Genomic DNA, 97,045 nt, shown 5'->3' with positions numbered 1-97,045 from the left:
GGTTTCACGGTGTCACATTTTGTGAACAAGTTTTTGCTCGTGAGCGTGGACGTGGTTCGCGGGCTGACCCGGCCAGCACTGACGGTGTTTATGCTGTGGATGGTCTGGAATACACGCTGCCAAGTTGAGGACGTGATTGCCCGTGCAGGGCTGGAGCGCCTTGATATTTCGCTGGCGATGGACCTTGAAAAGCGCATCGTGTGCACGATTCTTTACCTCGCGGGCCTGAGCGTTGCGTGGTGGTTCGGGGATCGCGGGCGAAAGGTGGGCAAATGATGAATGATCTGAATTTCCTCGGCAAGGACCTTGATTTCTTCCTTTTCGGGCTGGACACGGTGCAGGCGGAAGTCGTGCTTCCTGATTGCAGTTCGTGGACGTTCCCGGCGTATTTTGACCAGCCAAACGAGGTTTTCGGACTCGTGGGCAAAATGCACGGCAATTCGAGCAGCTCGGATTTTGATCTCCAGATGGAGGACTGTCGGCTGACCTGCAAAAGTGTTGACGCCGTGGGCATTCCGCGCGGTGCGAGCATCGTGATTGGCGAGATGGCTTTTACCGTGGAGCGCGTTTTGCCAGACGGCACGGGCATTAGTTCCATTTTGCTCTCTGACGGCAGTGTGAGCGTGTACGAATGAAGCTTTTTCTCGACGGGCCAGAGCGCGAATGTGAGCGGCTGGCGCTGGAATTTGCGGCAACAGAAAAACAGATTCAGGCCGCAAGCCGCCGGGCCGTGTCCAAACTTGGGCGCTGGATGAAGTCGGCAATCCTGCGGGAGAGTTCCCGTGATACGGGCATGCCGCGAAAAGCCTTGAAGGGCCGACTCAAAATGTCAGTGGACAGGGTGGCCGCATCCACACGCGTCTGGGTTGGGCGGAATGCGATCCCGCTTTCGGCGCTGAACCCGCGCCAGACTCGAAGCGGCGTCACGGCCGGACCTGTGCAGCGTCGGCACGCGTTTATGCTGCCGGGGCGTCGTGGTCCTGTCTTTAAGCGAGAAGGCCGGTCACGTCTGCCGATTTCCGTGCAGTACGAGGATATTTCCAAGGACATTGAACGCGTGCTGCAAACAGAGATTTACGCCGAAGCAGAGCGGAAATTTCTGCATTTCTTTCGGCAGGAGTTGCGCTGGGAAAAAGTGAAGGAAGGGCGCTCATGATTGAAGATTTGCACGCCGCGCTTGTGGCGGAGCTGAAAGCGACACCTGGCATGCAGGACGTGTGCGATTACGGGCACGCGACAAAGCTCAAAACCCCCGCCGCAATTGTAAATCTGGCGGAAATGCGGGCCGATTATTCCGGGCTGGATGCCACGGGGCGGCTTCCCCTTGTCTGTCGCTGGGAGATTTTTCTGGTGCTTGGCAACACGGCCATAAATCAGGCTCTGAAGCTTCGCACTTTGGCCGCGCATGTAGCGCACATGATCGACGGGAAAAGCCTTGTGTGTGGCGCGCCAGAAGCGGCTTTTGTGTCTGCGGAACCGAATGAATTTGAGCCAAGCTTTGAGCACGCCAAGAGCTGGCGCGTGGAGTTTGAGCAGATGTTGTACCTTGGCGAATACATGTGGAGCGACGAGGGAGCACCGCCAGAAAAGGTTTTTGCATCGTACGCGCCGCTTATTGGGGCCGCGCACGAGGACAAATATTTCGAGGTGAAAGATGAGCTTCCAGATCTCGGAGCTTGAGCGCAGGCTTGCCGGTCTCATTCGTTTTGGGACGGTTGAGGCGGCGGATTACGCCCGCGCTCGCGTGAGGGTGCGCATGGGCGAAGCGGTGACGGACTGGCTCCCGTGGCTCACGCTCCGGGCTGGGAATGATCGCTCGTGGTGGGCCTTGGAGCCGGGCGAGCAGGTCCTTGTTTTGTCAGTGTCTGGGGATACTTCGCAGGGCGTTGTACTTGGAAGCATCTTCCAGCAGGCGCACCCCGCACCGGCATCCTCAAAAGACCTTGACCGGCGGGAATATTTCGACGGTGCCGTAATTGAATACGACCGCGCAGCGCATCGCCTGCGTGCAAATATTCCGGGAGACGCTGAGCTTGTCGCTTCTGGCGATATTTCGGCCAATGCCGGGAAGAACATCACGGGCATAGCAGGAATAAAGGTGGAACTCACAGCCCCAAGCATCACGCTGAACGGGGGGATTTTTTTGAACGGCCCGCTCACACAGGGCGGCGGTTCTGGTGGCGGCAACGCGGAATTTCGCGGCAGTCTGCGCACAACCGGGGAAATTCACTCCGAGGATGACGTGACTTCACGCGTTTCGCTGAACGGCCACACGCATCCTTGCCCGCATGGCGGCACCACCGGGGCACCTTCATGATGGGCGTGAACGCAGAAAACGGGAAAAGCCTTTCTGGGCGGGCGCATTTGCGCCAGTCCATCCGCGATATTCTGACCACGCCGCTCGGCTCGCGAGTCCTGCGCAGGGACTACGGCTCACGCCTTCCGCGCCTTGTGGACGCGCCGCTCAATCATGAAACGCAGATAGAATTTTATGCAGCAACGGCCGAGGCTCTCGCCAAATGGGAGCCTCGCTTTCGGCTGGAGAAAGTGCAGGTGGACCGCTCCGGTTCCGGGCGCATCGTGCTTGAACTTACAGGCGTGTACCTGCCAGACGGCAAGCCCATTCACATGGACGGAATACTCGTATGAGCGGATTTTCAGACATTGATCTCTCGCAGCTTCCAGCGCCTGCGGTTCTGGAGGAACTGAGCGCCGAGCAAATACAAAGCGAAATTTTGGCCGAGTACCAAGCGAAAAAACCAAAACATACGGCACTCGTGGAGTCTGACCCGCTTTTCAAGCTTATTGAGGTGTTCACATACCGTGAACTTTTGCTGCGCCAGCGCGTGAACGATGCGGCTCGGCAGGTGCTTCTGGCCTATGCGACTGGCTCTGATCTGGACCAGCTCGCGGCCTTGGTTCCTATGCAGCGAAAAATCGAAGACCCCGGCAACCCAGATGCATATCCGCCGATACCAGTGCTTTTAGAGGATGATGCGAATTTTCGTCGGCGCGTACAGCTTGCTCCGGAGGGCTTTAGCACGGCCGGACCTGATGGCGCGTATATCTTCCATGCGATCGCCGTGAGTGGCGTTCGGGACGCCTCTGTAAGCAGTCCAAAACCCGGCGAGGTGCTCGTGCATATTCTCGCCAGTGACGGGGACGGAACGCCAAGCTCGGAGCTGGTGAAAACCGTGAACTCCGCGCTCAATGCTCGCGAGACTCGACCCCTCACAGATCAGGTCATTGTGAAGCCTGCGGAGTTGATTTCCTATTCTGTGAACGCCGTCCTGCATGTTCGTCCCGGGCCGAGTGCCGAAGAGGTCGAAAGCGCAGCACGTGAAGCCCTGAAAAGCGCCGTGGCACGGGCGCATGTGCTGGGTGCAGGTATGCCGCTCTCGAAGATTTACGCAGCCTTGCAGGTGGAAGGCGTGGCGCGTGTGGAACTCACTAGCCCGGCGGCGGATGTTGCCTGCACTGCGAGTCAGGCTGCGCTGTGTACTGCTCAAAATGTGAGCGTGCAGCGTGGCTAGTTTGCATTTGCTTCCACCCAACGCAACGCCCGCAGAACGGGCCTTTTCTGAGGGAACAACCCGCATTGACCGAATCCCGGTGCCCATTGCCCGGCTCTATAATCCGGATGATTGTCCGGTGGAATTTTTGCCGTGGCTTGCATGGGCGCTTTCCGTGGATGCGTGGGAAAGCTCGTGGAGCGAGGCGCAAAAGCGGGCCGCCGTGAGAAATGCGATCTGGATTCACAAGCATAAGGGCACGCGCGGCGCGGTTGATCGCGCTGTCCGGGCGCTTGGCTATCGGGTGAGAATTCGCGAATGGTGGCAGGAACGGCCGAAAACAGAGCGCTTTACCTTCACCATTGATATTGAGGTGGATGATAGGGGCGTTTCGCCGGATTTGTACGCCATGCTTACGCGCGTGGTGCTCAAGGCGAAAAATACGCGCTCGCACCTCACGGGCTTTCAGGTGACGGAAAGCGTGCAGGGCGGGTGCTCTGTTGGCGGTGCCTTCCAGAGTGGCGAAGAACTCACCGTGCTTCCGTGGATGACCCACGAGGTTCTGCAAAGCACGAATCTCTCCGCAGCCTGCGCCATAACTGAATATTTAAGCATTACTGTCCAACCGCGATGAGGAATGAATGCCCCAGAATTACTTTGTTATTTTGACTGACATTGGCCGCGCCAAGCTTGCCAATGCTTTGAGCCTTGGGCGGCAAATCTCGCTTACCCATATGGTCGTGGGTGACGGGAACGGCTCAGCCGTAACGCCCGATGCTTCGCGAACATCCCTTGTTCATGAGGTCTATCGAGCGCAGCTTAACGCGCTTCGGCAGGATGAGGAGAATCCAGCCTACCTTGTGGCTGAGCTGGTAATCCCGCCGGATACTGGCGGCTGGACCCTGCGGGAAGCGGGTTTTCTGGATGCTGACGGTGATCTTTTTGGCATCGGCAACCTTCCTGAAACATACAAACCCCAGCTTGCCGAAGGCTCGGCCGCAGAGCTTCGGATTCGTCTGACGCTCGAAGTGGGAGAGCGCGCCCCTGTGCAGCTCAAAATTGACCCTACGGTGGTACTTGCGAGCCGAAAGTTCGTTGAACTGGAGGTCGGAACCCTTCGCGAGGTGATGACGAATCACATTCAGGACAAAAGCGATCCGCACGACACGCTGCCCGATGGCGGCAGCCGGGGCGATTTGCTCATTCAGGGGCGCGATGGCTTGGAATGGCAGGAGGCCGGGGCGCGGCACCTTTCGACAACGGTGAAGGCGACTCCGGGTGAATATCATTACGTGAAGCCCGCTCATTTGAAATTTATTGAGGTGGAAGTCTTGGGCGGAGGCGGCGCAGGCGGAGGAGCCAAAGGCGGCAGTTTTGCGTCCTGCGGTTCTGGCGGAGGCGCTGGGGGCTGGGCCAAAGCTGTGATTATGGCCTCGCGGCTTGGTGCTGATGAAACGTACACGGTGGGTGCTGGAGGCGTGGGGCAGGCAGCCGTTCGCGCCAGCAACCCCGGTGGCACAAGCTCTTTCGGCTCTTTCGTGAGCGCAACCGGAGGCCGTGGCGGATTTGGGATGGATACGAATTTTGAAGGAAGCGACATGCACCCGGACGGCGGGCGCGGTGGTCACGGCGTTGGCGGCGATGTGAATGCGACCGGCAGCGCAGGCGGCGGAACGGCCGTCATGGGCGCTCTGCACAACGCGTCCGGGATTGGTGCCCCCAGTTTTTACGCTGGCGGTGGGCTTTCTTTGTCGAATGGAAATAGCACAAAGGACGGCGAACCCGGCACCCTTGGCGGTGGCGGAGGTGGCGCAAACGTGGACAATTCAGTCATTGACGGCACCGGCGGAAACGGTGGCGATGGCCTTGTTATTATTCGGGAGTTTGTTTGATGCACGCCCTGATCTGGGAAAATGAAGTCATACAGATTGAAGAAAATGCTTTCCCTGTGGCGCTTCCGCTTCGCTGGGCGAGCTGTGACGGCTCGTGCCGCGTGGGTGATCGCGTAGGCGAGAGCGGCCAGATTGTCCCTCAGCGTTTTGAGCCGGGCGTTGATGACTTGGCCGGGGATGTTCGCCGCGAGCGTGACGCGCGGCTCCGGGCCTGCGATCCTCAGGCGCTTCCTGACTATCCACATGAAAGTGATGGTTTGGAACAGGCGTGGCTTGCGTATCGCCAAGCTCTGCGAGATTTGCCGTCGCTTCCTGGCTTCCCGTGGGGCGGCGTGTCTGACCCTGTGATACCGTGGCCCGAAAAACCAGAAACACCCGCAGCAAGCGAGGAATAAACGATATGCCCGAACAGTTTTTGCACGGCGTGGAGGTCGTGGAGCTGGACTCTGGACCCCGTCCAATTCAGACCGTGAAAAGCTCTGTTATTGGACTGGTTGGAACCGCTCCAGACGCTGATGTCAGCGCTTTTCCCGTGAATACGCCAGTGCTCATTGCAGGCAACAGAACCGAAGCCGCGAAGCTCGACACGACCGGCAACGGCGAAGGTACGCTTCCGGCGGCCATTGATGGAATTTTTGACCAGACCGGCGCGGCCGTGGTCGTGATTCGCGTTGATGAGGGCGATACTGACGCGGTCACGCAGACCAATATGGTTGGCGGAACAGACGCGACCACAGGCCAATATACGGGCGTTCACGCGTTGCTTGGCGCAAAGTCTGCCCTTGGCCTTAGCCCTCGCATTTTGATTGCTCCGGGGCACACGCACCAGCGCGCCTCGGACCCGGATAGCGGCGACGGCGGAAAGCTGAAAAACCCCGTTGTGGCGGAGCTGGAAGGCATTGCGGACAAGCTCCGGGCCGTGGTGATTGTGGACGGCCCGAATACCACCGACGCCGAGGCGCAGGCGGCTATTTCTGACTTTGGCACCGCCTGCATTTACATGGTCGACCCGTGGGTGAAAGTCTTTCGTGGCGGGGCTTACGCGGACGAAGCTCCGTCCTCGCGCGTTGCAGGACTTATTGCCCGCATCGACAACGACAAGGGCTTTTGGTGGTCTCCGTCGAATCAGCAGATTTACGGCATTGCCGGGACTTCTCGTGGAGTGGATTTTGCTCTTGGCAGCAGCAATTGTCGCGCGAATCTCCTGAATGAAAAGAATATCGCCACGATTATCAATGAAGAGGGCTATCGGCTGTGGGGCAATCGCACGGCTTGCTCTGATAAAAAATGGGCGTTCCTGTCTGTGCGCCGCACGGCGGACATGATCAACGAAAGCATTCTCCGGGCGCATCTTTGGGCCGTGGATCGGAACATTTCCAAGAACTATATGGAGGCCGTGGTCGAGAGCGTGAACGCCTACCTTCGGCACCTCACGGCGATCGGAGCTGTGCTAGGCGGTTCGTGCTGGGCTGATCCGGAGCTGAATACCAAGGACCAGATCGCCAAGGGCAACGTGTTTTTCGACTTTGATTTTACGCCACCGGCTCCGGCCGAGCACGTGACGTTCCGTTCACATTTGGTGAACGATTACCTTGAGGAGGTCCTGAAATAATGGCGGCCAGCAAGCTTTTAAAGAATTTTGCGCTCTTCGTTGACGGGCGCGGATACGCCGGAGAGTGCGAGGAACTCCAGCCCCCGGCGCTTTCGCTCACAACCGAGGATTTCCGCGCGGGCGGCATGGATACGTCAATCCCGATTGACATGGGCATGGAGAAGCTGGAGGCGTCTTTTGTGATGCCGATGCAGGACGCGGATTTGCTCGCGGCCTTTGGCGTCATTGAAAATAACGGGATTCAGATGACGGCTCGCGGTGAGCTGAAAAGTCTGGATGGCTCAAGCGAAGCCGTGACCCTGCAAATGCGCGGCACGGTGATCAAGATTGAGTCAAGCGCGTGGAAGTCCGGTGAACTGGCGAAAAACACGTACACGCTGGGGCTGAATTATTATAAGCGCGAGCAGGGCGGAAAGGTCCTGCATGAGGTCGATGTCCTGAATATGAAACGAATTGTAAACGGTGTGGACCAGCTTGAAAAAGCCCGTGCCGCAATGGGAATTTAAAAATGAGCGTTGAAATTACTCTGAGCGAGGCCGTCACGGTAAAGGGCGTTGTTTACGAGGCGTTAACCATGCGCGAGCCGCGTGTCCGGGACTCGCTCAATGCGGACAAATTCAAAGGCTCTGACGGTGAAAAAGAGGTGCGCATGTTCGCCTCGCTTTGCGAGGTGCCGCCGGAAGTTTTTTATGACATGACGCTCCCTGATTTTAAGAAGGTGCAGGACGCGTTTTCCGGTTTTTTTTCCTAGGCGCAGACGCTGCCCGTGAGCTGGTGATGCAACTTGCTTCGCTCACGGGCTGGACCCTTTCCGAATTCCTCGCGCTTGAGTGCTCCGAGCTTGTGGTGTGGGCAAAAGCAGTTCCTCGATGAAGAAAAATCTCTCCTCAGTCGTCAAGTTTAACGCTGTCGTGGGCAGCTCGTTTCGGGCTGCCTCGGCGACCGTTCGCGGCGATCTGTCGCACGTGAGCGAGGCCTACCGGACTATCAAAGGGCAGCAGGAAAAGCTGCACCGGTTCGCGGGTTTTGACATGAAGGGCCTTTCGCAGGCCCGCCGGGACATGAAAAACGCCGCAAAGGACCTTTCGCGGCTGGAGGCTGAACTTGCGGCCACGGCCAAGCCTTCCAAGAAACTGACGCGGGAATTTGAGCGCGCTCAGCGGAAGGCGAAGCGCACTTCAAAAGCCTACCATTCGCAGAAAAACGAGCTTTCCATGTTAAGCCGCCAGCTCAGGCGCGCGGGTGTGAACACGCGTGATCTTGAGGGCGAATTTGACCGCATGGGGCAGGAGGTCGCCAAGGCAGAGCGCAAGCTCAAAGCCATGAAAGGCGTGCTGGACGCGGATATTGGCGGAAGCTTTCGCAACGTAGCCGGTCAGGTTGGACGCCTTGGCGCTGCCGTTGGCGCGGGTGTCGGCGTCGTAGGCACCGCCGTGACCATGACGAACAAGCTTACCTCGGAACAAAGCGCGCTGGCGCAGGCTCTGGGCGTTTCAGCCAATGGCTTGGCCGCGTGGGGCGGCTTGGCGAAAGAAGCCGGGTTTGATGCGGATACGGTGGGCGATCTTTTTGAAGAGCTGAACAATAAGCTCGGCGAGTCGGCCGGGCTTGGTGAAATTACGCCTGTGACCGAGTCTTTGCAGATTCTTGGACTCAGCTTTGAAGAGCTTCAGGGACTCAAGCCAGAACAGCAATTTGAGCGCGTGGCAGAAGCCATTCAAAAGCTCGATGATCACGCGCAGGCCGTATCAGCCGCCGATATTCTGATGGGCGGTGAGGCGAACAAGTTCTTTGGCTACCTGCGAAGCCGAAAGCAGGGCGTGGGCGAACTGCTTGACCAGCAAAAGCAGCTGAATGTTCTGTCTGATGAAGGGCGCGAGGGTGCGAAGAAATATAACGTGGCTTTCGGGCGCTTCTCTACGGTTGTTTCGTCGACCACGCAGGAAGTTTTCGGGCTTATTGGCGGGGCGCTGGCTCCAATCGTGGAAAAATGGGGACCAAAACTCGCGGACTGGGTGCGGGAAAATCGCGGCGAATTCGTGAAGCTGGGGCAGAGCATCGAGCGCGCTGTGCCGGTGATTTTGTCCTTTGGCCGGTGCTTGTTCAAGGTCATAAGTTTTGTTGGGAGCGCCATGAACGGGCTGGCGTCGATCTTTGGTGGCTTTGAGAACTTAGCCATTGCTGTGGGCGTGGCGCTTACGGCAAAAACCGCCGTAGGCCTGTTCTCATTTGGGCAGTCGCTTTTTGCCGCTGGGCAGGCAATTGCGCCCTTGGCGTCGGCAGCGATTCCTGGACTCATTGCCGGAATTAAGGCCGTGGGCTTTGCTATGATGAGCACGCCTCTCGGCTGGATTATTGGCGGCGTAGCGGCGCTCTGTGCTGGCGTCTGGCGGCTTGTTTCCGTCTGGGACAGGCTGAAAAAAGCGTTCTCCACGGGCGGCGTCTGGGGCGCTGTGAAAACCTTTTTTGGCTTTGGCGATGATGAGGAGGAGCCGAAAAAGGCGGTTCCGGGCGCGGCCATGCAAAGCGCTCCAAAGCCGATGGGACAAGGTTTTTCAGTAGCTCCCGTGACGCGGGCAAGCTCGCCTTCTGCACAGGCTGCAACGGCAGCTTTGCCCATGCAGACCGCGTCGAAAAGCCAGAGCGTGCAGGTAGATGTGGGCGGGATTACGGTTCACGCTGCGCCGGGGCAGGACCCGGAAGCCATTGCCGACAAGGTGCTGGAGAAATTTCAAGCCCTGCAAAGGGATGCCCAGAATCGGGCGCTCTACGATTACGCATGATTATGATGAAAATAGGCGACTACGCCTTTTCGGTGAATAGTGCCGCGTACCAGAGCTTTGAGCGCAGTACAGCCTACGCGTGGGCCGCGCAGGAGCGAATGGGACGCGAGGCTGCATTACAATTTGTAGGTGTGGGCGAGGACGCTGTGACGCTCACGGGCGTGGTTTTCTCAGGAGGCCCGGCACAGGCCGAGAAAATGCGGCAGGAAGCCGCGCAGGGCAAACCATTACTTTTTGTAGATGGTACTGGGAAAATCCACGGGCTATGGGTGATTTTGTCCGTGGGCGAGACTGGCAGCGTGTTCTTTGCGGACGGCGTGGCGCGCAAAACGGAGTTCACCTTGAAGCTGAGGTATTACGGGGAGACGTGATGCAATATCGAACAAAGGCGGGCGATATGCTCGATGCGGTGTGTTTTGATTTTTATGGCCGCACTGCGGGAGTTGTGGAGAAGGTTCTTGAAGCCAACCCACGGCTTTCGGAGTGCGGCCCTGTTTTTGAGGCTGGCGTTTTGATTGAGCTGCCAGAGCTTCCGGACCCGGAACCAAGCGAAGGGGTGAGCCTGTGGGATTAGAAAAGTACGCGCCCGCGTTTCGCATTGTGGCGGACGGGGATGACATTACGGCCGTGATTCGAGAGCGGCTGATTTCGCTGAGCTTGACCGACGAGGCTGGGATGCAGGCGGACAGCTTGACCGTGGAGCTGGATGACTCCGCGCCGCAGATCCGGTTGCCGAGAACCGGGGCAGAGTTGCGCGTGTGGCTGGGCTATGGCGAGCAGGTGGAGTTTATGGGCCTCTATGTCGTGGACGGCGTGACGCTCTCCGGGCCGCCAGAAAAGATGGTGCTCAAGGCGTCAGGAGCGCCATTTGAACAGAGTCGGGCATACAGTCAGCTTCAAGACCAGAAAACGCGTTCATGGGTTCCGGGCGAGCTGCGGGAACTGGTGGAGACCGTGGCCGCAAAGCACGGGCTTGAGCCTGCAATCGGAAAGGACCTGAAAAGCCTTGCGCTGCCGCACTTGGATCAGATTGCGGAAAGCGACATGAACCTGCTTACGCGCGTGGCGGACAGCGTGGGAGCGGTGGCAAAGGCCAATGGCGGGAGCCTTGTGTTTGTAAAGCGAGGCGAGGGGAAAACAGCCTCAGGCCGGGCGCTGCCAGAGATTAAAGTCACGCCGCAGGACGTCACAAGCTGGCGCGTGAACATCACGGAACGGGTGAACTTCCGCAAAGTGAGCGCAGGCTGGCGGGATGTGGAGACGGCGCGGGACGTGCTAGAAAGCGTAGGAGAGGGCAGCCCGGAGTTTCGAATCCGGCATAGCTTCCCGAATAAAGAAGCCGCGCGAAAGGCTGCCGAGGCAAAACTCGACGCCTTCCAACGCGGCAAAAGGACTTTGTCTGTCACGCTGCCCGGTGATCCGAAGCTCCGTGCAGAGGCGAAGCTGAATCTCATGGGCTTCCGTCCCGGAGTGAGCGGAACGTGGAGTCTCTCTAAGGTCACGCATAGCCTCACAAGGCAGGGCTATGCGGTGACGGGAGAGGGGGGGACTTAATTCTTTTGATTTTGGTTAAGAATCCTTTTTTTGTTTTTCAGATTCAATATTAAGCTCAATATCCGTTTGTATATGGTTATTTGGCATCAGAGAACAGAAGTGGTCCAACGAAGTGAACCCACCTCTCTTTAGAAGGTGGTAAAGAGGCATTTCAAGAGAGAGAATTAAAATACAGTCTGACTTCAATCTAGTAAAAACCTAATGACTTAAAGCCATGAGGTTTTTTAAGAAATATTTTTAGATGATAATTAATCAACCACTTGGCGTCCAAAAAATAAGTCTCGTTTAAATCTAACTTTATTTTTGAACTCTTCTAAACCTGGATAAGGAATTAACACCCGCTCGTCATTTTTGTATTGGACTTTGTAATGTTTAAAGGTCATGTCTTCAAACATACCAGCCGTAACTATGAGCATCCCTTCTTCAAGCCGATAAGTTTTTGACACATGCTCTCTCACTCTATCAAAGAGAAAGTTTGCAGCACGAGTTAGTTCTAACGCTAAGTCTTCGACTAACCAGCAATGGTCTTCGTATGCATCAACAATTTTTCGACGCAACTGTTGATCCTCATGCCCCACTCTTCTGTAAAATTTTTCCGTAATGTAACTATCAGGCCCAAAAGGCTCAGAGTACTCATCAAAAGTATTCAGCAAGTCACCTAAAATTAACCGAAAGTTTTCAAAAGCTTTTTCAACGGCATCATAACGATTAGGCCAAATCCGATTTAACAGCCAGGTGCGTAATTCATCTAACTCGCTTCGTCTTGCTTTATACAATTGGGGTTGCCCGCTAGAAAAAAGCCAACTTGTCCACTCATTCCAATAAGAAATACCCGCAAGATTCTCAAATTTGTCTATATAACCAGAGTATAATTCATCATCAATCTGTTTTTGGGAGTCTCCAGGCTGTAACTTCTCACGCACATTTTTTTCATGTGCTTTTTTATATTCTTTCAGCTTTTCAACCGTATAGTAATTAGGCTGATCATCTATAATTTTATGATGCATGTTACACATCAACACTAAGTTATTATATTTATCTCTCTGGTCTGGTGTCAGGCTTGAGTCTCCACGTGGACCATCTTTTTGTCGAGCCACAATATGACACATTTCACCTATAAGTGACGCATCATCTGTTTCTGTTTCATCAATAACAAGCTCACACTCACATCCAGGGAAGGCGCACCTATTTGCAGCGCGTCCCCATAACATTTTTTGCGTCTTTAGACTAATTGTCACTTTATAAATCCTTCTATTTTTTTGATAAAGTAGTCAATGTAAGTTAAGACTCAAATTTACTAATATAAGCGAATGTGTCTAGATGTTTTTCAGAATGTTACCAGCACCCTGATTCTGTATTGTGTACAGTACCTAACGCCAAGCTGTCTTAGGCCATTTCTAAGGCTCCGTTGGCTCGTGAGGATTGGATCTGGAGCCTAACGTTTATATCCATCTAATTCGTTTTTTATAAAAAGTTTGGAGGAGTGCGCCCGATTCGTCGGGTGTGCTTTTTTTTGTATCTGTTGTCCTCAAGAAAAGGGCAGCGGGAGAACGCAGATTTAAGGTCTGTCAGTTCATTTTTGACGATTTATTCTTCTCACTCACCGATCCTCCGAATTTGGTTTTTTTTGAAAATCGAGTCACAAATCGAGTCACAAAATAAAATCGGGTCACAAAACGACAAAAAACGGGCCTTAAGAAATTCTTCTTAAGGCCCGTTTTAATTGACAAAATGGCGGAGAGGGTGGGATTCGAACCCACGTACGGGCTATTAACCCGTAACTCGATTTCGAGGCGAAGCTGAATCTCGCGGGCTTCCGTCCCGGCGTAAGCGGAACGTGGAGTCTCTCAAAGGTTACGCAAAGCCTTACGAAACAGGACATCGAAAGGGACAATATAGTATTAGAATTAATAAATAATGGCGAATTTGTTTTGTTTGGGATGATGATAAAAGATGTGCGACTGAAATTGAGATAGTTGATTATCATTAAATAAAATGATGTATAATATTTTATAGATAAAGAAGAATTAAAAAATGGAGTGTAATATGACGCGCATAACCACTCACCCGGGCGAAATTCTAAAAGAGGAATTCATGGTGCCTTATGAGCTTTCTGCGAGTAAGTTGTCTGGATATCTTGGAGTTCCGTTGTCTCGTATTACCGAGATTGTAAGGGAAAAGAGAGGCGTGAGCGCTGATACTGCAATTAGGCTTGCAAAGTTCTTTGGTACGACTCCTGAATTTTGGACTAACCTTCAGGCCCGTCACGATTTTTCAAAAATTCAGGCTGAAAAGAAAACCGAATTGCAGCGCATCCCTACTTGCCAAGAAGTTGGCGCTTGCATGGTGTCTTAGTAAACAAAGATATCTTACGCGCATGTTTGTAAGCCCCTAGGTGAGAGCCTAGGGGCTTTTGCGTTATGTCTACTAGGGCAGGGGGCATGCTGGTCGTGCTTCCAAATGACAAACGTGGGCAACGAAGTAAAAATGCCTCTCTTGAAATTTTTGTCCTTGCTTTGAGTTTTTAGAGAATGAGTTGGACTGTTTACTTGGAGGATTGATAGGTATATAGATAATCCGTTTGCTTGTTGTATAACCAGGCCTATAAAATATGACACATGCCAATTTGTAAGGAGGATGAGCATGAATTACCCCAAAGGATCAGTATGGAGAAAATGGGATCTTCACGTTCATTCTCCTGAATCTGTTTTAGAAAACAAATTTAGGGGGGCATCAAAAGAAGAAAAGTGGAATAACTACCTTGAGTGTTTAGAGCAGCTTAAAGATGTCGCTGTAATCGGTGTCACTGATTATTTTACCGTTGATGGCTATGTGAAAGCAAAGAAATTTAAGGATAATGGAAGACTCGGGAATATCGACATGCTGTTGCCCAATGTTGAGCTTCGTCTTGAACTCAATACAAAGGCTGGTAGAGCGATAAACCTCCATGTGCTTTTTCATCCTTCTATTATTAACTTGGTAAAAGATGTGTTTTTTCCTAATCTGAAATTTTCATACTCAGGTAATGATTATAGCTGTACGCGTACTGATCTTATACGGCTGGGTAGGGCATTCAAACGAAATGAAAGTCTAGGAGAATCCGTAGCTTTCAAAGAAGGGGTAAAGCAATTTAAAGTAAGTATTAAAAATCTCAAGGAGGTGTTTAAGGATAACGATGGGTTTTGCGGTAAATATCTAATAGCTATCGCCAACAAGGAAACGGATGGCAATTCAGGAATCCGTGATGATAGTTTGAGAGCTTTGAGGGAAGACCTTTATCGATTCGCAAATTGTATTTTTTCAGGACGTCCGAAAGATAGAGAGTATTTTTTAGGAAACGGAGTTGATTCTAAGGAAAATATAATAAAGAATTATGGCTCATTGAAGCCATGCATTCATGGTTCGGATGCTCATGATTTGGATTCTATCTGTGTTCCGAACCAAGATCGTTTTACTTGGATAAAAGCTGATCCAACATTTGAAGGGCTGAAGCAAATCCTTTTTGAACCCGAAAGTCGTGTGTGTATTCAAAAGGACTCTCCTGTACTTGAATTTCCCAAACCCCACTTTAGCTCTTTTAAAGCAAGCGGGGGGATTTTTGACGATGATAGGCCTTGTTTTCAGGATTGTTCGATTCCCCTTAATCGTAATCTAGTGGCGCTGATTGGTGGACGAGGAACAGGTAAAAGCTTGCTACTTGATGTCATGTATAGGACATTTCATGATGCTCCAACATTTCCGAATACAAAGCAAAATCGTCTTGCACGAATTGGTTCTCCTGAATTTGAAATAACGTTAACTAAAAGCGACGGTGAAGAATCTGCGTTTAAGCATAACGATGGTCACTCATCATTTGAGTATCTTCATGTGCGCCAAGGTGAAGTGAAAGAAGTTGCGGAAGATAAAGAAAAACTTGCTGAAGCTATAAAAGAGTTACTTGGCTTTATCCAGAGTAAATCCTGTAGAGCATTAAACGAAAGCATTTCGGAGCTTAATAAGGAACACAATGAGCTTCAGAAATGGATTGAAGAAACGGATAAAGTCGGGAATAAGGTTAATTCTAAAGATTTTCAAAATAGGCGAAAGAAAGATTTGAGAATGCTGATCAGCATGATCACGACTAAAGATACAAAAGATAAAATCACCTCGTTTAGTGAAAACTCAAGTCAAATAGGGAAATTGAATAAGGCTAATTCGGATGTCTTGGCCTTTAAGGATGAAATTACGAGAACAACGAAGAAGTTAAATGAGCAAATAGATTATTTAAATGGGAAGATGATTGGCATCCATGTTGAGATTGAAGGAGTTAACCTTTCTGCAACGGTGGCTCAGCTGGATGAATACAGCATGGCAATAAAAAAACGGTTAATGCAACTCGAAGAAAATAATCTTAAGATATCTAAAGATCTTTTAAAGAAAGGTATTAAAGGCGATATTTCAGGATTACTCGACAAGGTGAACGAGTATCAGCAAGGGATCGAGACGTGCAATTCTGTGCTTGAAGAGAATGGGAAAACAGAAGAAAGATTAGCTTCCATTTTTAAGCAGCGTGTTGTTTTGGCAGACAAGATTATTTGCGCCATAGAAGAGGAGTCAGCGTCGTTTGCAAATAAGTTCTCGGAAATTGCTGCGGGTAGTCCGAGTATGACTGATGAACATAAGAAAATTTTAGGGGACCTGCTTAAAAACATTGAGATTTCTGGAGAAGTACTTTTCGACAAAGATAAGTTTTTTGATGGCCTGAATGAGTATTTTAACGGGAGGAAAATTCGTAAGGACTCATTGAAAGAAGTCTTTCCGATAAGGTCTGTAAAAGATTATTATTCGCTTCTCCGTAACGAGCCGATTATCCGCTCGAACGAAGGGGGCATTGAAAAAAGCCTTACTGAATTCGCGAGGGATACTAAGTGTTTCTCCAAAAAAGAGTTATATGAATTTTTTGACTACATTTATGCGGAATCCTCCCGCCGAGAGTATCTGCAGGTAATCCCCAGCATCAAATACTTTGGGAAAGAGCCTCATCAACTTTCCGTCGGTCAACGGGGAACTTTTTACATATGTCTAAAGCTTGCGACATCTGCATTTCTTGCTCCCTTTGTTTTTGATCAACCTGAAGACGATCTCGACAACGCCTTCATTGTTAAAGAACTTGAGCCAATATTTAGAAAGATTAAAAAATATCGACAGGTTATCATAGTTACCCATAATGCTAATTTGGTAGTCAACTCGGACGCCGAGCAAGTAATTATTGCCTCGAATGAAAATGAAGAAATATCATATTGTTCTGGCTCACTTGAGTGCCCCCAAATTAGAGATAAGGTCTGTAAAATTCTTGAAGGGGGACCAGAAGCCTTTAAGAAGAGAGAAAGGCGGTACGAGCTTTCGTAGTTAGCTGGGGAATATCTGAATGGTGATGTCATTAAAAAGCTCCCGTCTTGTATGAGGCGGGAGCTTTTTGATGGCGTTGATCAATATGGAGTTCAGCTTTTGTGACTAACCCATTCGGAAATTTCACGACCAAAATAGACGAAGTCGTCAACGTGGTGCAAGGCAACTGCGTGGACTATATCCCAGTCCAAACTTGTATATTCATGGACTGCGATGTTTCTTAAGCCAACGCTTTTTGACATATTTTCAGCCATATCTTTTGAGATAATGTTTTCTTTCGCGAGAAGTAAGAAAGCCTCTGACATAGAGCTCGGAACGCGTGAGGTATCAGAGAGAATATGGGTGGCAATGTCGATGCTGATTTGTACTGCACGTTGTAAATTGAGGACGATAATATCCTGAAGGTCGAAGTTCTCACTAAGAATTTCAGGATCAGAGGGCGTTTTGTCCTTTATGCGCTGAATGCAGCGCTGGAGAGAAAGGAGTTTCAGCTCGACGACTTCCTTATCCATAAAAACCTCTTTGTAAGCTTTTTTCGATGATTCTGCGGCGCAAAGGTTCCATGTCGGCCTGATCGTAAACCATACGGTTGATTAAATCTGCATAGGCTCGCTGGGAACGATTTAGAATGAGTGTCCCCTTAGTGAGAATCTGTTTCAAAATTGTTCCGTAAGCCGTAAAAAGGTCAACGATGTCAACTTCTCGGCGAAGTGCAAGGCTGAGTTCTTCGCGGAGTGTAAGCCGCATGTTGATTGTCAGCTTTGATTTGGCAAGCACAGCTATATCCACATCACTATCTTGTCTCATTTTCCCAGTGTTTGCAGAGCCAAAAACAAAGGCTAACTGAATTTCTGGATGAGGATTCAATGTGGCTATGATTGTTTCATTGATATTGTTTGGCATCGTGAGAAGAATGATAGCAGGGGAGGAAAAGGAAGGCTAGAAACAAGGGAGAGGACTTTTTTTGAGGGACTACGTTTTGCGTAGAGATAGTGGAACGAGCGGCGGGCTAGAGCGCCCCATGTTTTCGTTTTTTGATATGTTATGAGTCTCTTAAATCTGGTGACGCAGATTATAGCTGATAATGTCAGTGGATTCTTTGATTTTGCTGGTTGTGGTGCAATTAAAAGCTCCCGCCTTATAAAGCGGGAGCTTTTAATTAAATAAACATAATACCTTGGTTTTATACGATTTTTTTGAAATGTTTTTGAATTTTGTTTAGGGGGCGAAGTGGCTTCATGGAAAGATCACTAAGCTATATCTGTTCCTTGATTTGAGCCAAGCCAACCATAAGTGCTTCCTCTATCCATTTTTTAAAGTGAAGTAATAATTGTTCACTGTCATCTTTGTGTGTGAAAATAAAGACATCGTCGGTTAATGATATTGCCTGTGTTTCTCGAGTTTCATTTCCTTCATCTTTAAGCCTTTCAAAAATAAACGCAGAAACGCACATTGTTCCTGTAAAATTGGATCCAAGGCAATGGAAAGAGAATATGATATTATGTTGTCCTCCATTCGAGATCGTTAATCTGATCCATTTTCTATATGTCCTTGTATCAGCAAAATAATCTTTTTCTTTTGCGACTTTAATAATTTGATTTCTAAACCAGTGGTCAGTATGTTCTTCGTTTTGACAAGCGAAGCTTGTGTATTTTACTAAACCGTTAAATTTATCAAATATAGAGTTGAGTTCAGAAGAAATTTTATCTGCCCTATTTAGGGCTGCGTTTATTAGTTTTTGTGCGTTTTGATCAGACTGTTCCAAAATAGAATTATATTTTTCTTCTTGTCGCTGCTTTATTTTTGAGTCGAAAGATTTAACTAGATCGTTCATTGCGTTGGCGTGTTCAACGTCATCGACGATACTCAAAGCTCTTTTAATTTCATTACGTTGGAATTTTACAATCATTCGAATTAAAGGTTTTAAGTCGCCATCGTCAGCGGATTCGAGGCCTTGAATGTAATCCAGTCTAAATTCTCTTGGGACTACTAGTGGAAAATAGTTATTTTGGATTAAAACTAAAGATGCTAGAGCGCGGGCAACACGCCCGTTTCCATCCTGAAAAGGGTGTATTTGAGTGAATCGATGGTGTAACCATGCTGCTTCAATTTCTGCGGGAACACCATTAGATAGATGCTTTTGGTGAAGCTTTACCAATTGATCCATTTCAGACTGGACATGCTCTGGAGGGCAGTAGGCAAATACTTCTCCATTGGGTCGAGTTGGGTTGTTTGGATATTTTTTCCAAGTTCCTTTGAGAAGTTCTACACTTACTTTTCTATGAAACTGATCTTTCCCTATGGAAGTCTCTTGGGTTGAGGCTAGTAATTGGTGGAGTTCTTTTATGTAAGAACATGTTAATTCCCTGCCTCTTTTTACAAAGTCAAAGAGGAAATCAATCGTGTTTCGGTGTGCTTTTAATGTGTTGATGATAAAATCAGGGGACTTATTACTGCTTCCGTGTGAAATTAAACTTTCACAAAAACCTTGGTTAATCAAAATTTCAGTAGTGCCTCGATCTAAATCATAAATATTTTCAATGATACCTGTTTCAATTGCCCATCGTCTATAGAGCTTTTCATTAAAAAGTTTATAGAGGTTACTTGATTTCATTTTTTCAAATTGTTCTCTCCAGACATAAGCTAAAGCGCTTAATGTCTCAGATTGCAATTCGTTGAAATTAGAGGGTAAATCTTTAATTCTTTGATATTCCATCATTTTCTCCTAATATTGGTAAAGGGGTTAGAGGGGGATAACTGGCATACATAGCTTTAGAAATATAATTATGCAACTGATTGAATGAGTTAATTGACATATAAATTAGAATTTAGAATGTCTAGGTGGGCAGGCGTATCCTTTTAGTTGGCTACGTATATCGCTTTTTTGGGGTGGGGATGCCTAACCAATTGAGCTTTAAGGAAAAGTCTTAAGGTTCTTTTCCCGAAAAGTTTTCTAAGTGACGAAGTTTGTGAATTTTGATTGTTATCAATACACCCCTTTTGATTAGAATTTACAATTCTCTCCCTATGAAAACACATTTGCAATAGCTCCGCGCCGAGCGTCAGGACTCAGTTTTGCGTAGCGCTCTGTCATGGCAAGCGTCTTGTGTCCCATGAGATCGCGAATTGTCAGGATAGGAGTTCCGCGCAACGCAAGCCAGGAGGCGAATGTGTGGCGCAGACTATGGAAGGTGATCCGTTCGCGTCTGTCAGTGACCCCCTCATTGAACATTTGATTCGCAACTCTTTTGAAAGTCTTCGGCACATCCGAGTGCTGCCGTCCCCATTTATTCGTAAAAACAAACTGGTTTCGTGGTCGCTCATAGCGCTGAAGCATTTCATGGACTGCATCGGACATGAAGGCGTCGCGTGAGGTAAAATTCTTGGTTGTTTCACGCTTGCCAGACGCGATGACATGGACAAGCCGTTCTTCGATATCCACGCAGCCCCAGCGAAGGGCACGGATCTCTCCGAGTCGCATACCAGTATGCAGGGAGAGCAGGGCCATATCGTGTGCCTGTGTGTTGCGAACGGCGAGTACTTGAAGAAATTTGTCAGCCTCTTCCTTGCTCAGGTAGCGGACGCGGGCTGAGTCGAATTGTGGCTTCTTTACGCGCTTTACAGGATTTGCTCCGCGCCAGAGGCCAAGGTCATTCATCTTGTTGTAGATGCGTGAAATGAGGGTGAGGGCGTGCGTCACCATTTGTGGACTTTTGCCCTCTTTGAACATGTCGGACTTGAGAGACTCCAAGTCGACAGGGGAGATTTGCGAAAGCTTGAGGTGGGCGAATTTTTCTTTGAGATGGTGGCGGTACATACTTTGATCATTGCTGAACCGCTTCGTGTTGATTTGGATCCACTTGTCGAAGTGTGCCCAAGCAGTCCCAAATGTCATTTCTGTATCTATGAGAACATCGCCGTGACGGATGGCCCGAATCCGTTCGCTGCGAACTTCACGGGCGAGTTCGGCGCTGTAACCTTCGGATTGCCAACCAACTCGTTCTGAGGTGAGTTTGCCGAATTTATTTCGGTAAATTATCTCGAAAGACTTGTCTGGATGTCCGCGATATCGTCTCTTGTCCGACTCGCGATAATAGACCCCTTCGAAGCCTTTTTTTTTGTATTTTGTGCGGCGCATTTACTCCCCTTTTTTTGTCAACGAATTGTCAACACTGGGGAGAATTTTAGTAAAAACTGAGCGTCACGGCAAATAGGTAAATATTTGGGATTATTGAATTTTGAAAGATAATTTCAAATTCAAAAAATACTAAAAAATCACTCCTAAGCGGTAGGCCACAGGTTCGATTCCTGTCGGGGTCACCATTGATTTCAAGGGTTTACACCATCTTTTGGTGTGGACCCTTTTTTGCGTGGCTACCCTATGGCTACCCAGAGAGCGTACTTTTTGCTCACGAATTGCACGTAAGTGAAATTTTCATTTGGACACTTACGTGCAAAACCATCCTTCCGCACCTCCCTTTTTGCAAATTTTGCCCCCTTTGTCACACATGTGAAAATTCAGGGGCTTACGCTATTCTTGGGAAAACGGCCGCCCGGCCACCTCCTTTCCCCCTTCCCCCATCTTGATTCCAGAGAGCAAACCTAAGTGCCCCTCACCGTTTTGAGGCGCGTTTGGGTCCTCCCTCAGAGCACATGAAATACGGGTGCGCAGAGGCGCGAAGTTCTCCCGGATGTGAACTGAGGATTGATTTGAAAATTTGAAAATCGTGCATGTTTCACGGCAGAAATTGTGGTTTTGGCGCGAGAGCGCAGAACGAAAAATGTCAACACATTGTCAACACGAGTCCGGAAAAGACCGGCTGGTCTGAGCTGCCACCAAAGCTTGGCTGAGGCTTCTTCGCATCGGTAGATCTGAGCTTTCAGCGTTGCGTGTTTGTGACCATAAGGCGAGGTCATGTTCACACTCTGTGAACAATTTGTACCAAGCGTTTTTGTCAACACGGATGTTGACAGTCTTTTAGAGCCTCAACTCTATGGCCGCTCGCCGGGTGTTCACAGAACGTGAACAAAAAGAGGGCACTGTTACATTTTGTAACAGGTCTGTCAGTTCACACCGCGTGAACAGGCTCGCCCGGGCTTTGGCTGAATTCGTTCAATGTGTTTTGAGATTGGATTCATGCGTTTTCTGATGCCGCGCAAAAACGGTGTTCACGCAATGTGAACACGCTTTGGCTGAGCCTTAGGGCTTTGTGTTCACACAATGTGAACATGGCCAAAATCATAGCCTTACATTTTGTAAGACAGTGCGCCGGATCACAGAGGAAGAAAGCAAGGAATCTTCCGTTTGCCACACATGCACGCACCAGCAGAATTCATAATGTCCACAAGCAGGAGCAATCCATGCCTAAGAATACGGCTGAAATTGGACAGGGCACGTTGGGAAAAGAGCAGGAAGTGCGTGCCGCTTCACCGTCAGAAGAATGCGCTGCGCAGGATCCACTTCCACAGCCTTCTCCGGGTGACGTTCCTTTTGGCGGTGCGCCACTGGAATTTGAGCTGAAGCGCAAAGCTGCGGAGTCTTCTGTGCCTCTTCCCGAGACGGGATGGACGCAGGCGGAAATACGAGACGCCGCAAGTTCTGAAATTGAGCTGGAGCGCAAGGAAATCTGGAAGCGGACCCTTGAGCAGTACGCAGACAGGCTGGACGGTGATCCGGATGCTCCGCCGCGTGCACAGGAACTCTTTTCTACGGTTCCGGAAACAGGGCACACGGTAGACGCTCCATATTCTAGAATCATGGCCAACCTTGCTTCCCTTGGTGATTTGGGGGACGCGCAAATGTTGCAAGAGCAGTCTGGCCATGAATTTTGCTATGACAACACGGCGCAGCGCTGGTTTCGGTTCAATGGCGTTATCTGGAAGCGGGATGGAAACAGGCAGGTGCGCCGGGAGGTGAGCCGGCTGGCGGAGTTCTATGACAAGGCCGCGTTTCAGCAGAAGCGAAAAATCAGGGAAGCAGGGCGCGGAGAGGTGACGGAAGCCAAGGGCGTGCTGCGTTCTATCCGAAGCCGGAGCAAGGCGCTGCGCGGATACTCTATTGATCGGGTGCTGGATGAGGCTGCCAGTGGTGACAACTCAATGGGCATTGCCGGCAACGAGTGGGACCAGCATCCCGAGCTTTTGGCCTGTGCCAATGGCGTCATTGATCTGGAGAGCGGCAAGCTGCACCGCGGGGATCCGAAGCTCTATCTGCGCATGGCCAGCCCGTATGAGTACCACGGTTTGCACGCGGAAGCTGAGCCGTTTGATGAAATGCTGGATATGGTCTTTTGCGGGAACGCAGAGCTGCGGGATTACTTTGAGCGGGTTGTGGGCTGCGCTGCAACGGGCCTGCGAGAAAAGAAGATTTGGTGCGCCTATGGCCCAAAGGGTGACAACGGCAAGTCCATTCTCTTTGAGACGCTGGCCGGAGTGCTGGGAGATTTTGCAGGCAACCTGAAAGTGGATCTGCTGCTGGACCAGCGCAAGCAGCAGAATGAAGAGCCGTATCTGATTGCCCTCAAGGGGCGGCGCATGGCGGTGGCATCCGAGCCACCAAAGAATTCATACTTTTCTCTTGAGCGGGTGAAGATGCTCACCGGATCCGACACGGTGACAGCCCGCGGTCTCTACATGCCGGACCCGCTGGAGTTCAAGCCGGTCTGCAAAATCTTTGTTCACACCAATTTCGTCCCAAGGCTGAAAAACGCAGACCAGGCATTTCTGAAACGTCTGGTCATTGTGCCGTTTCATGCGTCTTTTGTTGCTCCGGAGGCTGCGGATCCGAGCCGACACATGTACCCGCGAAAGCCAGAGGACAAAATCAAGGAGCTGTTCCGTCAGCATGGTCCGGGCATTTTGTCGTGGGTGGTGCGCTGTGCACGGCGTTATTTGCGGAATCGTGATTTGTCGGAACCGGAGTGCGTGCGCAAGGCAGGAAGTTCATACGAGCAGGAATATGACACGCTGGGAGACTTCATTCGGAGCTGCTGCGAGCTGGCGGATTCTGGAATCAAGACGCGCGCCAAGGTGCTCTATGACGTGTTTGCGCTGTGGCTGGAGCTGGAAAAGGGCGTTCCACCAGAGCGCATTATCAAGTCACGTTCGTTCAACGCGGACATGCGGCAGCGCTTTGATGATCATGATTCGAATGTTTTGTACTTCAAGGGGATTTGCCTCAAGCCGGAGTACAAGGGCAGCGCTGCGGAGTTGCGCGCGCAGTGGGAGAAGAAAGCAGACGCCTAGGCTTGCCTAGGGTTCGTTTCGGGTGCTTTTAGGTTTTGGGGAAGGGAAAATATCCTTGGGTTTCAGACTCTTCGTATTCTTTTTAGGTCTTTTTAGCTTTTATTTCTTAAAAGTAGAGAGAGAAAATAAAAAAGAAAAGAAGAGAAAAAAGAAAAGTAAAATATATAGAAAAGGATACGCACCGAACTCTAAACTCTCCTAAATGCACTTTAGCCATTTATTTTTGTTGGGCTTTTTGTTTTTGGGTTGGCCTGTTTGACTCGAAAAAACCCTAAATGCAAAGCCTAAATCGTTTTTAGGAGGCAGATATGGGACTGGCTTTGGACGTGATGAGTGCGGCAGAGCGGGAGCAGATTGCCCGGGAGCTGCTGACGGAGTGCAAGCCTGCACGCAAGGCGGGAAAGCTTTCTGCGAATTGCCCCTTTCATAGCGAAGGAACACCGGGCAATGCGTTTTTTTATAATCCGGAAGAGGACTACGGCTACTGCTTTAGCTGCGGGCAGGGCGGCGACCTTGTGAGCATTTTTAATGCCGTGACAGGGCGGGTGCCGGATGATCCAGAAGGCTTCAAAGAGTTTGTTGCCCGCTACTGCAAGGAAGGCGCGGAAAAGCTGCGCGGGCAGATTTCGCGGCGGGAGGCACAGGGCTGGACGCCAAAGAAGGCGGAGCTGCCGCCAGCGAGCTGGGGGGACAAGGCTCTGGAGTTTGTGGTGCAGGCAAACGCCGAACTGATGAACGATGAAGAGCGCCTTGCCCAGCTTCTGCGCTGGGGGATAACCGAAGGCGCCGTGCGGGAGCTGGGCATTGGCTGGAATGACGAAACAACGTTTCGGAAGTTTACGCACTGGGGCCTGCCCTACGAAGAAAATGACAAGGGCAATGAGCGCTGCATAATGCTGCCGCGCGGTTTTGTGTTTCCGGGCTTTCGCCGCGGCGTGCCCGTTCGGATACACATCCGCTGCGAGGATCCGGACATGCCGGATCTGCCGCGCTACTTCCAGATCATGGGCAGCTCGAATGTTTTGTATCTCTTTGGCGAGCGCAAAGCATCGGTCTGGGTTGTGGTGGAGACTGTTCGGGACGCCATGCTGCTGTGGCAGGAGCTTTCACCCCTTGGCGTTGGAAGCATGGCCGTGGGCGGGGTAAGTGTTCGGCCGGATACAGACGCGGAGCGGATTTTGCGCAGCGCGGAGTTCATCATGGTGGCCCTTGATAACGATGACGCCGGAGCGCGGAACTCCTGGCATTTTGAGCCGTGGAATGAGCGTAGCCGCTTTTCGTGGTGCCAACGCTATGCGCAGGCGTCGCGCTGGCTGGTTCCCGCGGGCATTGGCAAAGACGCCGGAGACCTGCCGGGGGCTGGTGTTTCTGTGCTGGACTGGTTCATGGCTGGTGTGCCGGCGCACATCCGCCGCAGGCTTTTGCGCAGGCAGGAAGAAATCCGGGGAGGGCAGAACCGTGGCTGAAGCACGAATTTTGAGAAACGTTCATCAGGTGTACAAGTACCTGCGCGAGGAAGCAGGCTTTCAGGTGAGCTATGGCAAGGTGCGGGATGCCATTTCGCGGCGAGAGCTGCCGCAGCGCCGTGGCGGTGGCTGGGTAGAGCAGACCGTGGTGCAGTGGGCACGCGCTGCACTGGCTCCGACCGTGGATGAGTCTGCGCGTCTTGATGCGCCGCAGGGCGGAAGCTCTTTGCTGGGCGAGCAGAAGATTGCCCGGCAGGTGAGTCTGATGCAGCTCAAGGAAAGCCGGGAGCGGTTTTCTTTGGCCAAGGACCGTGGGCGCTACATTGAGACGCCCGTGGTGGAACGCGAGCTTGCAGAGCGCTGGACCGCAGTGAAGCTTTTGCTGCGAAGCTGGATACAGGAAAGCGGGCCGGACGTGGCGGCGCTCTTTGGCGGAGACGCAGAGCGTGCGCAGGAGCTTGTGGCACTGGTGGAAGGGAACGCGGACAAGGCGGATGAACTTTCGCGCAGGCAGTTTGCCGTGCTGCCGGAGCTGGTGGCCAGCTTTGAGCGGCGGCTTGCCGAAGTGCTGAACAACCTGAGTTCCGGGAACTGGTTTACGGAAGAGATGGCCAGTGCATGGGCGCAGTATCAGCAGAGTGTGGAAGATGAAGAGCTGGAGACGGCGCGGGAGCTGATTACGCTGGTTGGCGGGAATCAGGATGCTGCACCAAAGCTTTTGGGGCGTTTTTGGATTGCCCCGCGGGAGGTGCGGCAATGACGGCACCTTTTGAACTCTATCCCGGTGAGGTGCAGGTGCTGGCGTCCCGGCCGTGGATGTCCACGGAAGAGTGGGCGGAAAAGCATTTTCGCCTTGTGACTGGGCGTTACTCCGGGCAGTTTTTCCGGCATTCGCTTATGCCGTACGCCCGGGGCATTATGCGCGCGTGGGATGATCCGACCGTGCGGCGGATATTCTTGTGCGGCACCTCGCAGACCGGCAAAACCACAATTGCCTATGCCTGCCTTGCGGCGGAACAGTGGCGTGACCCTGCTCCGGCAGCCATTGCCATGCCGGACGAAAAGGCACTGCGCCGCGTTATGGAAGAAAAGATGGCCATGCACTTTCGGCGGTCTCCGGAGCTGCGCGCGATGTTGTCCGACTCTGCGCTTGCTGTGCAGCGTGACCGGCTTTTGCTCAAGGGGGCAACCCTGTGGGGCATCCATATGGGTTCGGAAATGTCCATGTCTTCGGTGACGCTGAAGCTTTTGCTCATTGACGAAGAAGACGCGTGTCAGGTGCCCGGGGCAGCGCAGGTGGTTGAGGAACGCGTGACGTCCTATGCGGACAGCTCAAAGGTGATTCGCCTGTCCAAGCCGCGCGGCGCAGAAGGTGAATCTTCCATCTGGACGGCCATGAAAGCAGAGTGCCCGGTGATTTATCAGTGGCGCGCTGTGTGTCCGGCCTGTCAGACGCCGCAGATCATGAAGCTTGAGAACATTCGCGTGCCCAAGGACGTGCGGGATCCGAAAGAGATTTTGCACCGCAAGCTTGCCTGGTATCAGTGCGAGAAGTGCGGCTTTCGCTGGGATGACTATCGCAGGGATCTTGCTGTGGCCGCCGGACACTGGTGGACGCAGCGCAAAGTGGTGCGGCCGCTGTCTGTGGGGTTCCATATGCCAAGCTGGATAAGCCGGAACGTGTCGCTTTCGCGGGTGATGCACGACTGGTTTGCTGCTGTGCAGGATGGGACGCCGCGCAAGATGGAGCAGTTTGACAATGCGCACTGCGCGCGGCCGTACAAGGTGCAGGCCGTGGAGACGCGCGAAGATACGATTCGGGAGATGATACGCCCGGAGCTGCCGCCGCTGACTGTGCCGCAGGAGGCCGTGGTCCTGACTGCGGGCATAGATTCGCAGATGACGGGATTTTGGTTTGTGGTGCGGGCCTTTGCCAGAACAGGGGAGAGCTGGCTGGTGCAGTATGGCTGGCTGACGTCGTGGAACGACGTGGAAGAGCTGCTGTTTAATACGCGCTTTCCTGTACAGGGGCGCGATGATGTGCAGATGGCTATCTGGCGCGCGGGCATAGACATGGGCGGCACAAAGAACCTTGCGGATGCGCAGGGCTGGTCCAAGACCGAAGAGGTCAAGATGTGGCTTATTGACCAGCAGGAGCAGGGACGCGGGGACATTGTGCACGGCATCAAGGGGGCGTCCAGAGCCATGCAGCAGATTGTGCGGCCGTCCACGCTGCCACGAGATCCCAAGTTGCCGTCCCGGTATCAGGAGCCTTTGACCTTTTATTTGCTGGACACGGAAGCCCTGAAAGACGCCATTCATTTTGTTCGCTTGCGTCCGGATTCTCGTATGCCCATGTGGCTGCACTCGGAAACGGATGACAGCTACCTGCGGCAGATGATGGCGGAGAAGCGGGTGGAGAATCGCAAGACCGGAAAGGTGGTCTGGGACGCAGGAAGCAGGGCGAACCACCTCTTTGACTGCGAAGTCTACGCCGCTGCATGCGCGCATCCGGACTGGACGCCAAGCATGCGTACGCTGGGGGATCCGAACTACATCTTTACTCGTAAACCAGAGCAGCAGCCAAAGGCGCAGCGGCCTCTGCGGATACGCCAACCCGGGAGGATAAATCCGTGGGCGAACCGATAAACAGCATTCCAGTTGAAGTGTTGAGAACCTTGGTGACAGAGATTCAGACCAGCACGGCAGTGGACTGGGATCCGCGCTGCGGCGGATGCTGCCCGCTCTGCGGAGCACAGCGCTGCCGGGTGATGTCAACCCGGCCGTGGAACGGAAGCGTTCGGGTGCGTAGGCACCGCTGCCCACGCTGCGGGCACAGGTTCAAAAGTGTTGAGGTGATGTGAGGCTGGAGAAAAGTGAAAAATGAGAAAGAGCCGGGTGACCGGCTCTTTTTTTGTGAACAAATATAGAGTATTGAGTTTTCAAAAGGAGATATTATGCAGACTTTTACAGCTTTTCCGGTGAATGGTGATTCTTTTTTGTTGCAACGTGATTGTGTCAATATTTTGGTAGATGGAGGAGGATGTAAGACGGGCATTATACCGCGTAAGGGGAATGGTGTGCCAAGGAAATTTGATGTTGTCGTTTGTACGCATGCAGATAGTGATCATATTACGGGGCTTGTTGGGCTGTTTGAACAGGCGGCGAAAAATGAAATAAAAGAACTATGGGTTCCTAGCTATTTTATTAGAGCAAAAGATATTCCTTCGGATGGAAGAGAAAGGAAGAAATTTTATGATAAAGAGATGAGTGTTTTAAAAGAGCTTATGAAGAATGATGGTGAATATCCTTTCGATACAGTAGAAAAACTTGTTGCCTGTTGTAGTGATGAATTTGATGTCAGCCATGATGAAATGAAAAGAACTTTGATTTCAAATTTAAAGCAAAAAAAAAGGTCAGAAAATATTTATGAATATGTCAAAACCCATGTTGAAAAAATAATACTACTAATTAAACTGGCGGGTGAGAAGAATATAAAAATAAGGTATTTTTCTTGGGGTAAGAAGGGGGAAGAAACGTATAAATATTTTTATTCAGTAAATGCAAGAGAAGAGAGAATAAAGAAGGTATCAGGCAGTAAAAAAGAAAATTTGGGAAAGCTTTGTTATTGTACGGCACTATCTGCAATAAACAAGATGTCTCTTGCTTTTTTGGCTCCAGAGACAGATAAAAATAACGCTGTTCTTTTTTGTGGAGATTCAGAGTTGGAGAATGCTTCTCTTGGAGTGAGTCCTAAGAATATTCCTATTGTAACAGCGCCGCATCATGGTTCTGAAAGCAATAAGGCTGCGTACTCTGTAATTGAAAATTTCTATTCTCATCCGATTTTTGTGGTTAGTCTTTATTCACGCGTTGATAAAAAATTGTGTAATAAGTTCTTTAAAGAAAAATGGTATGCTACCGATAAAAATTTAGGGCTTGTAGCTCTAGAAAAGGAAAATAGAGATTGGTATGGTCCAGATGAGGAATGTCTTTCGAAGGGGGAAAGATCAGATGACCATCGTTTCCTTGTAGAAAGATTGCTTATAGAAAGTCTTTAGATAGTTATACATTAGAGCCGGGTGACCGGCTCTTTTTTTTTACTCCACGGAATACGGTGATTTGAAGTACACGTATTTCTTATATTCTTTGCTAACGCCACGTGCGAGCATGGCGTCCATATCTTTGCTTGGTATGGCTCGGTTAGGAACCTCAATTTTCCACATGGGGCAGGGATCGCCGAGGTATTTGGTGGCGTACACATAGGTGCCAAGTCCGAGCAGGTCTTTTTCCATGAAAACGTCCGATGATGCGACAAAAATTTTGATAACGTCGCCACGTGTTTCTTTGCGCACGGCCTGAGCTGCGTGGACAATGCTTTGCCCCACCTGCGCGGGGGTGATGATCTTTTCGTTTGTCAGATCGGGGCGCAGGAGAATGGTCGCTTCAACAATAGTTGCGCTTGGCGTGCCGCCAGCTTCTGCTTTGAGGAAGTCGTATTTGAGGGCTTGTCCGGTTTCTGGGCTGTCGTAGCGAATGGTGAGAGCATCGGGTGCAGGGTCTTTGACACAGAATTTTTCTGTAAAACCATTGAGTCGCATTGCTCGTAGCTCTGTGACTGGTATGGCTTTTTCTGGAACGGCACTTTGCCAGACAGGGCATTTCGCGCCGCGAAGTTTTCCGCTGGGGGTGTAAGCACAAGTGCCAAGGCTTCCTGTGCCGATAAGCCCTTTGCAGGGGGTAAGAAAGATTTTCACGCGGTCCACAGAGATTTCATGCTCTTTGTTGAGTGCGGCCTTGCGGATGGTGTGCAGTATTTGTGTCGGGGTAATTCCTCCGCTTTTGGGAAGCTTTGTGAGCTGAATGTGGAAATTAGCAATGCGAGCGCTGCCCTGTGGATAGAGTCCTAAACTGGAACTAAGGGTGTCATACTCCAGAGCTTGGGAAGTGTCTGGCGCTACGGCTTTTTCTTGTGCCGGAGGGGAATTGGGTGCTTCTTCATCTATGGTCACGGTGGTGTGTACTGTGACGGATGGAGTGTTGGCCTGTGTCTTTTCTTCTGGCTCAGCACTGCACGCCACAAGAAAAGCCAGGAGGCCACAGAGAAAAACAAAGCTGTGATTCCGCATGATCTTCTCCTTGTTTGAAATCATGAAAAGCTATAAGTGTTTTCTGGTTATGGTTCAAGGTTGAAGGTGTCTGGTGTAGTTTTTCAATAGAAAGATGCTTTTATGGAAAATGGATAAAGTGGAAAAGGCTATAGGTGGAAGCGCTTATGAAGGTTTATATGTTTGGGTGTAGGCATAATTCTTTGTATGCTCATCAACAATTGAAGGAAGGTTTGCAAGATTGTCTTGATCAAGGGGTTGAGCCGGAATTTGTTGCGGTAGAGTATAAAAAAAGTATGAAAGAGCAGATATTGAGGCAGCGGGATTTTGAATGTTTAGAAGAAAGTAGAAAGAATTTTTTGAGAGAAAAGATTGGCGACGAATACCATCATATTACTCCTTCAATTGGATATGATATGGATTCTCACCAAGAGTATTATCCGGATGTTGAAACCGTATGGCTTGATGATGATAGAGAATTAGATGAATTAGAAAAAGATGCTCCTAACCATTTTTTGTATAATACAATTGTAAATGTTTTAAATTTTAAGGATAAGAATAGGTTAAATTTTGATGGTGAATTTTGGAAAAGATATATGGCAGAAGAAAAAAAGACGGTTTGCCAGCCTGCGTATAATACAGAGAGAGATCAAATGTGGCTTCAAACTTTAATTCCGTATTTGTTATTAGAAGAAGATCAGAGTTGTATTATTATAGTTGGTGCAGATCACATCTCTAAACATGAAGGAGTACTCAAAGAATTGCTTGAAGAAGCAGGACATGTAGTTGTTTTGCGAGATTGTACATGTTAATATATTACTATCCTTTGGGATTTATGAATCCTGTAGTTTTTTCTTCTGGTTTGATAGACGGGCTTAAGTCTATTGAAATTGGATTTTCAGATTTTGTAGAAGAAATTCCGTTTAGAATAAGGCTTATGTGGGCAGCTTTAAGCGACGTCCCAGTTGATTTTTGGATTTTGAGTATATTCTTTTTGTATTTTTTTATTGTCTATAATTATGAAAAAGTATTGCGAAGGATGCCCAAAGAAAATGACTCGCATCCCTTGTGGGGATATGGGCTAGAGAGTGAATTATTAAGATATATTTTTGAAAAGAGAAAAGTTGAGCAGGCTTTTGTTGTAGATGGGAAATGGGGAGTAGGGAAAACTTTTTTTGTTACTAAATTTTTTAAAAAATATAAAAAAAGGTTGAAAAGTTCAGGATTAAATCCTGTCTTTATTAGTTTAAATGGAATTTCAACAGTTGAAGACCTTGAGGCGGAGTTCTTCAGAGCAAATACAAAACAGACTCGAAAGTTGGGGATACTGCTGGGGCGAGCTGTTGCACGTTCAGCTTTGAAACGTGTTAGTCTTGGTGTGAAAGAGTTTTCTCTTTTTTGGGGAAAGATAAAGCCGTTTACCAAGAATGATATTTTAGTTGTTGATGATGTTGAGCGCTGTGTTGTTTGTGCCGATAACATTTTTGGATACATAAATCAGATTGTAGAGAAACAGCATATTAAATTGATTTTAATTATGAATCAGGAGGAATTAGTAAAAAATTCAGAAATGATTGGCCACGAAGCTAAAGTAGTAATTCATGATACATTAGAAAAAGTTGTTTTTAGAAGATGGACGGTTTTAGCAGATTTTGATTCGTTTTTTAAAAACTATACATGTTGGCTACAGAGTCTTTTTTTGAATGAAAGTGAATGCCTTGATGCCGGGCATGCCTGTATGTCGTTTTTGACTTTTATTAAAGAAAATAAAGCTGGTATCAAATTTTTATTTGACGATACAAGATTTTGCAATATCCGGTTGTTTAGTAATGGATTAGAAGAGCTTAGAAGTATTTTCATGGGGTTTAGTGATGATATATATGAAAACAAAAATTTTATAAAAAGATTTGCTGGTTTGTTTTTGATTTTTTATGTCGAAAATCGACTTGGTAAATTAGATCTACATGATTTTTTTGAAGGGGAGATTATTCAAGGTTCAGAAATGGGTATGAATTTTGAGAATCCAAAGAAGGAAGCAGTTCAGTCAAATTATTTGAAGAATAAATATAAGGAGTATTCGCCCCAGCAGTATAGACTTCCTGGTTGGGTGTGGTTGCAACTTTTGAAAGATGGTGTGAATTCATGGGAAGCCGTATTAAAAGAAATTAAGACTTCAACGTTATTTCAAACAGAAATTCCGTGGGTTAAATTGTGGCATTTTGATGAACCAACTGAAGATCAAATGACTGATGATGAATTCTTTGATCTTGTAACCAAGCAAAAAGAAATATTGTTCAATGAGGAACTTAAAGATGTTCTTTCTGTCCTTCATATAGCGGGGCTTTTGAAAAAATTTAATGATAGGAAAATGTTCAAAGTAGATATTGAAAAAGTACTATTTCATGCAGAGAAGAATCTAGAAAAACTTCGAGATCAGAAAGAACTGATTCATGATTATGAGAAGTTAAGAGAAGTCGTGATGTATAATTGTGATATACAGCATTTGTCGACAGAATATATAGATTGTCAAGATGGAAAATTTTTTCCAAATTTATATAAAAAAGCTCAAAAATGTGTAAAAGAGCAATGGGATTCTCAGAATAAAGAAACGCTTCCAGATCTAATATTGAAGTCGCTTGAGACTCGCAATTTTGATTTGTTGCGGGAGCTTGTTGTTCTAGAGCACTCTGGAGGAAAATACGCTCATACTCCTGTGTTTAATTTTTTTGATCCACAGAAATTTTATTCAAAGCTTGTGGGGTATGATTCTGTTTCTATAAGTTTTTTGAGTGGGGTATTCCACCAGCGGTATAATTTTTTAAGTAAAGAATCAGCCCAAGAGCTTTTTCCTGAAAAGGGCTTTGCTGAGAGCTTGAAGAAAATTATAGATAGCGAATGGGATGAAGAATCATATGCGCCCAATAAAGAAGAATTGAGGGATTTAAAAGATCGGATTCTTCCACACGCTTTAGAAAATTTTAATAAATTTTAGTCTACCCCCCCCACCACGCTTCTCCAGCGCCGTATGAAAAGTACAGCTGTGTACTTTTCATACGGCGCTTTTGTTTTTTTGTCCGCTGCGCAGGGTATAGCTAAGCCAATACCTCTACCTTGTGCGGAAGGACTCTATGGACGAAGACAAGCTTTCCAAGAAAATAGAACAGGGCGCTGTGGATGCTGTGGACATGCAGGAGTACGAGACTCCTGATGGCTACAGCTTTAAGCGTGCCCCTTTGCGGGAGTTGATGGCAGCCCGGAGAGAGATCCGGGCAGAAGAGCGCTCGCAGGGCGGGACGGTTCTTGAACGTGCCATGAGCGTGAGGCCGCGGCGATGACGAAGCGCGTGTTTCATCACAGCCGGGCGCGTGGCCGTGGCCGCAGTGTGCGCCGTACTGGTGCCAGCGTTAGCGGGACGATGGGCAACTGGGTGAGTTCCCTTGTTTCTGCCATGTGTGCAGAGCGGGAAAAGCGCCGGGTGGCAGACCGTGCCCTTGACCTCTACACCAATGACGCAATGGCGCATGGCGTTATGGAGTCGCTGGTTGTTGAGGCGGTTGGCATTGGACAGACTCCCTGCTTTTCGCCACGGCTGGACCTGCTTGGGCGCAGCCCGGAGTGGGGCGAGGATTACCAGCGGCAGGCGCTGACTCTGTTTGAGCGCTGGGGGCTGGACTGCCGCAAGTGGTGCGATGCGCAGCGCCGCAGCACATTTTATGGTCTTCAGGCACTAGCCTATTTCGGCTGGAAGCTTGATGGCATTTCCCTTTTTCAGGTTGTTTCCCGGCCTGACCCTTTGCGTCCGCTTTCGCTGGCGCTTCTTCCTATAGACGCTTCACGTCTTGTTTCTCCACGTTCTGCCAGTGCAGAGATTTATGACGGCATTGAAATTGATGCCGACGGGCAGCCCATTGCCGTGTGGCTAAGAAAGCCCGGCGAGCGCGCCCAGTGCGTGAACGATGCACAGTGCACGCGCCATGAGATTTGGGACGCCCGCACCGGACTGCCCAAGCTGCTCATTGTCGGGGATGTGCGCAATATTTCCGAGTATCGGCAGGACTCCATTCTGGGGCCAATCATCAAAGAGATTCGCGATTCCAATGACTTTGTGGATGCCGCTCTGGTGGGGGCGCTGGTGCGCAACCTTTTTGTGCTTTTTGTGGAAGACATGAGCACCGGCGGAACAAACCGGGACACGCCGCTGGAAGAGCGGGTGCTGGAGCTGGACAAGGGGACGGTTTTGCAGGGGGCAGCGCGGGAGAAGCCGCAGTTCTTTAGCCACACGGCAGCGCCGAACGGGTATCAGGAACTCTTTGGCGGCATTGTGGACCGCGTGGGCATGGCCACGGGCCGGGGAAGCGAAAGCGTGCTGCGCCGTTTTCAGGCGTCGTACTCCGCCAGCCGCGCAAACATAGAGAAAGCGGAGCAGTACAACGAATATGAGCGCTCTATCCTGAACACGACGTTCAACCAGCCAGCTTTGGCATGGATGCAGTACGAAGGCGCGCTGCGCGGGCATTTGCCCGTGGGTGCCGTGGACATGGAAGAGCATCTTTTTGAATACACGCGCTGCGACTTTATGCCGCAGCCATTCCGGCACATAGACCGGGAGAAAATTTCCAAGGCCAATACGCTGGACCTTGCATCCAACACCAACACGCTGGCGCGGATCCACGGCGAAGGTGGCCGGGACTGGCGCGAAGAACTGACCCAGCGGGCGCGGGTTTAAAAGTGTGTAGCAGGGGTGAGGCGGTGGAAAAGGAAGGAAAAGGAAAGAGCCGGGTGACCGGCTCTTTCCTTTAGTTATCGATGTATTGATATGGGAAACAGAAGGGCTTTATGTTTGTTGTCGGTGATGTCAAAAAGTTTAATTCGTAATTTTGTATAGGGTTGCCACCTGAGGTAGATGAATCCCTGCTGGATATCGCCAGGGTAAATGACTCTATCCTCAAAGGCATGTGTCGCAAGCTGTTTTTTGAATTCAAGAGTCCATCGGTCTGAAACTCCTGCGCCAAGTCCTGCGGCTGCACCTGTTGTGCCTCCTATAATTGCGCCTGATTGTGCGCCAAGCCCAGCATCCCCGCCTGCGCTACCAATTCCAGCACCAACACCAGCACCTACAGCTGCGCCTAGTGCTGCGCCTGCGACCGTTTGAGCTACAGCTGTAGATCCAATTGAAGATGATCTGATTTTTCCAGCCGCATTATCTAGGGTAAATGCAACCTGATAAGATCCCTCGGAGGTGATTCCGAAAATTTGTTGATGATTAATTTCCAATTCCTTGTCGCCATTGTTTTGGACAATTATATGAATTGGGAGAACTCCAGCCTTTTTGATATCGGTATGGAACAGCTCTTTTGAGCGGTTGAGGCTGTCAACTGGAACTGCCGCAATAATGAGGCCATTAAGTTCTTGGTGTCCGGGAATAGCTTCGGGGGGCTGAAACGAGACGTCTTCTACCCTAAGGGGAGCGGCGCAACCTGAGAGGAATATGCACAGCAAAAGATATATAAAAGGTGTTTTATTTTTCATGCTGTTTATCTTCCCATTTAATAAAGTATTTTTTTAAGTTTTGTGATTTATTCATTTGATAAAGAAGATCACCGACCGCTTTGTCCACGGCATCATTGAATCCCGCAGCAAAACCACGGCCTGCTTCGGAATAGGTAAGCATCATTTCATTCACATTTCTGGACTGGCTTACTTGTGTTGTTCCAACCCACACAATTCTTTTTTCAGAAAGGTCTTTAATTTCTGCTCGTATTGCAAGCCGGGTGTAGCTTTCAGCAGAAACACTGCTAAAGCCTGTATGAACGTCCATTTTAGTATCAATATCTTGGAGGGATACTCTCATAAGTGCCTGTGCATTTAAATGCTTAGGGATAGCAGGCTTGTCTACAAGATAAATTGTTTTAAATTGGTAAGACATCCCTTTGATAAATTTGACGGCAATGGCTTTACCAAGGTCGAAAGAAAAATTGCCCATTTTGATGGACTGAGTGCATTTAGCATTAACAAGATTAGGGTCGAGGTAGAGAGCGATTGAAGCATCTTTAACTTTAAGGCATTTCATCCGAGAAAAGGCTTCATAGCTGAGGCTTGAATCTAAGCGAGGTGATACTTGAATTTTGGAACAACCAGTAAGGGAGAAGAATGTTAGTGCGACTAATATCAGTGTAATTTTTTTCATGAAGAAGTCCTTCTTGGAAAATAATGAAAAGAAACAGCTTGAGATTTAAAAAGTAGTGGTTAAATACAAACTGCCCTGAGATTATGCGCGATCATATAGCTGAAAACTTTTATTGAAACAACAATATTATGTACCTCTTTTAATGAAGATAAAGAGGTACATGCGGTAAAAAGTAGCAAAAGCACCTTGCTGATTTTCATTCCCCGCACAGTCCCTTCTGCTCAATTTCATAATAGTCGGAAATTGAGAGCGTCCGAGACGTGCCGGAGAAGTCCCAAACGGGGCATGGTGCGTTTCCGGCATCCTTCCCCTCTGGGGCGTAGAACACCCGCATGAGGATTTCTTTCCCGATGAATTTTTTTGAGGGAACAATCCATATATGAATCATGTCCGCGTGTGGATCCTCTTCCTGCAAGATGAGGGCAGCTTTTGCTGCTGTCTGCTTGAGGAGCTGCGGTGTGATCTTGTTGTGTCGGTCCGGATCCGGCAGGAGCTGGATATATCTGTCGACATTTTTTCCCCCATAACCTTGCCGGATTCTGTTTTGAGATAGCGGAAGGGTAGAGCTTTTGCTGTGGCCGGAGCAACGGGTGCTTCTTCATCTATGGTCACGGTGGTGTGTACCGTGACCATAGATGGAGCGTTGGCCTGTGTTTTTTTTCTTCTGGCTCAGCGCTGCACGCCACAAGAAAAGCCAGGAGGCCACAGAGAAAAACAAAGCTGTGGTTCCGCATGATCTTCTTCTTGTTTGAAATCTTGAAAAGCTATAATTGTTTTTGATTGAAGTTCAACGCGTAAACTCGACACCGCTTTGTGACGTTTGTGTATGTTTTTAACAAAAAGTGTAATTAAAAAGAGGTGCTTATGGAGACTAAAAAGCCAGGGGAAAGTCGACGAGAGAATATTGAAGAGTTGACAGGCCTGAGAGGGGTTGCAGCTCTTTTTGTTTTGCTGAGTCATTTTGTGCTACTGGCTCCACAGTTGCGGGAAACGAGCGCCAACCTTTATTTAAGGCACTTTGGTGTTGTTGGAATGAGTCTTTTTTTTACACTGAGTGGATTTGTCATATACTACAATTACGCGGAGAGAATTTGCCAAGATCCAAGAGGGGGGATTAAAAAGTTTTTAATCGCACGATTTGCACGGCTTTATCCATTATATTTTGTTTTTGTTGTAGGTGGGTTTCTTTTAAATTTATTGTTTTCACATTTTAATTTGAACTCTTTTTCTGCAAATTTGGTGTCATTGCCAGCATATTTGTTGGGCGTTCAAAGCTGGTTCTATGGGTATGTGAATGGAATTCCGCTGATATTTTTACAGGGATTCGTGAATATTTCTTGGTCAATCTCAGCCGAACTGGCCCTTTATTTGTTCTTTTTACCTTTCGCTTTTATCCGAATTGGCAGTTTGAAAAAAGTTGCTTTTTTGTGTGGCTTGGTTCTTCTTGGGAGATGTTTATATGTTTATTTAAGTTATTTTGGTTTTCAAGGAATAAGTATCGGTGGGATGATTGATTCAAGAATAATTCCACATCAAGGTTATTACGGATGGATATGGCTTGTGTACCATTCTCCTTATGGAAGAATTTTTGAGTTCCTTGTAGGCTGTTTGTCCGCTAAGTTTTATTTGCTGAATAATAATAAATTTAAGAGCTTTTTCAAAGTCTTAGCACTATTTTCAATAGTTCTATTGTCGTTGAATGTTATGGATGTAATTAAATTTGAATTGTCAGATCATTTGTTGATTCCTTTGTCACTTATGCTTTTTGTATTTTCTGTTGTTCAGTGTAGGTCGAAAATACTTAGAACAAAATTCCTTTTGTTTATTGGAGAAATTTCTTATTCAACATATTTGTTGCATATTGTTTTTGTACAAGTACTTTCATACACTGGAAGTGATTACTCAATGATCTTTTTAAGGATATGTGTTCTTGTCGTAGCAACATATGTGACTGCATATTTTTCCTATAAATATATTGAGAATCCAGCGCGTCGTTTTATTCGCGCGAGATTTCATTAAGTAGTTCTGATCTCCTCGCTTCTCCAGCACCGTGTAACAATTATATCTGTGTAATTGTTACACGGTACTTTTATTTTTTTGTCCGCTGCGCAGAGTATAGTTAAGTCAATATCTCTACCTTGTGCGGAAGAACTCTATGGACAAAGACATTCTTTCCAATAAAATAGAATAGGGCGCTGTGAATGCTATGGATATGTAGTAATACGGGGCTCCTGATGGGCACAGTTTTAAGAGTCCTTTGCCGTTTTTAGGCGTCGTACTCTGCCAGCCCCCAAATATAGAGAAGATGGAGCCGTACAACGAATATGAGCGCTTTATCCTGAACATAACGTTTAACCAGCCAGCTTTGGCATGGATGCAATCGAAGACGCGAGCTCGGGTATTTCTTATGAGACCCTTTTCTGGACGACTTTTGAATTCAAGCGCTGTGAATTTATGCCGCAGCCATTCCGGCACATAGACCTGGAAAAGTGGTTATGCGTGTAGGAATTTGTTAGATTTTGTGAAAAATTTTAATGTAAATAGTGGGCTAGGTGTAGACTGTTATATGTGTAAATAAATTTAATATTTTTATTTAGTAATACTATATTTATAAGTCTGCACAAAATAAAAGCAATTTTTTTATATACAAAAAATTAAAAAATACAGTACAAAAATTTTTTTTTCATGTTATTAAGTCTAGTACATCTTCATATGAAATATTTACTCTTGAAATTATCACTGCGTAATAGCAACGATTGTTTGTTGCTGTTGTACTTGTGATAACAATAATAGGAGGACAATTATGAATAATGAAGGTGTTAACTTAGAAAAAAAATTTGATCAGTGGTTAGATGGTGGTAGCAGCATATCACTAGACACGAAGCAAACTGAAATTATCAGCAAGTTTACGGTGTTTGGCGAAGGTGACAGCCAAATTTCTGGCCAAAACTCAACAGCAACTGGGCCGGATGCGGCTAAAGAATCGCAGCAAAGTAAAGAAGTTGATTCCGCAAAAAAGGAAGGAGATCTGGATAAGCTTGCTAAATTGCTCTATGAATCAAAGGGCAATGCTGTGGCGAGTATTCTGGGGCTTGCGCAGAGTAGATCCGGATGGAATCCTCTTGATCCTGAAAAGAAGAACAATTTTGATGGATTTAGAGAATTCGTTTCTCAGATTCTCAGGGTCCCATATTTCTCTATTCAACAGAGTGAAGACAGTTCAGTCCATTACTCTGAGGAGAATTATGATAAACTCATTGATGACGTTGCGGGATTGTATGACAGCATAACGGCTGCGGATAAGGAGCAGATTAAAAAAAGTGTGGTTAAACTCGCAAAAGCTTGTACAAGCCGAGTGAATACATCAAACACGGATACGCTTTTTGTCCAGAACACAATGAATGCTTCTGAGGACGGCGACATCATTGTGGGACTTGAGCAGTCGTATATGCTGATGGAGTATGACAGCCATTCTGGGAAGGGTGCTCCGAAAGATAAATACAAGACGGACATCGAAGTGAAAGTTGTGGAACTTCTCTTTAAAGGTTCCATTTGGACGCCAGAGGCTGCTCGGAAGTTGGCTGCTAAGTTTGTCAAGAGTTGGGATGATTGGCTTGATGATACCAGCACTCCAGAAACTCCTGATTCAGGGAAAATTAAATTCTGCTTCGGCTAGCATTGTGTAAGTTCGTTTCGATAAGCCCCCAAAGATGGGGGCTTTTTTATGGCTATTTTTGTGCTTTTTATGAGTTTCGCACAGCCTGAAAGGAGGAAATTTTTGGAATAATACTTGCTGCAGTGATGTTATACAAAATGTATATGTCAGTTTTATGAATGAGACGATTGAGACACGTGAAAATATGAGGCATGTCAGAGAATGTATTATTGTCCTTTATGCGGTATGGACCACGATGGGTATCTTCCCCTCTGGAAAGAGTTGAGTGATGCGCTTGAGGCATATGGTTTTGATGCCATTTCGCTAAAACCAGAGTTTTATAATCGAGAGAATCTTACGTGCCCTGTGTGTGGTGGGATGGACCGAGAGCGTATGTGCGCGGAATATTTGCGTCGCACTTTTGGGAAAAATTTTTATGATCGCTCATTTCGTTTTCTTGAGTTCGCGCCCAACCCTGCCTTTAGCCGTTTTATTCGGAAAAATTTTACGCTACGCCACGAAACAGCAGATCTTTTGCGCAGTGATGTGACGTATCAGTGTGATCTCACAAATATGCCTGTGCTGAAAACTGAGAGTGTCAACGCGTGGATCAGCCTGCACATGCTGGAGCATATCCCTGACGATAGAGCTGCTCTCCGCGAGCTATACCGAATACTTACACCTGGCGGTTTTGGCTTGTTGCTTGTTCCTCTAAGTCTGGCCCTTGAAAAGACAGATGAAGATCCCTCCGCCTCAGAGTTTGAGCGTTGGCGGCGTTTTGGTCAGAATGACCACATTCGGATGTATGCCAAGAAGGATTTCATTGAAAGAATCCTTGAGGCGGGGTTTCAGCTTGAGCAGCTGGGCAAAGAGTGGTTTGGCGAGAAATGTTTTGCACGGCTTGGGCTTCCCGACACGGCTGTACTGTATGTGCTAAAAAAGCCCGGTCTCGAAACTTCATAGCTTTTCGTTTCCGCATAAAAAACGTGCCGGTGTTGTGAACTCCGTGCACGTTTTTTTATGCGGCGTGTTTTTTGTATTATTTTTTGCGGTTAAAGATGCAGCTGTTTGGTTCTGTTTCCCAGCATTTGTTGCACGAAATACATCGCGGGCGGTAGTGCTCATCACGCTCCCACCGTGTGATGAGATCTGGCTCGCTCAGGAGGGGGCGAGCAATTGAGAAACACTGTATTTTTGTGGAATTCAGGATTTCGTTCATGCGTTCTACAGAACGGTTGCCGCCCATAAGAATCACCGGGGCGTTGACGTTTTCTGCTATTTGAGCTGTTTCGGTTAGAAAATAGGACTCATTTTCACGTTTGAGAATGTGAGGGCGTGCTGGCATAAGACCTTTTCCAGAGGATTCGTTTGTCGCACTGACCTCAAACATGTCTATCCCGAGCTGGTCGAGGTGCTTGAAAACTTCTATGGCATCGTCAAAGATAAGTCCCTCGCCATCATCCATGAAGTCGTCAAAATTCAGCTTGATCATGACTGGGAAATCTTTGCCAACACGCTGTCGAATTGCGGCATACACCTCATAAATAATTCTCGCCCGGTCATGAATACTTCCGTTATATTCATCGTTACGGCGGTTATAATACGGGCAGAGAAACATGCTCAAAAAATATCCGTGAGCTGCATGAATCTGGACTGCATCAAACTTGGCTTTTTTTGCCCGCTCCGCTGCATCGCCAAATAGCGACGCAATACGCCTGATTTCTGCCCTGCTTGCTTCTTTGGGAAGAAGTCCGGTGACGCGATTTTTGATTGCGGAGGGCGCAAGGATATTCATGTTGGGGGCTTCTGGATGGTGTGACTGTGAGCCTCCAAAAACAATTTGGGCCGCAATCTTGCTTCCCCGCTCATGCACCATATCTGTCAGCTGAGTGTACTCTTCAAGGAAACTGTCATCATAGATACCGGCCATCCGAGGATTTGGTTGCTCCTCATGAGAAATGAAGATGTATCCTGTCAGAATCAGGCCGACGCCTCCACTTGCAAGATCTCCGTATGTTTGGAAAATTTCATCAGTGAGATGCCCGTCGGCTTTGGCCGCTTTCATCCAGAGTGCGGAACGAATGAGACGGTTTTTGAGTGCCATCCCATTGACGCTGTATTTTTCAAATATATGCATTTTCAGACCTGTGTTTTTTAGGGAGCCGTTTATCGGATTTCTGCCCGTACTGAGTTTATCAGCTTGGACGGGAAGGGAGAAGCCCTGCTTATTCATCTGTGATGAGTTCATGAGCTTTGACGTCAGGTTCATCCTCATAGAGTTGTCCAGCCATAGATCGCGGAACGTCCTTTCTGTTTTTTACGCCAAGCTCTCGCAGAATCTGTGTTTGGCGAACGAGGTTGCCTGTGCCCTTATAGAGCTGTCCACAGGCCTTCTCGTAGGCATCGTGCGCCTGATCGAGGCGCGAGCCAAGTTGCTCCATGTTTTCACAGAATCCAGCAAATTTGTCATAGAGCAAAGCCCCTCGCTCTGCGATTTTATACGCATTCTGTGTCTGATGTTCCTGCCGCCATATGTGCGCAACTGTACGAATTGCAAAAAGAAAGGTGCTCGGACTGACAAGCAAAATGTTTTTGTCCCACGCTTCTTGCCACAGATTTTTTTTGTGTGAAATAGCCAGAAGAAAAGCAGGCTCTACAGGGACAAACATAAATACAAAATCAAGTGATTCCAGTCCGTAAATTTGCTGGTAGTTTTTTTGTGAAAGCTCGGTGATATGCTTTTGTACGGAGATGATATGTCGTTTTAAGGCCTGTTCCCGATCTGTTTCAGCTTCTGCCGCGGTAAAATCAAGGTAGGCATTGAGCGAGACCTTGGAGTCAACAACGAGGTGCTTGTTGTCAGGCAAGTGGATTATGGCATCAGGCTGGACTCGTGAACCGTCTTTTTGGCTGTGGCTTTCCTGGAGTGTGAATTCAATATCTTTACGAAGTCCGCTCATCTCCAGGATGCGTTCAAGAATAAGCTCTCCCCAGTTCCCCTGTATCTTTGACTGGCCCTGAAGCGCTTGCGTCAGATTATTCGCGTCGTCTGAAAGCTTGTGATTGAGCGAAATAAGATTGTTGACCTGCGCCGCAAGCTCAATGCGCTCGCGGCTTTCTTTGGAATAGCAGGAATCAATTTGTTTGCGGAATTCATCAAGGTTGAGCCGAAGCGGGGCGAGAAGCTGGCGGATGTCCTGCTGACTTCTTTCTGAGAGGGATTGTGCCTTTTTGTCTAGTATGTCTGAGGCAAGAGCTTTGAATTGGGCAGAAAGCTCCTCACGTGCCTGCTTGAGGGACGCAATGTGTTGCGCGGAATAACTTTGCTCCGCATCGAGTGTGCTCTGGAGAGCGGAAAGTTTTCTTGCCAGCTCTGCATTTTCTTTTTTGAGATCCTCGCTGTCTTCTCTATGTCCATCTCGTTCCATCGTCATGTCTTCAAGCTGCTTCCGCAATTCGTGCAGTGCTGATTGGGCTGCCGCAAGCTCTTCGCGTGTTGTCCGAAGCGCAGCGCATTCTTGCTGTAGCTCTGCAAGGTTTTGCCGAAGTCCCTGCGTCTGCTCGCATTCAGACTGCCGTTTCGACTCGCAGACAAGAATCTCTTTTTCTAGGGTGTTTTTTAGCTCAAGAGTCTGGGTTAGCGCCTCCTGATTCTGTGCGAGCTGGGCAATGAGCTTCTGTTCCTCATCATGTGTGTCAAAATGATTTTTGGCAAAGCGGTAGCCAATGAGGGAAAAAAGAACGGCAGAAATGCTTGTCGATAGAAGAATCCAGACCAGGGGAGGGAAGGACATACGGGTGCTCTCCTTTGTAGACATGCTGTGTGCGGTTCACGCTGTGTGCACACATTCTCGTCGCTATCCAAATATAAAGACGATGTATTGTGTCCTCGCATCAGGGGGGGGCGTCTCACAGGACACGCTCAAAGAGTGCCTTGTTTTGTTGGCGATGAAAAGGAGCATCCAAAGAAAACTGTTGCCGTTCATATCATTATATATAAGAGAAAATTCTAGATGGGAAAAATGTCTTTTTTACATAAATGTGTAAGGCGGCAATTCTCCTTTGGAAAAGACAAGACGTTTCCTTGAGGAATGAGTAGGGGGAGACGCCTCAACGATTTTGGAGAAGGGAAGTTCTCCGAATGATTCTGCTTTTCTGTGTCTGGTTTTGTGAGGACATGACGAAAAAGCGCGAAGGACAGCAGAATTGACTGCTATGAGGATGAAAGCTCCTGCTCTCTGTGATATAAACGGTGCAGGACATGCAAAACGTCATGGATTTAGAGATACAGGCGCAGGTACAGGGTTTTTCCATCATATAAATGGAAAACGATTTGAGGGTATTCCCTCGGGAAAAATGGACCTTTTTTTGAAGAAAATGAAAGCGCATTGTCTGCCTTGTGGAGAAAATTTACCACATTTGGAAGAGTGCTGGCAGAATGCCACGGTTGAAAAACGGTGAGCCTATTTCTTCAAAATTGAAAATTCTCCTTGCGTCTCATGGCAAATTAAGGCAAGAACACTGTCGTCAAATGACGACAAGGTCTGCATTCTGGGAGAGGGCAGACGTTTATCTTATCTTATCGTAAGACTTACATTTTTCATCAATTGGAGGACCGATATGAAACGGATTATGACACTGTTTGTCGCTGTGGCAATGCTCGTTGCCATGAGCACCGTCGCATTTGCAGCGGATAAAATTGTCGTTGGCACAGACACAAACTTCCCTCCTTTTGAGTACAAAGACCCGCAGACCGGTGAGCACACAGGCTTTGACGTTGAGCTGTGGGACGCAATTGCCAAGGAAATTGGCATTGAGTACGAACTCCAGCCGATGGACTTTAACGGCATTGTTCCCGGTCTTCAGACTGGCCAGCTGGATGTCGGCATTGCAGGCATGAGCATCAAGCCTGAGCGTGCAAAAGTTATCGATTTCTCCGATGGCTATTACAACTCCGGTCTCGCTATCCTCGTTCTGAAAGACAACAATTCTGTGAGCAAAATCGAAGACCTCAAGGGCAAGGTTGTTTCAACCAAGCTCGGTACCACAAGTGCAGACCTCGTGAACGAGCGCGCTGGCGCAAAGCACGTCAGCCTGTTCCCGAACAACGACGCAATGTTCATGGAACTCATGAGCCGCGGCGCTGACGCAGTGGTCTTTGATTATCCGGTTATTACCGACTTCATGCGTAAGGCTGGCAAGGGTCAGGTGAAGGTCGTTGGCCCCCTGTACCACGGTCAGGCATATGGCATCGGCTTCCCCAAGGGCAGCGAACTGGCTCCTAAGGTCAACGCCGCTCTGAAAACCCTGCGTGAGAACGGCACCTACCGCGAGCTTTATGTAAAGTGGTTTGGCACCGAGCCTCGCTAGATTTTCCACATTCCTTGATGATTGTCTCGGGGGCGGCCACTTGTGCCGTCCCCGGTATTTTTTTGAAAAAAATAGATATGGTGTTATATGGCTTTCAATTTTGATCCCAGTGTTATGGTAGAGGTGTTGCCTCAGCTTATGCGAGGCGTGCATCTTACCGTTATTTTGACCATTGGTGGCCTGTTCTTTGGCTTTGTCATCGGTGTCCTGATGGGTATGCTGAAGATTTCCCAGAATGGTTTTCTGCGAAAAATTGCCGTGGTGTACATTGAAATTATTCGCGGAACACCGATGCTGGTGCAGGCCATGTTCCTGTACTTTGGTCTGCCTATGGCAATGGGTTTCAGAATTCCTCCCGTTGTCGCTGGCACTATTGTTATTGCCGTCAACTCCGGAGCGTATATCGCAGAGATCGTGCGTGGCTCTATCCAGTCCATTGATCCGGGGCAGATGGAAGCAGGTCGTTCCATTGGTTTGACCAGAATGCAGACCATGCGGTACATCATCTGGCCGCAGGCATTTAAGCGCATGATTCCGCCGCTGGGAAACCAGTTTATCATTAGTTTGAAAGACACCTCCCTGCTTATGGTCATTGGTGTTTCCGAGCTGATGCGGACGGGGCAGGAAATCACAGCCGTGAATTTCCGAGCGTTTGAGGTGTATATGACTGTTGGTCTGGTTTACCTCGTGATGACGCTGTCCATTGCTCAGGGTCTTCGCATTTTGGAAAAACGTATGGCCTGTCGATAGACGGAAAAGATAGAATTTTATGATTAAGATTAAAAATTTGCACAAATCCTTTGGTGACCTTGAAGTCATTAAGGGTATTGATATGCAGGTGAATGCTGGCGAAGTGGTTGTCGTTATTGGCCCCTCTGGTTCTGGTAAGTCCACTGTGCTTCGCTGTATCAACCGTCTCGAAGAGCCAAGTTCTGGCGTTATCGAAGTCGATGGCTATAACATCATGGACCCTGGCACTGACATTAACTATGTCCGTTCGGAAGCCTGCATGGTGTTCCAGCAGTTTAATCTGTTCCCGCATATGACTGTGCTGGATAACGTGACGCTTGGCCCGGTCAAGGTCCGGAAAATGTCCAAGGCAGAAGCTGAGGACCTTGGTGTTCAGCTTTTGGGCAAGGTTGGCCTTGAGGACAAGGCGCTGATGTACCCTGACCAGCTTTCTGGTGGCCAGAAGCAGCGCGTTGCTATTGCGCGTTCTCTTGCACTTCGTCCTAAAGTTATTCTTTTTGACGAGCCAACATCTGCTTTGGACCCAGAGCTTGTTGGTGAAGTCCTTGAGGTTATGAAAGGCCTTGCCCGTGAAGGTATGACCATGATTGTGGTCACGCACGAAATGGGTTTTGCAAAAGAAGTCGCAGACCGTGTGATCTTCTTCGACAAAGGACACATTGTTGAAGAAAATGAGCCGGGCGCATTTTTCGCCAACCCCAAGAATGAACGCCTGCGTGATTTTCTTGGAAAGGTTGCGTTCAAAGACTGATTTTTTTCTTTCGTTTTTTCAGCCCCTGCCAGTCGGTGGGGGCTTTTTTTATGGAAAAGCCTTGAATTCAACAAAATAAATGGTTACGCGAGAAATCATTCTCTTTTGGGGGCATTATGAGACCAAAGCTCACTTTTGCGATTCCTGCGTATAATATGGAAAGATGGCTTCCTGTAGCAGTTGAATCCTGTTTGTCGCAAACAGAATCAGATATTGAAGTGCTTATTGTTGATGACGGTTCCAAAGATATGACAAGTGTCATTGCTGACCGTTTTGCAGAAAAAGATTCACGGGTACGAGTGATTCATCAGGAAAATCAGGGCTTGGCTGCTGCACGTCGCGTTGGGCAGGACAATGCGACTGGTGAATTTATTCTGTGGCTTGATGCCGATGATTTTGTGGATGAAACCTGTGCTGAAAAAATGGTCGGGCTGGCATATCAGGACAACGTGGATATGGTATGCGGTAACGCCATTGTTTTTTCTGACACCACGTTTAATACACGTGAATACTTCTATAAGCCGGAGGCCCACCGGACGAGTTTTGCTAATCCAGACTACTGGAAAAGCAAGGTTGTGTGGCGCTGGATTTTTAACGTTGATTTTATTCGAAAAATCGACCTCCCACACCCGAACTATAAGCTGGGGCAGGACGTTTGCACGATGTATGAGGCTCTGACCAAGGTTGGAAGTTTTTCTCAATGTCCTGACTTTATCTATTATTTTAGACAGGATCACAAACACCCTGGCTCAGGGATTTCTCGGGAAGTTGAGCACCAGCTTGGACATTTTCGTTTTGTGAAAGAAACTCTGGTGCGAGAGAAGCAGATCAAGCCTTTGGTGAAGTACCTTAATGAGAATTATTGTCGCGACATCTTTAAGCTTGCTCCTCGGCTGGTCGGAGAAAATGCCGCATGGCGTGAGCGGGCGCTGGAGATTAGTCTGGAGATTTTTGAAGGGCTTGACCCGCAGTGGTTCCGAAAGGACTTTCTGGCTCCGGAACTGAAAGCGCGGGAAGAGTTCTTGCCGCTTATTGATGCGTTGATTCAGCAGAATCTTGATGCAGTTGAGCGCGCTCTGGCCCCTTTGCAAAACAAGAGTGCCAAAAAGCGTTCGGTCGACAAAGATTCACCATTCCATGTCTGGCGCCGACGACTCAAGGCGTATTTTAAGCCGCATTCCCGTCAGGCGCTCCATGTTTTGAAAAAATATGAAAGCGCGGCGCAGCAGATGCATTAGACTTTCAGCCCCTGCCAGTCGGTGGGGGCTTTTTTTGTCCCGTAATCTTGCTTTCGTAGCGGCTTGCATGGCATATGAAGGTAGGGCGCTTGCGGTTGAGCGCTCAGAGAGTTTTTACACAAAAGGAGCCAGAATGCTGTCCGCAACAGAGATTGAAAAGTACGCCGAGGTCATGGTTTGGGCTATTGATGCGTCTCGTCCTGCACCCCTCAAGCCTGGACACCTTGCCGTCATTCACTGGGACAGGCCAGCCCTGCCGCTGGCAGAATCGGTATACAGGCTGTTGACAAATCGTCATCTTCATACTGTTCAGCGCATGCGTAGCACTCCGTTTATGGAGCAGAGCTTTTATGATGCTGCCAGCCCCTCGCAGCTGTCCTACACTGTGCCGGGACAAAAAGAGATGAGCGAAGCCCTGAATGCCTCCATCCATCTTTTGGCTCCAGAGTCACTGACTCATCTTTCGCATGTCGATCCCTCCTCAATGGGCATGGTTTCTCGTGCACGGAAGCCTCTTCGGGATATTCTGGATACTCGTGAGCAGAATGGGGACTACAGCTGGTCCCTGTGTCTGTGGCCGACAAAAGCCCTTGCTGAGAAAGCTGGAATGAGCCTTGATGACTACGCGCGCAAGATTGCCCGGGCCTGCTATCTGACAAAGGCTGATCCGGTTATGGAATGGAAGCATGTTTTGCGTGATGTCAAAGGCCTGAGGGAAGCGCTGACGAGCCTGCCTGTCCGCGAGCTGCATGTTGAATCTGATCAGGTTGACCTTGTTGTTGGACTTGGTGAGCATCGCCAGTGGCTTGGTGTGACTGGCCACAACATCCCAAGTTTTGAAATTTATGTGTCTCCAGACTACCGCAAAACGCGCGGTGTGTATTATGCCGATCAGCCTTCATTCCGTGATGGGAATCGAGTTAAAGGCGCGCGGCTGGAGTTTAGCGAGGGGAAGGTTATCAACGCTAGCGCAGAAGAGGGCGAGGAGTATTTGATTCAGCAGCTTTCAATGGACGAAGGTGCCAACAGGGTTGGTGAATTCTCTTTGACTGACGCCCGGTTCTCTCCCATTGATGCGTTTATGGCTTCCACACTGTTTGATGAAAATTATGGTGGTGAATATGGTAATTGCCACATCGCTGTTGGAGCATCGTATGCCTCGACTTATGCAGGCACAGCGGGAGAGCTTTCTCCAGAGCTGAAAAAGGCGCTGGGCTTCAACAGCTCTGCATTGCACTGGGATTTGGTCAATACTGAAAAGAAGCGAGTCACTGCGATTATGCGGGATGGCTCACACACGTGCATTTATGAAAATGGTCAGTTTACTCTGTAGACCTGCGCAGCCTTCGGGAAAGGGGGATTTGGTCTGTGTTGGATAAGGTGACCTTTCTCAAAGAATTGACCCGGCAGATTGACAAACTTCCAGTGGGGCACTGTGTGGATACGCGGTCGTATAAGCGGGATCGTTCTGTCCTGTTTATTCGGATGGACTCCAGGCGGATTCGCATCGTGGAAAATGGTTTCGAGCAGCGGGACCTTGTTGTTAACGAAGGCGCTGAGCTTCGAAAACAGATTAAGCGCGTGTCTCGTGTAGAGTTCCCAAGGAGTCATAAAATCCGGCTCTATAATCTGGGAGAGTTTACCGAAGACGAGCACTGCTCCATGCGAAGAAAAAAACTGTAAAAATACCTGAATGGCCCTGTCACGGGCCATTTTTCTTTTTCCTTCCTTGCCTCTTTTTTCAAATACGTCGTACTATGGAGAACTGGGAGTTTCGACTTTGCACCCATGAGGAGGGAGCAAGTATGAAAAACCATAGAGTTTCCGTAGAACATAATGGTTCAGAAATGCAGCTCTCTGGAGGCTGGACGCTTGATAACGTCAGCTCTCTGGTGCAGCCCATGTATCATGCCTTACAGGAACAGGAATCCCTGCTGCTTGACCTTTCTCAGGTCTCAGCATGTGATATTGCGTTTATTCAGTTTCTTGTGGCGACCATAAAGGAAGCACAGGCAACGGATCGTAGCGTTCGGCTGGTTGGGACTCCGCCTAGCTGTCTGACGCAGTGTGCTGCTGAACTTGGTCTGGATTTGCATAAGCTGGGTGTGCTCCAGCGAGACGAGTAAACCGGGAGTCTCTTCATGGCACTCGACAAGAATACGCAGGAACTTTTTCTGGAAGAAGTGCGAGAGAATTTGCGCGATCTTGAGGCGGCCCTGCTGGAGCTGGAAGAGGGAGAGGGCGAGAAACAGGATTGTGTTGATCGTGTTTTTCGTGCGCTGCATACGGTCAAGGGCATTGCCGCGATGGTTGGAGAAGACCGGGCTTCGGATTTTGCGCATCAGGTGGAGAATATTTTTGATGCGGTACGCTCTGACCTTGAGCTTTTGCAGCCTGAGCTGATCGAACTGACGCTGTGCTCGCGGGACCACTTGCGGGCCGTGCTTCGTGGTGCTGATGTGCAGGACTCTGCGGGTGAACAGATTGTTCGGCAGATGGCTACGCTTGTTCATGTGCAAAATGCAGAACCAGAACCCTTTTCTTCCTCCCTTTCTCAAAATGAAGGCGAGCCTCTCCAGGAGTTCAAGAGTTTTCGTATTCGTTTTCGGCCTGAGGCTTCATCGTTTGTTGATGGAGTGGATTTTTCCAGCCTTTTTGCTGAACTTCGCGCTCTAGGTGAGCTGTCCATTGTCCTTCGGACTGACGCTGTCCCCCGGCTTGATGCATATGAAAGTGATCGTTGTTTTTTAGGCTGGGACATGGTGCTTCAGGGGCATTGCAGCGAAAACGCTGTGCGTGATGCCTTTATTTTTGTTGATAGCGCGCCGGGCGTTGTGACTCTTGAGCTTCTTCCCTTTGGAGCAGAGGCTCAGGCTGGGAAAAATGCGCCCAAGCTTGGCGATATTCTGATGCAGCGAGGTGCTGTGTCTGCCGATGAAGTGCTGAGTGCTCTAAGTCAGCAAAGAAAACTGGGTGAGCTTTTGGAAGACTCCGGGGTGGTTTCTTCCGAAGAAATTGAATCCGCACTTGTTGAGCAGACAGCGGTGAAGCGGGCACGAGAACGTATCCAGCAGTCTACGCGGGCGTCGAGCGTTCGAGTCCCCGCAGAGCGCCTTGATGAAATGGTTTCCCTGGTTGGTGAGCTGGCCCTTGTACAGACACAGATTTCGCAGGCTGTCGGAACAGAGAGCAGGCATCATCTTGAGCGGCTTTCGGAGGAGCTTGAGCGTCTGTCAGTCCGTTTGCGTGAACGAACCCTGTCCATGCGTATGCTCCCGATTGGCAACATGCTGACACGCTTTCGTCGGCTCATTCATGATTTGTCTCGTGAGCTGAACAAAAAGATTGAACTGGAAACAGTAGGTGAGGAGACAGAGGTCGACAAGACTGTTTTTGAGCATCTTGGAGACCCGCTGGTGCATATTGTGCGGAACTGTGCTGACCATGGTATTGAATCGCCAGAGGAGCGCATTGCCCTTGGGAAGCCTGCGACTGGGACCGTTCGGGTCTCGGCGGAGCATGCAGGCGGTGAGGTGCGCATTATTATTGAAGATGACGGGCGCGGCATGGACCCAGAAAAAATACTTGCGCGTGCCCGAGAGCTGAATCTTGTGAGTGGGGACAAAGAGTTGCAGCGTTCAGAAATTTTGGCTCTTGTTTTTGAACCCGGTTTTACGACAAGCTCAACAGTGACCAGCCTTTCTGGTCGAGGCGTTGGGCTGGACGTGGTGCAACGGGGCATTCAGGCTCTGAGAGGTTCTGTGGAGGTGGAGAGTACGCGTGATGCAGGAACCCGCTTTCTGCTTCGCATTCCACTGACACTCGCGATTATTGAAGGCCTCCAGGTGCGGGTCGCGGATGAGTATTATGTCATTCCACTTTCCGTGGTGCAGGAGTGCCGGGAGTTTGTTCCGCACGACGCGCAGGTTTTGGATATTCGGGGCGAGATTATTCCGTGGGTTCGGCTCCATGATCTCTTTGGGCTGTCTGGTGACTGCTCGACAGCAGAGCAGCTTGTCGTCGCCAAGCTTGGTAACCGTCGGGTGGGGCTGGTTGTTGATCTTGTTGTTGGGGAGCACCAGACCGTTATCAGGAGCCTTGGCCCCGTGTATAATGAGGTGCAGGGATTTTCGGGAGCAACGGTTCGGGCAGATGGAACGATGGCGCTTATCCTTGATGTGCAGGAGATTTTTAAAATGATGGGCGGCTGTCGGATTTCAGATGATCCAGTATGTTCGGTGTGATATGCTGAGGACACTATGAGGCAAGCTTCGAAAAAGAGCGAAAGCTCAACGGCGCGGTCAAGGCTTCCCGCAGGGATGTCAGACGGTGATTTTCATCGACTGTCCTCATTTATTTATTCAACCTGTGGGATTCAGCTTCCCGAACGAAAAAAAATTATGTTGCAGGCCCGCTTGCAAAAACGCCTGCGCGTGCTCGAAATTGGCTCGTATTCTGCCTACACCAGACTTGTTTTGAACTCTGAGGAAGGAAAGCAGGAGATTCCGTTCCTCATTGACGCCGTAACGACAAACACCACAGATTTTTTCCGTGAGGCACATCACTTTGAGTATTTGAAGTATCAGGTTTTGCCCCGCTGGATGGCAGAGCGTCTTTCTGGACGCCCATTCACGGTGTGGAGTGCTGGGTGTTCCATCGGCGCAGAGCCATATACTCTAGGGATGGTGCTCGCTGATTTTGCCGCGGGCCATCCGGGATTTATGTATCGCATTCTGGGGACGGACATCTCGGGAGAGGCGCTCCAGACTGCGCAGCGGGCCGTGTATACCATCGATCAGGCCAAGGGGGTTCCTGAGCGCTACAAGAAAAAATACATGCTCCGAAGCAAGGACAAAACAAAGCCGCTGGTTCGGGTGGGGCCAGAAATCCGGCGAACTGTGAATTTTTCCCAGCTGAATTTCATGACAGCGTTTACGTTGCGGTCGATGATGGATGTTGTGTTTTGCCGAAATGTTTTGATTTATTTTGATCGGGAAACACAATTCCAGATCGTGCGTCGGCTGTGCTCCCAGCTGCATTCCGGGGGCTATCTGTTTATTGGGCATTCGGAAAGTCTGGCAGGAATGGACCTCCCGGTCCGCCAGCTTATCCCAACGGTCTATCTCAAGTCCTGAGTGGTTCAGGGCGCAGTCTGCAAGATGTGGGGAGTTTTCCTATGGGCAAGATTCAGGTCATGCTTGTTGATGATTCGGCGGTGGTTCGGAATACCTTGACAGATATACTCCAGCAGGAGCCAGGAATTGAAGTGGTTGCGTCTGCTGCGGACCCTTTTGTGGCTGCGGGAAAGATGCGGGATCTGGTTCCTGATGTCATTGTGCTGGATATTGAAATGCCCCGGATGGATGGGGTGACATTTTTACGCAAAATTATGAGCCAGCATCCCATTCCTGTCGTTATTTGCTCATCGCTTGCACTCAATGGTTCAGAGACGGCCATGCGGTGCCTTGAGTATGGTGCGGTGGAAATTATCCAGAAGCCTCGCGTTGGCACCCGACAGTTTTTGGAAGAGTCACGAATCCGTATTGCAGATGCCGTGCGTGCAGCGTCGCGGGCAAACCTGACGCGACTTTTGGGCAAACCTATTTCTGTGCAGCCCAAGCTTTCCGCAGATGCCGTGCTTTCGGCTCCACGCAAGATGACAGCCCTCCAGACAACGGAAAAGGTCGTTTGTGTTGGGGCGTCCACGGGTGGAACCGAGGCCTTGCGCGTTTTTTTGGAAGGAATGCCGCCTGACTGCCCGGGTATTGTGATTGTGCAGCATATGCCAGAGAAATTTACTGCAGCTTTTGCCCAGCGTCTGAACATGGGATGCCAGATTACAGTCAAGGAAGCCGCTCCTAATGATACCGTGCTTCGGGGACAGGCTCTGATTGCTCCGGGCAACCGGCACATGCTGCTCAAGCGGAGTGGGGCGCGGTATTATGTGGATCTGAAAGACGGCCCGCTGGTCTCCCGGCATCGTCCTTCTGTTGATGTCCTGTATCGTTCTGCCGCGCGTTATGCTGGGCCAAATGTCATCGGCATAATCATGACGGGAATGGGAGATGACGGGGCAAAGGGCATGAAGGAAATGAAAGAGGCCGGAGCTTTTAACCTCGCTCAGGATGAGGCCAGCTGCGTGGTCTTTGGTATGCCTCAGGAGGCCATTAAGGCCGGGGGTGTGGATAAGATTCTTGGGCTGGAGAGACTCGCGTCCGAAGCTTGCCGCCTCGGACGCTAGCTCGGCTTATTTTTTCTTTTTGTGGCGATAGAGTTCTACAGTGACAGGCTCTCGGGTGACGAGACCCTCTTCAATGATATCATCGAGTTTGGGCAAAAAAGCTTCTATTCGGTCTTTCGTGTCGACGATTTCCGTAATGAGCGGTAAATCTTCGGAAAGACGCAGAACCTTGTTTGTCCGAACTCGACTATTTTTTCCAAAGCCCAGTATACCGCGAAGGGTTGTTGCGCCACCAAGTCCATCCTTGCGGGCCAGTTCAACGATAACTTCATGAACTGGGCGGCCTTTGTGCTTGTCATCCTCGCCGGTATAAATGCGAAGGCGTTCTGCCTTGAGCGGAAATTCAGTCATACTTCAATCCTCCGTTGTGCCTTAGGGTATGAGACGGGCAAGAAAGAGTCCTGCCGTAAGGAGCACCAGTCCAAGCACGGTTTGTCCAGCAATGTTGGCTATGGCTGACCACCATTGCCCATCTCGCAAGAGGCTTGAACTTTCGAAGATATACGTGGAAAATGTGGTAAAGGCTCCCATGAAGCCTGTGAGAACCGCTGTCCGGGCTGCGGGACCGAGGATTGTCCTGTTTTCCAAAAATCCCCAGACAAGCCCGAAAAATAGGCAACCGCACATGTTGACGACAAAAGTTCCAAGAGGAAATGTTCCGCCAAAAATTTTGTGCACCAGTCCCGCAAGTCCATAGCGGGACAATGCTCCAGCGCTTCCTCCAAGAGCCAGCAGCAGCAGTTTTTCCAAAACAGATCCTCCAGTAGGGATGGAATGAAACCGTCTGTCAGCGTCTTCGTTGCCAGCAGACAAGAATCGAATGTGAGGAGAGAATGTCTCTCGAAGTTGAAATAAAATATCTGAATGCAGACCTAATGGCCCTTCACAAGAAATTACACGCCTTGGGGGGCCAGTGGCAAGCTTGCAATTTTGAACGCAATGCCGTGCTTAAATCCTCAGGAAAAGAGCTTTTGCAGCAGGGCATTCTTTTGCGGCTGCGAAGTGATGAAGACAATGTCATTACCCTCAAAACACCGGCTATTGGCCACGATGGTCTGAAAGTACGGCATGAGTATGAGACCACGTTTGGTGATTTTGGGACTATGATGACGATTTTTGAAACGCTTGGATACAGTGTGGCTTTTTGGTACGAAAAGTTACGGGAAACGTGGCAGTTTATGGATTGTCATATTTGCCTCGACCATTTGCCTTTTGGGGATGTTGTCGAGATTGAGGGAGAGGCGGACGCTATTTTTGCTGCGGCAAAGGCTTTGGGTGTGGATTCGCTCAAAAGCTCAGACGAAAGCTATCATGCCCTGAACCTTGCGTGGCGAAAAGAAAAGGGATTAGCGCCAGAAGACGGCTTTGTCTTTGACGAAACGGAACGGAAATCGCTTCTGGAACAAGCCAAAAACATTCAGGAAATAATGCGCCGGGACGCATAGAGGAACGGTGTTTTTCCTGGAGCCTACTTTACGCAACCATACTTTTCACGTATATTTTAAATGCTGGGAACTGCCGTCCTCAAAGGCTTTTGGGGCGGTGAATGGAAAGCAGTGTGTTTCCAGCCCTTGAGGAGACTGTTTTGTCTGAGTCGTTTGGTGAGAACCGGTCAGATACACTGGTCGAGGAGCGTGTACGACCTCCTCGCGATTACAAGGTCATCATGCATAATGATGATTACACCTCAATGGATTTTGTTGTGGCGGTCCTTATGAAGGTTTTTCGAAAATCTCAGGAAACCGCCGTTGAGCTTATGCTCGCCATACACCATGAGGGAAAGGCCGTATGCGGTGTTTATCCTCGCGAGATCGCAGAGATAAAAATCGCGCAGGTCGCAGAGTTGGCCCGTGCGGCAGAGTTCCCTCTCAAATGCACGATGGAAGAGGTTTAAATGCTCAGTAAGCAGCTAGAAAACCTTTTGACCCGAGCCGTTCAGGATGTGAAGCGCCGACGTCATGAATATTTGACGCTGGAGCACCTGCTTTATGCCATGTTGCAGGATGGAGAGGCTCAGGACATTTTGAGTCACTGTGGGGTTGGCGTCTCGCGTCTGAAACGGCAGCTTGAACAGTTTTTCACCGACCATATCGAAGTGCTTCCTGCGGAAGAAGAGTCTGACGTGATTCAGACGCTTGGCGTGCAGCGTGTTTTGCAGCATTCGATTATGCACATGGAAAGTTCTGGCAAAGAAAAGGTCGAAGTCGGGGACGTGATCGCAGCACTGTTTGAAGAAGATGATTCTTATGCGGTGTACTATCTGCATACACATGGTGTGACACGACTTGACGTGCTCGACTACATTTCGCATGGAATTTCGCGATCCCCGAATTGGGATTCTTCCGCAAATCCGGCCGCGCAGGCTGGCTTTGATGACTTTGGGAATGACGGCAGCGGTCCGCGTCCCGGTGGCGGCTTTTCGTCTCCCAGTGTGGAGAGTGGAAGTGGTGACCAGGGAGCGCTGGAGCAGTTCACCACAGAGCTGGTCGAAAAAGCCCGGCAGGGTGAAATTGACCCGCTGATTGGCCGAGGTGTCGAGATTGAGCGCACCTTGCAGATTCTGGCGCGTCGCAGAAAGAATAATCCGCTTTTTGTGGGCGATCCCGGTGTCGGTAAAACTGCGCTGGTTGAGGGCCTTGCTTTGCATGTTGCCGAAGGCAGAGTTCCGGAGATGTTTCAGAATGTGCGCATTTTTGCCATTGACCTTGGCGGGATGCTCGCCGGAACCAAGTACCGTGGTGATTTTGAGGCGCGCATGAAGGGCGTGCTTGCCGAGTTGAAGCAGATTCCAGAGTCTATTCTGTTTATTGACGAAATTCACACCATTGTGGGCGCAGGCTCAACAAATGGTGGCTCTATGGATGCGTCGAATATTTTGAAACCTGTGCTGGCCTCGGGAAAGCTGCGCTGTATTGGCTCCACGACCTATGAAGAATACCGCAAGTATTTTGAAAAGGATCGGGCCTTGTCTCGCCGTTTCCAGAAGGTTGATGTCCCAGAACCGAGCATTCAGGAAAGTGTGGATATTCTGCGTGGTCTGAAACCCCGGTATGAAGAGCACCACCGGGTCCATTTTACACAGGGAGCCTTGCGCTCTGCGGTTGAGCTGTCTGATCGCTATATCAATGACAGGTCGCTGCCAGACAAGGCCATTGACGTCATTGACGAGGCTGGCTCGCGGTATCGCATGAAGCAGCGCCCACGTCGGGGCGACATCATCCGTCCCAAGGACATCGAGGAAGTTGTCTCGCGTATGGCGCGCATTCCGTCCGAGAATATTTCGGCCAGTGACCGCTCTCGTCTGATGACTCTTGAGGACGATCTCAAGTCGCGCGTCTTTGGACAGGATGAAGCCATTGACGTGCTGGCCCGTGCAATTAAGCGTTCGCGTGCAGGGCTTGCTGAACCCGGAAAGCCGACTGGAAGCTTCCTGTTTGTGGGGCCGACGGGTGTGGGCAAGACAGAGCTTGCTCGTCAGCTTGCTGCTCTCATGAATGTCGAATTCCTGCGTTTTGATATGTCTGAATATATGGAAAAGCACGCTGTGGCGCGGCTGATTGGTGCCCCTCCTGGCTATGTCGGATTCGATCAGGGTGGTCTTTTGACTGATGCCATTCGAAAGAATCCGTATACAGTGCTGCTTATGGACGAAATCGAAAAAGCCCATCCTGATGTGTTTAATATTCTTCTTCAGGTCATGGACTATGCAACCTTGACGGATAACACCGGACGCAAGGCTGATTTTTCCCATGTGATTTTGCTTATGACGTCAAACGTTGGCGCATGGGAAGCCAGCGGCTCAAACATTGGTTTTGGTGGTGCAGATGACTGCGACCGCTCGGACAAGTGCCTTGATGCCGTGGAAAAAGTCTTTTCACCTGAATTCCGTAACAGACTTGACGCTGTTGTGCCGTTCCATTCTTTGAGCGGCAAAATTATGGAATTTGTGGTAGACAAGTTTGTCCGTGAGCTGAACGAGCGCATGGCTGACCGCAAGGTGACTGTGACGCTGACGGCTGCGGCCCGAAAGTGGTTTGCCCGCGAAGGCTATGATGACAGCTTTGGTGCCCGCCCCATGAATCGCCTGATTAAGCGAGAAATAGAAAGCAAGCTTGCTGATGAAATGCTCTTTGGCGCTTTGGTGAAGGGTGGCGTGGCCCGCGTGGACATCCGGCGGAAGAAGAAAAAAGAGGAAGTCCTTATCGAATTCGAGAAATAATCTATCTGCTTTTTGGACTGAAAATCAGATGCAACTGAACTTCAGGCGCGGGGGCGGCCCCGCGCCTTTTGCGTGGACATGACTATGCAGTGTGTTGGATATGACGAATGGCTTTTCCCTGATCCCCGCCTTGCGGAGAAGGATGCTCCGCTGGCTTTTGGCGGAGATTTGTCTGTAGAGCGGCTTGTGGTTGGCTATGCGAACGGAATTTTTCCGTGGTATGGCCCAAACGAGCCTATTTTGTGGTGGTGTCCCGATCCTCGGTGTGTGTTGCGGCCAAGTGAAGTACATATCCCAAAATCATTGCGCCGGGTGGTGAATTCCGGGTGCTATACCATCACGATTGATACGGCATTCCGAGAGGTGATGGAGAGCTGTGCCAGAGTGCCCAGAGAAGGACAGGACGGGACCTGGATTGTCCCAGAGATCATTGATGCGTATGAACAGCTCAATAATCTTGGGCTGGCGCATTCTGTTGAGGCCTGGGACGACGGGGAGCTTGTTGGCGGCCTGTATGGGGTTGCCATCGGGCAGGTCTTTTTTGGGGAATCAATGTTTTTTACGCTGCCGGATGCATCAAAGGTCGCTTTTGTGTATTTGGCGCGCTTGCTGGCTCGCTGGGATTATCAGCTCATTGACTGCCAGCAGACAACACAGCATCTGCTGCGCTTTGGTGCGCACGAGATTTCGCGAGACAGCTTTTTGGACATGGTGGAGGAATATCGGGAGGGACCTGTGTTTGATGACGCATGGACTCTGCCAGAAGCATATAATCCTCTGCGTGATCAGCCGTCACGTTCTGCACAATAAAAAGCCGGTCTGCATTGCGGACCGGCTTTTTTCTTTAAGCGTGGGACAAAAATTATTCGACGTCTTCTTCGATTGGCTCGTGCTGAGAGAGATCGTACAGCCCTTCAAATGCAAAGGGGAGTTTGTAATTCGGCACGTGATCGAAGCGGACAAAACCGATGGTTCGGCCTTCGGGGAAGCCGGAGAGCGGGGAGAGACCAATGGGAATCGGGAAATCCATCGGGTGGCACTCAATACTCTTGAGTCGGTCCTTGTAGCGGGTTTTCAGATATTCGATAATCTGATCGCGCTCTTCAGCTGTAAATGCCTCCAGAAGCACCTTGCGGCTTCCCACCGGGTCAACATGGGTGTTGTCCAGAGGTTCGCCAAGAATCTGCATCCAGGGGTACTCTTTCATTTCTTCGTCAGGAACATTGCTCCGAAAGAGATGAACCATGACGTCACGCCGACCTTTGAAGGATTTGATGACAGTGCGCATGACATAAACACGGTCAGTCGGAAGAGGGGTCGATGAGCTAGTGCTGTGTATTTCCATGGTTCGCTCCTTTTGTGGCGGCGGTTGTTAGTGCGGACCATTTGGCATAGTGGTCCCTTCGAGAAGACGGTTTTACGCCAAAATTCAGCGATTGTGAAGCGTTGCACAAACGAATCGCTTTATCGTAAAAGAATTTCCGTTCTTTACCCCTTAGCGCACAGCAGGTATATCATTTCCATGCCATCACGAGAGAATATTTCTTTTGACGTTCCGTTTCAGGTCGAAAGCCCTTTTGACCCTGCAGGCGATCAGCCACAGGCTATTGAGGGGCTTGCCGAAAGCATCCAGCAGGGTGTGGAAGATCAGGTGCTCCTTGGAGTTACAGGGTCTGGCAAAACCTTTACCGTGGCCAAGGTGATTGAGGCGGTCCAGCGCCCTGCGCTTATCCTCGCCCCCAACAAAACGCTGGCAGCACAGCTCTACAATGAATTCCGGCAGCTTTTCCCACATAATGCCGTGGAATATTTTGTGAGCTATTATGACTATTATCAGCCGGAAGCCTACCTGCCGCACTCCGACACCTATATCGAGAAAGACTCGTCCATTAATGACGAGATTGACAAGTTGCGCCATGCCGCGACGCACGCGCTCCTGACGCGGCGCGATGTCATTATCGTGGCCTCAGTGAGCTGCATCTATGGCCTTGGCTCTCCGGAGTATTATTCGCGAATGGTTATTCCGTTGGAAGTGGGGCTGCAGCTGAGCCGGGACAAACTTGTTGAACGGCTGGTTGAGGTACATTACGAGCGCAATGACTATGATTTCCATCGTGGAACCTTTCGCATTCGTGGAGATGTCCTCGAGATTTTGCCTGCGTACTCCAATCAGCAGGCTTTGCGCGTGGAGTTCTTTGGTGATGAAGTCGATTCGGTCAAGGAAACGGACCCCGTGACAGGGAAAATTTTGCAGGACGTGCGCAAGACCGTCATTTTTCCTGCGAGTCATTATGTCTCTGACCGTCCAAACCTCCAGCGCGCTATGGATGACATTCGCGACGAGCTGGGCGAACGGCTCCGGGAATATGAGCGGGACAAGAAATATCTGGAGCGTCAGCGCATTGAACAGCGTACCCAGCTTGATTTGGAGATGATTGAAGAGCTGGGCTACTGCAATGGCATTGAAAACTATTCCCGGCATCTTGATGGGCGTCAGAAAGACGAGCCACCAGCGACTCTGCTGGATTATTTCCCTGATGATTTTTTGCTCTTTGTGGATGAATCGCATGTGACCGTGCCCCAGATTGGTGGCATGTATAACGGTGACCGTTCGCGAAAAAAGACTCTCGTGGAGTTTGGGTTCCGTCTGCCATCTGCCTTGGATAACCGCCCGCTGAATTTTGAAGAATTTTTGGAGCGCAAGCGGCAGGCTGTGTATGTGTCGGCAACTCCCGGACCGTGGGAGATGGAGCGTTCACAGGGAATTCTTGTGGAGCAGATTATTCGTCCTACGGGACTCATTGATCCTCAGATTGATGTGCGCCCTGTCGAGGGGCAGGTTGATGACCTGCTGGCCGAGTGCCGGACCCGGCGAGAGCGGGGTGAGCGTGTGCTGGTTACAACCCTGACCAAGCGCATGGCTGAGGACCTGACTGAGTACTTGCAAACAATGGGTGTGAAAGCCCGTTACATGCATTCAGACATTGATACCCTTGAGCGTGTGGCAATTTTGCAGGCATTGCGCCGTGGCGAATTTGATGTGCTGGTGGGCATTAACCTTTTGCGAGAAGGCCTTGACCTCCCAGAGGTCTCGCTTGTTGCAATTTTGGATGGCGACAAGGAAGGCTTCCTGCGTTCAACGCGTTCGCTTATCCAGACTTTTGGCCGTGCCGCGCGAAATGCAGACGGCGAGGTCATCATCTATGCGGACACCGTGACCCGGTCCATGAAAGCTGCGCTTGAGGAGACAGACCGCCGCCGTGAGCGTCAGGTGGAATTCAATACTGAACATGGCATCGTTCCCAAGACGATTTTCAAAAAAATGGATAATCCGCTGGATTCACTGTATACTAAGAGTGAATCCAAAGACGGTTCCAGCGCGCAGAATGCACTGGAGATTGACTCTGACCCCAAGGCCTTGGCCGCAGAAATTAAACTGCTGGAGCGCGAGATGCGTGCCGCTGCCAAAGAACTGGAATTTGAACGTGCTGCCGAGCTGCGGGATCGTATTGCACAGCTTCGGGAAGCGCTTCGGGTGCTTGGGTAAACTATGGGCATATGCAAAGTGAAAACGGCGTATGGGACGCGGCTTCGGGGCAAGGTCTGCGGGCAGGTGCGTATGGCACAGCTCCGCAGGCGCTACGGAAGCCTGTTCCCGCTAATAATGGGACTTGTTTCGCTGGTGCTGGTCTTTGCTGGTGGCGTTGTTGCGTACATGCAGATCGAAGGCTGGTCCTTTCTCGAAAGCTTTTACATGGTGCTGATAGCGCTTTCTACGGTTGGGTTTGAAGAGGTTCACCCCCTGTCTGACCGTGGAATGGCCATGACCAGTATTCTCATTATTCTTGGCGTTGGTAACTTTGCATTTCTTATTGGCTCGGTCACTCAGATTTTGGTGGAAGGGCGGATTCAGGCTGTGTGGGGGAGGCATCGCGTGCAAAAGACAATAGACAAGCTTTCGGATCATATTATCGTGTGCGGGTATGGGCGCATTGGTGGCATTGCTGCACAGGAAATTTTGCGGGAAGGTATTCCCATTGTCGTGATTGAAAATGATCCTGAGCTTGTGACAAGTATGGAAGATGATGAGGTTTTGTTCATTGCCGGAGATGCGACGAATGACGAAAACCTCATCAAGGCGGGCATAGACCGGGCGCGAGCACTTATTACTGCTGTGTCGCAGGAAGCGTCTAATGTTTACGTGGCGCTGATGGCCCGGCAGATGAACCCGGATTTGTATATCGTCGCCCGGGCAGACCGGGAGTCACATATCCCGCGGCTGGAGCGGGCAGGGGCAGACCGTGTGCTTTTACCACATGTCCTTGGTGGTGTGCGTATGGCGCAGTCTGTGCTGCGGCCCGCAGTGACCAACTTTCTTGAGTTGACCCAGTCCAAGGAAGAACTGGATTTGAACATGGAAGAGCTGTTCATTCGTCCAGACTGTGCACTGGTAGGGAAAAATCTTGTTCAGTCACAGCTTCGCCAGCTCTATAATATTATTGTCATTGCCATCAAAAAAGCAGATGGGCAGATGATCTTCAACCCTTCTGCCGAAACTGTGTTGCACGCAGAAGATACGCTTATTCTGGTTGGAGATAAGGAAAACATGACCGAGCTTCGTCAGGGAATGTAGCCTTGGGCAAAGAGACTGCGTTTTTGCGGAAGCGTCTCTTCGCCATTGTGCGGGGCGGCGCTTTTCCTTTCTGGCTGAACCGTTCGCTTTTTCCTTGATAGACAGGCATCAGAACAGTATTCCAGACACCTAACCCCGAGAATTGAACTCTGTCCCAAAGCAGGGGAGAGTAAAGGAGAGACGAGGCCATGAGCGCCCCTCAGGATATTGTGAAGCAGGTGGAAAAACTGCGTGAGGAACTGGAATACCATAATCGCCAGTATTATGTTCTGGATACTCCAGAAATTGAAGATAATGAATATGATGCGCTTTTTCGCCAGCTCCGGGCGCTTGAAGAGCAGTATCCAGAGCTTGATGATCCGAACTCTCCAACCCGCCGAGTTGGTGGGCAGGCCGCTCCCGGTTTTGAACAACAGCAGCATAGTCTGCCCATGTATAGCCTTGATAACGTTTTTGACCTTGATGGCTGGAGTGCTTTTGTCGACCGGGTCCACCGTGGGCTTGATGGTTTTGGCCGGGTTGCTTTTTGGGTGGACCCCAAGCTCGACGGTCTGGCCTGCGAGATTGTGTATGAAAATGGGCAGATGACCCTTGCCCTGACTCGTGGCGACGGTGTGACTGGCGAAGTCGTGACCACAAACATGCGGACTGTGCGCAATCTTCCACTCCAGCTCAAGAGTTCTCCGCTGCCAACCCGTCTTGAAGTGCGTGGCGAAGTGGTCATGCTCAAGCGGGATTTTCAGCGCCTGAATGAAATGCAGGAAGAAGAGGGGAACAGGGCCTTTGCCAATCCCCGAAATGCCGCCGCTGGCTCTCTGCGTTTGCTTGATTCGAGCATTACCGCCAAGCGCCGCCTGAGCTTTATTGCCTATGGTGTGGGTGATGTGGCCTTCCCTGAAGGGGCGACGCCGTGGAAGACTCATGGTGAAATGATGGCCTTCCTGGAGGATGCGGGCTTTACTGTACCGTTTCAGGCGAGTTTGTGCGAAAGCCCGGAGGATGTCGCGGCGTATTACCAGCGGCTGACTGACGAGCGTGAGACTCTGCCCGTGGAGATTGACGGCGTTGTCGCCAAGGTTAATTCGCTGGAGGCTCAGCAGGCTTTGGGCTTCACGGCCCGTGCCCCCCGGTTCGCTATGGCCCTCAAGTTTCCGGCTGTAGAAGCTGAGACCATTCTGGAAAGCATTGAGATTCAGGTGGGGCGAACAGGCGTTTTGACTCCTGTTGCGCATTTGCAGCCTGTGGAAGTTGGCGGTGTGACTGTTTCCCGCGCGACCCTGCACAATGAGGAAGAAATTCAGAAAAAAGGGCTGCTGGTTGGCGACACTGTCAAGGTGCGCCGAGCTGGGGATGTTATTCCTGAGGTTGTCCGTCCGGTGACGGAAAAACGTACGGGCAAAGAAGAAAAATTTGTTTTCCCTACCAGCTGCCCTTCCTGTGGCTCTTCTGTTGAGCGCCTCCCCGGAGAGGTTGCCCTGCGTTGTCTGAATGTCTCCTGTCCGTCGGTCATGCGCCGCAAGCTGACGCATTTTGTCTCCAAGGCCGGTCTGGACATGACCCGTGTGGGCGTGAAGCTGGTTGAACAGCTTATCGACAAGGGGATTGTTTCGCACCCTGCTGATCTTTTCCGCCTGCATCGGGCTGAGCTGCACAAGCTTGACCGGATGGGGGAGAAGACCATTGATAACACTATGAAAGCCATTGACGCTGCCCGAACGGAGTCCAGCCTTGAGCGGCTTATTGCGGCTATGGGCATTCGTCACGTTGGCGAGCAGACCGCAAAAACACTGGCTCGGTCCTTTGAGGACCTTGAGGCCATTGGTGCTGCGACAGTGGAAGAATTGACGGCGTTGCCGGACATTGGGCCAGAAGTTGCGGGAAGCATACACGCGTTTTTCCGTAATGCAGACAATCACAGAATGATTGAAGACTTTCGTGAAATTGGTTTGTGGCCTCGTGGAGGAAAGGGCGAAGAGCCTGTGGCAGAGAGTGCAGTTGCAGGCAAGACACTGCTCTTTACTGGAACGCTGGAAGGCATGTCGCGACCAGAAGCCAGCAAGCTGGCCGAGGCGCATGGTGCCCGTGTCGTGAAAGCCATTTCGTCCAAGGTCGACTATCTTGTTGCTGGTGCAAAAGCTGGCAGTAAGCTCCGCAAGGCGCAGGAGCTTGGGGTTGAGGTCCTTGACCTTGAGCAGTTCCTTGCCATGGTTCAGGCTCCGGGAGCAGAAACTCCGGCAGAGAATGCTGTAGAGTTTGATACTGTTTCAGAGGGGAGCGCAGAGCCAGAAAAGGCTGCGAGTGACGCTCAGGGCACAGAAGTGGAAACACGGAGTGCGGGAAGCGCAGACCAGTATTCACTTATTTAGATAATTTTTATTCGCAACAAAGCATTTGGAGGAAGGAATGAGTACCCCGATTATTGTTATGGGCGCACACGGACGCATGGGTGCAACGATTGCACAGTTGATCAGAAACGACGAAGCCGCAGAACTTGCTGCTGTTTGTGAGCGTGCAGGCCGTGGCGAAGGGCTTGAATTGCTCGGCTGCGAAGTGGGCGAAGAACTTGGCGCTGTGCTGAAAAATCATCCCGGTGCTGTTGTCATTGACTTCACGGCAGTTCAGGCCAGCCTGTCTAACGCTCGTGTGTGTGCAGAGCATGGAAATCCCATTGTCATCGGCACCACGGGATTTACCCCAGCGGAGCTGGACGAGCTGCGGTCCATTGCTGAGAAGAATCCGACCTTTTGGGCGCCGAACATGAGTGTTGGAGTGAACGTCCTTCAGCAGGTCCTGCCTGAGCTGGTGAAAAAGCTTGGCCCTGACTATGATTTGGAAATGGTGGAGCTGCACCACAACAAGAAGAAAGACGCTCCGAGCGGCACCGCGCTTAAGCTGGCTGAATGCCTTGCCGAAGCCCGTGACTGGGATCTTCAGGAAGTAGGGAATTTCTCCCGTGAGGGCATCATCGGTGAGCGTCCCAAAGAAGAAATTGGTGTGCAGACTATTCGCGGTGGCGACGTGGTCGGCGTGCATACCGTGTACTTCATGGGACCCGGCGAACGCATCGAAGTGACGCATCATGCACACTCCAGAGACACCTTTGCTCAGGGGTCTATCCGTGCTGCAAAGTGGCTCGCAGGGCAGAAGCCCGGAAAGCTTTACGCTATGGCCGACGTGTTCGCTTAGGCGAGGCTCAAGATATGTGAATTAGAGGGAGTGCTCCGGCGCTCCCTTTTTTTCTGGGAAAGCGGCATCAATGGCCTGATGGCGAAAGTCAAAGATGGTGTCGAGACGGCGGCGTACGAGTGCAGCATGGACCAGGCGACCTAAAGGACCAAAGGGAAGCCGGTAGGACACCCGATCTATCATGAGTGTTTCGTCATGCGGTATGGGTTTGAATATGTGCTCATGATGCCAGAGACTATACGGCCCTGCCCGCTGCTCATCAACAAAGTAAAGTGGTTCCCGGACATGGGTAATCTCTGTGACCCACTCCACGGTCCAGCCGGGAATTGGGCGCAGGGCGTATGTAAGAATTTGTCCTGCGTACATGGGCTGGGGCAGGGGGCAGGTCATGTTGAACCTGAGCCAGCCGGGCGTGATGTCACACAAGTTCGATGGGTTAGAAAAAAAGGCCCATGCCTCGTGCGGTGTCGCATGAATGGTTTGTGATCTTTCTAGAGTGTACAGCATGCAGAAAGTATAGCAAAAAGCAGAGGAACAGAGGAGTCTTGAAACAGAGAAATCGCAAGAAAGGAATCGTTCTGAAAGGTCTTTTCGCGTATACTGCAACGGACAGTGTTTCTTTCAACCCCCAGAGAGGTCGACATGTGGGAAGAGATTTTACGTCAGCTTAATGTATCACAATGGGTTGCTTCGATTATGGGCTGGGTTTCTGTGAACAGCCTGCGAATTCCTGTTGCACTTGTGTTTTTCCTGGTTGGGCGCTGGGTTGCCAAGCGTCTGGCTAATATGGTTCGGCACATGGTTATGCGTCACCGAAGCGATGGCCTGCTCGCCAACTTTCTCGCGGGCTGTACCTATTACGCCCTGCTTACCGCAATTATCATTTCTGCGCTCGGGCAGCTGGGGCTTAATGTCACATCGCTCGTCGCCATTTTGGGTGCTGCTGGCTTGGCTGTCGGCCTTGCGCTCAAAAATTCTCTGTCGAATTTTGCCGCCGGGGCTATGCTGGTCTTGTTTCATCCTTTCAAGGTCGGCGACTACATTGAAGGCGCTGGGACCTCTGGCACTGTTCAAAAACTGAACATTTTTCAGACAATTTTGACAACGCCAGACAACAAGATGGTTTTTGTGCCTAATGGCAAGCTTTTGGACAGCGTTATTGTGAACGTCACACACAATACGACCCGTCGGCTTGATATGGTTGTGGGTGTTTCGTATGACGCGAATCTTTCTAAGACGAAAGAGATCCTTCTTTCTGTGCTGGAGGCTGATGATGCCGTTTTGAAAGATCCTGCACCCAATGTTGCCGTGCATGAGCTGGCGGATTCGTCAGTGAATTTGATTGTACGTCCGTGGGTCAACACGTCCGATTACTGGGCAACGCACTGGCGCCTCAAGGAAGGGCTGAAAAATGCTCTGGATGATGCGGGTATTTCTATCCCGTTCCCGCAGCAGGATGTGCATGTGCATGGTTTGAGTCTGGGAGAAAAAGAGGGCAGGCCCTTGGATGAGGCGAAGCCTGAGAATGCATAGAAAAAGCCCCGGCCAAGCGGTCGGGGCTTTGTTTTTGGCGGGCAGGAGAGCTACATCTGGTACAGCTCTTCGCCGGGGATGATGCGGATTCCGTTTTTGGCCAGCGTTTCGATAGCAAGATCGGTGCGGTCAAAGCGGAAGATCATAATGGCTTCTTTGCCCTTCTGCTGGATGAATGCGTACATGTATTCCACATTCACACCTGCGTTTGAAAGCATGTCCAGCAGGGTGTACAGGCCGCCGGGATTATCGTCGACCTCAACGGCGACAACCGTGGTGCGGCCGACAGTAAAGCCGTTATCCTTGAGGATGTTGCGGGCTGTTTCAAAGTCGTTCACAATAATGCGCAGGATGCCAAAGTCCGATGTGTCGGCAAGTGACATGGCGCGAATATTGATGTCATTTTCTTTGAGGACTCGCGTCAGTTCTGCGAGTCGACCAGCTCTGTTTTCGAGAAAAATGGAAATCTGTTCAGCTTTCATTGGGTGCTGTCTCCCCTGTTTCGACGTTATGGTTTAAATCCATTCCCTTACGACGTGTTCTCTTTGTACGTGAGGAAGGGAGCGCTTGGCAAGAGCTGCCACCCATTGGCCTCAACTCATTTACAGGGTATCCTGTCGAGTGACTCTCCGCAAAATTCAACTGAGGAGCGATTATGGAAGATTTGTGTTTTGACACACTGGACCAGTTTGAGAATTTTGCAGTTGAAACGCTTTGCAGCCTCGCTCAGCAGGCGCAGGAAGAAAAAGGAGCTTTTTCACTTGTTTTGTCTGGAGGAAAAACTCCAGCGCCAGTATACAGAAAGATATCACAGTGTCCGGATTTCCCATGGAAAGCAACGCATGTTTTTTGGGGGGATGAGCGCATGGTGTCCCCGAGTCATAACGACAGCAATTACAAAATGGCGTATGACTCTTTGCTTTCACGTGTGGCAATACCAGAAGAAAATATTCATCGCATTGTTGGCGAGCTGGAACGGCCAGAAGACGCCGCCGCAGCGTATGCTGAAACCATGTTGGCGCAGGCAAAGGCGCATGGCTTTTTGAATGAGCGTGGAGAACCTGCCTTTGACTGCATCGTGCTCGGAATGGGACCTGATGGGCACACGGCTTCACTTTTCCCACATGCTGAAAGCTTGCTCGAAGAACGTGATTTGTGTGTGGCGGATGCCGGAGAGCAGGGCGTGCCCCCGGTTCCTCGGGTGACGATGACGCTCCCTGTCATAAATGCAGCGCATAATATCCTTTTGCTTGCTGCTGGAGAGGAGAAGAATCAGCTCTTGGATGAGATTTTGGCAAACAGGTCTCTCGCGGCCCAAAAATATCCGATGGCGCGGGTTCTTCCCGCAGGAAAAATGTTTTGGTTGCGGCATTTGTGCGCGGTCTCGTGATTGCGGGTCAGCGGGAAATGCTTTATGTGATGAGCCGCTTTGATAAAAAGGGGGAGTTTTCCCCCTTCATATTTTTTGAGCATGGCGTATTGCTGTGGTGAATTCGCAATACGTGTGCGATACATTTTGATGAAAGAAAATCGAAGTGGGACGGTTTTGTTCTCCCACGAGAAAAAGGAGCTATTGCAGAGCAATGAGCAATACTGAGAAAAACACCACCCTGAGTGTCAGTGAGAAAATGCAGCAGATCGCCCTTTGGCTGGACGAGAAAAAAGGGCGGGATATCCTTGCTCTTGATGTTGCTGGACTGAGTGGCATCACCGAAGGTGTTGTTGTCGTCACCGCTGGTAGCCTGAAACACGGTCAGGCCCTTGCCGACTACGTTTTGGACAAAAGCGGCGAGGCCGGATGGGAATATCTTGGAATGGAAGGATACAAGAGCAACGCATGGATCCTTGTCGATCTGAACGATGTCCTCGTACACGTTTTCCAGGAAGATTCTCGAGATTTTTATAACCTCGAAGGCCTGTGGGCAGAAGCTGAGCGTCTTGAGCTGAACTTCGCAGAAAGCGACAACTAGGTCTTTCGTACACAGAGTCTTTATTGCCATCAGGAGGAGGTTTCCATGTCTCAGCTTACCCCGACTCTTTTACTCATTCTGGACGGATGGGGTCTTGCCCCAGAAGGAAAAGGCAATGGCGTGATTTTGTCCAATACGCCAAACCTTGACCGAATTAGCAAAAGCTATCCCTCGACAACACTCAAGTGTTCTGGCCGCGCTGTTGGCCTGCCTGAGGGCTTTATGGGAAACTCCGAGGTTGGGCACATGAACCTTGGCGCTGGGCGGGTTGTGTATCAGGATATGACCCGTATCGACATGGCTATTGAACAGGGAACCTTTGCTTCTCGTCCTGCGCTTGCAGAGTTGTTGCAGGTGCTCAAGGAAAAGGGTTCCCGGCTTCATTTGATGGGCCTTCTTTCTGATGGCGGTGTGCATAGCCACCTGAACCACCTGTATGCCTTGCTCGAAGCGGCAAAGCGTGCCGGTGTTCCTGCGTATGTGCATGCCTTTGCTGATGGGCGTGATACCGGGCCAGAAAAGGGCATCGGGTTTATGAAGCGCCTTGTCGCAAAAATGCAGGAACTTGGGTGGGGACAGGTCGCGAGTGTGACAGGTCGCTATTATGCGATGGACCGAGACAGCCGCTGGGAACGTATTCAGCTTGCCTATGAAGGGCTGACCGAAGGCAAGGGCCAGCGTGAAACTGACCCCGTTGAGCTGTTTTCCAAAGCCTATGCCGCTGGTGAGTATGACGAGTTTATCAAGCCTCGCATTTTGACTCAAAAAGACGGTTCCCCTGTCGCTTGCATCGAAGATGGAGACGGTCTCTTTTTCTTCAATTTCCGCGCAGACCGTGCCCGCCAGATTTCCAGAACGCTGTTTGATGACGCGTTTGATGGCTTTAGCCGCGCTGTTCGGCCTACGCTCGCAGGTTTTGCCACGATGACTGAATATGAGTCTTCGTTTCCGCTCCCTGCGGCTTTTCCGCCAGAAGATATTCACATGGGGATGGGGGAAGTTGTTTCCGGGCTTGGTGTTCGTCAGCTCCGTATTGCCGAAACTGAGAAGTATGCCCATGTGACGTACTTTTTCAACGGCGGACGCGAGGAGCCTTTCGAGGGCGAAGACCGCAAGCTTATTCCGTCTCCTCGTGAAGTTGCAACGTACGACCAGAAGCCCGAAATGAGTGCGTATCTCGTTGCGGATGCTTTTGAAGAGCTGTGGTCAGAAAATTCTTATTCTTTTGCTGTGCTCAACCTTGCGAATTTTGACATGGTCGGGCACACCGGAAGTATTCCTGCTGTTGTTCAGGCTGGAAAAGCCGTTGATGCCTGCGCTCAGCGCATTATTGACGCTGTTCTCAAAAAAGGTGGGCGTGTGTTGCTGACTGCTGACCACGGAAATGCCGAGCAGATGCTCGATGCTGACGGTGGACCGCATACTGCACACAGTATGAATCCTGTCCCGCTCTATCTTATTGAAAATGAAGAATCTCGCTACGCTTTGAAGTCCGGAAAGCTGGGGGACATTGCCCCCACGATTCTTGGCCTTTGGGGTGTGACGCCTCCCGCTGAAATGACGGGTGAGGTTCTGCTCGAGGAGAAGTAAATGGCTGAGACAAAAAAGCCTTTGTCCCCTGTTACACCAAAAGGCTTTGAACTTGTGTTTTTTTACGAGTGCCCTGGATGTAAGAAAGAGTTGCCGCTGGTTGCTCCAACTCAGCCTGCGATGGTAAAATGCGGAAGCTGCGGGATGAAATTCCCTGTTGCGCCTGTCGAAAAAAGGGCACTTCAGTTTTTCCGGTTGATGACCCAAAACGGGCAGGCTGCAATCGAGTCTGAATATTTGTAATATGCTAGACATACTGCACATTCGCCACTCAGGGTTAACCATGCCAAGTGTTCGGTTCCGCGTTGTCCCATTTGTTGAGGATGCCCGGAAGCGTGGCTTGCATATCAAAGATGTGCAGATTCCTAAAACAGCTCTTCAGCGGGTCGGGTTTTACTCGACCCTCCCTAGAGCCAAGGTCATCGTTCTCCAAAAGAAACTTCTTTCTTCGCTGGAGCTTTTTCTTCTTCGTCGCAAAGCGCAAACCCTTGTCTTTGATTTTGACGATGCTCTGTGGACAACGCACCCCAACCAGGGAAACGTCTCCCCTCGACGAACTGCGCGTTTAAAAAAACGCCTTCTTCGGGTGTGTTCTAAGGTTGATGTCGTAGTTGCAGGGAATTCGTATCTTGCAGAGCAGGTACGCGCTGTTGCTTCTCGAATATTCATCATGCCAACCCCACTAGACACAGATCGGTATGTTCCTGCTTCTGTCGGAGCTACCGTTCATTCCAAGCCCGTCGTGGGATGGATGGGGACCTCTGGCAATCTTTTTTTTCTTCCTGGAATTGTTTCTGAGCTTCAATCAGATGCTGATGTAAAGTTTATGGTTGTCTCTGGCTCTGACAACGTCGAGTTTTCCGGTGCCTTTGATTACCACTACGAGCGTTGGTCTTCTGAGCATGAAGTTACCCAGCTTCAGGCGATGGATATTGGCTTGATGCCCCTCACAGACGACGAGTACACTCGTGGAAAGTGCGGCTTTAAGCTCCTTCAGTACATGGCCTGCGGCGTTGCCCCCATTGCCTCGGATGTTGGGTTTAATCGTGAGATTATTCGGCATGGAGAAAATGGTTTTCTCGTCAGCAGCGACAAGGAAATGGCGCACTACATTCGCCTCCTTGCTCGAGACCCCTTTCTGCGGCATCGCATTGCCGTTCAGGCCCGGCGTACTGTCGTCGAGCGGTTTAGTCTTAAGGTTGCGACCCAGCAGCTTTGGCGTGAGTTAGGGGTTGTGTAGGGCCAGAAGGGTGGAACTGAGAGGGGAGGAACCGGGGCCAGCCCCGGACCCCGCGTAAGGGAATGATTCCCTTACGTATCCTCATCGAGTTTAAAAGCCGTGCAAGCTTCGCTTGCACGGCTTTTAAACTTGGGTGAGAAGGCGATAAGAAAGTCTTTCTCTTCTGCGAGTTGCCACCATTTTCTTTCTGAACGCGAGCGTTCAGAAAGAAAGGGGGTGAGGCGCAAAGAAAAAGAACACACGTCCAGTTAACTAGACCGAAAAAAAGGGGACCGAAATGGAGAGGAGAGCGTAGCTCTCATCACATTTCGGTCCCCTTTTATTTCGGGCGATAGCGGGATTCCCAAGGGCCTCGTCCTTGGGCGGGGTCAAGGGGCAGCGCCCCTTGCAGGGTTTGGGGCAGCGCCCCAATAAAACACCCGCCCGCCCGGTGCCCCTTGCAGAGCACGAGACGGAGTCTCGTTAAATACGAGGCATACCACGCCGGGCGAGCAGTTCATTGTAAACCTGAATGCTGCGCTCGACTTTTTTTTCGAGGGTGAATTCCTGAGCGCGTTCAAGGCTGGCACGCCCCCAACGCTGGCGAGCTTCTGTGTCAGAGGCCATGCGCTGGAGTGCGGCGGCGAGTGGGGCGACTTTCTTGGGCGGAACGAGCAGACCATTGCTGGTAATCAGCTCTGGAACGCCACCGACGGCACTGCCAATGCAGGGGAGTCCAAAGCCAAAGGCTTCAATTAGGACGTTCGGCATGCTCTCCGAGATGGAGGGCAAAACGAAACAGTCGAAAATTTGGAGATAGTCTGCAACATTCTCAATGCGTCCGGGGAAGTGCGCCCGATCGCCAAATCCGAGGGCCTGACATTTACTTTTCCACTCGGGGCGCTTGGTGCCGACTGCGACGAGATGGGCGTCAATGCCGGAGTGAGCCATTGCCTTGACTAAATAGTCGAGCCCCTTAACGGGCTTGTCTCCGACGATGGCACCAACAACAAAAGCATTTTCGGGGATGCCGAGCTGCTGGCGCATTTCTGCTGGCGTGCAGTTGGTTGCAATGCGGTCCTGCGGGACGCCGTTGTAAATCGTGCGAATTTTATTCTTTGGGCAACCAACAGAGCGAATGACTTTGCCACATGCGTTGGAGTTCACGACATAACAGTCCATACCGGGAGACCAGTAGGGGAGCGGGTTGTTGGGGCGATAAATAACGCCGCGATAGCCAACACAGACAACGCCTCGACTGCGCCAGGACAGGCTCCACCAGCTGAGCTTCTTGTTGGCTTTGTTGTGAAAGGCATGGGCAACGCATGGTTCACCAGAGCTGGGCAAAAAACGCTCTACAAACTTGCGCCAGTCGCTTCGTTTTTCTGGCATGTTCTGCCAGTCAATGCTCTGGTCAAGTCCTGTAATTTCTGCATTGTGTGGCACAAAAAAGGTCAGCTCGTGGCCACGGCGACTGAGTCCCTGCGCCAGATACATAGCCTGCCGGGTTCCGCCAGACAAAGAGGAACTAGATGTCATGAACAGAAAACGCATGTGAAGCTCCACGTTGAATGTGATCGATGTGTTTTTGCAGCTCAGGGAGAATCTTTTCCGCAGTCAGTGTGCGCAAACAGGCAATGTCGCCTCGCGGGCAACGGTTTTCGTTGCAGGGCTGGCAGTCGAGCTTGAGCGCATAGGCGATGTGATCCTCGGAAGGAAATGTCCAGCCCTGACTTGTTGAGCCGAGAACGACAAAAGAGGGCGTACCACAGGCAACAGCCATGTGCCGAGGGGCCGAACAGTTCCCAAGATGCAGGGCTGCCTGCTCAATGAGTGCGGCCATTTCGCGAAGACTGTACATGGTCTCGGGGAAAATCGCGGCATCACACTGCGCGGCATCCTTGACGGCACGAGCGTCCTGCTCCTCACCGGGACCATAAAAAATGAGAAATCGTAAACGTGGGTCAGCTTCCGAGGCTAAGCGGATGAGTTTTCCATAATGCTCGGCAGGCCACTGACGTGTTTTGCGGCGATGCGTCGGGTCAACGGTCACGAGAAAATGCGTGTCCTTGACGCCAAGTGCGGCAAGCTCCTTGCGGGCCTTTTGCCGCTCCTGCTCGGTGAAAAACATTTTGGGACACTCACCGTCCCAGGCAAGGCCAAGAGGCCGAAGCACACTGGCTTTGGACATGGCCGCGTAGCCAGATTCCATGTCGACCCAGTGGGTGTAAAATGGCTTGTTGTACCACGGCGGGGTGAAGGTCAGGCGGATCTGACGGCCGCTTGAGGGCTTAAAGAAGCGTGACAGGGCGACAACATTACGCATGCGCGGAAGCTGCTGAAAATCGACGATGATGTCAAAACGCTCACGGGCAACAGTGAGATAAAACGAGAGCTGGCGCAGCAGATTTTTGTGCTCGTTGCGGTCAATGAGCCAGAGCCTGCTGATTTCTGGATTATGCTCCAGCACCGTCTTGTTGATCTTCATGGTCAAGACGTGAATCTCGGCCTGAGGGTAGCGCTCTTTCAAAAGATGAATGGCTGGAGTCGCAAGGATAACGTCACCAATCTGCCGAAGCTGACAGACAAGAATTTTTTTTACGGACTCTGGTGGAAGCGAAATTGTACGATTGCTCATCGGCGGCACTGCTCCCTGATGAATGCGAGAAATTCATCGGCACGGACGTCAAGGCTGTTGTTGGCCCTAAACCAGTTCCAGACATCATCGCGAAGCTGAAAAAGTGCTTCATTATCAAGACGAAGCAACTCTTCGAGCGCATGAACCAAATGATCGGGAACACGCTCGCGTTTGACGAGAGTTTTTTCGAGCGGGCTGATGTCAAAGGGCCATGCCTCGGCAATGCCGCCAATGTTGCGGGCGACAGGGACGAGACCTTCAGACATTGCCTCAAGCAGGGTGTTGGGCAGGCCTTCGGAATAGGAAGGAAGAACAAAAATATCTGCCTGTTTCAAAATAGACCGAATATCCTGCACAAAGCCGTGCCAGGTGATGTTGTCGGTAAGCCCAAGTTCGTGCGCAAGCTGCTTGAGTTCTTTTTCAGATTTGCCCGTACCTGCAACGTGCAGATGGAAGGAATAGCCGCCATCCTTGAGACGCTTGAGGGCATGGAGCAGGTCCGCGTGTCCCTTGTCTGGATTGAGCTGACTTGTGACGGCAATCTGCCGGGGGCTGCGTACGAGAGATGGTGGTTCCGCAGAGGATTTTTTCCCGGTGAGGATGACGGTAACTTCTTCGGGGTGCAAAAAGTCAAGTTCCTTGAGCAGACCATCTTTAATGAACTGGCAGGGAACAAGAATCTGAGGTCCAATAAATTTGTGGGTATTTTTGACCTTTGGCGTGTTGCGCATGTCGCGGGGGAGGCCAACGCGGTGAATGACGGGAATGCCTGCAAGACGTGCGGCAACACCTGCGGTGCGAATATCTTTGCCAACGTTGACGACGAGGGCGTCAATGTTGTGCTGCTTGAAGTAGCGGTAAAAACGCCAGACAGCGAGGGGGTTGTAGTCAAAGCCAAAGTTCATGGCGTGGGCTTCCAGGCCGAGCTTGACAGCTCGGGTGTGGAAGGGGCCCCGGCGGCAAAAGATCGGGGCATGGTGCCCTTTTTCTGTGAGACGACTGGCAAGGTCCAGCGTCCAGGCTTTGACACCGCCAAAACGGCGGGTTGCGTTGACAAATGCGATATTCATGGAAAAATTTTACCTATTGAAATTTCAGGTGAACACATCCCTGATATTTACGGTTGTGAATGGTGGCGAGGGGAGTGGTACTGAGCCGGAGCCACCGAAAGTGAAATCCCGGCAGTGGTATCAGAAACTTGCCGCGTGGACAATATTACCCTGTGTGAAGAATTCTGTCATGACTTGCCCGTAACTTGCTGAAAAGCAATGCCAAGCGTGATGAAAAAGAGGCCGAGCCAGGTGGCTGGCAGGATATTCTCGCCAACAAATGCGCTGATGAAAAAGAGCGAAAGAAAAGGCGAGAGAAAGATGAGGGTACTGATGCGGGCTGTAGAGCTGGTCAGCCGCATTGCCTTGAGCCAAAGAACAAAGGTGAGTCCCATTTCAAAAATGCCAACATAAAGCGGCCCAAGACTGTCTGCCAGTTGTGGCAGACGGGGGCTTGAAAAGATGCAGACCGAAACAAAGGTGTAGACTGTGCCAAAAAGGAAGTTGGCTGTGAGTCCTGCGACTGGGTCGCGGGAATCCTTGGTGCAGACTATCCAGTAGACGGCCCAGATGACGGTGCTCAAAAGTGCAAGGAAAACGCCCAGAGGGCTTTGGAATGTAAAATCTGTGAGCCTGCCGTGGGTGCAGATAAGAAGTACTCCAAAGTAGCTGAGGCAAAGGGCAATCAGGTCTTTTTTGTGGAGTTTCTGGCGCAGGAGGGGCACAGAAAGCAGGGAAAGCATAATGGCCCATGTGTAGTTAATGGGCTGGGCTTCCTGTGCCGGGAGCAGGTCATATGCTTTGAAGAGAATTGTGTAATATAAAAAAGGGTTGAGCGCACCATACAGGGCACTCTGAAACCATTCTTTGCGGCGAAATTCGTGGAGCTTGTGAAGCGAACGCGTGAGGGCGAGGACAGAAAGCAGAACCAGAAGAGAGAAGAGGCAGGAGTAGAACAGGAGCTGGAACGGGTCCAGTCGGGCGAGCGAAAGTTTGAAGGCCGTGGCAACAGTACTCCAGCAGAGTACTGCCGCCAGGCCATAGGCGTAAGCTTTGTGTTGTTGGTTCATCTGGAAAATTAGCAGGGAACGTTTTCTTGAATAAAACTCACTACTTCTTCGGGAGTGTCACAAATCTTCATGAGGTCGAGGTCGTGTTCTTTGGCAAAACCACCAGCAATAAGCTGGTTTTTGAACCAGTCTATAAGTCCGGCCCAGTAGCTGGAGTCATAGAGCACGATGGGGAATTTCTTGATGCGTTCGGTCTGAATAAGCACCAGCGCTTCTGAAAGTTCGTCCAGCGTACCAAAGCCACCGGGCATGGCGACGTATGCTGTTGCGTATTTTACAAACATGAGTTTGCGCACAAAGAAGTAGCGGAAATCAACACGGGTGGTGCAATACGGGTTTGCACCCTGTTCGTGTGGCAACTCAATATGGAGCCCGACAGATTCTCCGCCAGCTTCCTTGGCTCCTTTGTTTGCGGCCTCCATGAGGCCGGGGCCACCGCCAGAAATAACGTCATAGCCAGCCTTGGAAAGAAGGGAGGCGAGTCTGACTGTATCCTGATACAGTTCGGAGTCAGGAGTAACGCGCGCAGAGCCAAAAATGGATACACCGTTACGGATATCACTCATTGTGTCGAATCCGTCGACGACTTCTGCCATAATGCGGAAAAGTCGCCAAGATTCCTGCTTGGAGAGTTCATCAATAAGAAACTGTCGTTCTGACATGTCAGCTCCTGAAGTTGACATCTTTAGCATCTCGTATCAGCCTTTAAACATACGCCTTGGTTACTTCTTAAGATATAGTGTTTCCCCGTGGTTTGAAACTGTTAATTTCGACCTTCCGCTCTTGTGGACGGAAAACGGAGTACAGAGATGAAAATACAGTTCCTCGGCGCCGCTCAGACGGTTACCGGCTCATGTTATATGATGGAAACCGGGACGCATCGCTTCGCAGTAGACTGCGGGATGCATCAGGGTAACAGGGAGATAGAGCGCAGAAATTTTGGCTCACTCAAGTATCGACCTCAAAACGTTGATTTTTTTCTGATTACTCACGCTCACATCGACCACTCTGGCCTGCTTCCCCGGATGGTACAGAATGGCTTCAAGGGCAAAATTTACTGCACGCCTCCGACAAAGGATTTGCTGGAAATTATGTTGCGGGACAGCGCACATATTCAGGAGATGGAAGCTGAATGGAAAAGCCGCAAGCGCAGTCGGCGGGGCAAGGGGCGCATTGATCCGCTCTATACAATGGACGATGTCGAGCGGACTCTGGAGCTTTTGACGTCTGTCGAATATGGTGCGCCTTTTGAGCCGTTTCCAGAGTTGTCTGTCTGCTACCGGGATGCTGGGCATATCCTCGGCTCTGCGTTTATTGAGCTGTGCGTCAAGGAAGATGGCAAGGAGTTCAAGGTTGTATTCTCTGGTGACCTTGGACGGCCGGATCAGCTCATTGTTCGTGACCCGTCGATTATTCAAGATGCTGATTATCTGTTCCTTGAGTCGACATATGGTGACCGAAATCATAAAGACGAGCAGCTGAGCCGTGACGAACTGGCCGAAGCCATCGACTGGAGCTACAGCCACGGGGAAAAGGTTATTATCCCAGCTTTTGCCGTGGAGCGGACGCAGGAAGTGCTGTACACACTGCATATTCTGAATAAGGAAGGGCGGCTGCCACAGGGGATGCCTGTGTATGTGGATAGTCCAATGGCTATTCGGGCAACGGAAGTCTTCCGAAATCATCCTGAATATTATGATAACGAGGCGCTCAAGATTGTGGACGCGGGAGAAGACCCGCTGAGCACTCCGAATTTACATTTTACTCTTGGCCGTGAGGAATCAACGGCAATTAACGCCAGCAAGGGGCCGGGCATTGTGATTTCGGCCAGTGGCATGTGTAACGCAGGCCGCATCAAGCACCACCTGCGCCACAATTTGTGGAAGCCAGGAGCGAGTGTTGTCTTCGTTGGATATCAGGGAAAAGGAACTCCTGGCCGCAAAATCGTTGACGGCGCGAAAAGAATTCGTATCCTCGGCGACGAAATTGCTGTGCGGGCAAAGATTTTCACCATTGGTGGATTCTCTGCACATGCTGGCCAGAGCCAGATTATGGAATGGCTTGAGCATTTTCGTACCCGTACCATGAAGGTCTTTCTTGTTCATGGTGAAAATTCTGCCCAGGAAACTCTTGCAGATCTCATTCGCAAGAAGTTTGGGCTTGAGGTTCATATACCGGGCTATTTGGATATCTGCACGATGGAAGCAGACGAGCCTATGGCTCTGTCTCGCGAAGCAGACAAGGCGAAGCCTGCGGTTGACTGGCAGGATATGCTTGGCCGGACAAATGCCCTTGTGCAGAAGATGGAAGACCTGAAAAAGCAGATGAAGGGCCGGTCGTGGGAAGACCAGACCGAGCTGCGGGACCGGCTTGATGCCATCCATCGCGAATTAGAAGATTTTATTTCGGAAGTGTAAGGAATGCGAATAATAAGTGGCGAGTTTGGTGGTCGCACCATTCGCTCTGTTGAGGGGCCGGGCTATCGCCCGGCTACCGCAAAAGTGCGTGGTGCTATTTTTTCAATGCTCGAAGCTCGCGGTATTGACTGGGAAGAGACTCATGTTCTGGATTTGTTTGCGGGAAGCGGGAGCCTGACGTTTGAGGCTCTGTCTCGTGGAGCAGTCCGGGGCGTGCTCATGGAAAAGAACCGCAAGGCTGCGGCCTGTATCTCAGAGAATGGCAAATCGCTTGGGCTGAGAGGCTCTCGTGTGCGGGTTGTGGCCAAGGACTTGTTCAAAGTCCTGAACACGGTCCCCGACAAGCCCTTTTCCCTGGTCTTTATTGATCCTCCATATGGAAAGGACCTGCTGGAACCCGCTTTGGTCAAGGCCATTGCCAATGGCTGGATTGCCGAAGATGCCTTTGTTTTGGCAGAAGTGGAATCCGGGCTGGAACTTGACGCGGACGCAGTGAGTCCGTTTTTGGAAACCCTGACCGACAAACTGTATGGGCAGACAAGGATTATTGTATGGAAGAAGAGAAAAAGCGCGAAGTCATAGCCGTTTATCCGGGCACCTTTGATCCGCTGACGAACGGTCATGTAAGCCTTGTGAAACGCGGCCTGACTATTTTTGATAAGGTCGTTGTTGCTGTTGCCCAGGATACAGGAAAGAACTCCCTGTTTAGCTTTGACGAGCGCGTGGAAATGGCGCGTGAAGTTTTTGCGGATAGCCCCCGGGTAATGGTGGAAGGCTTCTCTGGCCTTTTGGTGAATTATGCACTCAAGCGTGGTGCTTCGGTTATTCTGCGTGGCCTGCGCGCGGTGAGTGACTTTGAGTATGAGTTCCAGATGGCACTGATGAACAGGCACCTTGCCCGTCCGGTTCAGACTGTCTTTTTGATGACTGACTACAAATGGATGTACATTAGTTCGTCCATTATTCGTTCTGTGGCGTCTCTTGATGGAAACGTGCAGGGGCTTATTCCGAATCTTATTATGCCTCGTGTGTACGCCAAGTTTGCGGAGCTGAAAGAACGGGGCGAGCTGGACTAGTATGACGACGCAGCTTTTATGTATTCCCGGTCCGACAGGTGCCGGAAAAACGAGTGCGGCTATTTCTCTTGCTCAGGCCCTTGATGGCGAGGTTATTAATTTTGATTCCCGGCAGGTCTACCGGGATTTCCCTGTGATTACAGCTCAGCCGAGCGAAGAAGAACGGGCTGGATGCCCTCATCTCCTGTATGGCTTTTTGCCGACAGAGGAGAAGATGAGTGCTGCGGCCTATACAGAACTGGCGCTTAAAACCATCGAAGAGGTTGCGTCCCGCGGGAAGCTCCCTATTCTGGTTGGCGGTACGGGGCTGTATATGCGCTCGGTGCTAAGACCCTTGGCAGACATTCCTGCAATCCCTGAAGACATTCGTCGGGATGTACAGGAGGATTGCGAGCGTCGCGGCCCAAATGCTTTGCACAAGGATTTGGAGAAGCTGGACCCTGTGCTTGCTGACCGCCTACATCCAAATGACCGCCAGCGCATTATGCGAGGCATTGAGGTTGCGCGGGGGACAGGCAAGCCGCTGTCTGTCTGGCAGACTGAAACAGTGGAAGAACGAGATTTTCAGGTGCTCAAGCAGGGGGTGGGGCTGCCACTTCCAGAGCTGACGCCGTATTTGAACAAGCGCATTGACGTGATGCTTGAGGCTGGAGCCATGCAGGAGGCTGAGTCCGCAATGGAAAAGAATGCGGACCCCAAGGCTCCGGGCTGGAGTGGGATTGGCTGTGCCGAGCTTTTGGCATATTTGCAGGGGCGTCTGAAATATGAAGACGCGCTGTATTTGTGGCAGAAGAATACCCGGGCCTATGCCAAGCGCCAGCTGACGTGGTTCCGGGCAGACAAAGAGATACACTGGTATCGGCCTCATCTGCATCAGGACATGATAGATCAGGCGCGAGCGTTTTTTGGACGCTAAGGCTAAAAAACACACAAAAAAAGACGGGCTGCGTTGCGGTCCGTCTTTTTTTGTGTCTGCGGTATTGGCGATGTGCTAGCGCATCAGGGCAAAGTGACGGCTGTTAATGCTGAATTTGAGCGTGCCGTTTCGGAATTTGTGACCTGAGCATTCAATGCACAGAAGTCCTGCGTTTTGGATTTCAATTTTGGGCCGGTCGTCGCCTGTGATGATGAGTGTGGCAAGTTTGGCGAGGTTTGGCATGTGTCCGGCCACGAGCACAGACTGCGCACCGTTCAGGCCATTCAAAAAGTCTACGGTCTGCACTGCCGGATTCATGGCTTTAAGCAGTGGAGTGCTTGCAATGTCTTCAACGGGGAAACCCGTTTCTTTGGCCATGATTTCTGCGGTTTGGCGGGCGCGCAGTTTGGGACTGCACGCAATAGCGTCAAATCCGATGTCAAGACGGCGGGCCATCTGACCAGCCTTGGTGACGAGTTCACGCCCCATAGGGCTAAGGGGTTCTTCTGGGGCGGCCTCTTTGGGCAAGGCCAGCCCATGCTGCATGAGATAAAGAAGCATAGTGACTCCCGGTGTCCGGTTTAACGCGTATGAAGAGGCGAAAGCACGGAGGCTGACGCACATAATATCTTGGGTCCACAAAGGAATAGCAGAGTGCGAAGGGTGGGGCAAGACAGTGGGGTGATTCTGATTCATTCGTTGCGGATTTGAACGGGAGAAAAAGACTCGGGGAGAAAGTGCGGAAGCTTCGGCTGCTTGCGAGAGGAGGGAGCGATTCCCGCAGCAGGGCTTGCGCTTGGCCCCCTCTCAGGGTACTCAATAGTGTGCTCTTTTTTCTGCTGGGTACTTTCATGTCGTAACCCGGAGGCTGTGATGAAATTTTTTGCCTGCGTCATGTCGCTTGTGGGATCTGCTGTGCTTTGCGTTTCCCTCGGCTGGGCAAGCCCTGTCACTGTGGCAGAGGCTCCAGAAGAGACGGTCAGCACGGAAGAGGTCCCGGCATCCTGCACTTCGGCTCCCGGTGCAGAGGCGACGATTCTTTCCCTTGATAGCCTGAAACCCGTTGCCTTTGATTGCGGCGACACCGATGCGGTTTCAGGTGCTTTTTTGCAGTTGTTTGATTACGGCGTCATAGACTGGGAAACTGGTGAACTCATTGCAACAGGAACAGGGACACCGCCAGAGTATATTCCAAATCCTGACCGGGCGTGGAATATTGCGCGGCGGGCGGCGACTATTTCGGCCCGGCGAAATATGCTGAATTTGCTTCGGCACGTTCCTGTGCGGTCTGACGCAACTGTCGAAAACTTTTTGGGGTCCAGTGAAAGCACGCAGAACCTGATGCGTGGGTGTTTGCAAAATTCTTCAATACGTGGGGCGGTGCTTTTGCCAGATGGCTCGGCCGAGGTGACGGTGCGCATGAATCTGCGCGGGCGTCTTTCGGATATTTTTTGGGCGCATGAGTCTGATTTTGGGATACAGATGCCGCAGCACAAGGCAACGTCGTCTGCTGATGATTGTGGAATTACCGGACTGATTATTGACGCCCGGGGTATTGATCTCAAACCCGCCATGAGCCTGTGTTGCCGGGACGAAGAGGGGAACCTGCTGTATGGACCGCCAACAGTTGGAAAAGACCTCGCCATTCAGCGTGGTCTGGTAAGTTATGTACGCTGTCTCGACTCTGGTTGCGTTGACGAGCGGGTCGGTGGGCGGCCGCTGTATGTTCGGGCATTGCGCCCTGCGGGGAAACTGGGAACGGATGTCGTTATTGCTACGGACAACGCCAACGAAATTCGGGAGCAGCTTGGGGATGGGATGTGCCTTGCGCAGTGCCGGGTGCTGGTGCTTCTTGACTAGATGCTTCGTGTTTCACCCTGTGACACTCCTTCCAATTCATCGCTAAAGAGTGTAAGCGACAAGCATGATGCAATTTCTTCATAAAACAATCCTGACGACTCTGGCGGCAGCTCTGCTGTGTGTGTTGTGCCTGAGCGTGGAGTCAGCAATGGCGCGGGAAGTTTCCGTGACATGGCAGCCTGACTTGGAGGATTCCACAATACGGACAAAAGCGGATGCCCTGAAATCTGGGTTTTCGCAGGCAATTTTTGATGAAGCTGTGGCTTTGCTGCCGGGAACGCTTTCGGAAGCACGGGCCGTACTTCTGCGGGAGCAGCTTGACGCACGGGCCAGTGGTGCTGTTGTCGGCTATTCTGAACTGGGCATTGAGTCCATTCAGGATGAGCAGGGACAAAGCATCAAAACCCTGAAACTCGATGTCAATGTGAATCGTTCTGCACTGAAAAAGCTGCTGAAGCGGCTTGGTGTGTACTACACCGTGAACGAGCAGCAGCCCTTTACGCTCGAACTGGTTGGAGATTCCTATGACGCATGGGACCAGCTTGGACAGCTCCAGGAGCTGACGGGCGTTCGGGTGCGCAGTGGCGCTAGCCCGGTGATGACGCTGAGCAAGGAAGAAGGCGGTGTCTGGAGCGCCCGGATGTCGCATGATGGCCGTGAGTGGTCAGAGCTTGGCAAGGATTTGTCAAAGGTTTGGGTTAACGCGTGGGCAGGCTTCTTTACTCGTCCGGAGGCTGGCGCCAGTATGGTTTCTGGCGTCTCTCTGGTGATTAGCGGCTGGTACGCGCCGGATGGACCCAAGGCTTTTCAGCAGGTGCTGTCCTCGTGGGAACAGGAACTTGATAGCGCTGTTCTCGCACATGTGGATATGCTGCCGGATGGACTCGTCGCAACATGGCGAGTCAAAACTCTTGATCGCGAAGCGTTGAGTCGAAAGTTGGATGCGTATCTCGCTCCAAGGGGGCTACGATACAATTTTGAAGTTCTTCCATAGAAAATAGCACAATACATGGGCGTCTACCGTTGGTAGGCGCCCATGTTTTCTTTTAGCACGAGGGGAATGCTATGCAGCTCAATGAGAATAACTGGACCATTCCCAATATCCTCACGATTGCGAGGATACTTCTGACGCCCTGTTTTGTTATTTCCTATGTGGACGGCAAGACTGAACTGGCGTGGGGATTGTTCCTTGTTGCGGGAATAACAGATGCCGCAGATGGCTTTTTGGCCCGAGTCCTTCACCAGAGGACCCGACTGGGGGCGATGCTTGACCCCCTTGCAGACAAGGCCCTTGTGGCCTCGGCTTTCCTGTGTTTGGGTATTTCGGGGTGGGTCCCGTCGTGGTTAGTTATTCTCGTTATTAGTCGCGATGTCATCATCGTTGGCGGCTTGAGTGCCCTGTCGTTTTGGGGCGTTGACGTCAAGGTGAAGATTCGCCCCTCGTGGATGAGCAAGCTGAATACAAGCTGTCAGATTTCACTGATTGTTGTGGTCATGCTGGAAGAAATGCACTGGCTGAGTTTGCCGATGCTGGTGGACATTCTTGTCGGGGCAGTGTGCGTTCTGACTGTGGTCACGGCAATCCATTACACCTTGCGTGGTCTGGCCATGTTCCCTGAGCATGATGCCGAGGCAGAGGGTGACTCATCGAAGTGACAAAAAAGCAGCCCCAGCAATTTCAGGATGAAATTGCTGGGGCTGCCATAGAAAAATTCCCGGAATGAAGAACTAGTCTTTGTCCTTGGATTCTTCTTTTTTTTCACCCTTGGGGGTTACATCGATTTCACTGGGTTCGGTAGTGGCTTTCTTAAAATTTTGAATAGCCTGACCAATACCGCCGCCAATTTCAGGCAGCTTTTTGGCACCAAAGATAACCAGAACGATGAGAAGAATGATAAGAAGTTCCCAGATTCCTAATCCGCCAATCATGAGCATGCCTCCGTATTGATGATGTTCTTGCCTATACACGTGGCTACTTTTGAGGTCAAGATATCGCAGGGAGTGTGGATACTGGGAAAATGCCTTGAAAAATTTGGGAAATCCTGAAAGATTTTTAACAAAGACAGCAAACTGAGTGTGGAGAAAATTCTCTGTTTTTTAGCCCAGGAGATTTTTGTGAACTCATCATCCAAGGTCAAAAGACTCCCCGGTTCGTGCTGTTTCTATTTCCGGAAAGGACGGTGTCTGTATGATGAGATGCTGAACCCCGGTTATCAGGAACGTTTTCGTTGCCGTGTCCTGCGTCAGTGGGAAGAAGCATACGATGAATTTCTTGATAGGGCAGAGGCCTTTCACCTTGATGAAGCGCAGTCAAGCCGCATCTGGGCTGTTCGTCTGGAAAAAATGTCTGATTTGGCAAGCCAGTGTCCGCAGTATGAGGCACGGGAAAGTTTTGGTGAATTTGTGTGCGCAAAGGCCTTTGGCTTTCTCTGTCTTGATGAATTTCCTGTCTGTGAAGGACGATGCCAGCGCTTTTTGTTGCCCCCACGGGCAAAAACCGACTTGTCGTCAAAAGAGTGAGTGAGAAAGAATGAGTGGAATACACGCTGTTATTGCCTTTCCTGAGCTGTGTGCAAAAGATGCTGACGCGCAGAATTCATGCGTGAAATATTTCAATCCCGGACTTTCTGCGCTGCCAGAAGCGGTTCAGTATGTCCCGGATGCGCTCCCCATGTCGGCGCCAGAAGCCGAAGCATGGCTGAGCCAGACGACAGCCTACGCAGAAATGCTTGGGGATAGAGGCCTCCTGCGTGCTCAGGCTGCTACACCTCAAAATGATGGTGGATACAAGGGCAGCTCAATGGATATTATGAGCGAGCTTTTGCGCATGGAGAATGGCACGGCGACCCCTGCTGGCGAAGACGAGGAAGCACAGGCTGCGCGGCAGGCTCAGGGGGCACTGCTTTTAGCTGCTCTTCGTGAACGGCAGTTTACGGAACTCCGCTCCCTTGATGGTGGTGTTGAGGACGCGTGGAAGTCGTTTGATGAAATTGTTGGGCTGGAGCCGGAGGATCGTGACGAGATCGCGCATCTGGATGCAGACGAGTTTGCTCCCATGCGTGAGCTTTCTCCCTTTACTGACGGTGATGCGTGGAAAGCTGTTCTCGAAGCTATGCTGTATTTTGTTCGCGAGGATGATGTGCTGCTGGTCCGGGACGCTGGCGTGATTGCAGCTCTTGAGGAGTTGGGCATTGATTTTGGCCCCTGCGAAGCTGAACTTGCCAAAAAACTTGAGGATTGTGGCTTTTCTGAGGGCTTTACCCTTGCCGCAACCCGTTTGCCCGGCTATGTCCTCAGCGGCAGGTCGACCCTTCCATCAAAAATGCCCTGGCTTGCGGCCGAGCATGTGATGGTTGTCTGCATCCTTGGTAGCCCGGTGTCCCCTGCCTAAACATTTGAGGAAAAGCATGTTCATTTGTAATGATTTTTGTGGGCTGGATTTTCTCCGCGGACTGCGCGGGGTCGTTTTTGACTGTGACGGCGTCATGTTCGATACGCTTGGACTGAACCGCACGTTTTATAACCTGATGCTCGAAAAGCTCGGTCTGCCAGAAATGACCCGCGAGCAGGAACTCTATGCCCATGCACACACAGTCAAGGAATCCCTGAGCTATCTTATTCCAGATGAGCGGCAGGCTGAGGTCCCGGCTGTATATAAAAGTATTGATTACACAGAGCTTATTCCTTCCATGCAGATGGAAGAGGGCTTGATTGAGCTTCTGTCTGTGCTTCGTGCCAGTGGTGTTCGGCTTGGTATTTTCACCAACCGTCTGAATACCATGCATCACATTCTGGAGCACTTTGACCTGACCCAGTATTTTGACCCGGTCATGACTGCTGAAATCGTGGAACCCAAGCCTCACCCAGAGGGACTGTACAGAATCATGGAGCAGTGGGGTGCCAAGCCTGCTGAGATCGCGTATATTGGCGATACCAGCATTGATGCCCGCGTGGCTCGTCGAGCCAAGGTGCCTTTCTGGGCGTTCAAGAATGAAGGCATTCAGGCAGACATGTATCTGTGGGAATTCTGGAATCTGCGCAAGATGGTTCTGCAGGCTGCCCGTGAGGGTGGAGTGCTTGGAACTCCGGCGAAGAATCCAAATTTTTGGCTGTAAAATAGCCCTTGATACTTTGTGGGGGATATGCGAACTTTTTTATATCGTAAGTCTCCCTAACACTCTGAGAGACACACCGAACCGGAGGAAGAATGGGTCCGATTATTCAGGGAATTGTGTTTATTCTCTTGCAGATTCTCTTTTTGTACAAATGGGTAGTTATCATCTCTGCACTCATCAGCTGGGTGCGTCCTGATCCATATAATCCAGTTGTCCGTTTTTTGCGTGGGGCAACGGAACCTGTCTTTTATCGCATCCGTCGATGGATGCCCTTTGTTTACGTCTCAGGCGTTGACCTTTCGCCAATTGTCGTCCTTTTGGGAATTATCTTCCTTGAGATTGTCATCAAGGGCTATTTCCCATTGGCAATGATGTAAACTGTGAGGATTGAAACAATGGCGGTTTCAAAAATAGATATTCTAAACAAGGCCTTTGGCCGGAGTTTCCGGGGCTATACCTGTGCAGACGTTGATGCGTTTTTGCAGGATGTCGCGGATACGATGGGCGAACTCGCTGAAAATAACCGAGGCCTTGAGAATAGAATTTCAATGCTGGAACAGGCGTTGGAAGAGCATAAAAGTCGGGAGAAAACTCTGCGCGATACCCTCATGACGACTCAGAAGATGATGGACGACATGAAGGCGACTGCGCAGAAAGAGGCCCAGCTCATTATTGATGCTGCCAATGCAAAGGCCGAAACGCTCCTGAATCAGGCGCATAACCGACTTGCCCAGATTCACGGTGATATTTCGGAGCTGAAAAAGCAGCGCACCCAGTTTGAGGTGAAGCTGCGGTCGATTCTTGACGCGCATTTGCGCATGCTTGAGCTTGACCGGCAGGAAGAGGAGACTCTTGATGCGGCCGAGCAAAAGTTGAAGTTTCTGAAAAAGGCGAACGTTTAGTCCGTCCTTTTTGTCTTTGGAGTCTAGAACAGGGATGCCATTACCGGAATACGCGAAACAGCACGACAGCGAGCACTGGACCCTTGATGTTTGGGTTCAGCCCGGAGCCAAAAAAAGTCAGGTGGAGGGACTCCATGATGGATGTCTCAAAATTCGGCTCATGGCCCCCGCTGTTGAGAACAAGGCCAATAAGGCACTTGTTGCGTTCATCGCAAAAGAACTGAGTCTCAAAAAAAATAAGGTGCAGATTTTTCGCGGTGAAAAAAATCGACGTAAGACGGTGATGGTTGAAGCTGGCGCTGAACCATCATGGCCGGTCTGACCGGGTGGTGGAGACCACATGGAACCATAAGTCAAAAGGAGTAGGCTCATGGAGAATAAGGATCTTGAAATGATCGCGGAGTACGCAGACCTCAATCCCGAAATCAAGATTCTGTGGGAAGAGCATCAGTTGTATGAAAAGCAGCTGCACAAGCTTGAACGGAAAGCCTACCTGACCCCTGATGAAGACCGAGTTGTTAAGGAACTCAAGAAAAAGAAACTCGCTGGAAAAACCAAGCTTATGGGTCTTCTTGAACGACAGGCCCCCATGTAGCGTGGGGAAAAGACCCAGAATCCTGGACGCTGCCAAGGTCTGTGATGACTGACGCTTTGTGTGAGGCTCTGCGAGCCTGACCCGCGTGTGGAAAAGCTGAAAACAGCCCATGATCGCCGTAAAGCAGAGCTGAAGCAGAACTTGGACGATCGTCCTCATGAATCAGTGACACGCACCGCAAGACAAACTCTTGTGGTGTGTGTCTTTTTTTTTGCTCTGCGTGTATGCTGAGACTGTCTTGTGGTCAGGACGGTCCTACCGCTGGAAATCAAAAAAGTTTTTTAAAGAGGTAAAACAACTGTTGCGTTGCAATCCGGCTTGTCGTAGCCTGCTTCTATCGCAACTGCTAACGCGTTCTCATTTGCGAAAGCCGGAGGGGTGCCGGTATCGCAAGTGCTTTTTTTTGAGATCGCGAATGCACAAAGGAAAGGATTATCATGAAAATGTACTATGACAGCGACGCAGACATGTCTCTGCTTCGCGACAAGACTTTTGCAGTCATCGGTTATGGAAGCCAGGGCCACGCTCACGCACAGAACCTCCGCGACTCCGGTTGTAAGGTTGTTGTTGGTCAGCGTCCCGGTGGTGAGAACTACGAGCTGGCAAAGCAGCATGGTTTTGAACCCATGAGTGCTGCTGAAGCTGCCAAGGTCGCTGATGTCATCATCATTCTGCTTCCCGACCAGGTGCAGGGCGAAGTCTATAAAAACGATATTGCTCCCAATCTCCAGCCCGGTAACGTGCTGCTGTTTGCCCACGGATTCAACATCCACTACGGGCAGATTCGTCCCCCAAAAGATGTTGACGTTGTGATGGTTGCCCCCAAAGGCCCCGGTCACCTCGTCCGCCGTGTCTACACCGAAGGTGCAGGCGTTCCCTGCCTCTTTGCCGTGTATCAGGACAGCACTGGCTCTGCTCGTGATTTTGCTCTGGCCTACGCCAAGGGCATTGGCGGAACCCGTTCCGGTGTTCTGGAAACCAGCTTCCGTGAAGAGACTGAGACTGACCTCTTTGGAGAGCAGGCAGTTCTCTGCGGTGGTCTGACCAAGCTCGTCCAGTCTGGTTTTGAGACTCTGGTCGAAGCTGGATACCAGCCTGAAATTGCATATTTTGAGTGCCTGCATGAGATGAAGCTCATTGTTGACCTCATCTACGAAGGTGGCATGGCCAATATGCGCCACTCCATCTCTGATACCGCAGAGTACGGCGACTTCACTCGCGGACCGCGTATCGTGACTGACGAAACAAAAGCTGAGATGAAGCGTTGCCTCGAAGAAATTCAGGATGGCCGCTTTGCTCGCGAATTCATCCTGGAAAATCAGGCCGGTCAGGCATCGCTCTTTGCCATGCGTGCCCGTTCTGCCGAGCATCCTATCGAAACCGTTGGCGCCCGCCTGCGCGATATGATGTCCTGGCTCAAAAAATAGTCTCGATACTCGCTGCAAACACATGTGCTTATTCAAGGCCGTACTCTCCGGAGTGCGGCCTTTTTCTATGGACAAAAAACACGAAAGGAGAAGAAAGAATGAATCGGCCCATGCTGGGATCTCGTGCTCTACGATGGCTCAAATGTTTTCATCTGCTTGCTGTGTCGTGTTGGGTCGGAGGGGCAGTTGCACTGACAGTGCTCGCCTGTCATCGGCAGTTCATGGATGACGCCGCCGCGCTCTACGGGCTGAACGTGGCCTCATGTGTTGTGGATATGCAGGTTGTTGTTTTGCCGGGAGCTTATGGCTGTCTCGTTACGGGGCTTATTTATGGCCTGTTTACGCGTTTTGGATTTTTTCGCCACGGCTGGCTGATACTCAAGTGGATCATTACCGTGGCGGCCATTCTGTTTGGGATGCTGTACCTTGGTCCCTGGGAAGAGGCTTTGCGTGACCTCTCCCTTGAGCTTGGACCAGACGTCTTTACGAATTCTGAGTATCTGCGGGTATTCAGCCTACATTCCCGCTGGGGTCAGATTCAGGCTTTTGTCCTGGTGCTGACCATCTTCCTGTCTGTGTTCAAGCCGTGGAAGAACCTCCGCACGAAATAAAAAAAGGAGAGCCGAAGCTCTCCTTTCTACAGGTTCACCAGTTCCACAAGGTCTTGAGGAATTGGTGAGCCAAGAAATTTTCCACCATTCTTTGTAAATTTTGAGACATCGTCTGTCGCGAGGAAAAGCTTTTTACCACAGCCTTCGCGTTTATTCAGGCCAAGCCGGTGCAGCTCGATATCGACAGCTTCTGCTGTTGTTGCTGCTGAGTCGACAATGTGGACATCCTTGCCCACGACATTCTGGATAGCGTCTTTGAGCAGCGGGAAGTGGGTACATCCCAGAACGACACTGTCTGGCGGTGTGCTGGACGCAAAGACCGGGTCCAGATAGCGGGCTGCAATGCCTTCGACCAGTGGGCCGGAGGTCCAGCCTTCTTCTGCAAGGGCGACAAAGAGAGAGCAGGGGACGCCCATGACGCGGGCTTCCGGCATGAGTGTGGTAATGGCTTTCTGATACGCTTTGCCATTGATGGTCTGTATGGTGGCGAGAACAGCAATACGCCCATTCTGCGTGGCCTGCACACCTGCTTTGGCTCCGGGCTGGATAACGCCGATGACTGGAAGGCCGGGGTATGCTTCCCGCAGAGACTGGAGGGCAACGGAACTAACCGTGTTGCAGGCAATAACCAGAGCCTTGATGCCTCGTTCAACAAGGCGGGCAGAGCACTGGAGCGCATATTTTGAAATGGTGTTTGGCCCTTTTGTGCCGTAGGGCAGCCGGGCTGTGTCGCCAAGGTAAATCAAGTCTTCGTTTGGGAGGCGCTGCTGAATTGCCTTGAGAACAGTAAGGCCCCCAACGCCGGAATCAAAGAGGCCAATGGGGAGCTGTGATCTATCCATGATGTTTTCTCGTGAGTTGGTGTCTGCGGCAGTTTGCCGGGTGTCGGGATACTGCCTCTGTGGGGCGCTGTCGTCAACGCCCTGCACCGTGAAACTAGAGCTTTGAGACCTTTTCGCCAGAGTAGATGAACGACTTGCGAACCATGTTCCAGTGGCTTCCCTTGTCATGTCCTATGACTGCGCCGCAGGGACAAAGCATCTTTCCGTCTTTTTCAATTGCCTTGTACATCTTGGTAATCCGCTCCTTGTGGCAGCGGACGACTTCCCCTTTTCCGAGCTTGTTGTATTTCCAGAGTTTGGCTTTGCATTTTGCACAGCGAAGAGTGAGCATAACTTTTTGTAATCCAAAATTGTAATTTTTTATGGGATTTTTTGCGAAAACACCTTGTTTTTTTTGACAATAGGGTCATTTTTTACTAAAAAAGAAACCTTTCAGTTTTATCGCAAAAAAGGATAAGTACAATGTTTAGTCAGGCAATTGTTCGGACACCATGCAAGGATTTCGCAAAGGGCATCACCACCGCATCAGAGCTTGGCGCTGCCGAGTATGAGCTTATGCTCACCCAGCACGCAGCATATGTTCAGGCTTTGCGAGACCGAGGACTGACGGTTGACGTTCTTGACCCTGAAGAAGCATTTCCCGATGCTCATTTTGTGGAAGACGTTGCTGTCGTGGTTCCGGAAGTCGCAGCAATTACGAATCCCGGCGCAGCAAGCCGTAATGCCGAGACGGCAAAGATCACCGACGCACTTTCAAAGTACCGCAAGCTTGAGTACATTACAGCTCCGGGAACACTCGAAGGCGGCGATGTGCTGCTGGTAGGAAAGCACTTCTTCATCGGCCTTTCTGACCGGACCAACAAAGAGGGTGCCAGCCAGCTCGGCGCTATCATGGAAAAGTACGGATACACATGGACCGCTGTTCCGGTTCCCGAAGGCCTCCATTTCAAGTGTAGCGTAAACTGGGTTGGTGGTAAAACCCTGCTGGTCACAGAAGATTTTGCCCAGTGCCCAGAACTCGAAGGCTATGAGCTGCTGATAGTCGACAAGGCAGAGGATTATGCCTCGAATGTCTTGCTTATTAACGATACTTTTATTATGCCCGCAGGCTTCCCAAAGACTCGTGCACTGCTCGAAACTCTTGGGAAAGACATTGTTGAGCTGAACATGTCTGAGACTCGAAAAATGGATGGGGCACTGACGTGCCTGTCTCTCCGCTTCTAGGCAGAGAGAAATTTCAAAATTGACAATAATGGATATTCTCTTGTTTTTTTCATGAGCAGAGTATATCCACAACAAAAAGGACACGGAGGCTCGTATGGAAGCCCTGAAGAACAGGTATCGGCGCGAGGCCGTGGAAGTACATTGCCCGAAACACAAGATTACCCGCGTTATTTATCTTCCGGAAGAAGAAATGCCGGTCTGCCCGGTCTGCAAAAAGAAGATGATAATCAAGGAAGTTCTCACTGAGGGTAAGTATTAACTTTTTTGTTAAAGTCTATCCATCCATTTTACCCTAACCCCGCAGAGGAGGCCTGCAGATGAATTCTATGAAGAAAATCCTGCTTGCTGTCGCGTGTTTCTGCCTTTTTGCAGGACAGGCAATTGCTGCAGATTTTGATCTTGCTTCAAAATCTACCATTGAGACCATTCTGAAGAATGGTGAGATCCGCGTTGGTGTTGATCCGGGATATGCTCCCTTCGAGATGGTCGACAAAAAAGGCCGCATCATTGGTTTTGATATCGACATCAGCAAGGCCCTTGCCAAGGCAATGGGCGTTAAGCTCAAGATTGTGAACACCGACTTTGACGGCATGGTTCCGGCTCTGCTCGCTGACAAGTTCGATATCATCATCGCTGGTATGACTCTGACTCAGGAGCGCAACCTCCAGATCAACTTTACCGATCCGTATGCTTCCATTGGTCAGGCTATCCTGCTCAACAAGAAGCACGAAGGAAAGATCAAGTCTTACCGCGACCTGAACGATCCGAAGTACACCGTTGCCTCCCGCCTCGGAACGACTGGTGAAATGGCTGTTAAGCGTATGCTGCCCAAGGCAACCTACCGCTCCTTCGACAAAGAGCCTGACGGCGCTATGGACGTTGTGAATGGTCAGTCCGACGCTTTTGTTTATGACCTGCCTTTCTGCGTCATGTTCATGGCACAGCAGGGTGGCAAGAACCTTGTCTTCCTTGACAAGCCCTTCACCTACGAGCCTATCGCAATGGGCATCAAGCGTGGTGATCCGGACTTCTTAAACTTCTTGAATAATTTCCTGAAGCAGATTAAGTCCGACGGTCGTTACGACAGAATTTATGCCAAATGGTTCAAGTCCACTAAGTGGTTCAACAACCTGTAGGCCTGTATTCGCAAGAAATAGTATAGAGTCGCCCCGCGCATTTTTTCGCAAAAGGTGCGCGGGGTGTTTTTGTTTTTCTGTAGGTAGGCTTCTTCACGTCTCCGTCAGGTACGGGAACATGGAGAATCGTGCTCTGCACGTATTGAGTTTAATTTTACGTCCCGTTTGGGGCGGCAAAGGAGTGTGAAGGCAGAATGTCTCTCTATCCCGGTTTGGATCGGCCCAGAAGCCCGCTCTACAGGAAATTCTGGGGGGTCATGTTCTTCGTTCTTATTGGCCTTGCCTGTCTGGGTGCCTACGGTGCTACCAAGTACGTTGACTACACGTGGCGTTGGTATCGCGTGCCCCAGTATTTCTACTATCAGGAAGAGGTCAAAGTCCGAAGTGAGCTCGATGGTGAAGTCTCCACTGTCGAGCAGACCGAGAAAGGTTACAACGTCACTGTTGCCGCTATGGACGGAGCTGAGGAAACGTATACGATCCCCAGCAAGAACCTTCTCGTGGAAGAAGGGGATTTTGTCTACCCCGGAGACGTGCTCGGTTCGAGTACGCATGGGCGACTCGGTCTGTTCCTTGTTGGTCTGATAACAACGCTCAAGGTCAGCTTTATCGCTATCATCCTCGGTATGATTGCAGGTATGGCGACGGGCCTTATGCGTATTTCGGACAACCCTATGCTCAAGTGGCTCGCCATTACCTACATTGAGCTGGTTCGTGGCTCCCCGCTGATGGTTCAGCTGATGATCTGGTACTACGTTATTGGTACGCTGCTGAATCAGCTTATGGCGAACTGGGGCCTGCCGAATATCCCGAATCTGTGGTTTGGTGCCTTTGGTCTGGCGACTTTTACAGGTGCGTATACTGCAGAAATTGTCCGCGCTGGTATCCAGAGCGTGCACCGTGGTCAGATGGAAGCTGCCCGTTCCCTTGGCATGAACTATTCTCAGGCAATGAGAAAGGTCGTCATGCCGCAGGCTATTCGTCGTATCCTTCCGGCTCTTGCTGGTCAGTTTATTAGTCTTGTCAAAGACTCTTCGCTGCTTGGTGTTATCGCCGTGCGTGAGCTGACCAAGGTCACCCGTGAGGTCGTTACCGCATCCCTTCAGGTCTATGAGATGTGGATTGTCTGTGCGTTGTTATATCTCGTACTGACGTTTATTCTCTCTGTCGCGGTGCAGTACATGGAACGCAAGGCGGTCTAAGAACATGATTAAAGCAAAGAACGTTAATAAGTTTTTTTATGTGCCTGAAAAGATTCAGGCCCTGAATAATGTCAGCTGCGAAGTGAAGCCCGGCGAAGTGGTCGTTATCATTGGCCCCTCAGGCTCTGGCAAGTCAACTTTTCTGCGCTGCCTGAACCGTCTTGAGTTCGCGGACTCTGGCGAAATTACCATTGATGGCGAAAACGTCCTTGATGGTAACGTCGATATTAACAAGGTTCGCGCTGAGGCTGGCATGGTGTTTCAGTCCTTCAACCTGTTTCCGCACAAGACTGTTTTGGAGAATCTTGTCATGGCCCCCATGATGGTCCGTGGCAAAGGTCGCAAAGAGTGCGAGGAGCTGGGTATGAAGCTGCTGAAAAAGGTCGGCATTGACGCTAAGTGGAATGCCCACCCAGATCAGCTCTCTGGTGGCCAGCAGCAGCGTGTCGCTATTGCCCGCGCGCTGTGCATGGAACCCAAAGTGATGCTTTTTGACGAACCGACTTCCGCTCTTGATCCCGAGATGGTCGGTGAAGTTTTGGACGTTATGAAGGCACTTGCCCGTTCCGGCATGACAATGGTCGTCGTTACTCATGAAATGGGTTTTGCCCGTGAAGTGGCAGATCGCGTGATCTTTATGGACGCGGGAACCATTATTGAAGAAGGTACTCCTGAGCATTTCTTTGATAATCCGACCAATGAGCGTGCGAAGCTGTTCCTGAGCCAGATTTTATAGGAATGTCGAGAAGATGTTTGAAGAGGGGAGAGTTGGGGGCCAGCCCCCAAACCCCCGCGTAAGGGAATGATTCCCTTACGTATCCTCATCGAGTTTAAAAGCCGTGCAAGCTTCGCTTGCACGGCTT

103 protein-coding genes are annotated in these 97,045 nt (G+C 50.4%); 78 read left to right on the top strand and 25 right to left on the bottom strand.

The window, feature by feature from the left end:
- From B5D23_RS13810 to B5D23_RS13730, 17 genes are all read left to right on the top strand, one after another.
- A partial coding sequence (locus tag B5D23_RS13810) for a hypothetical protein (protein ID WP_234985102.1) occupies positions 1-276 on the top strand: 276 nt, incomplete at its 5' end.
- Positions 273-635: a head-tail joining protein gene (locus B5D23_RS13805; protein ID WP_078684646.1), complete on the top strand. Its 363-nt coding sequence runs from the start codon at positions 273-275 to the stop codon at positions 633-635. The genes B5D23_RS13810 and B5D23_RS13805, both read left to right, overlap by 4 nt.
- On the top strand, positions 632-1,156 hold the full coding sequence (locus tag B5D23_RS13800) for a hypothetical protein (protein WP_078686035.1): 525 nt from the start codon (positions 632-634) through the stop codon (positions 1,154-1,156). Before B5D23_RS13805 ends, B5D23_RS13800 begins: the two co-directional genes overlap by 4 nt.
- Positions 1,153-1,680 carry a hypothetical protein gene (locus B5D23_RS13795; RefSeq protein ID WP_078686034.1) on the top strand — a complete coding sequence of 176 codons (528 nt, stop codon included), beginning with the start codon at positions 1,153-1,155 and terminating at the stop codon, positions 1,678-1,680. Before B5D23_RS13800 ends, B5D23_RS13795 begins: the two co-directional genes overlap by 4 nt.
- Positions 1,655-2,317 (top strand): phage baseplate assembly protein V, encoded by a 663-nt coding sequence (locus B5D23_RS13790; protein ID WP_078686033.1) that lies wholly within the window; start codon positions 1,655-1,657, stop codon positions 2,315-2,317. The genes B5D23_RS13795 and B5D23_RS13790 overlap by 26 nt, the downstream gene beginning before the upstream one ends.
- Positions 2,314-2,649 (top strand): GPW/gp25 family protein, encoded by a 336-nt coding sequence (locus B5D23_RS13785; protein ID WP_078686032.1) that lies wholly within the window; start codon positions 2,314-2,316, stop codon positions 2,647-2,649. Before B5D23_RS13790 ends, B5D23_RS13785 begins: the two co-directional genes overlap by 4 nt.
- On the top strand, positions 2,646-3,533 hold the full coding sequence (locus B5D23_RS13780) for a baseplate assembly protein (RefSeq protein ID WP_078686031.1): 888 nt from the start codon (positions 2,646-2,648) through the stop codon (positions 3,531-3,533). The genes B5D23_RS13785 and B5D23_RS13780 overlap by 4 nt, the downstream gene beginning before the upstream one ends.
- Positions 3,526-4,146, top strand: a complete 621-nt coding sequence (locus tag B5D23_RS13775) for a phage tail protein I (protein ID WP_078686030.1) — start codon at positions 3,526-3,528, stop codon at positions 4,144-4,146. Before B5D23_RS13780 ends, B5D23_RS13775 begins: the two co-directional genes overlap by 8 nt.
- A gap of 7 nt (positions 4,147-4,153) precedes the next feature.
- Complete coding sequence (locus B5D23_RS13770) at positions 4,154-5,404, top strand: phage tail protein (protein ID WP_078686029.1); 1,251 nt, start codon at positions 4,154-4,156, stop codon at positions 5,402-5,404.
- Positions 5,404-5,799: a tail fiber assembly protein gene (locus B5D23_RS13765; protein ID WP_078686028.1), complete on the top strand. Its 396-nt coding sequence runs from the start codon at positions 5,404-5,406 to the stop codon at positions 5,797-5,799. The genes B5D23_RS13770 and B5D23_RS13765 overlap by 1 nt, the downstream gene beginning before the upstream one ends.
- Positions 5,800-5,804: 5 nt before the next feature.
- Positions 5,805-7,016: a phage tail sheath C-terminal domain-containing protein gene (locus B5D23_RS13760; RefSeq protein ID WP_078686027.1), complete on the top strand. Its 1,212-nt coding sequence runs from the start codon at positions 5,805-5,807 to the stop codon at positions 7,014-7,016.
- Positions 7,016-7,522 carry a phage major tail tube protein gene (locus tag B5D23_RS13755; RefSeq protein ID WP_078684656.1) on the top strand — a complete coding sequence of 169 codons (507 nt, stop codon included), beginning with the start codon at positions 7,016-7,018 and terminating at the stop codon, positions 7,520-7,522. The genes B5D23_RS13760 and B5D23_RS13755 overlap by 1 nt, the downstream gene beginning before the upstream one ends.
- Before the next feature lie 2 nt (positions 7,523-7,524).
- Positions 7,525-7,767 (top strand): phage tail assembly protein, encoded by a 243-nt coding sequence (locus tag B5D23_RS13750; RefSeq protein ID WP_078686026.1) that lies wholly within the window; start codon positions 7,525-7,527, stop codon positions 7,765-7,767.
- 118 nt (positions 7,768-7,885) lie between these two features.
- Positions 7,886-9,799, top strand: a complete 1,914-nt coding sequence (locus tag B5D23_RS13745) for a phage tail tape measure protein (RefSeq protein ID WP_078686025.1) — start codon at positions 7,886-7,888, stop codon at positions 9,797-9,799.
- Positions 9,796-10,170, top strand: a complete 375-nt coding sequence (locus tag B5D23_RS13740; protein ID WP_200803675.1) for a phage tail protein — start codon at positions 9,796-9,798, stop codon at positions 10,168-10,170. Before B5D23_RS13745 ends, B5D23_RS13740 begins: the two co-directional genes overlap by 4 nt.
- Complete coding sequence (locus B5D23_RS13735; protein WP_078684659.1) at positions 10,170-10,373, top strand: tail protein X; 204 nt, start codon at positions 10,170-10,172, stop codon at positions 10,371-10,373. Before B5D23_RS13740 ends, B5D23_RS13735 begins: the two co-directional genes overlap by 1 nt.
- Positions 10,364-11,353: a contractile injection system protein, VgrG/Pvc8 family gene (locus B5D23_RS13730; protein ID WP_078686024.1), complete on the top strand. Its 990-nt coding sequence runs from the start codon at positions 10,364-10,366 to the stop codon at positions 11,351-11,353. The genes B5D23_RS13735 and B5D23_RS13730 overlap by 10 nt, the downstream gene beginning before the upstream one ends.
- 248 nt (positions 11,354-11,601) lie before the next feature.
- Here B5D23_RS13730 and B5D23_RS13725 read toward each other — a convergent pair whose 3' ends face one another.
- Entirely contained in the window at positions 11,602-12,591 is a 990-nt protein-coding gene (locus B5D23_RS13725; RefSeq protein ID WP_078686023.1) for a hypothetical protein, read from the bottom strand.
- 808 nt (positions 12,592-13,399) lie between these two features.
- Here B5D23_RS13725 and B5D23_RS13720 point away from each other — a divergent pair.
- Positions 13,400-13,708 carry a HigA family addiction module antitoxin gene (locus B5D23_RS13720; RefSeq protein ID WP_078686022.1) on the top strand — a complete coding sequence of 103 codons (309 nt, stop codon included), beginning with the start codon at positions 13,400-13,402 and terminating at the stop codon, positions 13,706-13,708.
- 288 nt (positions 13,709-13,996) lie between these two features.
- Complete coding sequence (locus B5D23_RS13715; protein WP_078686021.1) at positions 13,997-16,741, top strand: TrlF family AAA-like ATPase; 2,745 nt, start codon at positions 13,997-13,999, stop codon at positions 16,739-16,741.
- Between the two features lie 92 nt (positions 16,742-16,833).
- Here the strand turns inward: B5D23_RS13715 and hepT are convergent, their stop codons facing one another.
- From hepT to B5D23_RS13695, 4 genes are all read right to left on the bottom strand, one after another.
- Positions 16,834-17,253, bottom strand: a complete 420-nt coding sequence (gene hepT, locus B5D23_RS13710) for a type VII toxin-antitoxin system HepT family RNase toxin (protein ID WP_078686020.1) — start codon at positions 17,251-17,253, stop codon at positions 16,834-16,836.
- A complete protein-coding gene (gene mntA / locus B5D23_RS13705) occupies positions 17,246-17,644 on the bottom strand; it encodes a type VII toxin-antitoxin system MntA family adenylyltransferase antitoxin (RefSeq protein WP_078686019.1) in 399 nt (132 codons plus the stop codon). Before mntA ends, hepT begins: the two co-directional genes overlap by 8 nt.
- A 352-nt stretch (positions 17,645-17,996) precedes the next feature.
- A complete protein-coding gene (locus tag B5D23_RS13700) occupies positions 17,997-19,460 on the bottom strand; it encodes a Fic family protein (protein ID WP_078686018.1) in 1,464 nt (487 codons plus the stop codon).
- A 306-nt stretch (positions 19,461-19,766) separates the two neighbouring features.
- Positions 19,767-20,879, bottom strand: coding sequence for a tyrosine-type recombinase/integrase (locus B5D23_RS13695; protein WP_078686017.1), 1,113 nt, complete (start codon positions 20,877-20,879; stop codon positions 19,767-19,769).
- 1,223 nt (positions 20,880-22,102) lie between these two features.
- On the opposite strand from B5D23_RS13695, the gene B5D23_RS13685 reads away from it, so the two are divergent.
- The 6 genes from B5D23_RS13685 (at position 22,103) to B5D23_RS13665 (ending at position 29,513) form a co-directional block, all read left to right on the top strand.
- Positions 22,103-23,986, top strand: coding sequence for a DNA primase family protein (locus B5D23_RS13685; RefSeq protein ID WP_159446013.1), 1,884 nt, complete (start codon positions 22,103-22,105; stop codon positions 23,984-23,986).
- A gap of 308 nt (positions 23,987-24,294) precedes the next feature.
- Positions 24,295-25,452, top strand: a complete 1,158-nt coding sequence (locus tag B5D23_RS13680; protein ID WP_078686014.1) for a CHC2 zinc finger domain-containing protein — start codon at positions 24,295-24,297, stop codon at positions 25,450-25,452.
- Positions 25,445-26,212: a hypothetical protein gene (locus B5D23_RS13675; protein WP_078686013.1), complete on the top strand. Its 768-nt coding sequence runs from the start codon at positions 25,445-25,447 to the stop codon at positions 26,210-26,212. Before B5D23_RS13680 ends, B5D23_RS13675 begins: the two co-directional genes overlap by 8 nt.
- Positions 26,209-28,101, top strand: coding sequence for a terminase gpA endonuclease subunit (locus tag B5D23_RS13670; RefSeq protein ID WP_078686012.1), 1,893 nt, complete (start codon positions 26,209-26,211; stop codon positions 28,099-28,101). Before B5D23_RS13675 ends, B5D23_RS13670 begins: the two co-directional genes overlap by 4 nt.
- Positions 28,086-28,316, top strand: coding sequence for an NrdR family transcriptional regulator (locus B5D23_RS14955; RefSeq protein WP_144012631.1), 231 nt, complete (start codon positions 28,086-28,088; stop codon positions 28,314-28,316). The genes B5D23_RS13670 and B5D23_RS14955 overlap by 16 nt, the downstream gene beginning before the upstream one ends.
- Positions 28,317-28,409: 93 nt before the next feature.
- Positions 28,410-29,513 carry an MBL fold metallo-hydrolase gene (locus B5D23_RS13665; protein ID WP_078686011.1) on the top strand — a complete coding sequence of 368 codons (1,104 nt, stop codon included), beginning with the start codon at positions 28,410-28,412 and terminating at the stop codon, positions 29,511-29,513.
- Between the two features lie 39 nt (positions 29,514-29,552).
- Here B5D23_RS13665 and B5D23_RS13660 read toward each other — a convergent pair whose 3' ends face one another.
- On the bottom strand, positions 29,553-30,581 hold the full coding sequence (locus B5D23_RS13660) for a hypothetical protein (RefSeq protein ID WP_078686010.1): 1,029 nt from the start codon (positions 30,579-30,581) through the stop codon (positions 29,553-29,555).
- A gap of 146 nt (positions 30,582-30,727) precedes the next feature.
- On the opposite strand from B5D23_RS13660, the gene B5D23_RS13655 reads away from it, so the two are divergent.
- The 4 genes from B5D23_RS13655 to B5D23_RS13640 all read left to right on the top strand — a co-directional run bounded on the left by B5D23_RS13655 (position 30,728) and on the right by B5D23_RS13640 (position 35,286).
- Entirely contained in the window at positions 30,728-31,372 is a 645-nt protein-coding gene (locus tag B5D23_RS13655; RefSeq protein WP_078686009.1) for a hypothetical protein, read from the top strand.
- Positions 31,366-33,552, top strand: a complete 2,187-nt coding sequence (locus B5D23_RS13650) for a P-loop NTPase fold protein (RefSeq protein WP_078686008.1) — start codon at positions 31,366-31,368, stop codon at positions 33,550-33,552. The genes B5D23_RS13655 and B5D23_RS13650 overlap by 7 nt, the downstream gene beginning before the upstream one ends.
- A 136-nt stretch (positions 33,553-33,688) precedes the next feature.
- A complete protein-coding gene (locus B5D23_RS13645; protein WP_078686007.1) occupies positions 33,689-33,895 on the top strand; it encodes a hypothetical protein in 207 nt (68 codons plus the stop codon).
- A complete protein-coding gene (locus B5D23_RS13640; RefSeq protein ID WP_078686006.1) occupies positions 33,892-35,286 on the top strand; it encodes a phage portal protein in 1,395 nt (464 codons plus the stop codon). Before B5D23_RS13645 ends, B5D23_RS13640 begins: the two co-directional genes overlap by 4 nt.
- A 74-nt stretch (positions 35,287-35,360) precedes the next feature.
- Here B5D23_RS13640 and B5D23_RS15105 read toward each other — a convergent pair whose 3' ends face one another.
- The 3 genes from B5D23_RS15105 to B5D23_RS13625 form a co-directional block, all read right to left on the bottom strand.
- On the bottom strand, positions 35,361-36,089 hold the full coding sequence (locus tag B5D23_RS15105; protein ID WP_078686005.1) for a hypothetical protein: 729 nt from the start codon (positions 36,087-36,089) through the stop codon (positions 35,361-35,363).
- The gene (locus B5D23_RS13630; protein ID WP_078686004.1) at positions 36,079-36,747 is read right to left on the bottom strand and encodes a hypothetical protein; all 669 of its coding nucleotides are present in this window, start codon (positions 36,745-36,747) and stop codon (positions 36,079-36,081) included. The genes B5D23_RS15105 and B5D23_RS13630 overlap by 11 nt, the downstream gene beginning before the upstream one ends.
- A gap of 196 nt (positions 36,748-36,943) precedes the next feature.
- Positions 36,944-37,135, bottom strand: a complete 192-nt coding sequence (locus tag B5D23_RS13625) for a hypothetical protein (RefSeq protein ID WP_078686003.1) — start codon at positions 37,133-37,135, stop codon at positions 36,944-36,946.
- A 476-nt stretch (positions 37,136-37,611) separates the two neighbouring features.
- Between B5D23_RS13625 and B5D23_RS13620 the strand changes: the two genes are divergently transcribed.
- From B5D23_RS13620 to B5D23_RS13610, 3 genes are all read left to right on the top strand, one after another.
- Positions 37,612-38,766, top strand: coding sequence for an acyltransferase family protein (locus B5D23_RS13620; protein ID WP_078686002.1), 1,155 nt, complete (start codon positions 37,612-37,614; stop codon positions 38,764-38,766).
- A gap of 784 nt (positions 38,767-39,550) precedes the next feature.
- Positions 39,551-40,423, top strand: coding sequence for a hypothetical protein (locus B5D23_RS13615; protein WP_078686001.1), 873 nt, complete (start codon positions 39,551-39,553; stop codon positions 40,421-40,423).
- Positions 40,424-40,624: 201 nt separating this feature from the next.
- Positions 40,625-41,365, top strand: a complete 741-nt coding sequence (locus B5D23_RS13610) for a class I SAM-dependent methyltransferase (RefSeq protein ID WP_078686000.1) — start codon at positions 40,625-40,627, stop codon at positions 41,363-41,365.
- Between the two features lie 76 nt (positions 41,366-41,441).
- On the opposite strand, the gene B5D23_RS13605 is transcribed toward B5D23_RS13610, so the two are convergent.
- The gene (locus tag B5D23_RS13605; protein ID WP_078686043.1) at positions 41,442-42,539 is read right to left on the bottom strand and encodes an NADH:flavin oxidoreductase; all 1,098 of its coding nucleotides are present in this window, start codon (positions 42,537-42,539) and stop codon (positions 41,442-41,444) included.
- Between the two features lie 88 nt (positions 42,540-42,627).
- Entirely contained in the window at positions 42,628-44,196 is a 1,569-nt protein-coding gene (gene rmuC / locus B5D23_RS13600) for a DNA recombination protein RmuC (protein ID WP_159446012.1), read from the bottom strand.
- A 421-nt stretch (positions 44,197-44,617) separates the two neighbouring features.
- Here rmuC and B5D23_RS14945 point away from each other — a divergent pair, with 421 nt between their 5' ends.
- The 11 genes from B5D23_RS14945 to B5D23_RS13550 all read left to right on the top strand — a co-directional run bounded on the left by B5D23_RS14945 (position 44,618) and on the right by B5D23_RS13550 (position 54,752).
- Positions 44,618-44,863 (top strand): hypothetical protein, encoded by a 246-nt coding sequence (locus B5D23_RS14945; RefSeq protein WP_144012630.1) that lies wholly within the window; start codon positions 44,618-44,620, stop codon positions 44,861-44,863.
- A 159-nt stretch (positions 44,864-45,022) separates the two neighbouring features.
- Complete coding sequence (gene glnH / locus B5D23_RS13595) at positions 45,023-45,772, top strand: glutamine ABC transporter substrate-binding protein GlnH (protein ID WP_078685998.1); 750 nt, start codon at positions 45,023-45,025, stop codon at positions 45,770-45,772.
- Between the two features lie 87 nt (positions 45,773-45,859).
- Complete coding sequence (locus tag B5D23_RS13590) at positions 45,860-46,522, top strand: amino acid ABC transporter permease (protein ID WP_078685997.1); 663 nt, start codon at positions 45,860-45,862, stop codon at positions 46,520-46,522.
- 19 nt (positions 46,523-46,541) lie between these two features.
- Complete coding sequence (locus B5D23_RS13585) at positions 46,542-47,273, top strand: amino acid ABC transporter ATP-binding protein (protein WP_078685996.1); 732 nt, start codon at positions 46,542-46,544, stop codon at positions 47,271-47,273.
- A 116-nt stretch (positions 47,274-47,389) separates the two neighbouring features.
- Positions 47,390-48,511: a glycosyltransferase family 2 protein gene (locus B5D23_RS13580; protein WP_078685995.1), complete on the top strand. Its 1,122-nt coding sequence runs from the start codon at positions 47,390-47,392 to the stop codon at positions 48,509-48,511.
- A gap of 133 nt (positions 48,512-48,644) precedes the next feature.
- Entirely contained in the window at positions 48,645-49,844 is a 1,200-nt protein-coding gene (locus B5D23_RS13575; protein ID WP_078685994.1) for an aminopeptidase, read from the top strand.
- Between the two features lie 35 nt (positions 49,845-49,879).
- A complete protein-coding gene (locus B5D23_RS14940) occupies positions 49,880-50,194 on the top strand; it encodes a hypothetical protein (RefSeq protein WP_144012629.1) in 315 nt (104 codons plus the stop codon).
- A 122-nt stretch (positions 50,195-50,316) separates the two neighbouring features.
- Entirely contained in the window at positions 50,317-50,637 is a 321-nt protein-coding gene (locus B5D23_RS13565; RefSeq protein WP_159446011.1) for an STAS domain-containing protein, read from the top strand.
- Positions 50,638-50,652: 15 nt separating this feature from the next.
- Positions 50,653-52,755, top strand: coding sequence for a chemotaxis protein CheA (locus tag B5D23_RS13560; RefSeq protein ID WP_078685991.1), 2,103 nt, complete (start codon positions 50,653-50,655; stop codon positions 52,753-52,755).
- Between the two features lie 15 nt (positions 52,756-52,770).
- A complete protein-coding gene (locus B5D23_RS13555; RefSeq protein WP_078685990.1) occupies positions 52,771-53,646 on the top strand; it encodes a CheR family methyltransferase in 876 nt (291 codons plus the stop codon).
- 41 nt (positions 53,647-53,687) lie between these two features.
- Positions 53,688-54,752, top strand: coding sequence for a protein-glutamate methylesterase/protein-glutamine glutaminase (locus B5D23_RS13550; RefSeq protein WP_078685989.1), 1,065 nt, complete (start codon positions 53,688-53,690; stop codon positions 54,750-54,752).
- A 6-nt stretch (positions 54,753-54,758) separates the two neighbouring features.
- On the opposite strand, the gene B5D23_RS13545 is transcribed toward B5D23_RS13550, so the two are convergent.
- Both B5D23_RS13545 and crcB read right to left on the bottom strand, forming a co-directional pair.
- On the bottom strand, positions 54,759-55,103 hold the full coding sequence (locus B5D23_RS13545; RefSeq protein WP_078685988.1) for a DUF190 domain-containing protein: 345 nt from the start codon (positions 55,101-55,103) through the stop codon (positions 54,759-54,761).
- Positions 55,104-55,124: 21 nt separating this feature from the next.
- A complete protein-coding gene (gene crcB / locus B5D23_RS13540) occupies positions 55,125-55,502 on the bottom strand; it encodes a fluoride efflux transporter CrcB (RefSeq protein ID WP_078685987.1) in 378 nt (125 codons plus the stop codon).
- An 83-nt stretch (positions 55,503-55,585) separates the two neighbouring features.
- Here crcB and B5D23_RS13535 point away from each other — a divergent pair, with 83 nt between their 5' ends.
- The 4 genes from B5D23_RS13535 to aat all read left to right on the top strand — a co-directional run bounded on the left by B5D23_RS13535 (position 55,586) and on the right by aat (position 59,781).
- Positions 55,586-56,197: a class IV adenylate cyclase gene (locus B5D23_RS13535; RefSeq protein ID WP_078685986.1), complete on the top strand. Its 612-nt coding sequence runs from the start codon at positions 55,586-55,588 to the stop codon at positions 56,195-56,197.
- Positions 56,198-56,337: 140 nt separating this feature from the next.
- Positions 56,338-56,646 carry an ATP-dependent Clp protease adapter ClpS gene (gene clpS, locus B5D23_RS15160; protein ID WP_233814490.1) on the top strand — a complete coding sequence of 103 codons (309 nt, stop codon included), beginning with the start codon at positions 56,338-56,340 and terminating at the stop codon, positions 56,644-56,646.
- Complete coding sequence (clpA, locus tag B5D23_RS13530) at positions 56,647-58,971, top strand: ATP-dependent Clp protease ATP-binding subunit ClpA (protein ID WP_200803673.1); 2,325 nt, start codon at positions 56,647-56,649, stop codon at positions 58,969-58,971.
- An 84-nt stretch (positions 58,972-59,055) separates the two neighbouring features.
- Positions 59,056-59,781 (top strand): leucyl/phenylalanyl-tRNA--protein transferase, encoded by a 726-nt coding sequence (aat, locus tag B5D23_RS13525; RefSeq protein WP_431830571.1) that lies wholly within the window; start codon positions 59,056-59,058, stop codon positions 59,779-59,781.
- Between the two features lie 52 nt (positions 59,782-59,833).
- On the opposite strand, the gene B5D23_RS13520 is transcribed toward aat, so the two are convergent.
- Positions 59,834-60,316: a hypothetical protein gene (locus B5D23_RS13520; protein WP_078685984.1), complete on the bottom strand. Its 483-nt coding sequence runs from the start codon at positions 60,314-60,316 to the stop codon at positions 59,834-59,836.
- 177 nt (positions 60,317-60,493) lie between these two features.
- On the opposite strand from B5D23_RS13520, the gene uvrB reads away from it, so the two are divergent.
- The 4 genes from uvrB (at position 60,494) to dapB (ending at position 66,790) form a co-directional block, all read left to right on the top strand.
- Positions 60,494-62,518 (top strand): excinuclease ABC subunit UvrB, encoded by a 2,025-nt coding sequence (gene uvrB / locus B5D23_RS13515; protein WP_078685983.1) that lies wholly within the window; start codon positions 60,494-60,496, stop codon positions 62,516-62,518.
- A 3-nt stretch (positions 62,519-62,521) separates the two neighbouring features.
- Positions 62,522-63,604 (top strand): potassium channel family protein, encoded by a 1,083-nt coding sequence (locus B5D23_RS13510; protein ID WP_233814495.1) that lies wholly within the window; start codon positions 62,522-62,524, stop codon positions 63,602-63,604.
- A 188-nt stretch (positions 63,605-63,792) separates the two neighbouring features.
- Complete coding sequence (gene ligA, locus B5D23_RS13505) at positions 63,793-65,970, top strand: NAD-dependent DNA ligase LigA (protein WP_078685982.1); 2,178 nt, start codon at positions 63,793-63,795, stop codon at positions 65,968-65,970.
- A 37-nt stretch (positions 65,971-66,007) separates the two neighbouring features.
- Positions 66,008-66,790: a 4-hydroxy-tetrahydrodipicolinate reductase gene (dapB, locus tag B5D23_RS13500; RefSeq protein WP_078685981.1), complete on the top strand. Its 783-nt coding sequence runs from the start codon at positions 66,008-66,010 to the stop codon at positions 66,788-66,790.
- 21 nt (positions 66,791-66,811) lie between these two features.
- Here the strand turns inward: dapB and B5D23_RS13495 are convergent, their stop codons facing one another.
- Positions 66,812-67,216: an SRPBCC family protein gene (locus B5D23_RS13495; protein WP_234985101.1), complete on the bottom strand. Its 405-nt coding sequence runs from the start codon at positions 67,214-67,216 to the stop codon at positions 66,812-66,814.
- Between the two features lie 216 nt (positions 67,217-67,432).
- Between B5D23_RS13495 and B5D23_RS13490 the strand changes: the two genes are divergently transcribed.
- The gene (locus tag B5D23_RS13490; RefSeq protein ID WP_078685980.1) at positions 67,433-68,323 is read left to right on the top strand and encodes a mechanosensitive ion channel family protein; all 891 of its coding nucleotides are present in this window, start codon (positions 67,433-67,435) and stop codon (positions 68,321-68,323) included.
- Between the two features lie 50 nt (positions 68,324-68,373).
- Here the strand turns inward: B5D23_RS13490 and B5D23_RS13485 are convergent, their stop codons facing one another.
- Entirely contained in the window at positions 68,374-68,805 is a 432-nt protein-coding gene (locus B5D23_RS13485) for an ACT domain-containing protein (RefSeq protein WP_078685979.1), read from the bottom strand.
- Positions 68,806-68,978: 173 nt separating this feature from the next.
- Between B5D23_RS13485 and pgl the strand changes: the two genes are divergently transcribed.
- The 5 genes from pgl to B5D23_RS13460 all read left to right on the top strand — a co-directional run bounded on the left by pgl (position 68,979) and on the right by B5D23_RS13460 (position 73,123).
- On the top strand, positions 68,979-69,713 hold the full coding sequence (gene pgl, locus B5D23_RS13480) for a 6-phosphogluconolactonase (protein ID WP_078685978.1): 735 nt from the start codon (positions 68,979-68,981) through the stop codon (positions 69,711-69,713).
- A 193-nt stretch (positions 69,714-69,906) separates the two neighbouring features.
- The gene (gene rsfS, locus B5D23_RS13475) at positions 69,907-70,293 is read left to right on the top strand and encodes a ribosome silencing factor (RefSeq protein WP_078685977.1); all 387 of its coding nucleotides are present in this window, start codon (positions 69,907-69,909) and stop codon (positions 70,291-70,293) included.
- A 45-nt stretch (positions 70,294-70,338) separates the two neighbouring features.
- Positions 70,339-71,883: a 2,3-bisphosphoglycerate-independent phosphoglycerate mutase gene (gene gpmI, locus B5D23_RS13470; protein WP_078685976.1), complete on the top strand. Its 1,545-nt coding sequence runs from the start codon at positions 70,339-70,341 to the stop codon at positions 71,881-71,883.
- A complete protein-coding gene (locus tag B5D23_RS13465; RefSeq protein WP_078685975.1) occupies positions 71,884-72,126 on the top strand; it encodes a hypothetical protein in 243 nt (80 codons plus the stop codon).
- Position 72,127: 1 nt separating this feature from the next.
- A complete protein-coding gene (locus tag B5D23_RS13460; protein ID WP_078685974.1) occupies positions 72,128-73,123 on the top strand; it encodes a glycosyltransferase family 4 protein in 996 nt (331 codons plus the stop codon).
- Positions 73,124-73,585: 462 nt separating this feature from the next.
- Here B5D23_RS13460 and B5D23_RS13455 read toward each other — a convergent pair whose 3' ends face one another.
- From B5D23_RS13455 to B5D23_RS13435, 5 genes are all read right to left on the bottom strand, one after another.
- Positions 73,586-74,656, bottom strand: coding sequence for a glycosyltransferase family 4 protein (locus tag B5D23_RS13455; protein WP_078685973.1), 1,071 nt, complete (start codon positions 74,654-74,656; stop codon positions 73,586-73,588).
- On the bottom strand, positions 74,631-75,740 hold the full coding sequence (locus B5D23_RS13450) for a glycosyltransferase family 9 protein (protein ID WP_078685972.1): 1,110 nt from the start codon (positions 75,738-75,740) through the stop codon (positions 74,631-74,633). The genes B5D23_RS13455 and B5D23_RS13450 overlap by 26 nt, the downstream gene beginning before the upstream one ends.
- Positions 75,737-76,810, bottom strand: coding sequence for a glycosyltransferase (locus tag B5D23_RS15245; protein ID WP_078685971.1), 1,074 nt, complete (start codon positions 76,808-76,810; stop codon positions 75,737-75,739). The genes B5D23_RS13450 and B5D23_RS15245 overlap by 4 nt, the downstream gene beginning before the upstream one ends.
- 167 nt (positions 76,811-76,977) lie before the next feature.
- Positions 76,978-77,859: a DMT family transporter gene (locus B5D23_RS13440; protein WP_078685970.1), complete on the bottom strand. Its 882-nt coding sequence runs from the start codon at positions 77,857-77,859 to the stop codon at positions 76,978-76,980.
- Positions 77,860-77,867: 8 nt separating this feature from the next.
- Entirely contained in the window at positions 77,868-78,521 is a 654-nt protein-coding gene (locus B5D23_RS13435) for an LOG family protein (RefSeq protein WP_078685969.1), read from the bottom strand.
- A 147-nt stretch (positions 78,522-78,668) separates the two neighbouring features.
- Here B5D23_RS13435 and B5D23_RS13430 point away from each other — a divergent pair, with 147 nt between their 5' ends.
- From B5D23_RS13430 to miaA, 4 genes are read left to right on the top strand one after another with little or no spacing between them, the layout of a single operon-like run.
- Positions 78,669-80,276 (top strand): MBL fold metallo-hydrolase RNA specificity domain-containing protein, encoded by a 1,608-nt coding sequence (locus B5D23_RS13430; RefSeq protein WP_078685968.1) that lies wholly within the window; start codon positions 78,669-78,671, stop codon positions 80,274-80,276.
- A 3-nt stretch (positions 80,277-80,279) separates the two neighbouring features.
- The gene (gene rsmD / locus B5D23_RS13425; RefSeq protein ID WP_078685967.1) at positions 80,280-80,858 is read left to right on the top strand and encodes a 16S rRNA (guanine(966)-N(2))-methyltransferase RsmD; all 579 of its coding nucleotides are present in this window, start codon (positions 80,280-80,282) and stop codon (positions 80,856-80,858) included.
- Positions 80,828-81,352, top strand: a complete 525-nt coding sequence (gene coaD, locus B5D23_RS13420; RefSeq protein ID WP_078685966.1) for a pantetheine-phosphate adenylyltransferase — start codon at positions 80,828-80,830, stop codon at positions 81,350-81,352. The genes rsmD and coaD overlap by 31 nt, the downstream gene beginning before the upstream one ends.
- Position 81,353: 1 nt before the next feature.
- A complete protein-coding gene (miaA, locus tag B5D23_RS13415; RefSeq protein WP_078685965.1) occupies positions 81,354-82,268 on the top strand; it encodes a tRNA (adenosine(37)-N6)-dimethylallyltransferase MiaA in 915 nt (304 codons plus the stop codon).
- Between the two features lie 75 nt (positions 82,269-82,343).
- Here miaA and B5D23_RS13410 read toward each other — a convergent pair whose 3' ends face one another.
- A complete protein-coding gene (locus tag B5D23_RS13410; protein ID WP_159446010.1) occupies positions 82,344-82,829 on the bottom strand; it encodes a SixA phosphatase family protein in 486 nt (161 codons plus the stop codon).
- Between the two features lie 312 nt (positions 82,830-83,141).
- Between B5D23_RS13410 and B5D23_RS13405 the strand changes: the two genes are divergently transcribed.
- The 3 genes from B5D23_RS13405 (at position 83,142) to B5D23_RS13395 (ending at position 85,784) form a co-directional block, all read left to right on the top strand.
- On the top strand, positions 83,142-84,128 hold the full coding sequence (locus B5D23_RS13405; RefSeq protein ID WP_078685963.1) for a hypothetical protein: 987 nt from the start codon (positions 83,142-83,144) through the stop codon (positions 84,126-84,128).
- A 64-nt stretch (positions 84,129-84,192) separates the two neighbouring features.
- Positions 84,193-85,122: a hypothetical protein gene (locus B5D23_RS13400; RefSeq protein WP_078685962.1), complete on the top strand. Its 930-nt coding sequence runs from the start codon at positions 84,193-84,195 to the stop codon at positions 85,120-85,122.
- Between the two features lie 71 nt (positions 85,123-85,193).
- Entirely contained in the window at positions 85,194-85,784 is a 591-nt protein-coding gene (locus B5D23_RS13395; protein ID WP_078685961.1) for a CDP-alcohol phosphatidyltransferase family protein, read from the top strand.
- 72 nt (positions 85,785-85,856) lie between these two features.
- Here the strand turns inward: B5D23_RS13395 and tatA are convergent, their stop codons facing one another.
- On the bottom strand, positions 85,857-86,057 hold the full coding sequence (tatA, locus tag B5D23_RS13390) for a twin-arginine translocase TatA/TatE family subunit (RefSeq protein WP_200803672.1): 201 nt from the start codon (positions 86,055-86,057) through the stop codon (positions 85,857-85,859).
- 186 nt (positions 86,058-86,243) lie between these two features.
- Here tatA and B5D23_RS13385 point away from each other — a divergent pair, with 186 nt between their 5' ends.
- The 9 genes from B5D23_RS13385 to B5D23_RS13345 all read left to right on the top strand — a co-directional run bounded on the left by B5D23_RS13385 (position 86,244) and on the right by B5D23_RS13345 (position 91,778).
- Complete coding sequence (locus tag B5D23_RS13385) at positions 86,244-86,648, top strand: hypothetical protein (protein ID WP_144012627.1); 405 nt, start codon at positions 86,244-86,246, stop codon at positions 86,646-86,648.
- 10 nt (positions 86,649-86,658) lie between these two features.
- The gene (locus tag B5D23_RS13380) at positions 86,659-87,519 is read left to right on the top strand and encodes a hypothetical protein (RefSeq protein ID WP_078685959.1); all 861 of its coding nucleotides are present in this window, start codon (positions 86,659-86,661) and stop codon (positions 87,517-87,519) included.
- A 16-nt stretch (positions 87,520-87,535) separates the two neighbouring features.
- The gene (locus tag B5D23_RS13375) at positions 87,536-88,243 is read left to right on the top strand and encodes an HAD family hydrolase (protein WP_078685958.1); all 708 of its coding nucleotides are present in this window, start codon (positions 87,536-87,538) and stop codon (positions 88,241-88,243) included.
- A 92-nt stretch (positions 88,244-88,335) separates the two neighbouring features.
- A complete protein-coding gene (locus B5D23_RS13370; RefSeq protein ID WP_078685957.1) occupies positions 88,336-88,620 on the top strand; it encodes a YggT family protein in 285 nt (94 codons plus the stop codon).
- An 18-nt stretch (positions 88,621-88,638) separates the two neighbouring features.
- Positions 88,639-89,145 (top strand): DivIVA domain-containing protein, encoded by a 507-nt coding sequence (locus B5D23_RS13365; RefSeq protein ID WP_078685956.1) that lies wholly within the window; start codon positions 88,639-88,641, stop codon positions 89,143-89,145.
- 34 nt (positions 89,146-89,179) lie between these two features.
- Positions 89,180-89,467, top strand: a complete 288-nt coding sequence (locus B5D23_RS13360) for a DUF167 domain-containing protein (protein WP_078685955.1) — start codon at positions 89,180-89,182, stop codon at positions 89,465-89,467.
- Between the two features lie 48 nt (positions 89,468-89,515).
- Entirely contained in the window at positions 89,516-89,740 is a 225-nt protein-coding gene (locus B5D23_RS13355) for a DUF465 domain-containing protein (protein ID WP_078685954.1), read from the top strand.
- A 437-nt stretch (positions 89,741-90,177) separates the two neighbouring features.
- Positions 90,178-91,167 carry a ketol-acid reductoisomerase gene (gene ilvC / locus B5D23_RS13350; RefSeq protein WP_078685953.1) on the top strand — a complete coding sequence of 330 codons (990 nt, stop codon included), beginning with the start codon at positions 90,178-90,180 and terminating at the stop codon, positions 91,165-91,167.
- Between the two features lie 98 nt (positions 91,168-91,265).
- The gene (locus tag B5D23_RS13345; RefSeq protein WP_233814529.1) at positions 91,266-91,778 is read left to right on the top strand and encodes a hypothetical protein; all 513 of its coding nucleotides are present in this window, start codon (positions 91,266-91,268) and stop codon (positions 91,776-91,778) included.
- 26 nt (positions 91,779-91,804) lie between these two features.
- On the opposite strand, the gene murI is transcribed toward B5D23_RS13345, so the two are convergent.
- A complete protein-coding gene (murI, locus tag B5D23_RS13340) occupies positions 91,805-92,620 on the bottom strand; it encodes a glutamate racemase (protein WP_078686038.1) in 816 nt (271 codons plus the stop codon).
- Between the two features lie 94 nt (positions 92,621-92,714).
- Complete coding sequence (locus B5D23_RS13335) at positions 92,715-92,951, bottom strand: hypothetical protein (RefSeq protein WP_078685952.1); 237 nt, start codon at positions 92,949-92,951, stop codon at positions 92,715-92,717.
- 131 nt (positions 92,952-93,082) lie between these two features.
- Here B5D23_RS13335 and B5D23_RS13330 point away from each other — a divergent pair, with 131 nt between their 5' ends.
- The 5 genes from B5D23_RS13330 (at position 93,083) to B5D23_RS13315 (ending at position 96,918) form a co-directional block, all read left to right on the top strand.
- Positions 93,083-93,844, top strand: coding sequence for a dimethylarginine dimethylaminohydrolase family protein (locus B5D23_RS13330; RefSeq protein WP_078685951.1), 762 nt, complete (start codon positions 93,083-93,085; stop codon positions 93,842-93,844).
- A 94-nt stretch (positions 93,845-93,938) separates the two neighbouring features.
- The gene (locus tag B5D23_RS15155; RefSeq protein ID WP_200803671.1) at positions 93,939-94,103 is read left to right on the top strand and encodes a hypothetical protein; all 165 of its coding nucleotides are present in this window, start codon (positions 93,939-93,941) and stop codon (positions 94,101-94,103) included.
- Positions 94,104-94,161: 58 nt separating this feature from the next.
- Entirely contained in the window at positions 94,162-94,980 is an 819-nt protein-coding gene (locus tag B5D23_RS13325) for a transporter substrate-binding domain-containing protein (RefSeq protein WP_431830570.1), read from the top strand.
- A gap of 194 nt (positions 94,981-95,174) precedes the next feature.
- Positions 95,175-96,182 (top strand): amino acid ABC transporter permease, encoded by a 1,008-nt coding sequence (locus B5D23_RS13320; RefSeq protein WP_078685950.1) that lies wholly within the window; start codon positions 95,175-95,177, stop codon positions 96,180-96,182.
- Positions 96,183-96,186: 4 nt separating this feature from the next.
- Positions 96,187-96,918 (top strand): amino acid ABC transporter ATP-binding protein, encoded by a 732-nt coding sequence (locus B5D23_RS13315; protein ID WP_078685949.1) that lies wholly within the window; start codon positions 96,187-96,189, stop codon positions 96,916-96,918.
- Positions 96,919-97,045: the final 127 nt, after the last annotated feature.

The sequence above is a fragment of the Desulfobaculum bizertense DSM 18034 genome (genome assembly GCF_900167065.1).
GTDB lineage: Bacteria > Desulfobacterota > Desulfovibrionia > Desulfovibrionales > Desulfovibrionaceae > Desulfobaculum > Desulfobaculum bizertense.
The sequence above is the reverse complement of the archived record's forward strand: the minus strand, read 5'-3'. Positions and strand labels throughout refer to the sequence as shown.

Excerpts from the sequence above, each read along its gene's own strand:
- rsfS (WP_078685977.1), top strand. The coding sequence starts at position 69,907 with ATGAGCAATACTGAGAAAAACACCACCCTGAGTGTCAGTGAGAAAATG.
- B5D23_RS13685 (WP_159446013.1), top strand. The coding sequence starts at position 22,103 with ATGCCTAAGAATACGGCTGAAATTGGACAGGGCACGTTGGGAAAAGAG.
- B5D23_RS13565 (WP_159446011.1), top strand. The coding sequence starts at position 50,317 with ATGAAAAACCATAGAGTTTCCGTAGAACATAATGGTTCAGAAATGCAG.
- uvrB (WP_078685983.1), top strand. The coding sequence starts at position 60,494 with ATGCCATCACGAGAGAATATTTCTTTTGACGTTCCGTTTCAGGTCGAA.
- B5D23_RS13655 (WP_078686009.1), top strand. The coding sequence starts at position 30,728 with ATGAAGGTTTATATGTTTGGGTGTAGGCATAATTCTTTGTATGCTCAT.
- B5D23_RS13545 (WP_078685988.1), bottom strand. The coding sequence starts at position 55,103 with ATGACTGAATTTCCGCTCAAGGCAGAACGCCTTCGCATTTATACCGGC.
- B5D23_RS13510 (WP_233814495.1), top strand. The coding sequence starts at position 62,522 with ATGGGCATATGCAAAGTGAAAACGGCGTATGGGACGCGGCTTCGGGGC.
- B5D23_RS13720 (WP_078686022.1), top strand. The coding sequence starts at position 13,400 with ATGACGCGCATAACCACTCACCCGGGCGAAATTCTAAAAGAGGAATTC.
- murI (WP_078686038.1), bottom strand. The coding sequence starts at position 92,620 with ATGGATAGATCACAGCTCCCCATTGGCCTCTTTGATTCCGGCGTTGGG.
- ilvC (WP_078685953.1), top strand. The coding sequence starts at position 90,178 with ATGAAAATGTACTATGACAGCGACGCAGACATGTCTCTGCTTCGCGAC.
- B5D23_RS13520 (WP_078685984.1), bottom strand. The coding sequence starts at position 60,316 with ATGGAAATACACAGCACTAGCTCATCGACCCCTCTTCCGACTGACCGT.
- B5D23_RS13400 (WP_078685962.1), top strand. The coding sequence starts at position 84,193 with ATGATGCAATTTCTTCATAAAACAATCCTGACGACTCTGGCGGCAGCT.
- B5D23_RS13790 (WP_078686033.1), top strand. The coding sequence starts at position 1,655 with ATGAGCTTCCAGATCTCGGAGCTTGAGCGCAGGCTTGCCGGTCTCATT.
- B5D23_RS13620 (WP_078686002.1), top strand. The coding sequence starts at position 37,612 with ATGGAGACTAAAAAGCCAGGGGAAAGTCGACGAGAGAATATTGAAGAG.
- B5D23_RS13485 (WP_078685979.1), bottom strand. The coding sequence starts at position 68,805 with ATGAAAGCTGAACAGATTTCCATTTTTCTCGAAAACAGAGCTGGTCGA.
- B5D23_RS13665 (WP_078686011.1), top strand. The coding sequence starts at position 28,410 with ATGCAGACTTTTACAGCTTTTCCGGTGAATGGTGATTCTTTTTTGTTG.
- B5D23_RS13805 (WP_078684646.1), top strand. The coding sequence starts at position 273 with ATGATGAATGATCTGAATTTCCTCGGCAAGGACCTTGATTTCTTCCTT.
- B5D23_RS13455 (WP_078685973.1), bottom strand. The coding sequence starts at position 74,656 with ATGCGTTTTCTGTTCATGACATCTAGTTCCTCTTTGTCTGGCGGAACC.
- B5D23_RS13740 (WP_200803675.1), top strand. The coding sequence starts at position 9,796 with ATGATTATGATGAAAATAGGCGACTACGCCTTTTCGGTGAATAGTGCC.
- B5D23_RS13465 (WP_078685975.1), top strand. The coding sequence starts at position 71,884 with ATGGCTGAGACAAAAAAGCCTTTGTCCCCTGTTACACCAAAAGGCTTT.
- dapB (WP_078685981.1), top strand. The coding sequence starts at position 66,008 with ATGAGTACCCCGATTATTGTTATGGGCGCACACGGACGCATGGGTGCA.
- B5D23_RS15245 (WP_078685971.1), bottom strand. The coding sequence starts at position 76,810 with ATGAATATCGCATTTGTCAACGCAACCCGCCGTTTTGGCGGTGTCAAA.
- B5D23_RS13800 (WP_078686035.1), top strand. The coding sequence starts at position 632 with ATGAAGCTTTTTCTCGACGGGCCAGAGCGCGAATGTGAGCGGCTGGCG.
- B5D23_RS14945 (WP_144012630.1), top strand. The coding sequence starts at position 44,618 with ATGAGGATGAAAGCTCCTGCTCTCTGTGATATAAACGGTGCAGGACAT.
- gpmI (WP_078685976.1), top strand. The coding sequence starts at position 70,339 with ATGTCTCAGCTTACCCCGACTCTTTTACTCATTCTGGACGGATGGGGT.
- ligA (WP_078685982.1), top strand. The coding sequence starts at position 63,793 with ATGAGCGCCCCTCAGGATATTGTGAAGCAGGTGGAAAAACTGCGTGAG.
- B5D23_RS13410 (WP_159446010.1), bottom strand. The coding sequence starts at position 82,829 with ATGCTTCTTTATCTCATGCAGCATGGGCTGGCCTTGCCCAAAGAGGCC.
- B5D23_RS13430 (WP_078685968.1), top strand. The coding sequence starts at position 78,669 with ATGAAAATACAGTTCCTCGGCGCCGCTCAGACGGTTACCGGCTCATGT.
- B5D23_RS13380 (WP_078685959.1), top strand. The coding sequence starts at position 86,659 with ATGAGTGGAATACACGCTGTTATTGCCTTTCCTGAGCTGTGTGCAAAA.
- B5D23_RS13745 (WP_078686025.1), top strand. The coding sequence starts at position 7,886 with ATGAAGAAAAATCTCTCCTCAGTCGTCAAGTTTAACGCTGTCGTGGGC.
- B5D23_RS13615 (WP_078686001.1), top strand. The coding sequence starts at position 39,551 with ATGAATAATGAAGGTGTTAACTTAGAAAAAAAATTTGATCAGTGGTTA.
- B5D23_RS13765 (WP_078686028.1), top strand. The coding sequence starts at position 5,404 with ATGCACGCCCTGATCTGGGAAAATGAAGTCATACAGATTGAAGAAAAT.
- B5D23_RS13780 (WP_078686031.1), top strand. The coding sequence starts at position 2,646 with ATGAGCGGATTTTCAGACATTGATCTCTCGCAGCTTCCAGCGCCTGCG.
- B5D23_RS13345 (WP_233814529.1), top strand. The coding sequence starts at position 91,266 with ATGAATCGGCCCATGCTGGGATCTCGTGCTCTACGATGGCTCAAATGT.
- B5D23_RS13490 (WP_078685980.1), top strand. The coding sequence starts at position 67,433 with ATGTGGGAAGAGATTTTACGTCAGCTTAATGTATCACAATGGGTTGCT.
- B5D23_RS15155 (WP_200803671.1), top strand. The coding sequence starts at position 93,939 with ATGGAAGCCCTGAAGAACAGGTATCGGCGCGAGGCCGTGGAAGTACAT.
- B5D23_RS15105 (WP_078686005.1), bottom strand. The coding sequence starts at position 36,089 with ATGAAAAATAAAACACCTTTTATATATCTTTTGCTGTGCATATTCCTC.
- B5D23_RS13770 (WP_078686029.1), top strand. The coding sequence starts at position 4,154 with ATGCCCCAGAATTACTTTGTTATTTTGACTGACATTGGCCGCGCCAAG.
- B5D23_RS13715 (WP_078686021.1), top strand. The coding sequence starts at position 13,997 with ATGAATTACCCCAAAGGATCAGTATGGAGAAAATGGGATCTTCACGTT.
- B5D23_RS13695 (WP_078686017.1), bottom strand. The coding sequence starts at position 20,879 with ATGCGCCGCACAAAATACAAAAAAAAAGGCTTCGAAGGGGTCTATTAT.
- B5D23_RS13605 (WP_078686043.1), bottom strand. The coding sequence starts at position 42,539 with ATGCATATATTTGAAAAATACAGCGTCAATGGGATGGCACTCAAAAAC.
- B5D23_RS13315 (WP_078685949.1), top strand. The coding sequence starts at position 96,187 with ATGATTAAAGCAAAGAACGTTAATAAGTTTTTTTATGTGCCTGAAAAG.
- B5D23_RS13435 (WP_078685969.1), bottom strand. The coding sequence starts at position 78,521 with ATGTCAGAACGACAGTTTCTTATTGATGAACTCTCCAAGCAGGAATCT.
- B5D23_RS13670 (WP_078686012.1), top strand. The coding sequence starts at position 26,209 with ATGACGGCACCTTTTGAACTCTATCCCGGTGAGGTGCAGGTGCTGGCG.
- B5D23_RS13355 (WP_078685954.1), top strand. The coding sequence starts at position 89,516 with ATGGAGAATAAGGATCTTGAAATGATCGCGGAGTACGCAGACCTCAAT.
- B5D23_RS13440 (WP_078685970.1), bottom strand. The coding sequence starts at position 77,859 with ATGAACCAACAACACAAAGCTTACGCCTATGGCCTGGCGGCAGTACTC.
- hepT (WP_078686020.1), bottom strand. The coding sequence starts at position 17,253 with ATGGATAAGGAAGTCGTCGAGCTGAAACTCCTTTCTCTCCAGCGCTGC.
- B5D23_RS13325 (WP_431830570.1), top strand. The coding sequence starts at position 94,162 with ATGAATTCTATGAAGAAAATCCTGCTTGCTGTCGCGTGTTTCTGCCTT.
- B5D23_RS13535 (WP_078685986.1), top strand. The coding sequence starts at position 55,586 with ATGTCTCTCGAAGTTGAAATAAAATATCTGAATGCAGACCTAATGGCC.
- B5D23_RS13555 (WP_078685990.1), top strand. The coding sequence starts at position 52,771 with ATGAGGCAAGCTTCGAAAAAGAGCGAAAGCTCAACGGCGCGGTCAAGG.
- B5D23_RS13335 (WP_078685952.1), bottom strand. The coding sequence starts at position 92,951 with ATGCTCACTCTTCGCTGTGCAAAATGCAAAGCCAAACTCTGGAAATAC.
- B5D23_RS13760 (WP_078686027.1), top strand. The coding sequence starts at position 5,805 with ATGCCCGAACAGTTTTTGCACGGCGTGGAGGTCGTGGAGCTGGACTCT.
- tatA (WP_200803672.1), bottom strand. The coding sequence starts at position 86,057 with ATGATTGGCGGATTAGGAATCTGGGAACTTCTTATCATTCTTCTCATC.
- B5D23_RS13370 (WP_078685957.1), top strand. The coding sequence starts at position 88,336 with ATGGGTCCGATTATTCAGGGAATTGTGTTTATTCTCTTGCAGATTCTC.
- B5D23_RS13630 (WP_078686004.1), bottom strand. The coding sequence starts at position 36,747 with ATGAAAAAAATTACACTGATATTAGTCGCACTAACATTCTTCTCCCTT.
- B5D23_RS13645 (WP_078686007.1), top strand. The coding sequence starts at position 33,689 with ATGGACGAAGACAAGCTTTCCAAGAAAATAGAACAGGGCGCTGTGGAT.
- miaA (WP_078685965.1), top strand. The coding sequence starts at position 81,354 with ATGACGACGCAGCTTTTATGTATTCCCGGTCCGACAGGTGCCGGAAAA.
- B5D23_RS13650 (WP_078686008.1), top strand. The coding sequence starts at position 31,366 with ATGTTAATATATTACTATCCTTTGGGATTTATGAATCCTGTAGTTTTT.
- B5D23_RS13360 (WP_078685955.1), top strand. The coding sequence starts at position 89,180 with ATGCCATTACCGGAATACGCGAAACAGCACGACAGCGAGCACTGGACC.
- clpA (WP_200803673.1), top strand. The coding sequence starts at position 56,647 with ATGCTCAGTAAGCAGCTAGAAAACCTTTTGACCCGAGCCGTTCAGGAT.
- B5D23_RS13795 (WP_078686034.1), top strand. The coding sequence starts at position 1,153 with ATGATTGAAGATTTGCACGCCGCGCTTGTGGCGGAGCTGAAAGCGACA.
- B5D23_RS13640 (WP_078686006.1), top strand. The coding sequence starts at position 33,892 with ATGACGAAGCGCGTGTTTCATCACAGCCGGGCGCGTGGCCGTGGCCGC.
- B5D23_RS13755 (WP_078684656.1), top strand. The coding sequence starts at position 7,016 with ATGGCGGCCAGCAAGCTTTTAAAGAATTTTGCGCTCTTCGTTGACGGG.
- B5D23_RS13395 (WP_078685961.1), top strand. The coding sequence starts at position 85,194 with ATGCAGCTCAATGAGAATAACTGGACCATTCCCAATATCCTCACGATT.
- rsmD (WP_078685967.1), top strand. The coding sequence starts at position 80,280 with ATGCGAATAATAAGTGGCGAGTTTGGTGGTCGCACCATTCGCTCTGTT.
- B5D23_RS13610 (WP_078686000.1), top strand. The coding sequence starts at position 40,625 with ATGTATTATTGTCCTTTATGCGGTATGGACCACGATGGGTATCTTCCC.
- B5D23_RS13590 (WP_078685997.1), top strand. The coding sequence starts at position 45,860 with ATGGCTTTCAATTTTGATCCCAGTGTTATGGTAGAGGTGTTGCCTCAG.
- pgl (WP_078685978.1), top strand. The coding sequence starts at position 68,979 with ATGGAAGATTTGTGTTTTGACACACTGGACCAGTTTGAGAATTTTGCA.
- B5D23_RS13450 (WP_078685972.1), bottom strand. The coding sequence starts at position 75,740 with ATGAGCAATCGTACAATTTCGCTTCCACCAGAGTCCGTAAAAAAAATT.
- B5D23_RS13700 (WP_078686018.1), bottom strand. The coding sequence starts at position 19,460 with ATGATGGAATATCAAAGAATTAAAGATTTACCCTCTAATTTCAACGAA.
- rmuC (WP_159446012.1), bottom strand. The coding sequence starts at position 44,196 with ATGTCCTTCCCTCCCCTGGTCTGGATTCTTCTATCGACAAGCATTTCT.
- B5D23_RS13680 (WP_078686014.1), top strand. The coding sequence starts at position 24,295 with ATGGGACTGGCTTTGGACGTGATGAGTGCGGCAGAGCGGGAGCAGATT.
- B5D23_RS13750 (WP_078686026.1), top strand. The coding sequence starts at position 7,525 with ATGAGCGTTGAAATTACTCTGAGCGAGGCCGTCACGGTAAAGGGCGTT.
- B5D23_RS13660 (WP_078686010.1), bottom strand. The coding sequence starts at position 30,581 with ATGCGGAATCACAGCTTTGTTTTTCTCTGTGGCCTCCTGGCTTTTCTT.
- aat (WP_431830571.1), top strand. The coding sequence starts at position 59,056 with ATGCAGTGTGTTGGATATGACGAATGGCTTTTCCCTGATCCCCGCCTT.
- B5D23_RS13330 (WP_078685951.1), top strand. The coding sequence starts at position 93,083 with ATGTTTAGTCAGGCAATTGTTCGGACACCATGCAAGGATTTCGCAAAG.
- B5D23_RS13625 (WP_078686003.1), bottom strand. The coding sequence starts at position 37,135 with ATGATTCATATATGGATTGTTCCCTCAAAAAAATTCATCGGGAAAGAA.
- B5D23_RS13560 (WP_078685991.1), top strand. The coding sequence starts at position 50,653 with ATGGCACTCGACAAGAATACGCAGGAACTTTTTCTGGAAGAAGTGCGA.
- B5D23_RS13550 (WP_078685989.1), top strand. The coding sequence starts at position 53,688 with ATGGGCAAGATTCAGGTCATGCTTGTTGATGATTCGGCGGTGGTTCGG.
- B5D23_RS13320 (WP_078685950.1), top strand. The coding sequence starts at position 95,175 with ATGTCTCTCTATCCCGGTTTGGATCGGCCCAGAAGCCCGCTCTACAGG.
- B5D23_RS13735 (WP_078684659.1), top strand. The coding sequence starts at position 10,170 with ATGCAATATCGAACAAAGGCGGGCGATATGCTCGATGCGGTGTGTTTT.
- B5D23_RS13785 (WP_078686032.1), top strand. The coding sequence starts at position 2,314 with ATGATGGGCGTGAACGCAGAAAACGGGAAAAGCCTTTCTGGGCGGGCG.
- B5D23_RS13405 (WP_078685963.1), top strand. The coding sequence starts at position 83,142 with ATGAAATTTTTTGCCTGCGTCATGTCGCTTGTGGGATCTGCTGTGCTT.
- B5D23_RS13365 (WP_078685956.1), top strand. The coding sequence starts at position 88,639 with ATGGCGGTTTCAAAAATAGATATTCTAAACAAGGCCTTTGGCCGGAGT.
- mntA (WP_078686019.1), bottom strand. The coding sequence starts at position 17,644 with ATGCCAAACAATATCAATGAAACAATCATAGCCACATTGAATCCTCAT.
- B5D23_RS13375 (WP_078685958.1), top strand. The coding sequence starts at position 87,536 with ATGTTCATTTGTAATGATTTTTGTGGGCTGGATTTTCTCCGCGGACTG.
- glnH (WP_078685998.1), top strand. The coding sequence starts at position 45,023 with ATGAAACGGATTATGACACTGTTTGTCGCTGTGGCAATGCTCGTTGCC.
- B5D23_RS13460 (WP_078685974.1), top strand. The coding sequence starts at position 72,128 with ATGCTAGACATACTGCACATTCGCCACTCAGGGTTAACCATGCCAAGT.
- B5D23_RS13575 (WP_078685994.1), top strand. The coding sequence starts at position 48,645 with ATGCTGTCCGCAACAGAGATTGAAAAGTACGCCGAGGTCATGGTTTGG.
- B5D23_RS13580 (WP_078685995.1), top strand. The coding sequence starts at position 47,390 with ATGAGACCAAAGCTCACTTTTGCGATTCCTGCGTATAATATGGAAAGA.
- coaD (WP_078685966.1), top strand. The coding sequence starts at position 80,828 with ATGGAAGAAGAGAAAAAGCGCGAAGTCATAGCCGTTTATCCGGGCACC.
- B5D23_RS13585 (WP_078685996.1), top strand. The coding sequence starts at position 46,542 with ATGATTAAGATTAAAAATTTGCACAAATCCTTTGGTGACCTTGAAGTC.